This is a genomic window from Spirosoma endophyticum (assembly GCF_900112365.1).
Taxonomy (GTDB): domain Bacteria; phylum Bacteroidota; class Bacteroidia; order Cytophagales; family Spirosomataceae; genus Spirosoma; species Spirosoma endophyticum.
Window position 1 is genome coordinate 57672 of the sequence record NZ_FOLQ01000014.1, and the last position, 108284, is coordinate 165955.

92 protein-coding genes, 2 tRNA genes and 1 pseudogene (1 of these 95 only partly in view) are annotated in these 108284 nt (G+C 47.8%); 33 read left to right on the forward strand and 62 right to left on the reverse strand.

The features are described 5' to 3' along the window. The 3 genes from BM202_RS25810 to BM202_RS25820 all read left to right on the forward strand — a co-directional run. Nucleotides 1-318: the 3' end of a hypothetical protein gene (locus BM202_RS25810; RefSeq protein ID WP_093831624.1), read on the forward strand. The gene continues 450 nt to the left of window position 1, outside the view; the window shows 318 of its 768 coding nt (coding positions 451-768); the start codon falls outside the window, past its left edge; it ends in the stop codon at nucleotides 316-318. A 345-nt stretch (nucleotides 319-663) separates the two neighbouring features. After that, nucleotides 664-2106: a S8 family peptidase gene (locus tag BM202_RS25815; RefSeq protein WP_093831626.1), complete on the forward strand. Its 1443-nt coding sequence runs from the start codon at nucleotides 664-666 to the stop codon at nucleotides 2104-2106. Between the two features lie 511 nt (nucleotides 2107-2617). Further along, on the forward strand, nucleotides 2618-4876 hold the full coding sequence (locus tag BM202_RS25820) for a CHAT domain-containing protein (RefSeq protein WP_245776785.1): 2259 nt from the start codon (nucleotides 2618-2620) through the stop codon (nucleotides 4874-4876). Here the strand turns inward: BM202_RS25820 and BM202_RS25825 are convergent. The 5 genes from BM202_RS25825 to rpiB all read right to left on the reverse strand — a co-directional run bounded on the left by BM202_RS25825 (nucleotide 4842) and on the right by rpiB (nucleotide 12275). Next, nucleotides 4842-5459 (reverse strand): 3'-5' exonuclease, encoded by a 618-nt coding sequence (locus BM202_RS25825; RefSeq protein WP_093831630.1) that lies wholly within the window; start codon nucleotides 5457-5459, stop codon nucleotides 4842-4844. The genes BM202_RS25820 and BM202_RS25825 overlap by 35 nt on opposite strands. A gap of 215 nt (nucleotides 5460-5674) precedes the next feature. Continuing rightward, nucleotides 5675-7648, reverse strand: coding sequence for a S9 family peptidase (locus BM202_RS25830; RefSeq protein ID WP_093831632.1), 1974 nt, complete (start codon nucleotides 7646-7648; stop codon nucleotides 5675-5677). A gap of 166 nt (nucleotides 7649-7814) precedes the next feature. Then, nucleotides 7815-9944, reverse strand: a complete 2130-nt coding sequence (locus tag BM202_RS25835) for an FUSC family protein (RefSeq protein ID WP_093831634.1) — start codon at nucleotides 9942-9944, stop codon at nucleotides 7815-7817. 30 nt (nucleotides 9945-9974) lie between these two features. Next, nucleotides 9975-11741 (reverse strand): ABC transporter ATP-binding protein, encoded by a 1767-nt coding sequence (locus BM202_RS25840; protein WP_093831636.1) that lies wholly within the window; start codon nucleotides 11739-11741, stop codon nucleotides 9975-9977. 99 nt (nucleotides 11742-11840) lie between these two features. Further along, entirely contained in the window at nucleotides 11841-12275 is a 435-nt protein-coding gene (gene rpiB / locus BM202_RS25845) for a ribose 5-phosphate isomerase B (protein ID WP_093831638.1), read from the reverse strand. 131 nt (nucleotides 12276-12406) lie between these two features. Between rpiB and zwf the strand changes: the two genes are divergently transcribed. The 8 genes from zwf to BM202_RS25885 all read left to right on the forward strand — a co-directional run bounded on the left by zwf (nucleotide 12407) and on the right by BM202_RS25885 (nucleotide 21237). Beyond that, nucleotides 12407-13906: a glucose-6-phosphate dehydrogenase gene (gene zwf, locus BM202_RS25850; RefSeq protein ID WP_093831640.1), complete on the forward strand. Its 1500-nt coding sequence runs from the start codon at nucleotides 12407-12409 to the stop codon at nucleotides 13904-13906. A gap of 115 nt (nucleotides 13907-14021) precedes the next feature. Then, the gene (locus tag BM202_RS25855) at nucleotides 14022-14363 is read left to right on the forward strand and encodes a cupin domain-containing protein (RefSeq protein ID WP_093831644.1); all 342 of its coding nucleotides are present in this window, start codon (nucleotides 14022-14024) and stop codon (nucleotides 14361-14363) included. A 36-nt stretch (nucleotides 14364-14399) separates the two neighbouring features. Further along, the gene (pgl, locus tag BM202_RS25860) at nucleotides 14400-15125 is read left to right on the forward strand and encodes a 6-phosphogluconolactonase (protein WP_093831646.1); all 726 of its coding nucleotides are present in this window, start codon (nucleotides 14400-14402) and stop codon (nucleotides 15123-15125) included. 284 nt (nucleotides 15126-15409) lie between these two features. Then, a complete protein-coding gene (locus tag BM202_RS25865; protein WP_093831648.1) occupies nucleotides 15410-16294 on the forward strand; it encodes a glycosyltransferase family 2 protein in 885 nt (294 codons plus the stop codon). Nucleotides 16295-16324: 30 nt separating this feature from the next. Continuing rightward, entirely contained in the window at nucleotides 16325-17704 is a 1380-nt protein-coding gene (locus tag BM202_RS25870; protein WP_093831650.1) for an O-antigen ligase family protein, read from the forward strand. A 98-nt stretch (nucleotides 17705-17802) separates the two neighbouring features. Then, the gene (locus tag BM202_RS25875; RefSeq protein WP_093831652.1) at nucleotides 17803-18894 is read left to right on the forward strand and encodes an acyltransferase family protein; all 1092 of its coding nucleotides are present in this window, start codon (nucleotides 17803-17805) and stop codon (nucleotides 18892-18894) included. A 19-nt stretch (nucleotides 18895-18913) separates the two neighbouring features. Continuing rightward, nucleotides 18914-20083 carry a glycosyltransferase family 4 protein gene (locus BM202_RS25880; RefSeq protein WP_093831654.1) on the forward strand — a complete coding sequence of 390 codons (1170 nt, stop codon included), beginning with the start codon at nucleotides 18914-18916 and terminating at the stop codon, nucleotides 20081-20083. Beyond that, a complete protein-coding gene (locus BM202_RS25885) occupies nucleotides 20080-21237 on the forward strand; it encodes a glycosyltransferase (protein WP_093831656.1) in 1158 nt (385 codons plus the stop codon). Before BM202_RS25880 ends, BM202_RS25885 begins: the two co-directional genes overlap by 4 nt. Before the next feature lie 21 nt (nucleotides 21238-21258). Here the strand turns inward: BM202_RS25885 and BM202_RS25890 are convergent, their stop codons facing one another. The 3 genes from BM202_RS25890 to BM202_RS25900 all read right to left on the reverse strand — a co-directional run bounded on the left by BM202_RS25890 (nucleotide 21259) and on the right by BM202_RS25900 (nucleotide 24155). Beyond that, a complete protein-coding gene (locus tag BM202_RS25890; protein WP_093831658.1) occupies nucleotides 21259-22371 on the reverse strand; it encodes an acyltransferase family protein in 1113 nt (370 codons plus the stop codon). Between the two features lie 76 nt (nucleotides 22372-22447). Then, nucleotides 22448-23317 (reverse strand): polysaccharide deacetylase family protein, encoded by an 870-nt coding sequence (locus BM202_RS25895; protein WP_093831660.1) that lies wholly within the window; start codon nucleotides 23315-23317, stop codon nucleotides 22448-22450. Between the two features lie 73 nt (nucleotides 23318-23390). Then, nucleotides 23391-24155 (reverse strand): methionyl-tRNA formyltransferase, encoded by a 765-nt coding sequence (locus BM202_RS25900; protein WP_093831662.1) that lies wholly within the window; start codon nucleotides 24153-24155, stop codon nucleotides 23391-23393. A gap of 368 nt (nucleotides 24156-24523) precedes the next feature. Here BM202_RS25900 and BM202_RS25905 point away from each other — a divergent pair, with 368 nt between their 5' ends. The 5 genes from BM202_RS25905 (at nucleotide 24524) to BM202_RS25925 (ending at nucleotide 28652) form a co-directional block, all read left to right on the forward strand. Then, nucleotides 24524-25456 (forward strand): glycosyltransferase family 2 protein, encoded by a 933-nt coding sequence (locus BM202_RS25905; RefSeq protein ID WP_093831664.1) that lies wholly within the window; start codon nucleotides 24524-24526, stop codon nucleotides 25454-25456. A 4-nt stretch (nucleotides 25457-25460) separates the two neighbouring features. After that, nucleotides 25461-26045 (forward strand): WcaF family extracellular polysaccharide biosynthesis acetyltransferase, encoded by a 585-nt coding sequence (locus BM202_RS25910; protein ID WP_245776790.1) that lies wholly within the window; start codon nucleotides 25461-25463, stop codon nucleotides 26043-26045. After that, nucleotides 26042-26812 (forward strand): glycosyltransferase family 2 protein, encoded by a 771-nt coding sequence (locus BM202_RS25915; protein WP_093831666.1) that lies wholly within the window; start codon nucleotides 26042-26044, stop codon nucleotides 26810-26812. Before BM202_RS25910 ends, BM202_RS25915 begins: the two co-directional genes overlap by 4 nt. A 109-nt stretch (nucleotides 26813-26921) precedes the next feature. Then, nucleotides 26922-28133, forward strand: a complete 1212-nt coding sequence (locus BM202_RS25920) for a glycosyltransferase family 4 protein (RefSeq protein ID WP_093831668.1) — start codon at nucleotides 26922-26924, stop codon at nucleotides 28131-28133. 234 nt (nucleotides 28134-28367) lie between these two features. After that, nucleotides 28368-28652: an osmoprotectant transporter permease gene (locus tag BM202_RS25925; RefSeq protein ID WP_093831670.1), complete on the forward strand. Its 285-nt coding sequence runs from the start codon at nucleotides 28368-28370 to the stop codon at nucleotides 28650-28652. Nucleotides 28653-28736: 84 nt separating this feature from the next. Here BM202_RS25925 and BM202_RS25930 read toward each other — a convergent pair whose 3' ends face one another. Continuing rightward, nucleotides 28737-30269, reverse strand: coding sequence for a malate:quinone oxidoreductase (locus BM202_RS25930; RefSeq protein WP_093831672.1), 1533 nt, complete (start codon nucleotides 30267-30269; stop codon nucleotides 28737-28739). Between the two features lie 258 nt (nucleotides 30270-30527). Here BM202_RS25930 and BM202_RS25935 point away from each other — a divergent pair, with 258 nt between their 5' ends. The 3 genes from BM202_RS25935 to BM202_RS25940 all read left to right on the forward strand — a co-directional run bounded on the left by BM202_RS25935 (nucleotide 30528) and on the right by BM202_RS25940 (nucleotide 32461). After that, nucleotides 30528-31472, forward strand: a complete 945-nt coding sequence (locus tag BM202_RS25935; RefSeq protein ID WP_093831674.1) for a DUF2279 domain-containing protein — start codon at nucleotides 30528-30530, stop codon at nucleotides 31470-31472. A 343-nt stretch (nucleotides 31473-31815) separates the two neighbouring features. Then, complete coding sequence (locus BM202_RS37365) at nucleotides 31816-31992, forward strand: hypothetical protein (protein ID WP_177236680.1); 177 nt, start codon at nucleotides 31816-31818, stop codon at nucleotides 31990-31992. Between the two features lie 61 nt (nucleotides 31993-32053). Continuing rightward, complete coding sequence (locus BM202_RS25940) at nucleotides 32054-32461, forward strand: DUF4332 domain-containing protein (RefSeq protein ID WP_093831676.1); 408 nt, start codon at nucleotides 32054-32056, stop codon at nucleotides 32459-32461. 89 nt (nucleotides 32462-32550) lie between these two features. On the opposite strand, the gene cdaA is transcribed toward BM202_RS25940, so the two are convergent. The 7 genes from cdaA to BM202_RS25975 form a co-directional block, all read right to left on the reverse strand. Further along, on the reverse strand, nucleotides 32551-33354 hold the full coding sequence (gene cdaA / locus BM202_RS25945) for a diadenylate cyclase CdaA (protein ID WP_093831678.1): 804 nt from the start codon (nucleotides 33352-33354) through the stop codon (nucleotides 32551-32553). 113 nt (nucleotides 33355-33467) lie between these two features. After that, complete coding sequence (locus BM202_RS25950) at nucleotides 33468-34412, reverse strand: ribonuclease Z (protein WP_245776791.1); 945 nt, start codon at nucleotides 34410-34412, stop codon at nucleotides 33468-33470. A 49-nt stretch (nucleotides 34413-34461) separates the two neighbouring features. After that, entirely contained in the window at nucleotides 34462-34878 is a 417-nt protein-coding gene (locus BM202_RS25955) for an STAS domain-containing protein (RefSeq protein ID WP_093831682.1), read from the reverse strand. A 71-nt stretch (nucleotides 34879-34949) separates the two neighbouring features. After that, a complete protein-coding gene (locus BM202_RS25960; protein WP_093831684.1) occupies nucleotides 34950-35888 on the reverse strand; it encodes a phosphoribosylaminoimidazolesuccinocarboxamide synthase in 939 nt (312 codons plus the stop codon). A gap of 125 nt (nucleotides 35889-36013) precedes the next feature. Next, the gene (locus BM202_RS25965) at nucleotides 36014-37189 is read right to left on the reverse strand and encodes an acetyl-CoA C-acyltransferase (protein ID WP_093831686.1); all 1176 of its coding nucleotides are present in this window, start codon (nucleotides 37187-37189) and stop codon (nucleotides 36014-36016) included. 36 nt (nucleotides 37190-37225) lie between these two features. After that, nucleotides 37226-37921: a tetratricopeptide repeat protein gene (locus BM202_RS25970; RefSeq protein WP_093831788.1), complete on the reverse strand. Its 696-nt coding sequence runs from the start codon at nucleotides 37919-37921 to the stop codon at nucleotides 37226-37228. A gap of 51 nt (nucleotides 37922-37972) precedes the next feature. Then, nucleotides 37973-38935, reverse strand: coding sequence for a vWA domain-containing protein (locus BM202_RS25975; protein ID WP_093831688.1), 963 nt, complete (start codon nucleotides 38933-38935; stop codon nucleotides 37973-37975). Nucleotides 38936-39103: 168 nt separating this feature from the next. Between BM202_RS25975 and BM202_RS25980 the strand changes: the two genes are divergently transcribed. Together BM202_RS25980 and BM202_RS25985 are read left to right on the forward strand one after the other, a co-directional pair. Beyond that, nucleotides 39104-39190: transfer RNA gene (locus BM202_RS25980), tRNA-Ser, on the forward strand. Nucleotides 39191-39209: 19 nt separating this feature from the next. Further along, a tRNA-Pro gene (locus BM202_RS25985) sits at nucleotides 39210-39283 on the forward strand. A gap of 370 nt (nucleotides 39284-39653) precedes the next feature. On the opposite strand, the gene BM202_RS25990 is transcribed toward BM202_RS25985, so the two are convergent. The 3 genes from BM202_RS25990 to BM202_RS26000 all read right to left on the reverse strand — a co-directional run bounded on the left by BM202_RS25990 (nucleotide 39654) and on the right by BM202_RS26000 (nucleotide 43294). Beyond that, entirely contained in the window at nucleotides 39654-41588 is a 1935-nt protein-coding gene (locus tag BM202_RS25990; RefSeq protein ID WP_093831690.1) for a hypothetical protein, read from the reverse strand. Between the two features lie 37 nt (nucleotides 41589-41625). After that, nucleotides 41626-42576 carry a glycosyltransferase gene (locus BM202_RS25995; RefSeq protein ID WP_093831692.1) on the reverse strand — a complete coding sequence of 317 codons (951 nt, stop codon included), beginning with the start codon at nucleotides 42574-42576 and terminating at the stop codon, nucleotides 41626-41628. Nucleotides 42577-43093: 517 nt separating this feature from the next. Next, nucleotides 43094-43294, reverse strand: a complete 201-nt coding sequence (locus BM202_RS26000) for a hypothetical protein (protein WP_093831694.1) — start codon at nucleotides 43292-43294, stop codon at nucleotides 43094-43096. Nucleotides 43295-43698: 404 nt separating this feature from the next. On the opposite strand from BM202_RS26000, the gene BM202_RS26005 reads away from it, so the two are divergent. Further along, nucleotides 43699-45264 (forward strand): hypothetical protein, encoded by a 1566-nt coding sequence (locus BM202_RS26005; RefSeq protein ID WP_093831696.1) that lies wholly within the window; start codon nucleotides 43699-43701, stop codon nucleotides 45262-45264. Nucleotides 45265-45575: 311 nt separating this feature from the next. Then, nucleotides 45576-45743 carry a lmo0937 family membrane protein gene (locus tag BM202_RS36745; protein WP_142774611.1) on the forward strand — a complete coding sequence of 56 codons (168 nt, stop codon included), beginning with the start codon at nucleotides 45576-45578 and terminating at the stop codon, nucleotides 45741-45743. Between the two features lie 462 nt (nucleotides 45744-46205). On the opposite strand, the gene BM202_RS26010 is transcribed toward BM202_RS36745, so the two are convergent. The 4 genes from BM202_RS26010 to BM202_RS26020 form a co-directional block, all read right to left on the reverse strand. Beyond that, nucleotides 46206-50285: an Ig-like domain-containing protein gene (locus BM202_RS26010; protein ID WP_245776786.1), complete on the reverse strand. Its 4080-nt coding sequence runs from the start codon at nucleotides 50283-50285 to the stop codon at nucleotides 46206-46208. Between the two features lie 716 nt (nucleotides 50286-51001). Next, nucleotides 51002-51223, reverse strand: a complete 222-nt coding sequence (locus BM202_RS36750; RefSeq protein WP_177236681.1) for a hypothetical protein — start codon at nucleotides 51221-51223, stop codon at nucleotides 51002-51004. A 57-nt stretch (nucleotides 51224-51280) separates the two neighbouring features. Then, nucleotides 51281-52213: a beta-1,6-N-acetylglucosaminyltransferase gene (locus BM202_RS26015; RefSeq protein ID WP_093831700.1), complete on the reverse strand. Its 933-nt coding sequence runs from the start codon at nucleotides 52211-52213 to the stop codon at nucleotides 51281-51283. Nucleotides 52214-52264: 51 nt separating this feature from the next. Then, on the reverse strand, nucleotides 52265-53569 hold the full coding sequence (locus tag BM202_RS26020) for a WD40/YVTN/BNR-like repeat-containing protein (protein WP_093831702.1): 1305 nt from the start codon (nucleotides 53567-53569) through the stop codon (nucleotides 52265-52267). 346 nt (nucleotides 53570-53915) lie between these two features. On the opposite strand from BM202_RS26020, the gene BM202_RS26025 reads away from it, so the two are divergent. After that, nucleotides 53916-54254: a hypothetical protein gene (locus BM202_RS26025; RefSeq protein ID WP_143100753.1), complete on the forward strand. Its 339-nt coding sequence runs from the start codon at nucleotides 53916-53918 to the stop codon at nucleotides 54252-54254. A 117-nt stretch (nucleotides 54255-54371) separates the two neighbouring features. Here BM202_RS26025 and BM202_RS37370 read toward each other — a convergent pair whose 3' ends face one another. The 6 genes and pseudogenes from BM202_RS37370 to BM202_RS38345 form a co-directional block, all read right to left on the reverse strand. Beyond that, complete coding sequence (locus BM202_RS37370; protein WP_177236682.1) at nucleotides 54372-54545, reverse strand: hypothetical protein; 174 nt, start codon at nucleotides 54543-54545, stop codon at nucleotides 54372-54374. A 165-nt stretch (nucleotides 54546-54710) separates the two neighbouring features. Further along, nucleotides 54711-54914 carry a hypothetical protein gene (locus BM202_RS26030; RefSeq protein ID WP_093831706.1) on the reverse strand — a complete coding sequence of 68 codons (204 nt, stop codon included), beginning with the start codon at nucleotides 54912-54914 and terminating at the stop codon, nucleotides 54711-54713. A gap of 329 nt (nucleotides 54915-55243) precedes the next feature. Continuing rightward, nucleotides 55244-55618 (reverse strand): DUF3244 domain-containing protein, encoded by a 375-nt coding sequence (locus BM202_RS26035; RefSeq protein WP_245776787.1) that lies wholly within the window; start codon nucleotides 55616-55618, stop codon nucleotides 55244-55246. Between the two features lie 285 nt (nucleotides 55619-55903). Further along, nucleotides 55904-56011, reverse strand: a pseudogene (locus BM202_RS38335) (hypothetical protein); the annotation flags it as partial. Between the two features lie 63 nt (nucleotides 56012-56074). Then, a complete protein-coding gene (locus tag BM202_RS38340; protein WP_245776788.1) occupies nucleotides 56075-56431 on the reverse strand; it encodes a sensor histidine kinase in 357 nt (118 codons plus the stop codon). Continuing rightward, nucleotides 56380-56985, reverse strand: a complete 606-nt coding sequence (locus BM202_RS38345) for a sensor histidine kinase (RefSeq protein ID WP_245776792.1) — start codon at nucleotides 56983-56985, stop codon at nucleotides 56380-56382. Before BM202_RS38345 ends, BM202_RS38340 begins: the two co-directional genes overlap by 52 nt. A gap of 368 nt (nucleotides 56986-57353) precedes the next feature. Here BM202_RS38345 and BM202_RS26045 point away from each other — a divergent pair, with 368 nt between their 5' ends. After that, entirely contained in the window at nucleotides 57354-59075 is a 1722-nt protein-coding gene (locus BM202_RS26045; RefSeq protein ID WP_143100754.1) for an amidohydrolase family protein, read from the forward strand. Nucleotides 59076-59139: 64 nt separating this feature from the next. Here BM202_RS26045 and BM202_RS26050 read toward each other — a convergent pair whose 3' ends face one another. Together BM202_RS26050 and BM202_RS26055 are read right to left on the reverse strand one after the other, a co-directional pair. Further along, on the reverse strand, nucleotides 59140-59946 hold the full coding sequence (locus BM202_RS26050; RefSeq protein ID WP_245776789.1) for a DUF2490 domain-containing protein: 807 nt from the start codon (nucleotides 59944-59946) through the stop codon (nucleotides 59140-59142). A gap of 132 nt (nucleotides 59947-60078) precedes the next feature. After that, nucleotides 60079-60411: a hypothetical protein gene (locus BM202_RS26055; RefSeq protein WP_093831712.1), complete on the reverse strand. Its 333-nt coding sequence runs from the start codon at nucleotides 60409-60411 to the stop codon at nucleotides 60079-60081. 352 nt (nucleotides 60412-60763) lie between these two features. Between BM202_RS26055 and BM202_RS26060 the strand changes: the two genes are divergently transcribed. Further along, the gene (locus tag BM202_RS26060; RefSeq protein ID WP_093831714.1) at nucleotides 60764-61282 is read left to right on the forward strand and encodes a hypothetical protein; all 519 of its coding nucleotides are present in this window, start codon (nucleotides 60764-60766) and stop codon (nucleotides 61280-61282) included. Between the two features lie 8 nt (nucleotides 61283-61290). On the opposite strand, the gene BM202_RS26065 is transcribed toward BM202_RS26060, so the two are convergent. From BM202_RS26065 to BM202_RS26130, 14 genes are all read right to left on the reverse strand, one after another. Continuing rightward, entirely contained in the window at nucleotides 61291-62304 is a 1014-nt protein-coding gene (locus BM202_RS26065) for a hypothetical protein (RefSeq protein WP_093831716.1), read from the reverse strand. Nucleotides 62305-62320: 16 nt separating this feature from the next. Beyond that, complete coding sequence (locus tag BM202_RS26070; RefSeq protein WP_093831718.1) at nucleotides 62321-63343, reverse strand: glycosyltransferase family 2 protein; 1023 nt, start codon at nucleotides 63341-63343, stop codon at nucleotides 62321-62323. 8 nt (nucleotides 63344-63351) lie between these two features. Further along, a complete protein-coding gene (locus tag BM202_RS26075) occupies nucleotides 63352-64173 on the reverse strand; it encodes a DUF5672 family protein (RefSeq protein ID WP_093831720.1) in 822 nt (273 codons plus the stop codon). Then, nucleotides 64170-65240 (reverse strand): glycosyltransferase family 9 protein, encoded by a 1071-nt coding sequence (locus tag BM202_RS26080; RefSeq protein ID WP_093831722.1) that lies wholly within the window; start codon nucleotides 65238-65240, stop codon nucleotides 64170-64172. Before BM202_RS26080 ends, BM202_RS26075 begins: the two co-directional genes overlap by 4 nt. Before the next feature lie 2 nt (nucleotides 65241-65242). Then, on the reverse strand, nucleotides 65243-66337 hold the full coding sequence (locus BM202_RS26085; RefSeq protein ID WP_093831724.1) for a glycosyltransferase family protein: 1095 nt from the start codon (nucleotides 66335-66337) through the stop codon (nucleotides 65243-65245). 65 nt (nucleotides 66338-66402) lie between these two features. After that, nucleotides 66403-67599: a glycosyltransferase family 4 protein gene (locus BM202_RS26090; RefSeq protein WP_093831726.1), complete on the reverse strand. Its 1197-nt coding sequence runs from the start codon at nucleotides 67597-67599 to the stop codon at nucleotides 66403-66405. A 92-nt stretch (nucleotides 67600-67691) separates the two neighbouring features. Then, the gene (locus tag BM202_RS26095) at nucleotides 67692-68345 is read right to left on the reverse strand and encodes an acetyltransferase (RefSeq protein WP_093831728.1); all 654 of its coding nucleotides are present in this window, start codon (nucleotides 68343-68345) and stop codon (nucleotides 67692-67694) included. Nucleotides 68346-68396: 51 nt separating this feature from the next. Continuing rightward, nucleotides 68397-69095 (reverse strand): WbqC family protein, encoded by a 699-nt coding sequence (locus BM202_RS26100; RefSeq protein ID WP_093831730.1) that lies wholly within the window; start codon nucleotides 69093-69095, stop codon nucleotides 68397-68399. A 64-nt stretch (nucleotides 69096-69159) separates the two neighbouring features. Then, entirely contained in the window at nucleotides 69160-71217 is a 2058-nt protein-coding gene (locus BM202_RS26105; RefSeq protein ID WP_093831732.1) for an ArnT family glycosyltransferase, read from the reverse strand. A 99-nt stretch (nucleotides 71218-71316) separates the two neighbouring features. Beyond that, nucleotides 71317-72426, reverse strand: coding sequence for a DegT/DnrJ/EryC1/StrS family aminotransferase (locus tag BM202_RS26110; RefSeq protein WP_093831734.1), 1110 nt, complete (start codon nucleotides 72424-72426; stop codon nucleotides 71317-71319). Nucleotides 72427-72516: 90 nt separating this feature from the next. Next, nucleotides 72517-73776, reverse strand: a complete 1260-nt coding sequence (locus BM202_RS26115) for an ABC transporter ATP-binding protein (protein ID WP_093831736.1) — start codon at nucleotides 73774-73776, stop codon at nucleotides 72517-72519. A gap of 103 nt (nucleotides 73777-73879) precedes the next feature. Beyond that, complete coding sequence (locus BM202_RS26120; protein ID WP_093831791.1) at nucleotides 73880-74719, reverse strand: ABC transporter permease; 840 nt, start codon at nucleotides 74717-74719, stop codon at nucleotides 73880-73882. Nucleotides 74720-74848: 129 nt separating this feature from the next. Next, nucleotides 74849-75970, reverse strand: coding sequence for a hypothetical protein (locus BM202_RS26125; protein WP_093831738.1), 1122 nt, complete (start codon nucleotides 75968-75970; stop codon nucleotides 74849-74851). Nucleotides 75971-75987: 17 nt separating this feature from the next. After that, nucleotides 75988-78612: a polysaccharide biosynthesis/export family protein gene (locus BM202_RS26130; RefSeq protein ID WP_093831740.1), complete on the reverse strand. Its 2625-nt coding sequence runs from the start codon at nucleotides 78610-78612 to the stop codon at nucleotides 75988-75990. A gap of 248 nt (nucleotides 78613-78860) precedes the next feature. Here BM202_RS26130 and BM202_RS26135 point away from each other — a divergent pair, with 248 nt between their 5' ends. Both BM202_RS26135 and pheA read left to right on the forward strand, forming a co-directional pair. Continuing rightward, nucleotides 78861-80759: a DNA topoisomerase IV subunit B gene (locus BM202_RS26135; protein WP_177236683.1), complete on the forward strand. Its 1899-nt coding sequence runs from the start codon at nucleotides 78861-78863 to the stop codon at nucleotides 80757-80759. Nucleotides 80760-80868: 109 nt separating this feature from the next. Beyond that, a complete protein-coding gene (gene pheA, locus BM202_RS26140) occupies nucleotides 80869-81942 on the forward strand; it encodes a prephenate dehydratase (RefSeq protein WP_093831742.1) in 1074 nt (357 codons plus the stop codon). Between the two features lie 6 nt (nucleotides 81943-81948). On the opposite strand, the gene BM202_RS26145 is transcribed toward pheA, so the two are convergent. Continuing rightward, nucleotides 81949-82392 (reverse strand): DUF2059 domain-containing protein, encoded by a 444-nt coding sequence (locus tag BM202_RS26145; protein ID WP_177236684.1) that lies wholly within the window; start codon nucleotides 82390-82392, stop codon nucleotides 81949-81951. 68 nt (nucleotides 82393-82460) lie between these two features. Here BM202_RS26145 and BM202_RS26150 point away from each other — a divergent pair, with 68 nt between their 5' ends. Then, a complete protein-coding gene (locus BM202_RS26150; RefSeq protein ID WP_093831795.1) occupies nucleotides 82461-83153 on the forward strand; it encodes a sulfite oxidase-like oxidoreductase in 693 nt (230 codons plus the stop codon). 81 nt (nucleotides 83154-83234) lie between these two features. Here the strand turns inward: BM202_RS26150 and BM202_RS26155 are convergent, their stop codons facing one another. From BM202_RS26155 to BM202_RS26180, 6 genes are all read right to left on the reverse strand, one after another. Beyond that, nucleotides 83235-83792 carry a D-sedoheptulose-7-phosphate isomerase gene (locus BM202_RS26155; RefSeq protein ID WP_093831746.1) on the reverse strand — a complete coding sequence of 186 codons (558 nt, stop codon included), beginning with the start codon at nucleotides 83790-83792 and terminating at the stop codon, nucleotides 83235-83237. 61 nt (nucleotides 83793-83853) lie between these two features. Next, the gene (locus BM202_RS26160) at nucleotides 83854-84792 is read right to left on the reverse strand and encodes an ROK family protein (protein ID WP_093831748.1); all 939 of its coding nucleotides are present in this window, start codon (nucleotides 84790-84792) and stop codon (nucleotides 83854-83856) included. Then, nucleotides 84789-85820 carry a glycosyltransferase family 2 protein gene (locus BM202_RS26165; RefSeq protein ID WP_093831750.1) on the reverse strand — a complete coding sequence of 344 codons (1032 nt, stop codon included), beginning with the start codon at nucleotides 85818-85820 and terminating at the stop codon, nucleotides 84789-84791. Before BM202_RS26165 ends, BM202_RS26160 begins: the two co-directional genes overlap by 4 nt. Before the next feature lie 68 nt (nucleotides 85821-85888). Further along, a complete protein-coding gene (locus tag BM202_RS26170; protein ID WP_143100756.1) occupies nucleotides 85889-88066 on the reverse strand; it encodes a hypothetical protein in 2178 nt (725 codons plus the stop codon). A gap of 49 nt (nucleotides 88067-88115) precedes the next feature. Next, complete coding sequence (locus BM202_RS26175; protein WP_093831754.1) at nucleotides 88116-89708, reverse strand: hypothetical protein; 1593 nt, start codon at nucleotides 89706-89708, stop codon at nucleotides 88116-88118. Nucleotides 89709-89765: 57 nt separating this feature from the next. Next, nucleotides 89766-90638, reverse strand: a complete 873-nt coding sequence (locus BM202_RS26180; RefSeq protein ID WP_093831756.1) for a carbon-nitrogen hydrolase — start codon at nucleotides 90636-90638, stop codon at nucleotides 89766-89768. A 137-nt stretch (nucleotides 90639-90775) separates the two neighbouring features. Between BM202_RS26180 and BM202_RS26185 the strand changes: the two genes are divergently transcribed. Next, nucleotides 90776-91873 carry a Gfo/Idh/MocA family protein gene (locus BM202_RS26185; RefSeq protein WP_093831758.1) on the forward strand — a complete coding sequence of 366 codons (1098 nt, stop codon included), beginning with the start codon at nucleotides 90776-90778 and terminating at the stop codon, nucleotides 91871-91873. Nucleotides 91874-92037: 164 nt separating this feature from the next. Here the strand turns inward: BM202_RS26185 and BM202_RS26190 are convergent, their stop codons facing one another. Then, complete coding sequence (locus BM202_RS26190) at nucleotides 92038-92697, reverse strand: class I SAM-dependent methyltransferase (protein WP_093831760.1); 660 nt, start codon at nucleotides 92695-92697, stop codon at nucleotides 92038-92040. 346 nt (nucleotides 92698-93043) lie between these two features. Between BM202_RS26190 and BM202_RS26195 the strand changes: the two genes are divergently transcribed. The 3 genes from BM202_RS26195 to BM202_RS26205 all read left to right on the forward strand — a co-directional run bounded on the left by BM202_RS26195 (nucleotide 93044) and on the right by BM202_RS26205 (nucleotide 94241). Then, complete coding sequence (locus tag BM202_RS26195; RefSeq protein ID WP_093831762.1) at nucleotides 93044-93277, forward strand: hypothetical protein; 234 nt, start codon at nucleotides 93044-93046, stop codon at nucleotides 93275-93277. A gap of 309 nt (nucleotides 93278-93586) precedes the next feature. Then, nucleotides 93587-93898, forward strand: coding sequence for a type II toxin-antitoxin system HigB family toxin (locus BM202_RS26200; RefSeq protein ID WP_093831764.1), 312 nt, complete (start codon nucleotides 93587-93589; stop codon nucleotides 93896-93898). Beyond that, nucleotides 93882-94241, forward strand: coding sequence for a helix-turn-helix domain-containing protein (locus BM202_RS26205; RefSeq protein WP_093831766.1), 360 nt, complete (start codon nucleotides 93882-93884; stop codon nucleotides 94239-94241). Before BM202_RS26200 ends, BM202_RS26205 begins: the two co-directional genes overlap by 17 nt. 4 nt (nucleotides 94242-94245) lie before the next feature. Here BM202_RS26205 and BM202_RS26210 read toward each other — a convergent pair whose 3' ends face one another. The 9 genes from BM202_RS26210 to BM202_RS26250 all read right to left on the reverse strand — a co-directional run. Further along, nucleotides 94246-95247 (reverse strand): hypothetical protein, encoded by a 1002-nt coding sequence (locus tag BM202_RS26210; RefSeq protein ID WP_093831768.1) that lies wholly within the window; start codon nucleotides 95245-95247, stop codon nucleotides 94246-94248. A 50-nt stretch (nucleotides 95248-95297) separates the two neighbouring features. Beyond that, nucleotides 95298-98015: a hypothetical protein gene (locus BM202_RS26215; protein ID WP_093831770.1), complete on the reverse strand. Its 2718-nt coding sequence runs from the start codon at nucleotides 98013-98015 to the stop codon at nucleotides 95298-95300. Nucleotides 98016-98114: 99 nt separating this feature from the next. Beyond that, nucleotides 98115-99506, reverse strand: coding sequence for a protoporphyrinogen/coproporphyrinogen oxidase (locus BM202_RS26220; protein WP_093831772.1), 1392 nt, complete (start codon nucleotides 99504-99506; stop codon nucleotides 98115-98117). Nucleotides 99507-99607: 101 nt separating this feature from the next. Beyond that, a complete protein-coding gene (locus BM202_RS26225) occupies nucleotides 99608-100369 on the reverse strand; it encodes a glycosyltransferase family 2 protein (RefSeq protein ID WP_093831774.1) in 762 nt (253 codons plus the stop codon). 215 nt (nucleotides 100370-100584) lie between these two features. After that, on the reverse strand, nucleotides 100585-101748 hold the full coding sequence (locus BM202_RS26230; protein WP_093831776.1) for an acyltransferase family protein: 1164 nt from the start codon (nucleotides 101746-101748) through the stop codon (nucleotides 100585-100587). Between the two features lie 145 nt (nucleotides 101749-101893). Further along, the gene (locus BM202_RS26235) at nucleotides 101894-103591 is read right to left on the reverse strand and encodes a hypothetical protein (protein WP_143100757.1); all 1698 of its coding nucleotides are present in this window, start codon (nucleotides 103589-103591) and stop codon (nucleotides 101894-101896) included. Between the two features lie 8 nt (nucleotides 103592-103599). Next, entirely contained in the window at nucleotides 103600-105351 is a 1752-nt protein-coding gene (locus BM202_RS26240; RefSeq protein WP_093831780.1) for a hypothetical protein, read from the reverse strand. 12 nt (nucleotides 105352-105363) lie between these two features. Continuing rightward, nucleotides 105364-106272 (reverse strand): transketolase family protein, encoded by a 909-nt coding sequence (locus BM202_RS26245; protein ID WP_093831782.1) that lies wholly within the window; start codon nucleotides 106270-106272, stop codon nucleotides 105364-105366. 59 nt (nucleotides 106273-106331) lie between these two features. Further along, on the reverse strand, nucleotides 106332-108284 hold a 1953-nt coding region (locus BM202_RS26250), incomplete at its 5' end, for an NAD-dependent epimerase/dehydratase family protein (protein WP_093831796.1).

Consider the following 108284-nt stretch of genomic DNA (forward strand, 5'->3'; position numbering starts at 1 on the left):
AAAGGGATGCTGGTCGAAGCCGACGTCGTCTTTCAGGACGTACTAAAACGTCAACCCGATCTGGAAAGTGCGTTAACGTATGCAGGTATTACGTCCCTTCGCCGGGGAAATTATGACCAGGCCATTACGTTGTTTCATCGCCTGAGCCAGCGCACCGACCTGGTGTCTAATCCCGGTACGTTCTACGAAGCCCTTGCCTTACTAAAGCGCGGCCAGCCAGCGGATAAAGGACAAGCCGAAAGACTACTTAAGAAAGTGGTTGAGAAGCGCCTGGATGGGAAGAAAGAAGCAACTACTTTAATTGAAACGTTAAAATAGCTTTCCCAAAGCCAATCGTTAAAACTCCATCTTGATGTAAACTGCTACGCTGGTCTAACAAAAATGACCCACCTGTTTTAGGCGGGCTTTGTTTCCATCTACTCAGTCAAGCACGACTAACCATTACATTGTTTTTACAGTCAGGCAAACGTACCACTCCGTTAGCTGACCTCTGCATGGGCGGTCAATGCTGCCTATTTGACCCGTGGTTGACCGTTAGATAAAAGACAACAGTCAGGGGTCACTTAGTGGGTTGGTTATTAATAACTTGAACAAAAAAGGTGAAGCTGGAGAATCCTTAACGAATTGTAATTATTTACTAAATACGGTTCCTGCCATACCATTATGATTAAAAGCGGATACAATGAGCGCGAAGAACGGCCTTACGGGGGCGATGACGACAATAAACCATATAGGATAGTACCGGGTCAATTATCGAATAGAGAACTGTTAAAGAATGACCGACGGGTGAAAGACCCGACACAACGGCTGTTTCCAGTGGAAGCCATCATTTCCAGGGGACGTATCATTAACCCCCAGCAATTTATTGTTGCGTTAAAAAACGACCCCAAAGTAAGTGCCAGCGCCGAAGCAGCCACCTGGAAAGTGGGTAACCAGTTTTCGTTGGTCAGTAAAAAAGTAGGCTATCAGGTCGAAGTCATAAAATCCCGCCGATGCTCGCCGAACGGAAAGCGCTACGTATTGCTCCAGACGGTAAACAAAAAGGAATGGATTAACCAACTGGAAGGGAACACCATCGATATTGTCAATGCCCAGGGGAACAGTGTGGGTACTATTCATGGTGGTGGATCTAACTCTGGGGGCCAAGGGCATTCCGGGGGGCAGTCTAACTGCTTCGGTGCGGCTCAGTTAGTAAAGCCGTTGGCTAACGCCCAGTCCGAACTAACTAATTCCGGTAAACCTGACCGATCTGATTCACTCGCTACGTCAGAAAAGGTTATAGTAGCTATTCTGGATTCGGGTATTATTTCCGGGCCAGCTAGCGGTGATCAGTCCGTAACCTGTAGTGATCCAAACCAGTTTGGCTGGAATTTTGTCGATAATAATCCATTCACGAAGGATGATCACCCCGGCTGGCACGGTACCAAAATTAGCACGATCATCAAGCGATATGCCCGAAATGCTGAGATTCTTCCCGTTAAGGTAGCGAATATGAATGGTGTTCTTGATCTGTATGACGTCCTCTGTGGGTTAGAATATGCCCGGACGCATGGTGCTAAACTGGTTAATGCCAGTTGGTCGTTTACTGGAAGTGAGAATAACACGGTAGAAACCGACTTTCCCTTGTTATTAGGCGTCATACGGGATCTGGACGAATCAGGCGTTATGGTTGTTGCGGCTGCTGGCAACAGAAGCCAGTACGTGAAGGAAGCCGACGGAGAAATTGCCCGAGATGACGCACCCAAGATCTACCCCGCCTGTTACAGCGGCATTCAATGTAATGTGATTACGGTGACGACCGTGATTCACAAGAGTAATAAATTCGTAGCCTTCGAAAATTATTCTCCCCAATTCGTGGATACGGGTGTATTGCCAAATACACAACCGCCTTTAGATCCTGGTACGTTTATTATACCTGGTTTTATCGATAGTTACGAAGGGTCATCCTTTGCTACGCCAGTTGTAGTCGCCAGAGTTGCCAATGTGCTGAATAGTTTAACGGGCTATGCCGGCAAACGAAGGATATTGCATCAGCTATCAGGATTTCATGAAGAAGATGATCTGGCCAATGAAATTCGCGACGGAGGTTGTTACATTACGGAATAGACGGCTAACGCTTTTATTCGTTTTGGTCTCGTTTTGGTGTCAGGCTCAGTGCGATAACCGTACTGAGCTTTTGGCGTTAGCTAACTCTTCCTTTTTTCAACCACCTGCAATCCAGACAACTATTATTTCTTCAGTTTTGTCAAATTGGAATCGCTGCCACTATCTAGAAGATTCGTCGTACGTGAATCTGATGTTAGAACGTGCCAAAGCCCGCTCACTTACTAGAGATTTCAAAACAGCTATACAGGAAATTGAACAAACGTTACGTCTTTACGCTAAGCCTCATTCATACCTAAAAGCTGAAGATCAGGTAAAAGCGTGTTATCGCTTGGGATTTTATTGGAAAGAACTCAATGAATTTGAGAAAGCTATAGCAGCATCTGAGCAAGCAGTAAAACTGGGTGAACATTTACCCGCTAGTAAATGGATTTCTTTTGCCTATAGTACCTTGGCTTATGCTCATTATTCAGCTGGTGAGTACCAGAAAGCTGTAGAATATGCAGAAAGAGGTATGTACCAAGCTAGGCGGGCAAATAATGAGATTGCCTATCTTGAAAATTATGGAGAAAAAATTAAAGTGTTAATCGCGCTTGGTAGGAATAAAGAAGCAGATAAAGAATTATCTCACGCTATAACTATTGCTCAAAATAATCCAGATGCTAGTTATGAGTTAACTATTTTTTTAGTACGTAAAGCTAAAGTTGAAGAATATAATCTAGATATAAAAAATGCTTTAATTCATTATAGAGAAGCATTGAAAATTAATATTTCGAAAGATAATAATAAAGTTGTAGTTGATAATTACAATGATATAGGCTTTCTATTTTATAATAGAAAAAAATACGATGAAGCTTTGAAAAACTATCAAAGCGCTCTAATAATGGCATTTGACCCGTACACTAAACTACGCTTATTAGATAATATAGGCATGGTATACTGGCAGAAAAAACAGTATATCACTGCGCACAGCTATTATCAAATGGCGTTGGCTAGTATAGATCCTCGGTTTAGCAAACATCCTATTATTGATTTACCGGATGCTAAACTTGTTCGAATTTCATCACAGAAAGAATTTGTCTTTTCACTCATTCAGGACAAAGCCGATACCTGGCTTGATTATGCGAAAGCGACTAATAATCGGCAACGCTTTCAGTATGCGCTTGCTACATATAAAGTAGCCGATCAGATGATCGACTATATGCGCTGGGAGCATACGGGGAATTTGTCAAAGCTTTACTGGCGGGAAAAAACACGGGGTTTGTATGAACGCGCCATTGAAACCTGTTACCGGCTTAATGATACAGTGCAGGCATTCCGGTTCTTTGAGAAAAGCCGGGCCGTTATGCTGGCCGATAAACTCAACGAACTTAGCGCACGCCAGAAACTCACTCAAAAGCAGGTTAATAAAGAGAACGAATTGAGGAGGGCAGTGAATGACCAGCAGGCCAAACTTTCGGACATGTCGCCGGATCGTGACAGCTACAAGTCAGCCCGGATGGAGTTGTTTGCTAAGCAGGAGAAATTAGATGCGTTTTTGAAGCAACTGGAAATCTCGAATCCTGACTACTATCGGTATAAATACGACACCACCATCACCGCACTGGCCGATCTGCGTTCTCGCCTGAACACCCGGAAAGCTTCGTTCGTAACGTATTTTGTGGGCGATAGCGCCCTCTACGTGCTGGGGATAACGGCCGATGGAACGCGGCTGCTACGTCGGCCAGTGAGCGGCTACCAACAAGCAATGAACGAGTTTATGACGCTTCTGTGGAAACCCGAGGCCATGAACCGCAAGGCGAATTTTGGTAAATTCCTGAAGTCGGGTTATGGGTTATACCAGCGCCTGCTAGCCCCCCTAAACTTACCAGCCGGACGCGTCATTGTCTCGCCCGATGGGTCATTTGTGCCCTTCGAGACGCTTAGTCGAAAAGCCACTACCCCCGATTATTTAGTGGATAACTATGCGTTCAGCTACAACTACTCCGCTCGGTTGTGGTTGAAAAAAAACGGCAGCAATCCCCCAAGACATAGCTTCACTCAACTCGATTTCTTAGGTGTCGCCCCCGTGGATTTTGCCCCGTCGCTGAAGCAGGTGATGCTACCCGGCTCCGATACAGCTCTGGCAGCTATTGCCCGGCGTTTTAAATCGTCAAAACTGCTTACGCACGGATATGCTACGCGTCAGGCGTTTCTGACACAGGCTGTAGACGCCCGCGTTATCCACTTATTCACCCATGCTACCGCCGATAGCAGCGACCAGCATGAGCCCAAACTCTATTTCGCGGACTCCGTGCTGGCACTAACCGAACTTAGCGACCGCACCCTACCCAACACGCAGTTAGTCGTGCTGGCGGCCTGCAAAACGGGCATTGGCGCCAATCAGCGAGGGGAAGGTGTATTTAGTCTGGCGAGAGGCTTTGCCGCTCTGGGCGTACCCAGCGTACTGACTACTTTGTGGAGTGTGCAGAACGACGCTACGTATCAACTGACGAACCTCTTTTACAAACATTTAGACGAAGGTCTTCCCAAAGATATTGCCCTACAACTGGCCAAAAAAGAATGGATCGAAACAGCCGGCGGTGCTAACCGGCTACCTAATTACTGGGCGGGGCTAATCATAGTCGGTGACGCCGAACCGCTCCCTGATCTACACCTGGCTTGGTGGGGCAGTTTCCTGGCAGTGCTACTTATGGCGGCTGCTGTAATTGTTTGGTATGAGTTCAGAAAAAGCCGGATCACACAGGCAGTTTCATTACCTCAGCCAGCTTAAAGACCTCCTTCATGCACTTTGCTGTCAGAATTGAGTCTTCCAGCGCGTTGTGAAAACCATCTTCGCGGGCAAACCCGAAATAGCTCGCAATGGCAGTAAGACTCAGCCGATCAGGGGTTTTGCGTCCGTTGGCTTTTAGCACCCGGAATGTGAAGTAGGCTAGGGTATGCAAATCAAGCAACACACGGGAGTAAGGCCACTTCATTTTCTCGTAGCGATACGCTTCCTTCAGAAAATTAATGTCATTGATGACACTTTGTCCGCAAATAATCACGTCGCGTAAGTAGGGCGTACGATCCAGTTGTCCCTTCGGAACCCGCATGCCGAGCTGGTTGCAGATCCACTCTTCCAGCTCAGGCAATACGTCATAAACCATCGGCGCATCTTCCAGGTCGGCCAATGAGAGGTTATGGATTTTCTCGGACGATGACGAAAACGCTTCTTTATTTTCCGGGTAGACGTTGGTGAGGTACTGGCCTTTCTCGACCCAATGATCGTCGAAGAGAACGGCACCAATCTGAATGATTTCATTGTAATCCGGTTCGGGACCGGTCATTTCCAGGTCAAGTACTAAAAAGGGCATTTAGAGAGAGTTTGTTAAATTTTAGTATTGGTAACAAATTCGTTTTAAAATAAAAAATTGAAAAACTATTTACTAATTTTCCAGATATATACTACACGGTATAGGCTCGAACCGATTAGCAGGATTATTCCACTGAAACGACCCGGCAAAGACTCTTTGCCGGGTCGTTTCAGTGGAAGGCAAAGGTGTTAAATCTGTCTGATAAAGGGTAGGGATCAAAGGCTTTCACCCCAAATATATTTACTAAACCATCGGTAATTTTCTTCCATGACCTGCCGCATTGACTTGGGCTTGGTGATGCCGTGGCCAAAGCCTTTGTACACAACCATTTTTACCGGCACACCTTTGTCTTCCAGTGCCAGCCGAAGCTCGTAGGCGTTGGCAATGGGTACGCGTTTGTCCAACTCACCATGCTGAATAAGGGTAGGCGTTTTGGCGCGATTTATGTAACTGATCGGCGATGTTTTCTGATAAATTTCGGCGTTATCCCAGGGGGTGCCCTGAAGGTACTGCCGGGTAAAAGGAGTAATATCAGTGTTCTGGTAATACGTTGCCCAGTTCGAGATACCGGCACCAACAGAGGTTGCTTTGAAGCGGGTACTATACGTAGTGATGAACGCCGAAATATACCCGCCCTGACTCCAGCCCATAGCGCCCACTTTGTCTTTGTCAACCAGTCCCCTGCCAATCAGGTAATCGACGCCGGAAATCACATCATCGTAATCGCCCAGGCCTAAATTCTTGACGTTCAATGCCCGGAACTTGCTGCCGTAGCCTGCTGAACCCCGGTAATTGGGGCGCAGTACGAGGGCCCCCTTGCTTGTAAATTGTTCAACCGGGTAGTACCGGTCAGCAATGACCGATGGAAGGTCAATACCCGTTGGACCACCGTGAATAACGACCAGCAGCGGATATTTCCGGGCTGGATCGAAATTGGCCGGTTTGATCAAAATCCCTTCAATAACATTCCCATCACTCGATTTCCAACTGACAACCTCGCGGGTCGCTGTCTTGAATGGAGCGAGCTGCGTCCCCATGTCTGTCAATGTTTTCGGGACGAACGTTTGCACAGATGATGTCTGGATTTCGGCGTATTGATTGCGCATCGCGGCCACAAAGGCCATCTGCCGGCCATCTCTACTGAACGAAAACTGGTTGGCAATCAGGTTATCGGGTTTGGTGAGCCGGTCGGTTTTTAATGATCCTGGATTCAGACGGAATAAGTGTGCTGTGGTTTTCTGGTAGCCACTAAACAAAATCCCGTCGGCGGTCCATTCCAGCAGATTGGCATTCTCGTCGAAGATTGTCGTTAGTACTTTGGGCGTACCACCACTGGCTGGTACGCTGGCGATCTGGCGATTGGCGTAGAAGTAATAGTCGCTCTCATTTGTCGTCGTGAAGGCGATTTGCTGACCGTCGGGCGACCAGACCGGGTTTTGATCGGGTCCTTTGAGCGACACAATTTTTTTGGTGGTAGTATCCTTAAGCGTCAGTACGTATAAATCAGCCGTATTGCCATTCACCAGATCGGGATTTTTCGCTGCGTCGAATGCAATCGTCAAACCGTCCGGCGAAACGGCAAAACTACCGACCGAAAAGTCGCTTCCTTTGGTTAAGGGCTTGGGTTTGGCGGGTTTTTCATTCGTCAGACTGTCTAATAAATACAGGTGAACCATCTTGTAATCGTCGCGTACAACTTCATAATCGCTGTATTTCTCCTTACGGTCTTTGTCGATTTTTCCATCGGGCACCGTTGCCGAAAAAATAAGCTGTTTACCCGTTGGCGACCATTCGAAGGCCGTTACCCCTGTTTCAAACTTGGTTAATGGTCGGGCTTCACCTCCTGATGGACTAATCATATACAGTTGTGATTTTTCGTCGCGGGTCGACAAAAACGCCAGCCATTTGCCATCGGGCGACCAGGCTGGGCTGCTGTTTGATTTTTTTGAATTGGTAAGTTGAAATTTGTCGCCGGTGGTTACGTTAGCCAGCCAGATGTCGGTATCGAAGGTGTTCTCATCCCAGTTCGTTTTCGTAACGGTGTACGCGACCCATTTGCCATCGGGCGAAAGCTGTGGGTTCGATACGCTTTTCATCGCGATAGACTGATCGATCGTAGGCGCCTGAGCCAGCGCGCCATTGGCATTCATGAAGCAGGCTAGCCAAAAGAGGATGTAAATTGGTTTCATAAGGAAAGTGAATGAGTTAAACACACCGTAACAAGTGAGTACGTAAACTATAAAACTTTCTGTGGGATTGAAAGGAAATGGATTCAAATCCCTCATTATCAATTAAGATAAGTCGAAAGAAGTATAGGGAATCTTTATATAACGCAACACTGGCTTTTTTACTTACTCACTTACTCAATCGCTCCGCCAATTTGCCAATGTCGCTGCTGATCTGGTGAATGAAATTTAGCTGCTCGCTTAGTTGCGGATCGTCAGGTGTCGAACTCGATACGTTTGGCTCAGTCGAAGCGGTTTCCACAAACGGTTTATCGGCTGTTTTGCCTAACCGACGCTGACTTTCCGTGAGCGTGAACAGCGCGCGTTTGATCGGACGTAGCAGGCTTGCCGGGTAAACTACTGCCTCACTAGTCAGTCGGGCAGAGATAATTGTGGCAATGTTGGCCGATAAAATGTGATTCAGTACAACAAATTCATAAATGAGCTTTTCGTTACGTTGTTTGTGCTTCGGTTCCGACACCATCCGCTCGAAGGCGGCCGACAGGTTGGCTGACGTAACATAGACGTCCTTCCGCGCTAGTTTGTAATCAACGGAGCCAATGCGCTGGCCCGACAGGCTGTCGAGCAGTAACTGAACATAACGTACATTCGCGTTCAATACGTCCTGCATAGGTTTCATTAATTGCTCGGATTCCCACTGCGGAAAGAGTAGATAACCGGTCACAAAGGCGATAAAGCCACCCAGCAACGTATCCAGGACGCGTTCTTCTGCGACGCCGAGGTAGCTGACTCCCAGGAAATTAAATAGGATCAGGATGAACGGAGTTACGCAGATGACCATCGCAATGTAGTATGTGCGTTGCGTGCTGTACGTACCGATCATAAACAGCACCATAAGACCAAACTGAACTGTTTTATTGGGTACAAACGTCAGGATGAATACGCCAATCAATCCACCCACCAGCGTGCCAATCATGCGCTCGATGTTCCGTTTTTTGGACAGGCTGAAGGCTGGTTTCAGAATAACCGAGATCGTTAATAGAACCCAGTAGCTGTGGTGACCGTAATCGAGAAACTGGGTCAGGGCAAACCCCAGCAGCATAGCCAGCGCTACACGTATCGAAAACCGGAATGCAGACGAGTCGAGGGTTAAATTCTCCTGTAATGATTCAACGTCAATTTCCTGATGCGATACAAAGCGGCCATATTCCGGGTCTTCTTTTCGCACAAGGTCAGGATTTGGCAAGGCGAGGTTGTTCTGAATGGTGCGTAGTCGCTGGCTCACTGTCCGTAAATTAACGAGTACTTTTTTCAGGACCAGCGTGCTTCCTTCCTGATCGCCGAGTGCATCAATGTTACGTTTCAATTCATCCAGCAAGGGAGGCATAGTAACTGGATCACTGGTATACAGGGGTGACTGAACGGCCAAGCCAACATGGTCGAGTTCGGTGGACAGCTCCCGAATCAGTCGGGAAATTATCGTAAGCACATCCGTTTTTCCGAAACGTTCCCGTATATCGGAATAATCGTAGTACATGGCGATGATCTGTTCATAGAGGTCCACCGTATCCATAAACGTTAATAGCAACAGGCGGCCCGTTCGGGTCGATTCGGCTACAATACGTCTGCTTTTGAACAGCACCTCCCGAACGACGTCCTGCTTTTCGCTTACGGCTATCTGCTGGGCAATTAGCCGACGGTAGCTATCCTCCAGCGGAATCGACATCGTATAGAAATCGGCTTTGAGCGCCATGAGTTTGGCCATTTCGTGAATACACTGACCCAGCGCCTGTTGCGCCAGTCGGTAAGGCTGAAGCTGCGATGATAGCAGGCTGATAACCGTATACCACAGGCTCCCCGTCAGGACCAGTAAACTCTCCCGAATAACACCAGCGGCATCGAGCGGACGGTCGAGAATCAGAATCATAACGAGCAAAGCTCCCGATCCAACCAGACCCGCGCGGTTGCCATAGATGGAAAACATGGAGAACAGAAAACTAAACAGCAGCACCTCCAGCCCCAGCGTGTAAGGATTCATACGGGCAAAACCCGTGATCAACGTAACCAGGAAACCGAGCCCTACGGCGACCAGCATACTATTCCGGCGGTGCATGACCGGGCCGGGCGAATCGCATACACTAACATTTAAGGCACCAAGCGACATGGCCATGCCCGTTGGAAGCTGGCCAAACTGGGCCATCACCAATGAGGGCAACAAAACCGACAGCGTGATCCGGAGGCCGTCAGAAAAATACTGACTAAACAGAAAGTAACTGACTTGCCGGACACGTTTGTTCATGGGCAGAGGGCATGGAGCATAGGGATAAAATTAGGCTCCAACAGATAACAGATCGGTTCGGCGCTCGCCGATTTGCTGACGCCACATGGCGTAATATAGCCCTTTCTGCGCGACCAAAGTTTCATGACTGCCGGTTTCGACAATTATGCCTTTTTCAAGCACAAAAATCGTATTGGCGTGCAGGATGGTCGACAGTCGGTGGGCAATCAGAATGGTAATCTGCTCATTCAGGGCCGAAACACTACGTACCGTGTCGGTAATTTCTTCTTCGGTGAGTGAATCAAGCGCCGAAGTTGCTTCATCGAAAATCAGTAATCTTGGATGACGGACCAGCGCCCGAGCAATGGACAATCGTTGTTTTTCACCCCCCGACATTTTGAGCCCTCCTTCACCAATTTGCGTATCGAGTCCCTTTTCAGAACGGGCCAGCAGGTGATCGCAGGCGGCTTTGTCGAGGGCGTCCAGCATCTCAGCTTCGGTCGCGTCGGGCTTGACAAATAAGAGATTTTCGCGGATGGTTCCGGCAAAGAGGTGCGTGTCCTGCGTGACAAAACCAATCTGCCGACGCATCGGGTTAAACCGAATGTCCTTGGTGGAGATGTCATTGTAATAAATTTCGCCATCAACGGGTCGATAAAGGCCCACCAGGAGCTTTACCATGGTCGATTTCCCTGAACCTGAAGGGCCAACAAACGCAATGGTATCACCAAGTTTGGCTTCAAACGAAACCCCGTCAATTGCATTCTGATTAGCACCTTTGTGCCGAAACACTACGTCGGCGAAGCGCAGGTTTTCAATTGGGCCCACTTCTACCGGTGATTCCGGATTGCGTTCGATGGGTTTCTGCATCAACTGGTCGAAGCTGTTCAACCCGGCTTCGGCTTCGCGATAGGCCAGAATAATATTGCCTAGTTCCTGCAATGGGTTGAAGATGGCGACCGAGATAAATTGCATCGAAATTAACTCGCCAGTGCTCAACACATTACGGAAAATGAGCCATAAGAGTGTAAACAAGACCGACTGCTTCAATACATTGAGCGTGGTACTTTGCCAGAACGACAGCAGTCGCACCCGCCGAACTTTGAACATTTCCAGCTCAAAAATCCGACCGGTTTGTGTTTTCAATCGTCGAATTTCAGGAAAGGTAAGGCCCAGACTTTTTATCAACTCAATGTTGCGGAGCGATTCGGTGATGACGCCCGACAACAACGCCGTTTCTCGATTGATGGATCGCTGGGTTGTTTTGATCTGCTTGCTGAGCAAGCCCGTTAGACTGCCCAGTACTAATACGCCGATCAGAAATACCGGAACCAGCGCCCAGTGTTTCGTGACTGCGTAAAAGATCAGAAAACCCATACCCACAATGGACGAAAACAGGACGTTGACAAATGAGTTGATGAACTTCTCGGTGTCGGTGCGGACTTTTTGAAGGATGGATAACGTAGCGCCACTGCTTTGATCGCCGAATTCCTGATACGATAGCCGCAGCGTCTGTTTGAGGCCATCGTTGAAAATATCGGTACCGAATTTCTGAACAACCAGGCGTGTAACGTACTCCTGAAATGCTTTTACTACGTTCGACAAAACCGCTACGCCGACCGCCAATCCCAGCAATCGTAAGACACCATTGATTTTCTCTGAATCTGTTTTCTGACCGGGGTTTGTCGCGTATTCGTCGATCAGTTTCCCGAAAATAATGGGATCGACCAATGCCAGAACCTGGGCAACACCCGCCAGGGCCAGCGCCAGTACGGCCAGCCAGCGATAAGGTTTCAGGTATTTCCAGAGAATTTGCATAAAAGCATGGAGGTTGGGGCGTGGAGCATGGGGTTATCAAGTAAAAGGCAATTTTGGGGTGTGAATGCAACCCCGTGCTCCACGCCCCAACCCCATGCATTAATACGTATCCAATTCCTGAATCCGCGCCAGGTGACGGCCACCTTCAAAAGGCGTATCGAGCCAGATTTGGACCAGTTTAAGGGCGGTTTCTTCACTCATCATTCGTTCGCCCAGCGATATTACGTTGGCGTCGTTGTGTTGCCGACACAAACGGGCCGACTCTTCATTCCAGCACAGGCCGCACCGAACACCCCGCACGCGGTTGGCCGCAATGGCTTCGCCATTGCCTGATCCACCCAGCACAACGCCCCGCTCCACTTCGCCAGCCGCAACGGCTTCAGCAACAGGCCGGATAAAAAGCGGGTAATCTACCGATGGGGTTTCGGCATAGGTGCCTTTGTCAATTACCTCATGGCCGAGGTTAATAAGGAATTGTTTGATGGCTTCTTTGTAGTGGAAACCAGCGTGATCGGAGCCAATGGCGATTTTCATGGTACAATAAATAGGATATAAACAAGGGTCAAAAGTAGCAGAATAGCTGGCTAACATGAAACCTTAATCGCGTAAACTTGTTCGGAAAACAGACTCGGGGTAATTTGCAGCCCTGTCATGCTAAGAGACTTATGATTCCAGCAACGAACCAGCGACCACCCGCGACTATAGTATTTATATTTGGAGGCAGCGGAGATCTCAATCTTCGTAAACTTACACCAGCCCTCTATAACCTGTTCATTGACAAGTACCTGCCCGAACGCTTCGCCGTTGTTGGGTTAGGTCGTAGTCCGTACACCGACGAATCATTTCGGGAGCGTCTGCTGGAAGGCGTTCAGTCGTTCTCCCGCCGTAAAAATGGACCGGAAGATGCCTGGAAGTCATTTTCACCTTCCGTATCGTACCTGCAAATGGATGCCGGTGATGCCGCAGCCTATACAACGCTGTCTGATTTTGTTGGCACTAAAAAAAGCGAATGGGGCGAGGAGATTAACGTAGTGTTTTACCTGGCAGTAGCGCCACAACTCGTGCCCGGCATTGCGACAAACCTCGGCAAGCTAGAGCTTTGCGACGATACGTCGCATGTCAGGATTGTGGTTGAAAAACCCTTCGGCCATGATCTGAAAACAGCGCGTGAACTCAATGCACTGCTGGGCGGACTTTTTGCCGAAGAGCAGATTTACCGGATTGATCACTATTTGGGAAAGGAAACGGTACAGAATATTCTGGCGCTCCGGTTTGCCAACTCCCTGTTTGAGCCAATCTGGAATCGGCGATACGTTGAATATGTGCAGATTACGGCCTCTGAAACGGTAGGGCTCGAAGGACGTGGAGGCTACTATGAAGGCTCCGGTGCGTTGCGCGACATGATCCAGAATCACCTGCTTCAGGTGCTATGTATGGTGGCTACGGAAGCACCTATCTCGTTCGAAGCGAATGAAATACGGAACAAGAAAGTAGACGTACTGAACGCCATTCGCCGGATAAAACCGGAGCAGGTGAAAGACATCGCTGTTCGGGGACAGTATGGTCCGGGCGAAAAAGATGGAAAGACAATTCCAGGCTATCGGGAAGAAGAAGGGGTCAAGCCCGATTCGAAAACCGAAACGTTTGCGGCTGTAAAATTATTCGTCGATAACTGGCGCTGGGAAGACGTACCTTTCTATCTACGTACGGGTAAGGGACTTCCCGAAAAGGCAACGATCATTACCATCCAGTTTAAACCCGCGCCCTTTTACGCGTTTCCTGAAGAAGCGACAAACGGTTGGGATGCCAACCGGCTCACCATTGGCATTCAGCCGGCGATGGACATCCGGTTACGATTCCAGGCCAAACGGCCTGGGCAAACCCTGGCTATTGATCCGGTCGATATGGTTTTCAGTTACAAAGATGCCTATGAAGGGCAGGAGCCAGAAGCTTACGAAACGTTGTTGCTGGATGTAATGACGGGCGATGCTACGTTGTTTATGCGGGCCGATCAGGTCGAAGCCGCCTGGAAAGTAGTAACGCCAATCCTGGACGCGTGGGAAAGTGAAACGCCCGATTTTCCGAACTATCCACTTGGTTCATGGGGACCCGAGGCCGCCATGCAATTGGTTGAAAAAGACGGATTCCAGTGGATGACGAAATAAAATTAATGTAGTCGATAGTCGTCAGTCGCTGGTCAAAAGTGACTGACGACTATTCATAGATTTTGCGTCAGCCACTATTGACCAACGACTAGAGACTTTTGACTTACTACACCCTATGCCAACCCAACTTGCTGCTCTTTTCGTGGATGACCAGAACCTGCCGTGGGAATCGGTGGGGGAGGGTGTGAAGCGTAAAATCATGTCCTACGACGCCAACGTAATGATGGTGAAGGTCGCCTTTGAAACGGGTGGTGTTGGTGCGCCCCACAGCCACATGCATACGCAGATGAGCTACGTGGCCAGTGGGGTGTTTTCCATTATGATTGGTGACGAAACCCAAACTATAAGAAAGGGCGATGCTTTCTATATTCCACCGAATGTGTGGCATGGGGCGGTTTGCCTCGAAGCTGGCGAACTGGTAGATGTGTTCACGCCCATGCGTGAGGATTTTGTATGATTTCTTTTCGGGCTGGCGTTCCAGCACAACAAACATATGCAGCTCATCATTACAAAGAACCCGGCTGAATTGGCTAAGGCTGCGGCTGATTTCATTGCCAAACGCATTAAGGACGTACTGAAAAAACAAGATCGGTTCACGATTGCGCTGTCGGGTGGCAGCACACCCAAAGCCCTGCACGAACTACTGGCCAAGTCGCCCTATGTCGATCAGATTCCGTGGCTTCAACTGCATGTGTTCTGGGGTGATGAACGCTACGTCCCTATTGACGATGAGCAGAGCAATGCGGGCATGGCTTACGATACGTTACTTGGGCATGTTTACACACCCGAAGACCAGATTCACGTCTGGCGTACCGATCTTGAACCCGAAGCCGCGGCTGCCGATTACGACCGGATTCTGCACGCGTATTTTGGCGAGTCCGGCCCAACCTTCGACCTGGTGTTGCTTGGCATGGGCGACGATGGCCATACGCTCTCGCTTTTTCCGGGTACTGAGGTTGTTCATGAACAAACTGCCTGGACAAAGGCGTATTTTCTGACGCAGCAAAATATGTATCGCCTGACGCTGACGGCCCCCATAGCGAATCGGGCATCCTGCGTGCTGTTTTTGGTTGCTGGACCGAAGAAAGCCCAACCGCTGAAAGAAGTGCTGGAAGGTGAATACAATCCCGACAAATATCCTTCCCAGGAGATCAAACCCATAGACGGAGAATTGGTATGGCTCGTCGATGAAAAAGCGGCTGCTGACTTAAAGAAATAGCCTGCATCAGTTTCTAGCATGTTATCAGTGAACTGCTACGTATTGATGCGGCCGGGTAGCTCGTCCGAAAAATAAGATCTCTCACGGTTTTATCCGCAAATAGCCCTATTTTTGCCGGTAGGTTTTCTCAGAAAAATACAACTACAAGGGTTGTATACCTTTCTGAGAGAACATGCTTGTCTATGATCTGTGCTAAAAAAGCTTATTGCAACGTCATTATGTTTGATGCAGGTAGACAAATACTGGACAGTTATTAATTGCTGAATAACCACAGCAAAAATTTTATGCGTGAATCGCTTCACTCATTCGTATCGAAACACTATGTTCCTAAAGTAGTCGATGGTGCAAATGAGAAAATCTATCCGAAACTGACCATTGTAACGCCTTCTTATAATCAGGTTCAGTATTTAGAACGCACGATTTTGAGCGTGCTAAACCAGAATTACCCAAACCTGGAATATTTCATCATGGATGGAGGATCTACGGATGGTAGCGTTGAACTGATAAAAAAATATGAGCCGTATCTGGCCGGATGGGTGAGCGAAAAAGACCGTGGACAGACCGACGCAATCAACAAGGGGTTTCGTCGGGCAACGGGTGACTACGTAGCATTTCAGAATTCCGACGATGTATTTGCGCCTGACGCCTTTGCCAAGGTGGCCGATGCCTGGCGAAAGGCACCCGATACCGACGTTTTCTTCGGAGATATGTATATAACCGACGAGGCCGACGTTATTCTGGAAGAAATGCGGGCACCAGATTTCTGTGTTGAGTGCCAGATTTATGAAGGAATGCAGGTTTTTAACCAGTCATTGTTTATCCGCCGTGAACGGCTGGAGCAGATTGGCTTACTTGACGAAAGCTTACAGTTTGTTATTGACTATGAAATTGTTGCGCGTCTGGGGGTTCAACCCGGTATTAAATTTCAACACGTTTCGGGTTTTTGGGGCGGATTTCGGGTACAGCCCAACGCAAAATCGTCTACCATAACGTCGGTAGGTTTGTCTGAACATCAGCTGACTAAAGAAAAGTACCGCCCGATGCTGGTATCATCCTTTGGGCCATCCTTCTGGCAACGATACTGTCGGGTACGTAAATTGCTGGCATTCGTACTTAAAGGAGAGTTTGGGTACATCCTTCATCGGTTTCAACTGAATCGGTCCAGATAATGAGCCGCAAACAGTAATTATACATCGCTTATGGCAAAGTTCCTTCGTTTACTACAGACACTCGACTACATGCGCATGGTAGTCGGCATCTGTATTCTTGTTGATGGGTATCCGCTTATCTTCTTTTTTAGGGATACGCTGAAACTGGCGCCTGGAAGTTCGGCATTCACGGCGGCCGGTTTTGCCGGGGGGCTCATTCTGATGGTCCCGTTTACCGTGCTACGTCGGTTGTATCGGCCCAATATCACCATGTTCTGGATTGGGATGGCGTTTATCCTGACCAGTATTTTATACATGTACGTTTATCCGTCTCCTGAGCCTTTAGACTACACCAGGGAGATGATTTACTATGCTTACATCCTGATTTTTCTGTTTCTGCTCATTAACATACCCAATGATATTATTCCAGTTGTCGTTCCGATAGTTGTCCTGTTTACGCTGGTTTCTAATCTGGGACTTATTTATTCATTAATAACGAATCCAACCTGGGCAATTGGTCAGCGGGCAACCATAGTATTGAATAATAGCGACGACGGATCGGGTAATCCGCACGTTTTTGCCCGTAATGCCTTCATGGGGATCATTGCCTGTGTCATGTGGCTGGTACGTCCGCAGACGAACGTCCTGTTTCGTTTGCTGGCTTTTTTTTCTGGGGTTGTCAGTGTTGTTATTCTATTGCTGACCCAAACCCGTTCGTCGATTCTCGCCTTAATTCTTGTTGTTGCGTTGTTTTTCTATTTCAATGTTCGGCCAGCTCAAATTCGCGCAACGGTTCGTAGCCTGTTTACGCCTGTCCCCATTATTGTTGCCGTTCTTGGTATAGTTGGGGTCATCGTTTTTTTTCAACGCTATGGCGACATCTATGCCGTTCTATATGGGTATGCAATGGGCTTTATGGAGCGAAATCTGGACAATATTTACGCTTTTCTGGGCCTACAATCGCAGGGAGTCGACTACAAAGCTACGCTCGATGATTCGGTGGCTAACCGGGCCGTTAATTTCGGTTTTTTAACTAAAGTCCTTGTTAGTCAGGCCTATATGCTCATTCCTGGGTACGGCTATAAATTTTCCTATTTAGACGTTCCGATGCTTGAAGCCCTCACCAGTCAGGGAGTTTTGGGACTAGCGCTATTTGGTACTATCAATGCCATGTCTTTGCGCCATTCGTTACGTACGATGCGCGAAAACTCAAACCCGATGAACATATTCCTGGCTTATTTTTACATGCTTGTATTTGTTCAGATCTTCTCTGGAGGCCGTCCCTATGAAATTACGTTCTGGTTTCCATTGGCACTCATGATTCGCTTCATGGGAGTTGAACACCTATTTCCGGCTTATCTGATGGATCACTCGGTGGCAAAAAATGATAAGTCTTCTACTTACGTAGTGGTCCAGAATGGGACTGTTTAAGTGGAGTACTTAGACAAACGTAGTCTCTACAGATTTTATAGAGATTTGTATTCACTTTTTGAGCCTAGCAGCAGGCTTCTACTCTACTCGATCTGATTATGTTGACTTCGTCTTCTTCTTCACCAGGATTGGTATTCAACACGATTCAAATTCTAAGGGGGCTAGCCGCTATACTTGTCGTAGTTTATCACTTATCACTTGGCTATGAAAAGCGTGGACAGGAGTTGATTATGGGCGGTCTTTTTCAACACGGATTTGCGGGCGTAGACCTGTTTTTTGTTATCAGTGGATTCGTGATCATGCATACGTCACACCGATATTTCAGCAAACCAACGTATTTCGGCACCTTCTTACGCAAACGGGCCATCCGTATATACCCAATCTATTGGGTTACACTCGCGTTTATTATGGGGGGTATACTCTTGCTTGAGTTTATTACAAAAACCCCAATTGCGTATCTTCCAACGTCCTGGTCGTTGATTCTGAGTTCATTATTACTGCTTCCTTATCACCCCAATATCAATGGCGTTACCTGGAGCCTAAGCTTCGAATTATACTATTATTTGGTGTTTGGCTTATTGATAGTGTCCCGAAAGCTTTGGCCAGTTGTGGCTATTGTACTGACACTGTCGGGATTGGTTATTATCAGTCCAACCTTGTTTGCTGGCAGTCACCGCCTGTTCTTCTTTTTTTTTAGTCCTTATAATCTTGAATTTGCCGCCGGTGTACTCGCCTGGTGGCTAATTCAACGGTACAAAGTCGCATCGTCCCGTTGTTTTTTGCTGTTAGGTACTGCCTTAGTTTGGCTACTGGTTAATGATGGTCCTTTAGTTAGCGATGCCGGCAAGCGAACGGTTCTTTATGGAGTTAGCTCTTTTCTGATACTAGTATCATTTACTGGATTGGAACTCGATGGCTGGTTCAAACCTTCGTTGATAACCCGCCAATTGATGAAAGTAGGGGATGCTTCCTTTTTAATTTACATGCTTCATTTTTCATTTATGCCTTTTTATGGGAAGTTAGTAACTCCATTTGAGCATAATATGATCGTTCAGAATATAGCGGCTCTTTTGTTTACTACGGTCATAACCGTTGTTTGCATTTACCTGCATACCCGTTTTGAAGCTCCTCTGGTGAAAAAATTAAATCTTATTTCTAAGTCAATTAGCCTGAAACTAACGAATGGCTAACCCAATTTTATTTTTATAGATGCGCATTCTGATTGTTCATAATATACTCTGGGCGCATTATAAATCCAGTGTTTTTCAGGCCATTCAGCAACTGGCCGATCAGCAGCCGAACGTGATGGTAAACGTCCTGCAGATTGCCCGAAACGAACGGTCGAGGGCTTCGTTAGAGACGATCAACGATCCTTCAGTTCCGACTTATTCATACAACTACGAATTACTTTTCGACCGTTTTCTGGAAGATGTCAGCTTGCGCGAACGTACTAATGCGTTGCTTCGGCGGGCGAGTGCCTTCAAGCCAGATGTGATTACACTGACTGGCTATTATGATCCTGCCCAGATTTTCCTGTTACTATGGGCTAGAACAAAAGGTATTCGGGTCATTCTTCAAAATGAAAGTACGGCAACCGATCACCAGCGTGGCGGTTGGAAAGAACGTATCAAGCAGTGGATTTTCAGCCAGTGCAGTGGGTTTTTCTGCTTCGGAAGCCAATCTGCAGATTATCTGATCCAATTAGGGGTTCAACCTGACAAGATTTTGCTTCGCAAAAGTGCGGTAGATAACAACGCACTCCGGGTTGCCTATGAACGGGCGTTATCTAGCAGGATAAAGGAGCAACAGGTACTGGCACTACGTCCCAATAACTTCGTTTTTGTTGGCCGATTAATTGGCTATAAAAACTTACCTCTCCTGCTGTCGGCCTTTGCTGAGGCCCAAAAGCAATCGCCCCTGGCAGATGAGTGGGGCATCATTCTATTAGGCGACGGGGTTGAGAAGAACTCACTCATCGAACAGATTAATACGCTGGCGCTAACGGATTCGGTGCATATTCTGCCAGGAAGGCCGTGGTTTGAGGTGCCCGATGTGCTGGCTATGAGCAACGTATTGGTTTTGCCAAGCAGCTCGGAACCCTGGGGCTTAGTCGTTAATGAAGCTATGGCCTGCGGGTTACCCGTCATCGTATCCGACCGTTGTGGATGCGCGCCCGACCTGGTACACGAGGGTAAAAATGGGTTTGTTTTTACTTACGATCAGCCAGATCAGCTTACTCAACTCATGCTACGATTTATTGATGGCGACGTCGACGTAGCCGAAATGAGCTTCTGGGCGCAAAAACTTATTGCACCTTATGCGCCTGATGTCGTTGCGCAGGAAATGCTGAATGGCTATAAATACATTCTCACAAAATGAAGATTTTACATATTTGCGCTTACACCTGGGCCATCGGCGGACCCGCCAAAATGATTTTTGATCATACGCGCGTCCATGCCGCCGAAGGCCACCAGGTTACGATTCTTACGCCCGTTTCGGCAGATGATGTGATTTATGAGACAGCCCCTGGCGTGGTTGTGGTGCCCGTACCACGCCATTGGTTTAGTCGATTTTTTCCCGAATTCTCCATTGGTTTGTGGGATTACCTGCGAGAACATGGTAACGATTTTGACCTGATCCACGTCCACGGATTATGGCATTTCGGAAGTGTTGCGCCCTACTTATTGAATTTGAAGCCGTCCAAATTATTAACGACTCACGGTTTGCTGGATCGCTGGACAATCCGGCACAGTTACTGGAAAAAGCAGCTCATATCGTGGGCGGGCCAACGAAAATGGACGGCCAATACGCCGGTTATTCACGTAAATAATCAGTCGGAAGTTGATGACGTTCGACGCTATTTAGGCCATCCGCATCCGCACGTAGCCATTATTCCAAATGGTCTTCGCCCTGCCGAATTTAGCCAGCTTCCTCCACGTGGACAGTTCCGGCAGGAGTTTGGCATTCGTCCGGATCAAAAAATTATCCTTTTCCTGAGTCGGTTGAATCTGAAAAAAGGACTTGATGTACTGCTTCCCGCTTTCCGACGCATAAGTACTGAGCGACCTGACGTTCAACTTGTGTTAGCTGGCCCGGATGACGGCTACTTATCAACTATTCAGCAGTTTATCCGGCAACATCATCTGGAAGATCGGGTACTATTACCGGGTATGTTGATTAAGGAACAAAAACTGGCCGTTTTTGCTGATGCCGATATTTTCACCTTACCAACTTATTCGGAGAGCTTCGCCATTGCAGCTTTGGAAGCCCTGGCGACAGGAACTCCATCGTTGCTTACAGAGCACGTTGGTTTTGGGGATTACCTTCGTTCTTACCAGGCCGCTCATCTGTGTGAACCTACTGAGCAGTCGGTCTACGACGGCCTGAATTATTTACTCGATAATCCAGACAAAGCTGCCCAGTTGGCTCATAATGCGCAGCGAATGATTGCGAATGAATGCGATATTGACGTACTGGCCCGACGGCTTTTGATAGAGTATGAACGGGCAATTAGCCTAAAAAGCGCTGCATAAGCCGTACGAGAGCGACGTGAGTTAATTAGTAAGCTGCTGCGAGGGCGATTCTGACTGTGCAGTAGTAATAGAGGCAGGGCTTAACCATTTGCGTAGTAAACGCCTGCCAGGTTTTTCTATTTTCTCAAAACATAGGGCGGCAATCAGAAAGAGCAAAGCAACGTAGCCGATTCCGTACAGACTTGGGCTAAGGTGCACGTAGCGTTGATTTAGATAGAAAGCCGCCATGCCAACCGGCACTTGCAACAGGTAAATTCCATAGCTGATTTCCCCCAGATAAACCAGTTTAGGATGGCTCAGCCATCGGGCCAGCGCTCCTTGCTGAACGCTTAAAAACAAAATAAATACGACGAACAGGGGGGCAAAAAGACCATTGTGATAATAGTACATAATAGTCGAATCGCTGCCTATCAAATACGCAAAGAGCAGCGTAATACCAACCAGCACAGCTGTTATGATTGATTTACTACGTAGCAGAACTTGCCAATGCCGCAATGTTAAAATCCCGGTACAGACCCCAACAACGAACGTACCCAAATGCAATACGGGGAAATATAGCCTGAAGGTTTCGAGTGAGGTATTGTCTGTTAAGAATTTATAAATGAGTTGATTCGCCAGCCAGATTAAAACGCCAATACCAACGATCTGTCTGGATTTGCAAGTCACCAGCCATTGATACAGAAACGGAAAAATCAGATAGAAAAAAGCTTCTACGGATAAAGACCAGCCCGGATAATTTAAGGTTGGAACCCAAGTTTGCACCCAGGCTTGTAAAAGCGTCATTTCAGTCGCTACCATGCCTAAATAGGACAGATCACGGTAGCTAACGTTCATTGTCAGTTGCACGAGTAGCCAGGTGGCTAGCAGGGCAACCAAATACAGCGGATAAATACGGGCAAATCGATTAATCCAGAACTGTCTCTTGGTTATACTCTTTGGAAGAATTGTTCCGGATGCATTGGCCATGACCAGAATAAAACCCGACAGCAGAAAAAAATAACTTACGGCAACCTGAGCTTTGTCCAGCAATGGTCCCAGCAGCGGCAGGCTACGTAGTGTTCTCGAGGGGATGTGGAACAGAACGATAAGCAGCGCGGCCAGAAACCGGGTAAATGTAAGTTGCGGTAGTTTCATAGACTGCTAGCTATATAGTACAGCTGAAATCCAGATAGGAATACTAGATAAAGTAGTAACGATACTTGTCTATAAATCAGCTATTTATAGCAATTGTATTTGTATCACGATGGCTAACTTTCGTCCAGTCAACCTGTTGTTCTGCTTCTGCCAGATCAACGAATGGGAAGTCAGTTAGCAATTGTTTTAGCTTAGGCCAGCAGTTCCGGAGACCGTAGTAGGATTTGAATTGTCTCGTTCGGCTCAGGCCCGGAATCATAGGTTGGTCGGCATCGAAATCGCGCGGATGAAAATACGTCATAACGTAGTTGGACCGGCGCATCAAAACGCGAATGGCGCTATAGGGCAACAGTCGGAAATAGCCGCCACCCGAGAAAATCAAATCCTGACCCAGCACCGGAGCCGTGTTGATCGGAAATTCTTTCAGCAACGTACCGTTAACGTTCAGATAACCCGGCTCGAACATGCCCAGTGAGGTATCGCCCCCATGCGCCCGTCTGGCCGAAAATACGGAACAGTCGACTTCAATTCCCTGTTCAACCAGAATTGGGAACACCCAATGGTTGAACTCCTTGATCGAAAAACCCGGTGCCCGGTACGATCGAACTTTTTTACCTGTCAACTCCTGCAAATGCTTAATGGATCGTTCCAAATCATCCTGAAATTGGACAGGGGTTTGTTCATAAGCGAGTTGATGCGCGTAGGAGTGCGTGCCAATTTCATAACCGGCAGCATCAATCCGTCGAATAATATCAGGGTGCTTATCCGCTACCCAACCGAGACAAAAAAAAGTAGCCCTCGTATTGGTTTCGTCCAGAATCTGGAAAATACGGTCCATATTCCTGTGAATGCGGGTTTCGTAGCGGCTCCAATCGGATTCGGTACGGGTCGATGCATTATCCAGAATGTGAAACCATTCCTCAATATCAAATGTCAGGATGTTCATAAAAAGTCGATAGCAGGAAGTCAACAGTCATTAGTTTATGGATATACTATTGACTAACGACTATCCGCTAATATTAATAAAACCGCTTGCCAGCGGCCAGAAATTCTTCCACGTCGGTGCGGGTGGGAAACGTGAAATAGGTCATTTGGGTTGCGTCGTTCTCAATGAGTTTGTAGTTACCGGTATGGATTTTGTCGATTGATTCCAGGATGGCATCCATGCCCATTTTCTTCGTCACATCAATTAGTTCAGCCTGGCTCATATTTCCAATGGCGAGCTTGTTCTGAACCAGAATTGGGCCACTATCGATACCTTCGTCTACGAAAAACACGGATACGCCGGTGTGCGTCTCGCCATTTTTCAACACCCAGAATGAAGGCATCAGGCCCCGGTATTTGGGGAGCAGCGCCGTGTGAAGGTTAATGCAACCATACGTAGCAGCGTCCAGAAGTTTCTGTTTGAAAATCTGATTACCGGCAATCGAGACAAATAAATCGGGTTTATAGGCTCGGAGCTTTTCCAGGTTTTCTTCTTTATTGATACCTCCTTCAATATGAATCAGTGGAATATTCCGGTCGGCCAGCACTTTCCTGACATTGTTTCGGCTGTCTAATTTCGAGGCTACGAATTTAAACCCGTAGCGTACAAAAAAAGGAAGGCCAAAGATGTCGTATGTTTTCTTCATCTTTTCTCCGAAACTCTCCCGTTTGCCGAAAGGTGATACGTCGAATACCACTGTAGCAACAACTTCGGCGTAAGATGGTAGCTTTTTCAGAAGATAATCAATATTGCGGGCGAGATAAAACGGGTCATCCTGCGTAAGAATCACAAGGCGCATAGAAAATGGATAGTGTTATGATCACAAAATTACTTATTCTGACGTAAAGGAGGAGACTATATTATAAACAGACTACTTTCCATACAGAAGCTATCGATTGATCATTACCAACGTAGCTGTATTTACATCAGGTGGATAAAATTGCAGATGATGAGTCAATTAATCAAGTATTACTTAAACAAGGGATCGAAAATAGTACAAAAACAATACGCATACCGTATGAACTCTTATCAAGGACTTTGTCCCGTATAAAAAAAGTTATAATATTGTATGATTTATCGAACAGCTGATCTTGAGTACTAGGCGCCCTTTTTGCTTGGAAAAGGAACACAATAAGCTGTTTAGTATGAAAATAGTTATATAGAAGTATGACCGACGTATCAGTCATTATTCTGACACACAACGAGGAAAAACACATTACTCGATGTTTACAGAGTTTACTGCCATTTACGGACAAAATATTTATTGTCGATTCGTTCTCTACAGATCGGACGGTTGAGATTGCCCGTTCAATGGGGGCTGTGGTTGTTCAAAATGCCTGGGTTAACTATGCTACACAATTTAATTTCGGCATTGAGCATGTTCCTTTTAAGACAGGCTGGCTGATGCGCATGGATGCCGATGAGTACGTAATGCCTGAGTTGGCCAATGAAATAAATCAGCGGCTGACGGGCTTACCTGCCGACGTAGGTGGCGTATACGTAAAGCGTCGGGTGTTTTTCCTGAATCGCTGGATGAAGCATGGCGGCTTTTATCCGATCTGGCTGCTTCGTTTATGGCGCCGGGGGGATGGCTTTTGCGAGCAGGTATGGCACGACGAACACATTAAACTGACGAAAGGGCAGCCAATTCAATTCGATCATGATATTGTCGATCATAACCTGAATAACCTGACCTGGTGGACGCAGAAACACAATCATTATACGATTCTGGAAATGATCAATCTGCTTAATTACCGGTACAAGTTCGATGAGGCAGAAAAAGTACAACCCCGGCTCTTCGGAACGCAGGATCAGCGGATGCGTTATTTAAAGGAAAAATACGCATCGTTACCCTTGTTCACGCGACCGATAATCTATTTTGTGTACCGGTATTTTATCCGAATGGGTTTTCTCGATGGGCGTGCGGGGTTTGTCTGGTGTTTCTTGCAAGCTCTTTGGTATCGCTTCCTGGTCGATGCCAAGCTGATGGAAGTCGACCTTCGGGTTGGTCAGGACAAGGAAGCAATAATGGACTATTTCCAAACCGAATATGGCAAAGACCTTCGGGCAATCCGACCTCAACAGGTTAGCCGAGCCTGAAGCGATGGTATCTCCGCAGGCGTCAGGTAGCCAGCCCAACGGTCGAACGGATCTGGCCCGCTTTAATAACAGTTGGTACAATCCCGGACCGCGCTGGAAGATCCTGTTGTGGTTTTTGGTTAATTCGATTTTTTTGAATAATTATTTTCCCATCCCAATGGCCATCAAAAGAGCTGTTTTAATGCTGTTCGGGGCCAAATTAGGGGAAGGAGTAGTTATAAAACCAGCCGTAAATATTAAATATCCCTGGTTACTTCAACTAGGAGATCACGTCTGGATTGGTGAAAAGGTCTGGATTGATAATCTCAGCCAGGTTGTCATCGGTAGCAATGTCTGTTTATCACAAGGCGCCATGCTGCTGACAGGCAACCATGATTACCGTCTGTCAACATTTGACTTGACAACTCAGCCAATTACGTTGGCCGATGGTGTCTGGATCGGTGCCAGGGCGGTGGTCTGCGCGGGCGTTCGTTGCGAATCGCATGCTGTTCTGGCGGTTAATTCGGTGGCAACGCGTTCGATGGACGCCTATGGTATTTATCAGGGTAATCCGGCCGTTTGGGTCCGAAAAAGAGAAATTAAGGCGTGAAAGTATCTATCATAACGGTTGTCTATAACGGGGCCGAATTTGTTCGTAACTGCATCGAGTCGATTATTAATCAGACCTATCCCGATATTGAATATATTATCGTGGATGGAAAATCGACCGATGGCACCGTAGACATTGTACAATCGTATGGCAAGAAAGTTTCCCGGTTTATATCTGAACCCGACAAAGGCTTGTACGATGCGATGAACAAAGGCATCCGATTGGCAACTGGCGACGTAATTGGATTGCTCAATGCGGATGATTTTTATCGGCATAATCGCGTCATTGAAAACATGGTCGCTACGTTCCAGCGAACGGGGGCCGACGCGGTTTACGGGGATATGCTGTACGTTGACCGGGACGACACAAAAAAATTAAAACGCTACTGGCGATCAGGCTGGTACAGCGAAAATGCGTTTCTTTGGGGCTGGATGCCAGGGCACCTGTCGTTCTTTGCGAAACGGTCACTTTATGAGCAGTATGGTTTGTTTCGCCTTGATATGAAAAGCGCAGCCGATTATGAACTGATGCTACGTTTCATCCACAAGAATAAGGTTAAACTGGCCTATATGGACGAAGTAACCATTGTGATGCGGGCGGGTGGAATTAGTAATAGCAGCGTTGGAAATCGACTGCGAGCCAATCGGGAAGACCGATTGGCCTGGCAACTGAATGGTCTGAAACCTTATTTTTTTACGTTTTGGCTGAAACCCTTGCGTAAACTCAAGCAATATGTTAGCAAGCCACCCGCAAGGCCAGATGTATAATTGGCAGGCCGTTAAATCAAATTAAGTTTGCCGAGTTAAATAAACAATTGATTTTTACGTATCCACACAGATCTTTAGTGCTCGATATTCGTATCTAAAAGCCCTTCTCATGAACATTGACTTATTTATAGCTTATATACAACATAAATGGAATGACGACTTATTTACGCTCGGGCTCTATCAGTGTATTCTTTCCTTATTGGTTGCCTGTTTCGTTTCAGTCGTAGCCATTCCTGTAGTTATCAAGATTTCCGAGCTGAAATCGCTGATGGAAAAACCCGGCGAACGTAGATCCCATTCTACACCAACGCCAACGTTTGGGGGAATTGCCATCTTCGCAGCGATTCTGATTGCTTATTTCCTGTGGCCAAGTATTGATCAGACGGATATCTACCGGACTAACCTTTCGGTTGCGGGTATGACCATCCTGTTCTTCATCGGGATCAAAGATGATCTTGTTGGTATTGACCCGACCAAAAAGATTCTGTTTCAGGTACTTGCCGCCATGATCCTGATTTTCTTTGGCGATTTACGTGTCGATTACCTGTATGGAATTATGGGTTTTCACCACATCGAAACGGCTGTTAGTATTTTATTGACCTGTTTTATTTTCATTGCCCTAACGAACGCTATTAATTTAATTGACGGCATTGATGGATTGGCGGGAGGCATTGCTACCATTGCCAGTGGTACGTTTGGTGGGTGGTTTCTGTTGACCAACCATTTTACGATGGCCTGCCTGGCGTTTACTTTAACCGGGGCGCTCATCGGTTTCCTTCGGTTCAATTTCTCTAAAACCAGCAAAATTTTCATGGGCAATACGGGTTCCCTGATTATTGGCTTTATGCTGGCTTTTTTCGCCATTCGGTTTGTTAGCCTCAATGCTTCCTATCGGTATGAACCAACGGCTTTTTTCAATGCCCCCATCATCGCCATTGTCATTCTGATCGTTCCTATTTTTGATACGTTACGGGTATTTCTGGTTCGGATTCTGGCCGGACGGTCACCGTTCTCGGCCGACCGGAATCACATGCACCATATTTTACTCGATAACGGATTGTCGCATGCGCGGGCAACCGCCGTGCTGTGTGGCGCTTCGCTGCTCAACACGATTATGTTCTTTTTATTACACCGAAACATATCCAATACGTTGTCGCTGGTGATTCTGGGTTGTTTGTTCGGTTTATATATGTTTTTGAGTTTTGCGCTTAAAATGCGAATCATCTACGTTTCGACTCACCCACGTCTCCGAAAGGCCGTAATGCGCCGGGAATTCCAGCAAAACATTGCCAGACGCCGACGTATTGTTGACTATTTATAAGCAACTATTTCATCTTTGAAAAGCCCTTTAGTGAATCTAAAGGGCTTTTTGTATTTATAGAATCTCCAGGTATTCCTTTAAAGCTACTCAGTATTGTCTCAGCACTACCCGTTGTTAACCGGGAGTAGGTCAGCTTTCACAGCCCATATACATTTGCATCAAGGCACATCGTCATGAACGAGAGGTGTACGCTTTATCCACAGCTGTTCAGGTTAAATTTACTAAGCCTTTCTCATGTATTTCTTTTGGATATTGTGGGGTATCGATGCCATTGTTGGGCTTGTTGTTCTTTATTTCTTTTTTGAAGGGTTGTCTGATGGCACCGTTTCTTCATTCAACGGTGGCTTGTGGTTTATGATGCTGGCGGGCTTATCGGCTGTGCTGTTGGGAAGTATCTATTTACAGTCACATCAGAATTTTATGTGGGCAAAAATTTTGGCGGGCTTATTAGCCATACCAGGTTTGTTATTTGGCCTGTTCTTCCTGATCTTAATTCTGTCTGGCACCCGTTGGAATTGATAAGTTAGGGTATAAAACCAACTACGCTAAAATGCAAAAAACGGAAGACTGTCTTCCGTTTTTTGCATTTTATCATCAGGGAAATTACCGTGTTACTTCGGGTATGGAATCAACCGTAGTTAATCCCAGCACTTCGCTTGTGTGCTTCCGAAGCTCCTGACCAAGCGCAGGGTTGTTCGCCAAAATTTGCCCGAAGGAAGGAATCATTTCTTTTAATTTCTGCTGCCAGGCGTCAGTGGCAAGTTGCTCAGGGAAACACCGTTTGAGCAGGTCGAGCATAATCGAAACCGCTGTCGATGCGCCCGGTGAAGCCCCCAGCAGAGCCGCGATACTCCCGTCTGCCGCACTGACCACTTCAGTGCCAAATTCGAGTACACCCCCTTCGTGTTCGTCTTTCTTAATGACCTGCACCCGCTGCCCGGCAATCTCGAGTTCCCAATCGTCCATTTGGGCGTTGGGATAATACTCCCGCAACGCGTTCAGCCGATCATCCGGCGATTGCATAACCTGCTGGATGAGGTATTTCGTCAGGCCAACATTATGAAGGCCTGCCATGAGCATAGGGGCCATATTACTCAATTGAATCGACTTGGGAAGGTCCATGTAGGAGCCGCTCTTCAGGAATTTAGTCGAAAAGCCAGCGTACGGCCCAAATAGAAGTTCCCGCTTTCCATCAATCATACGGGTATCCAAGTGGGGTACCGACATTGGTGGCGCACCAACTGAAGCTTTTCCGTACACTTTTGCCTGATGCCGCTCTACTACGTCACGGTTAACGCATTTGAGCCATTGCCCACTTACGGGGAAACCGCCAAATCCTCTGCTTTCTGGAATGTCTGATTTTTCGAGCAACCGTAACGAACCACCGCCCGCTCCAATGAACAGAAACTGAGTCTGTACGTCGCGAACGTGATTCGTTGTTACGTTCTCCACCCGTATTTTCCAGCCACCCAACGACTTGGAACGCCATAAATCACGTACATCATGAGCAAAGTACAAGTGAACCCCTGGCATATCGTACAGACGGCGGAACATAGCCCGCGTCAGTGCACCGAAATTCACGTCTGTTCCAATGTCCATGCGGGTTGCGGCTACAGCCTGGGCAGGGTCCCGATCGTCCATAACAAGCGGCATCCAGTCTGCCAGTTGCGATGGGTCTTCGGAATACTGCATGCCGTGGAAAAGGTAATTTTGCTGAAGGGCATCGTAACGCTTATGTAGGTATGCTACGTTGTCGTCGCCCCACACAAAGCTCATGTGTGGAATGGAGCGAATAAAATTAGGCGCGTCGCTGAGGAAGCCCTGTTGAACAAGGTAGGCCCAGAACTGCTTCGATTGCTCAAACGATTCGGCAATCTTGATGGCTTTCGACGGATCAATTGTACCGTCGGCCTGTTCGGGGGTATAGTTTAGTTCACAGAAGGCCGAGTGGCCAGTACCTGCGTTATTCCAGGCGTCAGAACTCTCAGCGGCTGCACTATCGAGCCGCTCATAGATATCAATCGTTATGTCGGGTTGCAACTCTTTGAGCAATACGCCAAGAGTCGCACTCATGATCCCTGCCCCGATCAATACTACGTCGGGACCTTTTTGGGTAGATTTCTTGCTTTTCGCCATGATGTAAGTAGGCCGTGTGTATTCGTATATATGTACAAAGTTGGGGCCAAGGATGTTCTGAAACCAAGCTTTTTCCTAAGTTTTGTTAGCCAACGTATGCGCTACCTCACTTGTAAACTAATGCGGCTGAATTACTTGCTAGATATTCACGAATGATTGCAAAAATCATAGAACGTAACCTCGATAGCTAGATAACATCTACTTACACAGATGCAGCATGAACGCGATCGAACCACCGAATTTTGATAATTTTAGCGCATGATAGACCGCATTCGGACGGTAGGCTTACTTATTTTATGCATTCTCCTGCTTAGCCAGTCCATTCAGGCGCAAACTACGCCGATAATGCCCGCTGCTCCCGATCCGGCGGGCATTAATCAGGGACGATTTATTGGTGTAGTGCTGGGTACGGCTGCTTTTTATACCATTACGTTGCTCATGCTACGTAAGCAATGGTATAAAAAAAAGGTCCCTTTTCACTCATTCAACGACAATGCCGAGTGGCTCCAGATGGATAAAGTCGGTCATGCCGCTACGGCCTATTGTATGAGCCGTGGCGGCTATGAACTAATGCGCTGGAGCGGGGTTGACGAACGAGCCAGTATACTAACGGGTGGCCTGTTAGCCTTGCTGTTCCAGACTACACTGGAAGTGTATGACGGACATTCCGAAGGCTGGGGGTTTTCTAAAGGCGATATGTTCGCTAACGTTGCTGGAACCGCCCTGTTTGTAGGACAGCAATTTGGCCCTGGACAGCAGGTAGTGAGCCTGAAATACGGTTTCCGAAAAACGATTTTTCCGCCTTATCGCCCCAACGTATTGGGGAAAACGACCGGCGTGCAGATGCTTAAAGATTATAATGCGCAGCAGTACTGGCTGTCGGTTAATCTGGCGTCGGTGCTGCCGGTGGGCCCCTCATTTCCGCGCTGGCTCAATCTGGATCTGGGGTATAGTGGCAGTGGTATGATTGGTGGACACGAAAATCCACCTGTATTTGATCAACATGGCAAAGAGGTAAAATTTGAGCGATATCGTCAATTCTTTATTTCCCCCGACGCTGATTTATCCCGCATCAATGCGTTTTCGCCTTCACTACAACGCTTTATTGGTACGGCCCAGTTTTTCAAGATCCCTGCTCCGTCGCTGGAGTTTAATCGGGTAAACGGCCTGCGGTTTCACCCACTTATTCTACCAAAAGAATGAGTGAAAGAACGAATGAGCGAAAGCGTGAAAACAACTAGCTATTTTTCACGCGTTTGCTCATTCGTTCTTTCATTTACAGCCATTGAAACTTCCGAATCCTACTAAACTGCCTGAACAGGCATTTTACTGTCAATGGTTGCGTTTGCCAGTTTGTTTGAATTTTTTGGATTCACTATAAGCATCTTTATAGACTAACTTTTTACTACATTTACAATAAGCTTTGGGTTAATATCCAACTACTTAGTGAGCGAATTAAGTACATTTACTAAGTTTCTTATCTGTCCTTGTGATCAGGCTATTTACATTTGTCGGATATAATGTCTAACAAGGTAGAAAAGAACGTATGACATTTGAAGAGTATTTAACTCAGAAAAAAATTAACGTCGACCAGTTTCAGCAAGCTCAACCCGTTCAATATGCTGAATGGCAGCGCGAATTCATGCAGATGCATCCAGAGAGTTTTACCGCTCAGAAGAAATTTCTTCTAAACGACACTCGAAGAAAGTACCTTGTTCGTTAAATGTGTATCAAATGGTCTGAAAATCAGGCGACTTTCCACCTATTAACCTCTATTTTTCTATATGAGCCTTACATTAGGAGAATTACGCGGTATTACAAATAGCGTTCTGAACGCCTTGAAAGCACAGGGTATCAGTGACAGTGATTCGCTACTTGACGCTACCAAAACCCCATCGGACCGCAAAAGCCTGGCTTCGGCAACCAGCGTCGATGGGGCTATTATTCTAGAACTGGCAAATCGTGCCGACCTGGCCCGCATAAAAGGCATTGGTCGGGTTTATAGCGATCTTATGGAAGAAGCTGGCGTGGATACGGTAAAAGAACTGGCTACACGTGTACCCGCCAATTTGCACGCTAAATTGATTGAAATAAATAAAGTTCGGCAATTCACCCAACGTCCACCGTCGGTTGAACAGGTCGCTGATTTTGTCGAGCAGGCGAAAGCGCTGCCCCGAATGCTGGAGTATTAGAAAAAGTGAGGAACCAGTTACAATCAGAAAGCCAGTGTGTTTCGCACTGGCTTTCTGATTGTAAGAAACGTAGTAATCAATAAAAAAAGCTACCGAACGGGCTCGTGCAAGTAACGTTCTAATCGACTCTCCAGCTCAGGCTGGCTTAGGCTGGTAAATAGCTCGCCGTTTATCGCCAGCGCTAACCGCCCGCTCTCTTCCGAAACGGCGATCACCGCTGCGTCCGTAGCTTCACTCATGCCCAGGGCAGCCCGGTGACGGAAACCCAGCGAAGGCGGCAATTCATCATCCTCCGATACGGGTAGAATGCAGCGGGCCGCCCGAATGCGCCCCTCACTAATGATAACCGCTCCGTCGTGAAGTGGGCTATACTGGCTGAAAATAGCCAGCAACAAAGGTTTCGATACGTCGGCGTCAATTACTTCACCCGACTGGGCGAATTTTTCCAGGTCATCATTCCGCTGAAGCACCAACAGGCCACCCGAGAACTCAGCCCCCAGTGTTTTACAAGTATCCAGAATTGGTTTCAAGGGTGTATAGGAATCCACGGTATCGGAGTCGCGCAGCAGCCAGCGCCGAATTCGCCGGCTATTGGTCAGATTGGTTGATTTGCCGATAAGCAACAAAAAACGCCGGATTTCGTGCTGGAAAATGATAATTAAGGCCAGTGCCCCAACGCTGATGAAGTATTCCAGAATGGTGGTCATCAGGTTCAGGCCAAGTGCCTTCACCAGAAGATATGCCAGATATACCAGCAAATACCCGACAAATACCCGGCTGGCGACGCTTCCCCGAACGAGGTTGTAAATCTGATAAATCAGTAACGCTACTAACCCAATGTCAAGCAGGTCGAGCCAACCAATGTCTAAAAATCCCAGGCGATAAGCCAGCATGAATAAATCAATAAAGTTTCGGGGCTAAAGATAAACAGAATCCTGCCGACACGCTTCATATTATGAGTTAATGCAATCCTGATACCTGGCCCTTTTTTTATCTTCAGAATGCGTCACACATGAGTAGTCTCGCCTTCGATAGCCAGATACGTTTCCGGGAAAACTGCCCGGGCTTCGTCTAAAAACAAGTCAAATTGCTTGTACCGGGAGGAAAAATGCCCGATCAAAAGCCGACCAACTTCGGCTTTGGCGGCAATCATAGCGGCTTGTTTAGCCGTTGAATGATATACCTCGGCGGCCCGTTGCGCATTGTCCTCCATAAACGTTGCTTCGTGATAGAGCAAATCGACGCCGTGTAGTTGCGGAATCAATTCTTCAACGTAGCGCGTGTCTGAACAGAACGCGTAGGAGCGGGGGGCTGGCGCCGATTCGGTATACTCGCTGGCTGCGTAAAGTAATTTGCCATCTGCGTCCAGAATGTTCTCTCCATTTTTGAGCTGTTTCAGGTAAGCTACCGGTACGTCGTCGGGTAACTTATCCCGTAACAGATGGGGCTTATGAGGCTTTTCCCGAAATAGGTAACCGGTGCAGTCAATACGGTGCTGAAGTGGGATCGACTGCACGGTCATTTGTGGATGATCAAGCAGGAGCGCGGGCTCACTTGGATCAACAACTTGAAAATGAAGTCTGTAGCCCAGCCGAGAGTCTGACACCCGAAAAATAGTTGTCAGCACTTCATCCAGGCCACGTGGACCAAATAAAAACAAGTCTTCGGTACGCCCAGCCAGATTCAGCGATGATAGGAGCGGGGCCAGCCCAAAATAATGATCGCCATGAAGATGGCTAATGAAAATATACCGTAGTCGTCCCGGCCTGATACGTTGCTCGATAAGCCTGAGTTGTGTGCCTTCGCCACAATCAATCAGCACATAGTCATTACCAATGCTCAATAACTGCGCTGTTTGGTGGAGTCGCAACGAAGGCGTAGCGGAGCCTGCCCCCAGAATTGTGAGCGCAAAAGGAAAAGGAACGGGTCGGAGCGTTTGTGTTTCAGTCATTTCGTCAGAAAAGTGGTCAGAATCATCCACCACCGGTGTTACGGCCGATTCAGGCTTCGTCACGACCAACACTGCCTCCGACGTCGTACTCGTCATCTTCTTCGCTGCGAAAATCGTTCTCTAATTCGTTCATGAACACGGCATCGATCGCTTCTTCCACCGTTGGCAGAATAGTGAGGTCGCTGAGGTTTGCTTTATCTAACGACTCGATCAGGTCGTCGTCTTTAGTAACGACTATCAACAGGCCGACTTCATTGGTACATTGCCGGTTCACTTTACGGAGTGTAGTCACTCCGGCCGAATCGACCGACAGTACCGGGGCCATATCGACAATAATGTTGCTGTATCCTTCCCGGAATAAACCACGGCTTAATGTCTCAAAATCAGTAGCTACTTCGCCCCCAAACTCTTTTTCCGCTAACCGGATCAGGGAGTATTGTTCGTTTTTCTCAATGGTATAATTCATAGCATCAGGCAATGGGTGACAGATAAGGCAAAATAAACCAGGGTTTTTGATAGACCAATCATTAATAGAGTTTACTCACGAATGGCGCGTAAGATATTGGTTTCAATACGCGAAAGAGGATCGGTAGCGTCATTAGCCTGAAAACGTTGACCCGTAACAGTCTCGAATAGTTCGATGTAACGAGTTGTGATCTGCTTCACCCATTCATCCGACATCACCGGTATGGTTTGGCCGCTCTTACCCTGAAAACCGTTTTCGATAAGCCATTCTCTAACGAATTCTTTCGACAATTGTTTTTGGGTTCGACCGGCTTGTTGGTTTTCGGCATACGTATCGGCATAAAAATAGCGCGACGAGTCTGGCGTGTGTACTTCGTCTATCAAATAAACCTTGCCATTCAGGTTGCCAAACTCATATTTAGTATCGACAAGGATTAGCCCTTGTTCGGCGGCCATAGCCGTACCCCGTTCAAACAGAGCCAGCGCGTAGCGTTCCAACTGTACATAACCACTCTCCTGAACAATACCCCGTTCAAGTATTTCAGCGCGGCTAATATCTTCGTCGTGCCCTTCATGGGCTTTGGTCGAAGGTGTAATAATGGGCGTCGGTAGTCGGTCGTTTTCACGCAGACCATCCGGTAAGGCAACCCCACAAAGTGTTCGATGTCCATCGCGGTATTGACGCCAGGCATGTCCTGCCAGATACCCCCGTACCACCATCTCAACAGCGTAGGGTTCGCACTTCAGGCCAATGCTCACATTTGGGTCGGGTACTTCGAGCAGCCAGTTTGGTACAATATCGACGGTAGCTTCCAGAAAGTAAGCCGCCGTTTGGTTCAATACCTGCCCTTTGAACGGAATAGGGCGGGGCAACACTACGTCGAAAGCCGAAATCCGATCGGAGGCAATCATAACAAGTTTGTCCGGGAATGCATACACATCCCGTACTTTGCCGCGGTAAAATCCCGTTTGGCCGGGAAATTGAAAATTGGTTTCCTGAATGGCGTTCATTTATTTAAATTTTCGGTTCAAGGTTTAGGGTTTTCAGTTTACGGTTTTCGGCGGTTCCTATCGAAAGTAAATAGGGCGTCAGCCCACCGTAATCACAAACTGAAAACCGAATACAACAACCCAGCTTACAGTTTTTCAATAACAAGAGCAGAGGCACCACCGCCCCCATTGCAAATGCCCACGGCTCCATACCGACCACCGTTTTGGGCCAATACGTTGGTAAGCGTCGTGACAATCCGGGCGCCCGACGCGCCCAATGGATGGCCAATAGAAACCGCGCCACCAAATACGTTCAGTTTTTCCTGTGGTACATCCAGCATTTTGCTAAAGACCAGCGGCACAACAGAAAAGGCCTCGTTCACTTCAAAAAAATCAATATCGCTGGCTTTCAACCCCGCACGTTCGAGCGCTAGCGGTACCGCCTTGGTAGGAGCCGTTGTGAACCACTGGGGTTCCTGCTCAGCGTCGGCATAGGCTAAAATACGGGCCATCGGTTTCAGTCCCAACTCATCCGCTTTCCGGCGGCTCATGAGAACCAAGGCCGAAGCACCATCACTGATGGGCGACGAACTGGCAGGCGTAACGGTGCCATCGGGCGTAAACGCGGCTTTCAGTGTCGGAATTTTGTCGTAAATAACGTTTTTATATTCTTCATCTTCGCTCACTGTAACACTTCCTTTGCGGCCTGCCACCTCAACAGGCACAATTTCAGCGCCAAACCGGCCACTTTGTGTACTGGCTTCGGCGCGTCGATAGGATTGCACGGTGTAGGCATCCTGAGCCTCGCGGCTAATGTCATATGTCCGGGCCGTTTGATCGGCAAAAACACCCATCGCACACTGGTCGTAGGCATCTACCAGGCCATCGCGGGCCAGGCCATCGACTAGTTCTGCATTGCCGTACTTATAGCCAAAACGAGCTTTAGGGACGTAGTAAGGTGTATTTGACATACTTTCCATACCTCCGGCTACTATCACATCGGCCAGCCCCAGCTGAATCGACTGAGCAGCTAACATAATTGCTTTGGTGCCTGAAGCGCACACTTTATTGATGGTCGTACAAGGAATATTAGCAGGCAGACCCGCTTTCAGGGCTGCCTGTTTAGCTGGCGCTTGTCCAACATTCGCCGACACTACGTTCCCCATGTATATTTCCTGCACCTGATCGGGCTGTACATTGGCGCGACTCAGCGCTCCCCGAATGGCCGCAGCGCCTAAATCCGTTGCGGATAGAGTTGATAGAACGCCACCAAAACCACCAATGGGTGTTCGGACAGCAGAAATAATTACGACTTCGTTCATGTGGTTTTGTTGTTTATAACTCTTTATCTGGTCGTATTACCAGCGTTTTGCATCGGCGGTCGGCTTCGTTGCTGACCGTCGGGCTGAGCGCGTTAAGGCATACGGCAGATCGTCGCCCTGCATGGCATCCAGTAGTTGCAGCGCCTGCTCTTCACTTAGATTCAGGCGTTGAAACCGACGTAGCAACTCATCCTGTCGGGCCGATTGCTCAACTTGTTGCCCACCCGACGGACGGGGCCTGTTAACCAATTGTGGTTTACGGCTGGCCGGATTTTGTTGCCGCTTGTTGGCGGGCTTTTTGCCTGAATAGTACGTTTTGACTAACTCAAAATTATACCGGGCTGGTTCATTATCGGCGTTTTCGAGCAGGGCCTGCTGAAATAATGTCAGCGCCGTGGCACTATCGCCTTCGAGACAGGTAATAACACCCAACTGCGTGGCAGCTGCTGTCCGTAGATCGGGGCGATCGGACCGGAGCAGTGTCTCATATTGCGGTCTCGCTTTACGGTATTGCTTCAGTTGGAAATACGTATGGCCTAAATTTAATCGTACGGCTGGATCGATGGTTGTTGTCGTGCGACTTAGATAGCTATACAACTGTAACGCACGGGTATACTGGCCTGCCTCATAAGCCGCCTGAGCTTCCTGACGCGCCTGGTTGTTACGTGAAACCTGGTTCATCGAAAACAGATTGTTCCACCAGAGCCAGGCAGTAATGATGAGGTAAATCATGGTGACAAAACGAACGGCGAGCCAAAAATAAGACGAAACCGTGAGATGCACTCACAGTCGGAACGTTCGGATGGTTATAATCAGATCAAGAACCAGCAATCCGAGGGCCGCCAGCAGAAAGTAATAGTATTTATTTGTCGAAACTGCCACGCGATGCTGGTCAATTACCCGACCCTTTAAGGACCGCAAAATGCCCGCTAACTCATTTACATAACGACCATTTGCATCGGCTTCTACGTATTGACCGCGTCCGTCGCGGGCCAGTTCCTGCAAAAAAGTCCGGTTCAGGCTACTCCGAACAATTTGCCGATCGGTGTCACGTACAAAATCGCGTCCTTCCCGAATTGACGACCCGGCTTCCGTGCCAACACCGACTGTAATAAGTGGCAAACCCGCCAGGCGCAGCCGAGCCAGTTCACTACGTTCGCAGGAACCGAAATTCTCACCATCGCTGAATAACACAATGGCTTTAACGCTTCGATAAGTTGAGGAGTCGGTTATGAATTTCTGTCGGGCCAGCTCAATCGCCCGACATAAGTCGGTGCCACCCGTTGGCGAAACACTCGTATGTACTTCGCGCATAAACTGTTTAAGTGCATTCTGATCATCGGTAAGCGGAGATAGGACGAACGACTCCGAAGCTGCCAGAATAAGGCCGAACCGCTCGGCGGGCAACGTATCGCACAATTGCTGAATGTCATACTTTACCCGTTCCAGGCGAGTGGGTACTACGTCGCCCGCGTCCATCGAGCGCGATATATCGACAATCAGGAACGTATCGTGGCCTGTGGTGATCAACTCGCCCTCCGCTTCGCCGAATGATGGTCCGAGCAGCGCAATGATCAATAATGTAAGGTAACTGCCCCGTAGAAAAAACTTGGGCACTACGCCCCATGCTGACGTATTCAACTGGCGAGCCAACCGAAATGTGCGCCAGATATAGAGCGTATAGAGAATAATAAACAGCCCGATAAAAATAATTTCGGTTCTGGAAAAAGAATATAACCAGTTCATTAAAGACGATTATCCACCTGATGCTGACCCGGTTCAGCCAGCGAATGGGTTACAGTAGAAGGGCCGAAATTAGCGATTGTAAAAAGATTTTTTGGTGTGCGATTTGCGAAAACACGGTTTTTCCCTACCTTTGTATCCCAATCGTTCAGGAAGGGAATGGTTGGCTTCGGAGAGATGCCTGAGTGGCCGAAAGGAACAGTTTGCTAAACTGTCGTACTGGTAACGGTACCGAGGGTTCGAATCCCTCTCTCTCCGCTGAGTAAGAGTAAACCTTCGGGGTGTAGCGTAGCCCGGTATCGCGCCTGCTTTGGGAGCAGGAGGTCGTAGGTTCGAATCCTGCCACCCCGACATTTAAAGTCCCAAATAATCAGCCAGTTAGTCGAAAGATTAACTGGCTTTTTTATGTTTTACTATTTCCGGTTTGCACGACGGTTTGCGATTTTGTGCAATCGCTTTATTCATTAGCCAAATTGCAACCAAGCGTGGATGCCCATATAATGGATGTAAAAAAACATTTGTCTAGGCTCCCACTTTTACCATTTTCGCCACTATTTTAAGCATGTCATACAGTACACGGTATTATTCCTGGCTCTTTCTGGCCTTTTATTGATTCGTTCAAGTAATTAGTGAAACCGCCGAATCACCTTTTTCATAACGGCGTTCCAGCTTTTGTTCAATCTCATTTGACGGCGTACCCACCACTAAAATGAGTATGACATCAAAGTTTGTATGAGCAGTTGCACGAAAACTGAATTGATTGGCCCAAGGAAGGGCTTAGGCTTTTACGAATGCCTGCGGACTTGGGAATGAATACAATACGCCCCGCCCCTGGTACTTCAGTAGCAGCTACAGGTCGCCCAAAGTGTTTATAAAAATCCTCAACGCACGATTTTGGCAGCAAGTCAATGCATAGATTGATACCGGCAAAGTCATTGTATTGATAGAATTGCTCAAAGAAGCGCCACTGCTGGTCTGTCAGGCAGGTGGTTAGTTGATTGGCTATTAGAAATTCTTCCCTGTCAGCATGATTCAGTAAGGACGGCCAGCCTGCCTTTAGAAATGGCTCAACCTGCGTTTTGTGTAATCGGCCGAAATACTGACCTACAGTCTTCTTACCATGAAAACGCTGCAAGGCGTAAAGAGTATTCGTACGATTATATAAGGGACACAAGCCATCCATAGCACCGATCCCATTCCCGCCTGTAACGCAAAATGGCCAATCCAGTACAGCTTCACCCGGTTGTTGTTTGACCTGGTTCATGTAGGGCTCAAACGACTCCAGAAAGTAGTAGGGCTTCAACTGGTATCGAAAACTATAGACGGAAAAGGCTTCTATCAGGCCGATCATCACTAAGCCCGCCATAAAGATCGGTCGTAAACGCCCGTTCCAATGAAGCGCAAATAGTATTAGAATAACAGGATAGGCAATGGTTACGCGGGAGGGGATTCGATTGAAGCGGTCCCAGGGAAAAATTTGCAGTATTGGCGCCTGGATGGGATGATATAAGGCATGCATTACGCCAAAGATCAGAAAGGGTACATAGGCCCAGCGAATCGGTTTGCGGGTATCCCAGAAGCCTAGAATCCCCAGAATAAGCAGGAACCAACCGGCACTGCCCGCTCCATTGCCTTCGGACATATCGTGCAGATAGGCCCCAAGTTGATTATTAGCCGGATTGAACCCTGGTAAGTAAGGCATCAGCAGCCGGAGTGGATGAACCCAGCCATGCCCGCCCGCAAAGCGATCGGTAAAGACAAACGAATTTGCCTGCGTAGCGACCTCAATCAGTAGGGGCACATACAATAAGGCTAAGACAACCATTGCGGCTATCAAAGCAATACACAAGCGAGCATGGCTTTTAAATTCTTGTTGCCATCTAATAATCATCTGGCTAATTTGTTGCGCTGGCTTACCGGGTGAGCGAAATAAGCGCCAACCTATTACCGCAGCAACAAATAGTGCATTCAGGGTGAATGAACTTAGTGCATAGCCCAATATGTACCCTACATCATGTCCTAGACAAAGAGTTAGCAATAAACCTTTTACTAACAAAAAACGGAGGCTAATCCGTTCACGTAACACGACTTGCCTGGTCAGCAGAAAGTCGGTTAGCATGCTTAGTACAGTCCAGTGAATTATAGCATAGGCGTAGTGACCCGGATATTTGTTAAGCGCATAAAAATTGAAAAAACAGATCAGGAAGCCAGCCAGCATTGCCCGTAATGGCCCATAGTTTTTTTGTAGCAATAAATAAGTCCCCGAACTAAGCCAAAATAAGCTAAGCAGGTAATACATGTTTAACCAGGGACCGTTTCCCAAAAAACGGTAGCAGATGGCATACCAGAAGTTTTGCTCAAATGCCCATCCCTGAAAAACATGGTTAGTCCCATAGGGATAAAACGTTTGATCATTAACCCAATTAATATGAGGTAGCGGAGTAAACGATAAATTTTTGGCTACATAGTACCCCATGTAGTCCCATTGATCGGTATCACCGGCGTTTATCTCGGCTAGTGGTCCACTGAAATTACGGACAAAAAAAAGGCCGTATAACAATGTAAGTAGGCCGAAGAAAATAATCACAACCCGATCAGAAAGCCAAGGTGCGTACCGGCTATCGGCGGGGCAAGGATCGAAGTAAGCGAGTTTCATTCGTGAATAAGTCTGAGGCTTCTTTACGCTATGTTAATTACTTGATCTTCTCTACCCGCTCAATAAAATCCTGAAATTGTTTGGCCGGGATGAATTGAGCCTGTGTGCGCGTTGAGAGCACAATAAAGACGAGTAATAATGAAATAAGCAGCGCTTGTAAAATGATGATAAACAGTAACGTAGCTAAATAGATTGCCCAGCCGGGCACGGCTGTACTGGTAAAGAGTCGAAAGAAAGCGATAACGGCAATCCCCACCGCAGAGGCAGATATCATTACGACACAAAATAAGACTAATCGTACGGCAGCGGTGTCCATCAACACGGACACCGCACTCAACCCGTGAAGAATAAGTGAGACAAATTTCATTTTCGACTCGCCTGCCAGTCGACGGCCTCTTTCTATTGGTACATCGGCATAGGGTAACTTTGACCGAATCACTCCGCCTGGATAGTTATTCCAGGTTTCTGAAACATGCGTCAGCTTTTTTAACTGTGAGGCCGGAATAAAACTAAAATTTCCAAAAGTGATGACTTTGCCAGTCAATAGTCTAAAGGCCGTTTTGTAAAATATGTAGAATAGGCGGAAGGTTAAGCTTTCATGGCGTTTGGAGCGGTGGGCAAAAATAATGGAGCCAGGATTGTCGGTTCCCACGTGTATAAGCTTGACGATATCTTCCGGAAGATCCTCACCGTCGGAATCCATGACGATTGTTGGAAAAGTCTCCGTTTTACTGGCTAGATAAGCCAGGCCTAATACAATGGCTTTTTGATGTCCGACATTTCGGTACAGCCGTAGTATTGATAATGATTCTCCTACATTCGTTGGCAAACTAGCGTAATTGATAGTAGAACAATCATCTACGAGTAAAAAATGTAATCGTCTTTGTAGAGACGCGTCTAAAACCAGTTTGATACGTTCAATGAGAAGACTGACTGCCTCCCAATCGTTGAATAGAGGGATAACAACATTAATGCGTTCTGAAAACATGAATAAATTGAAAAAGGTGTGGATAGAAACTAGGGTAAGCAAGTATCAGATTATAGACCTGCTTGCAAAGGGATAGGGTCCACTATCGTTAACTTTTGGGATAACTTCCTGCCGAATCGAATGCTTGGCTGCTCTATGAACTTATACGACAAGTAGGCACAAGCAGAAATGCCTATGAAAGTATATAGGGTAAGGCTTTTCATAACCGATAAAGTGACAGTAAGACAACTAGTTACTGATTTGCAATAGATGTAAGCTGGCTGATTTATTAAGCGGGCGTGAAAAAGCACTGAATCGACAAGAATTCAGGGTAAGTGGTAAGCTGAACTTACGACGAAGCACCCAATCGACTCTTCGCTGCTCCATAGGTCAATCGAAGCATCGTTAACGCCTGCGTATTATCTTAATCGTAAGTTGGTTCGGACTTGACTATCATCAATCATTCAACAGATTTGTTGTGCGGCTTGGTCAATGCATGCAACCCGCAATAGTCTAACCCGTACATCAAAAGAAGATATTATGCTGGCTTATCGGCCAGCTTCTTCACATCATCACTATTGACTAGTTCCGACATCTGACGTTTATCTCCATCGGGTTGGACTTTGAGTTTGCCCGATGACATCCAGGCAATCACGGTTGCCTTGTATGATTTGCGCGTAATGCCATTTTTGACGGGTGTGACGATCACCCGATCCCCCGGCGCAATGACTCGGTTCATAATCTAGCTGCCTCAGTTATTATTTAGCTGTCAATATATCTTCCCAGCGGGTGGTGTATCACTTACAGAGATACTTCTGCTTCATTTATACCCTCACTTTTTAGTGACTATCTTAACAGTAGTGACGCTCTCTGAAAGTTATAAAAAAGCAGAAAGCCTACTAATGATCATATAGATAAGGGAAAGCAGGTTATAACAATGGCTCATTTATCAGCAGCTAGGCCTGGCGGGCTTACAAACTGAAACAGCAAGCCGTCTAAAACAGGCCAAGTTCAGGCAGTTAACCACGTATCATCCTGTTAACTTCTTTTTTAATTAATTATTAATAAGAAAGATTGCTTATTGTATGGATAATCTTTTAAACAAGTAACAAATATTAATTAACTCTATATTCAATCAACCGGATGAAGCACAACTCCCTAAAAGCAACGTGGTTATTGAGTGCCATTCTACTGATCCTCTTGGCCAGTAGCTTAATTGCCTCGTTATTTTTTAAAGAGAAATGGTTGTGGATGGATGAAGTATTGAGTTATGTGTTGATTTCTGATGCTTCGGATAGTCACCTTAAGGCAGCCTTAGTGAGCGGCATGGATGCCAATCCGCCCGTCTTTCCTAACCTGTATTGGTTGATCAGCCATCTCATTAGCCTGAACCCCCAGTTTTTACGAGCCGTATCAGTTGTCCTATTTGCAGGGACGATCGCCTATTTTTTCGTTTTTGTTACCCGACTCCTGGGTACGCCCAGGACAAATTTTGTGCTCATTAGCCTGTTTACTGGGTTAACTTACCTAAACTTGACGCTGTCGACCCAGATTCGTACCTATGCGCTGTTTTTGCTGATCGGTCTGGTTTACTTCATCATCATCCACCGGCTCATCACTTCACCCAGCCGCCTGAAGCTGTTAGGACTCCATATCCTGGTAGGAACCCTGCTGGTGTTTACGCACAATTTTGGGCTGTTTTATTTGGCCGCTTCAGGTGCCTTTTTTGGTTTGTTATGGCTCTGGTCAAGGGAACGCTCCTACCTGTGGGTGCTGAGTACGTATAGCCTCATCGGGCTGCTGTGGTTTGCGATCTGGTACCCCAGTTTCAGCGTTCAGACATTGGCCGGAAAGCCCCATTCCTGGATTCCATTGCCAACATTTCTATCGTTTTTTCGGACTGTGGGTGAGTTAGCGCCCAATTTATCATCAACCCTGGAACGCAGTCCGGGATTTGAGTTCCTGGCTGTTTTACGCTTTCTGTTCATTTTGGCTCTGTTTCTTTATCTGTCCCTTCCCCGGTTAAAAGATGGATTTAAGGCAATGATTCAGGATAAAGCCTTTGGCTTCTTTTTACTGGCAGGCTTTATTTATTTTACGACGATAGCCATTTCCCTAACGGTAAGTTTTGTGCATACCTCCGTTTTCATTAGCCGCTATCTGTGGCCCAGTCATCTACTGGTAATCTATCAACTGGTGTATGCCTTTTATCAATTGACAGGGGAGCGTAGGGTCACCTGGCTAGCCCGATTGTTGCCGGTCTACGTCGTGTTACTGGCGCTGTTTGTGTTTTACCAAAATCGAAAGGTTGTTATTTTTCCCAGTAGGGTGTTGAGTCACTTACACCAACTCGATCAGCGCTATCCGGTCCTCATCGAGTCGGCTGATTATTTTCTGCCGATCTGGTTCCACCACCAGGTGACTCATCCCCGCTATCTGCTCGATTGGGAAACGGCCTCGGTCAGGGATAATATCTTAAGTGCTACCGTTGAATTTAATATCCTGACGGCTTTGCGCGAAAAGTACAAGGTCTACAATGTGATCACCCGACAGGGTTTCAATAAGGTGAGCATGCCCCATTTTTACGTCATTGATGAAACCAGTCATTATCAGATTGAACACTTTTTAGCCAACGGCCAGGTACATATCATTCGTGAACTTCCCATTTCAATTGCCGGCCACCGCTTACTGGAATGCCGTTTCGACTAGGTTTTCCATTCTGTATTTAAACAGAAACCTAATCGCCTATGCTATCACACCAGTGAGCCTACGGGCCACCTCAATAGACCAGTTCCGTTAATCGTCGGAGTTACAGTTGTTCTTCAAGGTGACAAAGGAGCCTCACTGCCTGACATGAATAAGCCATTCGACTGAAAAGGCCTACTAGCTCCCCCACCTATTTACCCTGATTCGGTTAGATACAGCAATGGATTGGCCGATAATCGAATGTAATAACATTTTGACAACCCCCTAGTTAGTATCTCGATTACACCTAATTTCACTTATAAACTTTTACCATCATGGGCAATCTTCTCTATACCATCGCTGTGGTATTGATTATCATCTGGCTACTAGGCTTCCTGGGTGTTTTGGGCGCTGGCATAGCCGCTAGCGGACTCATCCATATTCTCTTAGTGATTGCTGTCATCGCCATTATTTTTCGGTTGATTCAAGGCCGAAGCGTCTAGGGATTTTAGTAGACCTTCCTGTCAAGGCAGGATACCCTGGCTGCTTGGCGGTCGGGGTGTTTTGTTTAGTGGACGCAAAGGATGCTACGCTTCATCATCCCCTTTATATTTTCCAGGCCTTTTGATTAGTGGGGACCGAGGAAGAAAATTACTTACCTTGGAATTGAAAAACTTATAGAGCAATGGAAGAGCAACAGTTAGTAATATGGGGGCCAGGTGGGCCAGCAATGGTGTACAGTTCCATTATGGAACGCTTCGGGTTGAAGCAAGGGTAGCGGATTGAAAATGCAGCCTTGTTCGAGCAGGTTATAGATGAGAACATTAACCAGAGTCGGGCCGCTTGTAGTATCGAAGCCCAACGTAATAGAGTGGAGTGTGAGGCTTGCGGCTCATGATCAACTCTGATTTAAAATGAAAACGGTTCTGTCATCATGACAGAACCGTTTTCATTTTAAGCTGACATTAAAGCTTTACAATTCGTTTGGATGCGGTTCGATCCCCAACCCGGATCTGTAAGACGTAGGTACCCGATGGATGTTGATGTAGCAAAAGCGTTGAGGTTGCCAGCCGTGTTTCTTGCCGTACCACTCGTTGACCAGTTAGATCGGTCAATTCTAAAATGGCCGTCTGACTAGATAACAGGCCTTGAATATGAACTGTCACCGTGTTTGAGCTTGGGACTGGATATATCTCTACTGCATCTGCTAAAGACGGATCGTCAACCGCCAGAAGAGGGAATACGGTTATTGTAGCTTTCCGATTTGACATTGTCCCAGCACCACAGCCATTACTCACACTGGTCAACAAATAAGCGGTGGTTTTGGTCGGTCTGAGGTCAAGCTTAGTAGGGTTCATACTGGTCGATACAGTTTCTGGGTTACCCAAACCTGTCGCGGTGCTGTCCCGATAAACAAAACTCCAAGGGCCATCTCCCGTAAAGCTTACCGAGAGTTGGGCGGGTTGACCTTCATAGATCGTCTGACTACTCGGCATGCTCGCGGTGGCCTTGGCCTGAATCGTCAGTAAGGAAGGACTCCGACTACCATTGATGGGAATTTTAGGATTGGTTGCTATCACACGCACCCAATACGAACCAGCCACAGTACTGCTCGAAATCGTCCCCGTTATCTGCCCATTACTTTCCTGGCTGTTTACGGCATCCACGAACGTAGCCTGAGTGGGATCGCCTTCCGCTTTTGCCAGTTGCAATTTAAAAGCACTACCTGGATTAAAGTTGCCGGTTGTCGAAAACGGCGTAGTTAAATTGCTGCCTGCGCAAAGTGTGGTGCTGGTGAATGCTTGCGTTTGAATGGCGGGTATCGTCACCGTAATCGTTGCTACAGCGCCATTGCCGGGTAATCCCACTCCGCACTTGTTGGCGATTTCTTCCACCTGATACGTTGTTGTGCGCTCCGGCATGACCAGAATCGTCGTGTCTTTGATGCTGGTTAAATTGGATAGGTTGGTGATTTTATAGCGATACGGACCAACGCCGGTGAACGACAATTTGAGCGGCACTTCCATACCTAGATTCACAGTAGTCGTTCCCAAAATAGACATTGTCGGTGGTGTTTGAACGAAGACTTTGATGGGCACTTTGGAACTTTCACAGGTATTGGTTCCCGTTTGGCTCACGTAATAAATATCGCCTTCGGGCTTGATGGTAGCGTTCAGGGTTGGCGGTGTAGGGGCGGTGGTTGTTACATTGCCATAAGGATCAGTCCACTTCAGAACAGATCCCGTCGAAGCACTCGCTTCAAGGGATACTGGGGGCGATCCCAGACACAATTCAACCGTCGTTTTGTTCACCGTTGGGACGGGCGTGGTGAGGACATCTACCGATAGCGTGGCTTTAGGGCTTGCACAGCCATCAACAGTCTGGGTCACCTGAAAGGAGAAGGATGCACCCTTATCCGTATTAATGATGGGAGTCGAATCAAACTTACTGCCATCTAAATTGTACCAGGTTAACGGACCGGTACTGGTAGCAACAACTGGTTCCGAGGGGGCAAATTGGCAGAGATTCCGTTGCGTGACGCCTGGTGCTTGTGGTAGCCCCTTGACTGTTGCGACTAAACTGGCACGTGGCCCTTCGCAACTTTCCTGGCTCTGACTCACGTAGTAGATTGTCTGGCCCGGCTGCGAGGTATTCAGGGTCGGAGTCATGCTTGATCCACCTACACCAGTTTCAGTCGAATACCAAAGTAGATTTGTGCCATTAGCCTCCAGCTTAGGCGCTGGATCATTCTGGCAAACGGAAATAGCAGACGTACCTGGCGCACCAGGGATTGGATTAGTCGTGACTTTGATTTCAGCTCTGGCACTTTCGCAGCCCCCTGCTGTTTGGGTGACAAAATAACTCGTCGTACCCGGCGAGTCGGTTGAGGGGATGGGGGCCGAACCAATGTTTTTGCCAGACTCATCATACCATCTAAGCCCATTTCCAGATGCTGTTAATGCAGAAGCCGATATCTTTTGGCAATAGCTGAAGGCACTCGTGACACTCGGGGCCGCCGGGCCTGGTGTAACGGTGACGGTGATTTCTGCCCGCTCGCTTTCACAGTCGTTTACTTTCTGGGCAACGTAATACTTGAATGTGCCGGGTGTATCTGTTGATGGCTTTGTAGCGGAAAATTCGGGTGAACCACCTGTCGCGTTAGTGCCGTACCATACTAAGGAAGCTCCTCCTATGGTAGTCGAAGCACTAAGTGGTATACCGGTCTGGAACTGGCAAAACGTAGCTGTGCTGGTCGGAACGATGGGTTTAGTGGGTCGGGCACTGACCTCAACATTCAGATAAGTAACGCCAGCATTGTTAGTCGCACATCCCTTGGTAGGATCATTGGGCACAGAACGCATTGTATAAGAAAGCGTACCTGGTACATTGGTATCTGGTATGGGTGGAGTTTTTGTAGTTGTACTGCCAAAGGAGTAATCTACATAAAAATTCTCGGGTGGGGCGCTATGTCCCTTTTCGTTAAGCGGTAGCGCCTTGTCGCCTTGACAATAGCCTATTTTACCCAAGAAGGGGCTACTGGGATTGACTGGTGTTGGTCCGTAGAGTGGTCTATATAATGTCCTTACTAAGGTTGGCGATTTATCACTTTCACATCCATTTACAATCTGAGATGCATAATAAGTTTGCTCACTGATTGGATATTTATACCCTGCATCCGAGGGTTCATATGACTTAGGAAGGTCAAAATGTACGTTTGTTGGATCACTCGTGATAACGAGTATCCCCGGACTAGGCGTCAAGTCACTATTGTATAGCTTTGGCATAGCACCTGCTTGTATTTTCACATAAACTGGCGTAGAAAAATCATTGGCTATTCTACGCTGGCAAGTCAGGATTAATGATTCAAGGCTAGGTGAAACAGGCTTGGCAGTTACAGTTACGTTGATGGCTGTCCGGGGGCCTTCGCAGTTACCAACGGATTGACTGACGTAGTAACTTTTCGTCCCAACAGCATTTGTGACTGGTGTTATTGAAGCACTGGCTGTACCTCCCGATGGGACATCATACCATTTCAAGTTTGACCCCGAAGCCGTGAGTGGTTGGGCTTGTGTGCTTTGACAAAGCGTCACATTGGCATTCTGTACAATTGGGGCCGAAGGAATGCCGTTTACTGTCACGGGCAGAGCAATTCGCTGGCTTTCACAACTACCGCTAATGGTTTGACTAACGTAGTAATTGATAGTCCCAATGGTTGTTGTTGAAGGTGTTGGGCCATTGGGTGAGCTGGTACCCCCTGTGGCTGCGGTATACCAGTTTAAAGAACCACCACTGGCAGCAATCGCCGTAAGTGGATTAGCGGGTAAACCCTGACAGTAGTTAACTGCCGACACCGTAGGAGCAGGTGCTGCTGCTTTTACTTCCACGGTAATTTCAGCCCGTTCGCTATCACAATTACCCAGTTGCTGCCCTACATAATACTTAAATGTCCCTGCCGTATTCGTTGAAGGTTGCGGTGCAACGGTTGATCTAATACCCCCGGTTGCATCAGTGCCATACCATACTAACGACGCACCATCGATTGTAGTGGAAGCAGTTAGTGAACTGGCTTGTTGAAACTGGCAATAGGTGATGGTGCTGGCTGGAACAGTAGGTTTACTAGGCCGGTAATTAACTTTTACGGAAAGAAAGGTCAACGTCGCGTTTACGTTTGGGCACCCCTTCGTAGCATCATTGGGCACTGAACGCATCGTGTAAACCGTGTTATTAGGCACGCTCGTATTGGGTACTGGTGGCGTTCGGGTGGTTGTGCTGTTAAAGCCGTATTCGACACTGTAATTAGTTGGTGGTGGACCATGAAACTGGCTTATTGGAGAAGCATTATCTCCCTGACAAAGGTTTACTATGCCTAAACCATTCGGCGTTGGGCCATATACGGGTGTATACAAGGTTCTTACCAATGTGGGCGCTCGATCACTTTCGCATCCATCGACAACCTGCGTGGCATAAAGGGTCTGCTCACTAACAGGATATTTATATCCGCTATCACTACTTTCAGGAAATGGCTTAAGCAGTTCGAAATACATACGGGTAGGATCGCCCGTTTTTACTAATTGGCTTGAATTAGGAGTGAGGTCAGCATTATATAACTTTGCTGAAGCACCCGCTTGAATAGTTACATAAATAGACGTGGAAAGATCATTGGCTATTCGTCGTTGACACGTTAGGATAAGTGCGTCAAGGGTTAGGGGGGCAGGCTTTGCCTTTACTGTTAAAATAGATGAGCTGGGCGTGCCGACAAACACTGGATTTTTGGTTACTAGCCTGACTCGGTAGGTGTTTCCTGCGGGTGTGCTAGCTGGAATGGTGGCCCTGAGCGTAATTATGCGATTTTGGGTGGAGTTGCTAACTACTACCGATGGTATCTCAGAGTAGCTACTACCATTGGAAGAAAATTCTACGGCGAAAGTGCCTGTTACGTTTTGATACGTCCCGCTTACCTCGAAATCTGAACCTGGGCAAATGGAGGTGACAGGTAACGTATTAGTAGTTAAAGTAGTTGTCTGAGCCAGAGTTGGCGATAGGCAGGCAAAACAAAAAATAACTAATAAACTGCTGAAAAGATTAAGCCGCAGAGCATAGGAATATGAAGGCAAAAAGGCCTGACGTAAAGGATGAATCATACAAGTTAAAGTTGAATGTGGATATATGAATAAGTAACCAAAAATACTTTATATTGACCAGATTGACGCGAAATAAAGTACAAATTGTATATTCGGTAAATTTGCTGCTCTTATTAAGATTACATAGGTAATGAAAAATGGAAGAGTCGCAACTCACGCTGTCTGGAGGCTATATGAAAATCCTCATCTGCTACGCTGTATAGAACAACCACAGCAAGCAGGCTGGCAATGGCTAAATAAACAACACAAACGGTGAGAAAGTAATGATGATAGAACGTATTGCCAGTATGTTCAGCAGGCATGTTAAACAGATGAGCATACGCAATAGCAAGTGTCATCAAGAGAAAGGAGATTTTACTTGCGTACCGGCCAGATTGTGATGATTACTTATAGAGTCATTAAAATGGAGTGACACCTGTTAGATATTGATCCAGGCGGTCGAGCACTTCACTATCTACCGTTTCGTCGAATTTCCGGGCGAAAAACTTGCCCGAGTTTAACATATCGGGTAGCTCACCAACCGAAATCGGTTTTGTGTAGCTGCCGTCCGGCCGGTCCCATTGCATGAAGGTCATGCGATGATTGTAAAGGGTGTTCCGGATTGCGTCAGGCGCATTCAGGAGAATAGTCTGAAAGAAAAATTCTTCGGGTACAAACGTAGTGTGCGCGAACTTTATATAGGATGGGTTTGACCGGGCAAATTCTACCAGGTAGCGGGCTATGACGGGTTTTACCTGAAACCAGTTCGTGCCGAAATACATTTGGTGACCCATCGGAAACTGTCGGGGCAAACTAAATAGACCACTTAGACGTAGTGTTACATTGAATAGCCTTTTCTTGAAATCCTGAGGATTAGGGTATGGATAAACAATCGTGCGGTGCGGTTTAATGGATAAATAATATCGATCTACGCGCTCGATCAAGTGAAGGCTGTCCTCCGTGACGACATCATAATCCAGGATCGTCTGGTCTATATGATTGGCCAGCCAATTGTGTAGGGCCTGGTTTGTTACAATTGGATAATCCTGCCCACTAAGCGTAATGATAAAGTCGGGTTCTGGGCGTTTTTGTAAGATTGTCTGAAATCCGTTTAGGTAAGCGGCTGATAACGAAAAATCACCCCATGAAACAGGGGTTCGTTTGGTCAGCCATATTACACTCGCTGATGGCACCTGGGAAGCGGCTAACGCGAAAGGTTTTACGTTTGACTTTGCATCGACGTGTATATAAAATAGGCAACCTGGGTAGTATAACTTTCCCAGCAACCGTCCCAATTGATCTGGATTTTTGTGGGCGAAAATCAAGTAGGCAATCCGTACCGGTTGTTCCATGACAATAGCGTTGATTTAATGGTGCCAGATGGATAGAATTCTCTTATAGGGCTACTTCAGCGAATACAACTGATGCGTGTGCAGTTGACTTCCCGCTTTGCCATAATACGTGATGGATATAAACAAAAGACTGGAAGGGTTTACGGATGACGTTACCAGTCTTACCTCATTTTGCGTGCCATCGAAATCTATCACCTTGACCCAGGTTTTTCCACTGTCTTTTGTGTACATGAGCAGGCATCTGTTGTGGCTGCTTAAACAACTGTAGGTTATGGCCCAAATCTCATTACCGGTAGGTGTTTCTCTGGTAACCATGTTTACAACAGGGCTACGTCGATAAGGATCGGACATTACTTTCTTTTCGAAACGTCTGCCATCCTGCGTTTGGATTAAAAAGTTGGTTCCTCCCAGATAATCACTTCCTAACAAGATACTGGTACCGGTTTCAGCCATTGAGAGGTAGCCGCCCATTTGGTGGTGAAACCGGTTCACTAATCGCCAGCCCGGTTGTTTTTTTGAGACTTGTTCACTAAAATGAGTGAGCGTTGAATTAAGCCACAACTGTTTCCTGTTATCGCCATCCGTTAATACAATCGCTTTTAGATGAGGGGAATAACGAACCACATGAATGTGCTTGTTGACGCCACTTCTCTGTAAGAAATCCGTTCTGTTCCATGTTTGCCCCCCGTCAGTTGAATAATATAGAAAGGCTAAATTCTGCCAGCTATTCTTATTCCATATAGACCCATATTCGCCAAGTAAAAGCACTTGATTTGGCAGTTCGGTCATGCCATTATTATATAGGAAATAGCTAACTGAACTGGATAAATGTAGAACAGCCTCGAAGGAGATTCCACGATTCATGCTCCTGTAAATAAGGCCATCGCAACAAACGAACAGCGTACTGTTCCGGCTAATGAACATCGACGATATAGCCCCTGTGAAACTATGGACTAAGACAGGGGTTGAAAGCTGATTTTCAGAATGATATAGCGCAGTAGGATTAGAAAACCGGCATCCCCACAATGTGTAGTCAGCAGCTTCAATACAGTATTTCCAGTCAGTCATCAGGCGTTCAAATCCAACCGCTTCAAGCGCAATCTGGTCATTTACCAGACTGGCCTGATCGCTCAACTCCCCCTGGTGATTTAATAATAAGCAGGCTTGTTTTTGAAATAGAATATAGCGTGATGGACGGTACAACTTAAATCGGTGGTTCACTTCCCAGTAGCAAAATGAACTTAGTTCCCGTAGCTTGCCGACTCGATAAATAGACAGTAAAAATCCCCAAAGGTACTTGAGGAGATTACGATCTCTGATCTTTAAAATGTTGTAATACCTGGAGGAGACATCCATTGAATTAAGGAGGTGTGGTAAGGAATCAGATAAATTTCTGAATTAGCTGATTCACATACCATTACGCCTGGGTGAATGGTAGTCCTTTCTAGGTGAGCGACCCGTTTTGAAGGGTAATTGGTAAACGTAGTAGAAGCCGGGGCTGGCTGTTCAAAAATAAAAATCAACTGAAACTATACATTGCCCCATGCACTACAGGCAGGATTAGCAGACCTGGACGGTCGTAACGCTTGCAACAAGTAAAAGGAGATTTTGTGTCTGTTCAATAGGTGAAACGTCTCGCTGCTTTCAAATCTCTTGTGCGTCCGTTTCTATAGGTTACAGCCGATTCTCAAAGCTGATCTATGTGAAGACCACATCGCACATTTTTCTTTCATTATCCCTATTGACGGCTTGTCAAAACAAGGATGCCACACCCGATTGCGGCTGCGACGGACCAACTTACGAGGTGCTAACGGATAAAGCCGCTATCTACAAAAAGGGGACTATCAGTACGTTGCGAGCCACTACGCTAAATGTAGATGGCTCTTATTTGTTGGCTTGCAACCCTGGTTTTATTGAGGGCAAAGCGGCTGAAAACGACACGGTTTTTATCAGTGGGAAAGCGCGGGCAAACTGTTTCAAGGGCGAAACCCTAAGCGCGTTGCCAGGTATGCTGGAGCTGACAGAGATTCATAAGAGATGAACCGTATACGTCAAGACCTGATCTAAGAAACAGGAAGTATCCGGTAGGTCAGGTCTTGACGTATGCCATTGAACGAGTAAAGCTTAACCGGAACATTAGTAATATCATTGCCGTCGATCAAAGTAGATCTTCGGGTTTCACATCCGGGTGATTCTCGTCAATCAACTCTTTCAGTTCGTCAATATTCTTCACAACGCCTTCGTCTGGTGTGCGATCACTTTCCTGAATTTCTGAACTAAACTCAGGGGCTTGCTCGTCAAATGATTGGGATTTAGCGGGTTGATCTTCCATGGATAGTTTGTCTGGATGTAGTAGTACAACACAACGAGTAGGCCCGATTGTTTAGTTGAGTAAAGTCTGCTTGCAGCATAGGGCTGTATAAATTCTTTGGCTTACCCCGTGCTCGGCAGCGATGAGATACGATGATTTATTGCATGCCACTGTCGTATCGGTGTTTTAAATCTCATATACCTCGTAGGCTCCAAACTCATCGACAAACTCAATCTCCTTAACATCCGCATACCCACTCGTGAGCATGGCATCGAAGTCAGCCTGAAATAGGGCTTCACTTTGTATATAGCGGGCAATAGCCTCATCTCTTGTTGTATTGAGGTAGCAACGCCGTTTGCCGGTAAAGCCGATGGTGATGATTTTGTTCATATACTGATTGGCGGACGTATCATAATTTAATCGTCTCCTAATAAATCATGATCCTTTATTTCCTGTTAAGAAATGGGGCAGATTTTTCTGTCTTATGTCAAGTAATGCACTCAGCCAGTAGTCTCTTGATTGCTGGCTGTTTTAACAAAAGCAGGGCTCCTTATTTACTTACCCGTTGCCTTTTTTTCAGGCTGAAGAGCTTTAATCACAACCGGTTGGTTAGCAATTCGTGAGAAACGGGAAAAGGCTCCTGTAGTAGGGACATAGAGACCCAAAAAAACAGCCCGGATGTTGGTCTGGGCTGTTTTTCTAATTTTACCTACCTGTTCTTACTGCATGGCGATGGTCCGGGTGGTGGGCTGAAGGGGCTGATTGGCCAGGGTTAATTGCTTGCGGATGCTGCCTTCCTCGGATTTGATTTCCAGTTCATATTGCCCATCGGCCAGTTCACTCACATCCAGTTTCACCGCATACTTGGCCTCCTTCTTGCTGATGTTCTGCCGATAAAGCACTTCGTTGTTTTTGTTACGTAGCAGTACCACGACGGGTACTTCGGCGTTTTTCTGGACGGCCAGCCGGATTTGGTTGTTGAGGGTAACATAGGCGCTGGCATCAAAGGAAAGGGCCTTGGGATTGGTGGGATTGATCAGGGTAGATGCACTCAAAAAAAGGGAGGCCGCGACTTTGCTCATTAGTGGTAACATGATCGTATAGTGTTTAATGGTTCGTTGTTTACTGAGTTGCTATACCTAATCCAAAGCCCGTGCTAATTGCAATTATTGTTGATTATCAATACGTTGTGCTCTATGACATTCACGTATATTGTCCGCAACTGGACAAAGCCTGTTCACTTGCGGACAAAAGAAGAAGTTTATAAACGAAGGAGAATTAACGGCTGTCGACGTTTAATGCGTAGGTGACAGACTGCCTGGCGATAACCAGAATTGATAGGTTCGCTGGTAACTTATCGAAGGCAAAACTACTGGCTCTCACCCACCTAGCGGTAGGCGAACGGCCATGATAGTCCCTTCTCCTTCCTGGCTACTAACCGACAAATGGCCGCCATGCCCTTTGGTGACAATGTCATAGCTTAAAGAAAGTCCTAACCCTGTGCCCTGTCCAGCGGGCTTGGTGGTAAAGAAGGGCTGGAAGACCTTTTGCTATATCGACTCCGGCATGCCCATGCCATTGTCACAAATCTGAATGGTAATGAAGTCTGCTTCCTGATTGGTAATGACTTGAACTTTAGGTTGATAGCCGGGATGGGCCTGACTTAGCCACTTTTGACGAGCGGCATAGAAAGCATTATTAAACAGATTTAAAAAGACACGTCCTAGTTCGGGAGCTACCACCGGCACCTTACCTATATGCGGGGCAAAGTTGGTTAGTAGCTCGCATTGAAAACTTTTATCGTTGATCTGCAGACCGTGGTAGGCCAGGTGTAGTGACTCTTCGCAGCGTGCGTTCAGGTCAGTGGGATGGCGTTCACCAGTGCTAATTCGGGAGTGCTCCAGCATGCCACTGACAATGGCCGAAGCCCGACCTCCGTGCTGGCTGATTCGTGCAGATTCTGCGCTAGATCGCCCAATAGCTCATCCACCAGGTCCCTATCGCGACTGGCTTTTGTAGCTTCCTGGCGTAGCTCCTCCAGCAACTCAACCGATACCTGAGAGAAGTTATTGACAAAATTTAATGGGTTCTGGATCTCAGGCGCAATGCCCGCCGTCAGTTCGCCCAAGCTGGCTAATTTTTCCCGTTGGATCAGCTGGTCCTGCGTCCGATGCAACTCATCCAGCGACTCTTCGAGGGCCGCCGTGCGTTGTTGCACCTGTTGTTCCAGCGTTTGGTTCTGCTGGGCCAATAGCTGCGTCGGTGTGCTGTTAATCCATTGTTTATCATTATACGCTGGGCTGGCCCAGGCTGGGTTGTGACCCACCTGAAACCGCCAGAATTCATCGGGTAATGCCTCATCTAAAGGCAGGGTAAGGACAGTTGAGGTTGATTGAGCCCGAGCCTCCGGTAAGGTCAGGAGGCCTATGAACAATACATAAAGCCTAAAAACTAAGCGCATGGCCAGTTCGTACTAAATTGCTGAAATCTAACGTAGTGAATGAGTTACCTGCGTCAAGTCACACTCACTGACAGTCAAAAGTGCGGACGGGCTGGCCATTCTTCAAGGTATAGCCGGATGAATTGAGTGGATAAGGGTTTCAACTGTCAGGCTGACGGGCTCAACTGTAAGGCTGGCTGATCCCGCTATTTTGTTACCAGGCCGCCAGGAAGAAGGATGCCTATTGCCGTAAATTGCAGATATGACAGGTTGAATTTGATAACTTCGAAAGATGAAGCCAATAAGAGCAGCGCGTGGTTTTCATCACCAACTTACCGGAATAATTTGGAGCTGGGGTCAGTTTACTAGCTGCTGAACTGAAGATTTTTGTGATAGCACGCCCTTACCTCATCTGTTTACCTCTTTCGCTACGTCTATCTGTTATGCCCGAAAAATCAAAGCCCCGGCCGTTCATTAACGCGCATACGCACATCTTCACCCATAAAAATGTGCCGCCGTACATCGCAAAAACGCTGGTTATCTTTCCGTTTTATTTCCTCCTCAATATTCCGCTGCTGATTCGGCTCGTCCATTATTTTACCCATAAGCAGGGCGACAAGCTTCCCTTTCAGATACGTGACGGGTTCACAGAGTTGCGATTTCTTATTAACCGCTACACCCAGCACAAGCTGATAACCCGCTTGCTGGTGTCGGTGCTGGATATTGGAATCAGGCTGCTGAATATACTTTTCGTCATCTCGTTTCCGATCTATTATGGAGGCTGGCAAAAGAAGTGGGGCTTTTTTGATTCAGTCATCGACCAAATACTGGGCGTCTCTATTTTAGGACGGATTCTGTTCGTTGTTTTCTCTGCCTTGCTGTTTGCCCCCGTCCGGCGAATGTTTTGGTGGGTTCTTCGAAATATCTTCGGTTTTCTGAAAAGCCTGACGGGGCCTCAAACAATAGCGTTAGTCAAGCGCTACGTTGCCATGGCTTACTACGCGGATAAATTCAATCAAGGCGATGTATTCAGGAATCTGACGAATCTCTATCCGGATAACACCCGCTTTGTGGTGCTTCCGATGGATATGGATTATATGGCAGCCGGTAAACCCAGAGAAGATTACGCGCATCAGCTGGCTGATCTGAGGGGAATGCTCAAATCGCAAAACTCGTTTTTTAAGAAATACGCCCTGCCCTTTGTGGCGGTCGACCCGCGACGGATTGCCGATCCTGCCAATCAGTTCACTCACCAGTTTATTACGCAGCTTATCGATCAGGATGGTTTCTGTGGTATAAAGCTTTACCCGCCAATGGGCTATTTCCCCTTCGACAAGCATCTGCTCGAAACACTGCTTTGGGCTTGTAAAAATGGCGTTCCGGTAACGACCCACTGCATTCGGGGAATCATCTATTACCGGGGCCTCAAACAACGCGACTGGGATTTCCACCCGATATTTAAAGATAACAAAGGGAAGCCTATCGCGCTACGTAGCTACAAGAACCGTGAATTCAGTTATAATTTCACCCACCCGCTCAATTACGAATGTCTATTGGACCCGGCTTTGTTAGCAGACGTATTACGGTATCATAACGACCCCGCCCTCAATCAGCTCTACGACTTCGACGCCAGCAATCCGAACGCGGTACCGGCCAATACCCTGACTGAGCTCAACCTCTGTCTGGCTCACTTTGGCGGTGAAGATGAATGGGAGCGATTTTTAGATCGGGATAAGGGCGACTTTGAAATAGCTCTGCATGATCCACTAAAAACCTATACGCTGGACAAAGGAAAAATGGAGCCCTATTGGGAATCGGTTTCCTGGTTTTCCATTGTCTACAATATGCTGCTGAAATACCCGAATGTCTACGCCGACCTGAGTTTTATTCTCTACGATGAACGGATCATGAATCTGTTGAAACAGATCATGCAAACACCGGAAATTTCCGACAAAATTCTGTTTGGTACCGACTTCTTCGTGGTGCGCCAGAAAAAAACCGAAAAAGTACTCTGGACTGATCTTCGGGCCGAGCTGGGCGAGACTGCTTTTTATCAGATCGCCCAGACCAATACAGCACGTTTTTTGAACCTGACGCCCGCTACTCCATAACGCTCAATTCCGGATGGAAAAGTCAGCATAACGTAGTAGTAATTGAGATAATACGTCTAAACGGCTATCGGCCTTTACTAAAATCGAGGTTATAATTCAGGTTCAGGCGGAAACCATTATTAATTTCAAAAATTGGGTTACCCGTAACTGGATCAGCCTCCGCATGTTGCACCACCTGATTTAGGAAATTTAGTTCGAGCTTGACATTATCGCTGATCTGATAGCCGATTCCGCCCGACAGCCGATTTTGGTTAAAGATGTTCTGCTCTACCTTGCGGCCGAAACCAATAAACAGTTCATCGAAAAAATTTACGTAAAACTCACCATCATCGACCGCGTTTCCCTGCAATGGAAATTCGCCGGAAATCTGGTAGCGAATTCGATGCTGGAAATCCCACTGGGCTACCTCCCGCGGATTTTGATCGGCGAGCGTGCCCAGCCACCGCTGCTCCAGCCGGAACCGGTGCGTCAATTTCAGCCGACCTAAAGTGTCGTTGAGTTTCAGATCTTCATACAGTCGATGTTCAGGGTAAGGTACGCCCGCGTCGGCCTGCGGGTAACGGCCGTAAGGATACGTAGTGAAATACGTATAACCCGCGCTAACGCTAACGCGGTCACTTACTTTACGGATCAGCCCAAGGCGTGCTAATGACTGCTGCCAGCTACGGATCAGGTCGATACGTCGCCACTGGTATTCGGTGTGCAACGCCCAGCGTTTGCTTAGTTTATGATCGCCGTTATAAACATACCAGCCAATGGCATTGTGATCCAGTACCCGGTTCTGACTATAGCCAGCTATACTAAGTAAACCGAGTAAGCCGCTCACTACCAATCGCCTGCTAAGAAATATTTTCGCTAAAGGGTGCATCATGCGCTTTTCATAATCTGTAGAAATAGGACTGATATGCCCATCATCTCGTAGCAGTCGAGGCCGTATCGACCGGCATAAAAAAGCCCGGCCAAAAACGGGACGGGCAATTCTATACAACGTAGTGTCTGATTGCTAGTGCGTAGCAACAAGGGACGGGAATTCTTCAGCCGTATTGACAGCGCCAATTTTTGAGACCGATACAACCAGCGTTGCCAGGGCTTCTTTATCGCGCTCATTAATCATGATTACCCAATCGGTCTTGATAACTCGGTGCGTTTTGTGGCCGATAGGATCATGAACGGTTGCGTTCGTTGCCTCTTTGCGCGAGAGCGTAATATTGATCTCGTCGCCTTCAGCAAACGTTGGTACGAAGCTAAAATAGCCGTCAGCCACAATGGAGGCTGCTTTATTCTCGGCTTCGGGCTCATAAAAAATAACTTTCAGGTTTTCGGAATTACTGCTCATTGGATCTTGGGCGTGATTGGTTAAGATGCACACTTGATTAACCGGCAGCAATTACTAAATGTTATGGATGTAGCTTTGCCCAATCATTGATGAGGCTTCGGACCGCACGGCAGTTTAGTTTTCCCAACGATCTGTTTCGAGCGTATAGTGGGGAAAGAACAGGATAATATCTGGAGTTTAATCACCTGTTCAGGTAGTTTTTCGTATAAATTTGCCCGTTCGATCAGAAGCGCTGCGTAGTCGGTTATATGAGCGAAAGCTTAATTTGACGATACAGGTTCATCTCGTTTCCGAATGGGTTTATCTGCTCTCAAAGGCAGAACCCCAGATTACCACTCAGTCTGATTTATTAATGCGTACCGTTAGGCTTCCTTGCGTGTTGTTTTTCCTCTTGCCGATTTCATTGTATGCCCAGCGCTATAAGCCCTACAGTTCGTCCTGGAAATGGGCGGCAACGGCCGAGGTAGGCAGCGTCAGTCCTGGCTATTCACTCAATGCTGAATATTCTCCCGTTCAATTTAAAAAGAGCTTTGTCGTGCTTCGGGCGGGTATTGGATACCTGTCGGAACGGTATAGCAAGGCGGCTATTCCGCACGCCATAACGTGGGCTGTTTTATTGAATGGGAAAGAAAGAGGCTGCCCATTGAGCGTACCAGAGAAAGCGCTTTTTCTGGAAATTGGCGCAGGGGGAGCTTATTTAATTGAAAATACGTCGAAGATCAATTATGTGGGCGGGCCGGTTATTGGGCTGCGTCGTTATTTTATGTACAATGAGCGGGCCACGGGATTCCTGAAAATCCAGGCTATGCCGCTCATCGCCGACCGCATAATGCCCTGGGGTGGTGTCGGTATTGGCCTCGTAATCGACTAAAAGGCTTATTACAGTTTTACCTGATCAAAAAAGCGCGTAATAGACCGTAGTGATTTGACCGTCGTATGTCGCCAGCCACGCAGCACGACCGGTTCGGGTTTCTGTCCATAAGCCGGTTCGATTAGCTCAACCAGCAACGATTTATACCTGGAAAGAGCCTGACGATACGTAGTTAACAGCGTTGCGGCATCAGGGCGCTCCGATATACGAACTCGATTCTGGTATGGGAAAAAGCCTTCGTCGGGATTTAGCAATCCCTTAAAATTGACAAACGGCACCGGCTGGTTTTGTCCGGCGGGGCCATCGGCGACCCAATTCGTTCCTTGCTGGCGAAGCGTGCGCTCAGGTAAATTCCAGAGGGCTACGTGCCAACCCGGATTACGAACGACGACTACGTCCAGGAAAAATACCGGTACATGCATGAGCCACAATTGATCGAGGCAAAGGCCCGCACAAAAATCGATATACGCCCGTTCCCGCACCCGATCATCCCACCAGGTTAGCAGCCGATCGGTTTCAGCTGATCGCCGGAACGCCAGAAAATCGGCGCTGTACAGGCCCACATTTTGAAAAAATTTTTCGTCGGGCCATTGCGTGTCTATGGCTCCAGCCTGGCCGGGATGGCGGGTGATAAAAGGTGTCAGCAATGTATTGGCCGTGGCCAACCGCTCCCAAACAGGTGTTAACGGCCCGACAAACTGGATGTTTGGATCGGCATAAAGTAACCTGTCTGACTGCGGATACCGCCGAAATATCTCCTTGATAAACAATGGCTTGCAGGCAGTCGCAAATTCTGTAGGTGTATAAACGGACGATAACGTAGTAAGCTGCTCAGTCGATAACAACTCACCAATGGGCACCAGCGGATAGGGGGAAACAAAGCCCGCAGGCAAGTGCACTGGGTCGTCGGCTAAGCCGATTACAACAGACGCTGACGTGCCATTGGCAGCAGATTGACAAAAACTGTCACCCAGCGCGAGGGCCTGGGGCAGTTGACGAATTGTACAGATAGTTACTAACACAGGGCGCAAAACTACGTCATTCGAGTATATCGCCCAAAACCGCTAGATAAGGAGCGTACCAATTGGCCGATGCATCGGCGTAGCGATTGTAGTTGCCTTTGCTCAAACTGGTCAGCACAGGAAGCACGCGGGATAGTCTTTCCTGCGGCAAATTACCCCGCATCGTGAAGTGCGCTAACCGCCGACGGAGCTGTGGGAAACCGGGTGCATCGGCGGGAATGCGTTCGCTTAGTAACTGGCTGATGGTAGTTAACTTCGCCTGTTTGGCACGTAGTGGCGCCAGTTTTCCCGCTCGTCGGCGCGCAAAGCGATCTTTCAGCTCGACGAGTTCGCCCGCTTCCTGCTCGCGAACGCCAATCTGCTGCTGAACGTGGGTTCGGTAAAGCTGCAAGGGTTGATCAATAAACTGAATCGCGTTACGTGTTGCTGCAACCAGCGCCATCCAGCCATCATAAATATAGTCCGGTATGTCAGTTGGAACGGGCAGTGCCAGCGAAAGAAACGGTCGTCGGATTGCCATGGCACAGCCCATCACCCGGTTTCCGTCGAGTAAGACTTCCATTGCTTCGCCTGATCGCCAGCGGTCCTGCGCGCGTTTGTCAAACCGGACAACCTCCCAAAACCGTCCCTGACGGCCTTCCAGGTGCTCGTCTGTCACCCAGGCGTCGCAGAAAGAAATCTGGGTTTCCGGATGCTGAACCATGTAGTCCGTCATGGTACGGATTTTCTCGGGTAACCAGAAGTCGTCCTGATCGCAAATGAAAATCAGGTCGCCCGTACAGGCCGCTAAAGCGCGCTCAAAATTTTTGTTAGAACCCAATCGCACCGAATTCTCCAGAATACGGACCGGAAACGGCGCTTCAGCAGCTAACTGACGTATCAACTCAAGCGTCCCGTCAGTAGACAGATCGTCGGAAATAACTAATTCATCGGGCTGCTGTTCCTGATCGAGCAAACTTTGCCATTGCGCAGGCAAGAAGGCCACGCCGTTGTAGGTGCAAAGCGCAATTGAGATCTTGGGTCGTGCTGAGGCAGTCATACAGGCGGTCAGATTTGGTAGCCGTATCGGGCGAAAATTGGGCGCCAGTAGTCGGTTCCGTGGATGTTCCAGGCATGGCAGCCGAACGGTAATTTCCCTTTGTTATAATCCTCGATGGCCCGCTGCGGATAGAATTCAATCGAAAAATGCATGGCTTTGCGGAAGTCGGGAATCCGTAACCGGGGCCAGTAACGATTGACTTCGATGCTCCAGAAAACGTCTTCGTGATACTGGTACATAGGAATTCGTTCGTATTCCGCAATCTCTCGTTTAAACACCTTCAACCAACGTAGCATGGACGGAATACGCCGGAGGGTAAGGCCGCCGTTGCCAACGGCATTCAGGGTAATAATCTCGCGGGGCATTATGCCATCCGGCTTTTTCAAGTTAAGCCAGGTGGCAAGGCGTCGTTTGATACCGAAAATAAACTCGTCGCTCCAGCTCGTAAAATCGCGGTCGCGCAGCCAGGGTGCCCCGATGTAGTCGTACTGCTGCTGACACCAGTACGGCAGATCATCCTGAAAAACAAAGGCATCCAGTTGATAAATCAAGACATATTCCTGATCATCAAAAGCCTCATAAAAGTCTTCCGACATCATCAGGCGATTGTAGCCCTGAACATCGGTGAAATAACTGTCATCGAACGTCCGAACCTGAATTGTTGGCGCGATTTCGCGGTAGGCAGTACTATCGAGCGAATGCGGAGCGGCCAGCAGGAGCGGATAGTTGCCCAGCACCCGAACGCATTGCGTCAGTGAAATGCGCTCATACTCGGTCAGTTGTGGCTTATAAACCGGAAGTACTACGTTTACGCTTACAGACTGATTCATACAAGTTTGGACGCGCCTAATTGCTTTTGTACCGCTTCCTGCACCCATTCGTAGGGCAACTCGGCGCATGGGTGACCGAAATCGTTCAGGATGGTGATGCCTTCCCCCCGTTTGTAACGACCGGAATAGGGCAGATAGTCCACGAAGTCATACAACTTGCCCAACAAAAGAATGGCATCAGTATTCATCGCGTTGGCCATATGGGCGGGACCGCTGTCAATACCGATGAACAGCCGGGCCTGCCGAATGACGTCGGCCGTTTCCAGCAAGCTCAACTGGCCGCATAAACTGCGAAATTGCGGATGCTGTTCGGCGACGGTTGGCGTCAGTCCCACTTCAATAATCGGATACGGATACGTAGCAATCAGCCACTTTACAAGTCGATTCCAGTTATCGGCGGGCCAGTCGCGAAGCACGTGGCTGGACTGGCAGTGAATAACGATCGGGCCACTGGGTATAGCCAGCGATTGAACGCGCTCCCGAACGCTGTCCGGAATATACATTTTCGGATCGGCGGTCAGCGCGGGAAGGCCAGCTGCCTGCGAGAATATGTACAGCAAATCGCCCCGATGGTAGTAATTATCGAAGGTCAGACCAATTTGGTCAGCCGTTGGATTGATCGGATCATCAGGGCAATACTTACACTTTCGGTGTGAGATGTGCAGGTTGTATACCTTATCATAAATCCCTGATTGAAGCAACTGAACCCGTTCGCCGGGGCATTTTTCGATCAGATACCCATCCAGATTGGGGTTATATTTTACCAGGTCGACAAAAGCCTCGCGTACAACCCAGATGATGTAGCCATCGGGATGCCGCTGACGAACTTCGCGGGCGACTGGTTCACAGGCAATAATGTCTCCCATCTGCTCCGACAAAATAATCGCCACCAGGGGCCGGTTGCCGATGCTTTTTTTGATCCGTTTTAGTTGCCGGTATTTGGCTGCAAATGAACGATACCGCTCAAGAATGTGGTTGATTTTATCGTAACGATAGCTCCATACTTCCCGAAACGTAGGCCCCTTATCAGGTTCTTTGGGAGAGCCATTTATGTTGATACCAGTCATAGTTAACGGGATTCTAACAGCGAAATAACTCGATTAAATGGAGTTTTCAGCAATTTACGTACTCGTTGATACCGCCGAACTACGGGGGGCTTGATATACACGCAGGGATATGGACGGTATTGCTCGTTGTAATTGGCCAGCAACCGCTCCCGATACAAATCAAACAATGGCCGGACGTCGGGCCGTTGCTGTTCAGGCCGATCAACGTATCGCCCTGATTTACCCGCTTTTGCTACGTCCTGATTCGCGAACCCGTAGCGCGTCTGGTACTTGGAAATCTCATCCGGGCGATCAGGATTATACCCACTGAAATGGAAAAATAATAATGGCTGCGCCGATTCTGTTGACGTTGGACGACTGCCTGAATCCGTATCCAGAGTTTTTTGATTTTTTATGATCCACTCGCCCGCGTCGTTCTGCGAAAAATAACGTTCGTGCAGGTTCCAGTAGGCCGCATTGTACCCTACGTGATGATCAATCAATACGTTGTCGTGATAGACTGGTGCGAAATTAACCCACTGCTGATCGACAAAAAGGCCGGCACACAAATCAATCCGGCATTCGTAGACGAGCCGATCTTTCCACCAGTTAACGAACTGCCGAGCGGTTATGTCGTTACGTAAACCAATGAAGCCGAGGTTAAAAATACCCGTATTCAGGTGGTGCTGCTCGTTTGGCCGTTCCCAATCGGGGGTGGGGGAGCAGGTATGTGGCGTCAGCACCAGGCTATAGTTCGTCAGAGCCTCGTTCAGTGCTGTCAGCGGCTGAAAAACAATAATATCGGGGTCAAAATAAATAACCTCGGTCGCATCGGGCGATGTTTTATAAAAATAGTCGATGAAAAACGGCTTAACCGCCGTGTTCAGCTCCGTAATGTCGTAGCGGTCGCACATAGCCGCAAAATCAGGTATCCCAATCTGATCGACTTCAATCATGGGATAATCCGGCACAAGTTCAGCAGGTAGATTGGCCGTACTTAACTTATCAACCAGCCCGATGACGTACTGATACGCCGGATTCGTTTGCCGAAGCGAATCACCCAGCGTTCGGGCCTGCGCTAGATAATTGATGGAACAGATGGTAAAGGCAAGCGTCATAGAGTCAGTGTAGCGGCCATCTACAAGGTGGTTAAGTAGATCCCGTCGCCGGTAAAGCCCAGTTTTCAGGCCATCAGTTTATTGAACAAAGTTACAAGAGTTGCGACGCTTTGGTGGGCCGGATGACGTTCGAGAATTTTTTGCCCGAGCCGTTCCCCCAGTTGCCTGCGTAACCCCGGCTGGCGAAGTAGTTCGAGGACGCGATCACTCATAGTATCGAGATCAAGATAGGGCACTATGAAACCACCATCGGTTTCAACAAGTTCGGGAGAACCACCAGCGTCGGCAAAACAGACTACGGGCACACCGGACAAACCCGCTTCAAACACCACCAGCGGATAGGGGTCTTCGCGGGAACAAAGCACAAATACGTCGAAGCGGCTCATGTACCGTAGCACATCGGGCGTTGGTGGAATCAGGTGAACCCGATCGGCCAGCCCCGCTTTTCGAATGTCCAGTAGCAAATCGTCCCGTAGTGATCCGGGTGGTACGCCTACCCACACAAAATGAACGGGTGGGTCCTGAGCCGTGGCCCGACCAATTACCTGCCGAGCTAATGTTACAAAGAGATCATTACCCTTGCGCCATTCCGCGTTCCCACATCCGCCTACAATCCGGGCATTGGCCGGCAACCCCAGGGATTCATACATACTGGGCTGCTGACGCGCCTGCTGCACGTTTCGCTCCAGCGACGGCGTATCAATGAGTGTATACAGGGTTATGCGCGCCGGATCGAAGCCGTGTTGTTGCTCGTAATAGCGGGCAGTGGCTTTGGAGACAGATAGTAATTGGGTAGTCCTGTTGAGGAGGTATTTCAACTGGTCGGGTTGGGTATACATCCGAACGGACATGTCGAGTTCATGGACGAACGTAATGACCGGTATTCTGTCGGGAATGTCCAACTGACCAAACCAGCGGCTGCTCGTTACTGTATTGACTAAGACAAGATCGACGGAATCCAGCCTCAACTGCGCCCGCACTTTTTGTTGATGCGCTTTTGTCTGTCGGTCATGAAGCTGTTGCCATACGCCTAGTTTCCAGAGCACTTTGTCCGTCAACGCATCCACTACGTAGCGGTTGGGCGCGGGCCAGACCACAACGGGGCAGATGGCTCGATACTCATCCAGCAGTTGGCCGCCATCGCCTAAAAGCAGGCGCATCTGAATGCCGCCTTCAGCCTTCAGCAAACGCATCAGGTTGAGCAGAACGAGTTGCGCGCCGGCGCGGTTGGCGTCGTGGCCTATTAATAGTATCGTTTTCAGCTTTCAGTGAACGGTTTACGGATTTTGGTCCTAGCATACAGCTTTGGCTACGTAGTAAATAACCGAAAACTGAGTACTGAAAACCGAAAACCCTAATACGCTTCGTAACTTGGTTTGGGAAGCTTTTTGGCAGGATTGCCGAGGTATAACCCCCATTCTTCCGTGTCTTTGTAAATGGCGGAAGCCATAGCGACGAAGGTACCCGTAGCGATATGCATGTAATCGCGGATGGTGCTGTTGACGCCGAAAAAGCAGTAGGGTTCAATGACACAATGCCCCGACATGACTACGTGTGACGTAAAGAAAACGTGGTCTTTGATCTGGCCGTGGTGACCAATATGGTTACCGCTCCAAAGCACTACGTTGTTGCCGATCGTGGTAAAAGGCTGAATGGTGTTGTCTTCCAGAATGAAGCAATTTTCGCCAATCTGATTACCGAACAGGGTCGCTTTGGAACTGATGTACGAAATGAATTCATACCCTTTTGCTTTGGCTTCGAGGTAGATCCGCTCGCGGTTGCGGTTCATGTTTTTGCCCGTCATAGGAGCGAAAAACTTGTATTCCTGCGGAGGAAACAGCGTTTCGACATCCTCAAACGCTACCAATGGCAACCCCTGAAATTCGTTTCCGCTGATGTACTCACGATTAACGGTGAAAGCTGCTACGTCGTGCTCAGAATCGTGTGTGAGGTAGAAGTGCGCCAGTTCGGCCGTATCCATCACCCCGAAAATAATAACCTTTGCCATACTTCTTTGAATGATGAATAATGACGGGGCGACCCCGTCATTATTCAGCGTTTACACCAATTCATACTCTCCTAGTAATACTTTCACGGCAGCTACGTCATTGAACATCAGCGCGTCGATGATGGATAGCCAGGGTATAAAGTCGTTCTTAAATTGCGGGTACTCGACCCGGGTTGCTTTAATAAAATTCAATTCGATGCCCGCTTTTTCAAACGTTGGCTTGTCGTACAGTTCTGTGCCGCCGATGGGATTTATATAGCGCGTTGCGTTCTCCTGCCGACAAATATCCAGAATTCGTTCCTGAGCTTTTAACTCTACGTTTGCATAAACCGATGAGGACTGTACTAATCGCGTGGTCAGACCGAGATACTGATTCAATTCAACGAGGCTGAAATACACCAGATCGGCAATGGAATCGGTCGTAAAATTGACGATTTTTTCGGTCAGGGGCATAACCGTTGCATAATATGGGGCCTTCCGATAGCCCTGTTCAATCGTTTTCAATAACTTACTTCGCCACTTCGGATCATCGGCCAGATGCACTTCATTAATTCGCTTATTCTGACTGGCATCTTTGAGCGGCACTGTGAAGAGATACTCCTGTCCGTTGATCAACACTCGGTTACGATTAATCCAGCCCCGGTTAATAAACGCCACATCGTCGTATAACACGAACGTATCAACCGCACTCATCAGCTGCATGTAGCCAATGTAAGGCAGGAAATAGGGCTGCATGATAGCAAGCGTCATAGGCGTGGTTAGTCGTCAGTAATCAGTCGCTAGTCATCAGTTATTACTCATGACTAGCGACTATTTATTTCAGTTTTCGTAAATAATAATCTTCTCCCGGCACAATCACAGTTTTGCGCATGGTTGTGTCGGTACCTAAGCGTATATCGCCGGGTTGGGGTGACATTACACTTTTATCGAAAAATAAGAAATTCGCGCTCTTCGGAATAGGCTTCAGCCCTTGTTCAAAAGGATTGATGACGATGAGCCGACGTGACAAGTGTGGTCCATAAAGTGGATATTCGTAATCGTCGTTGATCGTGGCCAGAGCAACCGTTGCATTGGCTGGTACCAGTTCGTCGAAGCGTTTGTAGGGAACATACACATCTGGTCGGCCGAGGGTCATTTGCTTAATTCGATCAGATTCAAACGCCGATGGGTATGATTTGCCATCCAGCGCCGTCCAGGAAAAGGGCAGCACCCGCGTATTCAGGAACACGCTTAGTAAGGCTGATAGGCACCCCAATACGGTCACCAGCCCTATATATCCTTTCCAGATCGTTCGTTTTGGTACGTCTACGGTTGTGCGTGGATGCAGGAATAAAAGGGCAAGAAATGTAACCCCAAAGAGCCCTGTTTCGATGAAGTAACGACCTTTGAACGGATCGTAAGGTGCGGAGTAGGAGAGGGCTAAAAAGTGAAGACCCAGCGCTAATCCTAGAAATAGATGGGGTGTTGAGCGAACGTAGCCGATCAAGACCAGAAACAGCAGGGGAAAAATCAGGCCGAAGCCGAAAATACCCCAATAAGGATTGGCATTGTAGAAGACAAACTTTCGGTCGAAGGCGAACGGCTGTATGGAGAAGTCAGTTTCTTCGTCTAACCGCATGTGCAGTTTATCTTCCAGCACCACCAGTGGTTGCCGTATGGCATGATTCAGCTCAGCACCAATTTCGAGGTTGCGAAGGCCATCTAAATTAACGTGGTCATAGCCATAGCGCACAACATTACGGCTTCCCTGTTCGAGCAGATTATGGAGCGAACCGGCCCGCTCAACAGACTGGTGTTTAAGCGCCGTTGGGGGCCCAATCGGGTGGCCAAATACTTCGATATTTTTTAAATAGCCCGTTGGCAATGTCCAAAGGCATACGCCTATAGCAATTGCTCCTGCCAGTCGCCAGGTGCGCCCAAACGTAATAGTCCAGGACGGCGACAGGAAAACGGTATACATCATGATGACAAATACCGATGGCAGCAACAGCGCAAACGTAATTTTATGCCCGAACGCGATTCCAAAAGCCATGCCTGCCAAATACAGATAACGGCTATCGCGAGGGTTAGTCGTTTGATAGGTAAATAACATGTAGAGCAGCACGCTTAGGTAGGCCGTCAGCACAATGTCGGTTTCGGTCGTAATCGCCTGCATCAGGAAATCGGGGAGCAGGGCATAGGCCAGCGCACAGAAAAAACTGGCGGATAATTTATTCTGACCGATACGCTGGACAATCCCAAATACAGCGACAATCGCTGTCCAGTAACTCAGGTGATGAATAAATTTGAAGCCATTTTCGAAGTGACCCGTCATCAGGAATGCATAGATCTGGAGCGTGCAGACACTCTTCGGATACGTATCAATATTCCAGTTCGTACCACCAAAATGGCGCATGGTCCCCCGCTGCACGTATTGCATTACCCGATTCAGGTGCCCGGTCATACTATCCCACTCATTGGGGACGGTAAATAGCACCAGCAATACGTTCGTGACGGCAATAACAGCCAGTGTTCCGAAGAGGATTGAGAAAAGAAAACGCGAATAACCAGACAGTTGCCTAAACCAAGCCCGAAACGTTTGTATTCGTTGCTGAATGAGCGGCCACAGCCCAAACGGCTCGCGGTTGGGAATCAGGCGTTTGAGAATTAGGCTAAGTACTGTCGCTGTAACGAACACCGAACCAGCCCATACGGGCGTGTTGGCTGTCTGGTAGAGCGCCGACAAAATGAAACCCGTTAGAATAACGCTCCCGGCACCTAACAGAAACGCAGTTAGCCACCACTCAGTCAGCGACGGGCGGCAGATGTGCGTCGAAAGCCGTCCGACGTAAATGAGGAACAGAAAAAGAGCAAGAAGATCTAAAATGGTCATACTAAACAATTCACCGCGCGGGAGTAGCCCGAATGAAAAATAACCGTCCGGGGAACTACGAATGACTTAATCTTCATTCGTAGTTCCCCGGACGGCAGGTTATACATTTTCGTTTACGACGGCAACAGTTTCATTGACAATCGTGGCAATCCGGTCGACATCCTCTTCCGCTAAACTTGGGTAGAGCGGTAGACACAACACCCGAAGGGATACGTCTTCTGAGATAGGACAGGATTGCAATTCGCCAGCCCCAGCGGTAATGGTGAAGGGCAACGTATTAAGAGAAGGGTAGAAATACCGTCGGGGCGTAATCTCCTGTGCCTTGAGCGAATCGACGACACGTAGCAACGTTTCCTCCGAATCGAACACAACCGGGTAATAGGCGTAATTGTATTCGACGCCGGGCGTGAGGCTTGGTCGCGTAATTCGACTAAAGTCGAGCCGGTCATTATAGTAACCGAATACTTTTTTACGGTCAGCAATCAGTTCCGGCACTTTTGGTAATACACATAACCCCATTGCCGCGTGCAACTCTGAGTTCTTGGCATTGATGCCAATGCTGAAATAGTCATCGTTGCGGTGACCAAAGGAACGATAGAAGTGAAGTTTCTGCGCTAGTTCGTCGTTATCGGTTACAATGCAACCTCCCTCAACGGTGTGGAAAACCTTGGTAGCGTGGAAACTACAGGTGCTCAAATCACCATAGCTCAGAATGGATTGACCTTTGTAGGTAGCGCCAAACGTGTGGGCTGCGTCGTAAATAACTTTCAGCTTATATTTTTCAGCAATGGCCTGAATTTGCTCAATCTGGCAGGCATTTCCGTATACGTGCGTAGCCATAATGGCCTGCGTGTTTTCGGTGATGAGCGCTTCGATTTTGTTGGGGTCGATGTTATAATCGTCGGGCCGGATGTCAGCAAAGATGGGCGTACAACCTTCCCATAGCAAGGCGTTCGTAGTGGCTACGTAAGAAAAAGGTGTTGTTATGACTTCTTTCGTAATGTCCAGTGCCTTGAGCGCCATTTGAAGCACAATGGTGCCATTGGTGCAGAATTTCAGGTGTTTTACCCCCAGAACTTCCTTTAACTGGCTTTCCAGCTCACGTAGCAATGGACCATCGTTGGTCAAATAAACGCGATCCCAAATGCCTTTCAGATAGGCTGTATATTCTTCGAGGTCGGGTAAATATGATTTAGTAACGTTAATCATAATTAGGTTTGTCGTCTATGGCTTGTCGTTTAATAGACGTTGAGTAAAACTATAAACTACAAACCGCTTGGGCGGTCCGGCATAGACTATTTACTTGACAGGTACGTCCTCCTCCAGCACTTCCGTCGTGAAGGGAAACTGTGGTCGTACAAAGCCCGGCCATTTGCCATACCAGGCAATACCTTCGCGGTAGTCTTCTACATCAAAGGTAATGCCTTCCTCCATAACATAGAGGGGGGTAACGGTATCCTTCACAATCATGATGGAGATTGTATAGGAACCATCATTCAGGAAATAACCCGGAATGGTGCATTCACCGGCAATGAGTCCCTTCCCGTACGACTGCGACTTGGTGCCAATGTTGAAAATACACTCGCCAGTCAGTGAGTTAAGGTGAAGACTCAGGTTCAGGTTCGCCCGTTCCATCATATTCCAGAACTCGAACCGAAGCTTCATGGGAGTTCGTACATCAATGTGGGTCAGGTCATCCTGATATTCCGGGGTTAACTCAAACCGGCGAACACGTACCAGATCATTACCGGGCGCTTCTTCGGGCGTATCCCATTCACGGCTCAGGCGGGTTTTCGAGACTTTGCTCAGATACGACGCAATGACCTGATTGGTTTCTCCCTGTTCAATAAGCTGGCCTTTTTCGAAATATAAGGTCTTGTTGCAGAGCGCCTGCACAGCTGTCAGGTTATGACTGACGAAGATAACTGTCCGACCACTGGCCGAATTATCCCGCATTTTGCCCAGACTCTTTTTCTGAAATTCAGCATCTCCTACAGCCAGTACCTCATCCACAATCATGATTTCCGGATCAAGGTGAGCTGAAATAGCAAATCCCAACCGGACGTACATGCCTGATGAATACCGCTTGACGGGTGTATCCAGAAACTTTTCAACACCGGCAAAAGCCACAATTTCGTCGAACTGTTTACGGATTTCGCTACGGGTCATGCCCAGCAGCGACCCATTCAGGAAGATGTTTTCGCGGCCGGTTAGTTCGGGGTGGAACCCAGTACCCACTTCCAGCAAGCTGGCGACTCGTCCACGGATACGTACTGTTCCGGTGGTGGGTTCAATAATTTTGCTCAAAATTTTGAGCATCGTCGATTTTCCCGCACCGTTGTGGCCAACGATACCTACCCGATCGCCTTGCTCGATGGAAAAGCTCACATCGCGCAGGGCCCAGAACTCTTCATGGGTAACCCTATCTTGTTCTTTTTTGCCGCCAAAAATTGACCGGACATTTTCCGCGATGACATCACGTAATGTAGTCCCTCCTTTGCCTTTTTGGTGGTCAATAATGTATTGCTTACTTATATTTTCGACCGTAATAACAGACATAACAAACGTAGTAAATGGGCAAATTGTAATAAGCCCGCCCATGTGGTGGTGTTACCTATTGGTGAGATAGATATCGCTTTTTTACGTACAACTTACCACTCTTTTATATATCATCTACAAACGTATTCTCGCGTTTGCGGAAAAAGTAAAGTGACAAGGCTAAACTGACGCCCACAATACTCACGGATAGCAACAAACTCTGTGGATTGAAAAACGCTTTTTCGCCGAGTAACGACCAGCGGAAGCCGTCAATAATACCGACCATGGGATTCAGCCAGTAAAAGGGAGCCCACCAAACATCACCTTTCTCGGCAACGAGCCGACTACTATACGCAATCGGGCAAACGTAAAAACCAACCTGTACAATGAATGGAATAAGCTGACCAATATCGCGAAATCGCACGTTGACAGCGGCAAAGAAAAGCCCGAAAGCGAATGAGGCCAGCAGAGCCAGGATAATGAAAACGGGTAATAATAACAGGTGCCAGTCCGGCACAAACCGGTACCAGATTGCCAGCACAATGAATAGCCCCAATGACACCAGAAAGTCAATAAAACTAACCGCTATCGAACTGATGGGCATAATCAGCCGGGGGAAATACACCTTGGTGACAAGATTGGAATTCATTGTCACACTGTTACTAATCTGGGTGAAAGCCGTTGAAAAAAACGTCCAGACCGTTATGCCACCCAGAACCATCAATGGGTAAGGAATCCCCGGATCGGCGGGGAGTTTGGCAATCTTACTGAACACAAATACCATAATCATCATGGTTGTCAGCGGTCGAATAAGCCCCCAGGCGGTGCCGAGCGCCGTTTGCTTGTAGCGAACCGACACATCCCGCATCGACAGGATGTACATCAGTTCACGATTACGCCATAGGTCTCGCCAGTAGTGTCGTTCTGAGCGACCAGGCTGGATAATTACTTCGTGTGTCTTCAAAATCAATACGATCAGTTAAGTACGGGATCGTCCGTTCAAGGAGTTAATCCGTTGGGGAGTTAACGAACGTTTGTCGAACGCCTTAACTTCTCAACGGATTGATAGTTACGAATGGATTGCCTGTTTTTTCTAGTTTTCCTTCATAATAGACCGGAAGGTTTCACGAAGAAAAATAAGGATGACCGACAGAATAAGACCGATCGCAATACCGGCCTGCATACCTACTGTCGCTTTTACTTCTCTATACAGCGGATAATAGATCGGTTTAATGATCGTAAACAGGGGTGTTTCCCGGATAAGCGACAGGCGCATATTGTCGGCGCTCTGCATCGCCTGATAATATAAGCCGGTCAAAAAGCTCGAATTACGCGACAGTTTGCTTTCCTTAATACGAGCCTGAGCTACCACAAGTTGCTGGTTCTGGTCCATATATTGCGCCAACTGATTCTCATTACCCGACACGATGCGGGCGAGCGAATCGGCTCTATCGGTAACCATATCATACATCTCGCGGGTCTTCTTAGTCTGTTTCTTCTGGTAATCCTGCTCAATGGTTTGCAAGTGCTTGGTAATGAACGTAGCAGCAAGCTTCTCATCCTCCATGAAACTACTCATTTCAATAAATGAGGATTTGCGTTCCGGCTGTTTAATCGCTATTTCCGTATAAATACGCGTATAGATTGCCGCCATGGCATTTTGTTCCAGTTCGTTGTATTCCGATGGAACTTTGGCCCGTTGAAAATAGAAGGAACGCATGACGTCGTTATCCTTCCATTCTTTATCCCGTATGCCACTGTGCCGTATATAATAATTTACCAACAGGGTGTCTTTACCGTTGATGCTATCTGTTTGCATGAGGGTTTTTTCAACCACTGGCCGCGACGTAGCATAAATGATAAAGTTATCGCCGGTAAAAATATTGGCATCCGGAGCTCCACCACCTAAGCCAAAGGCTCCCGCCAGAGCCCCCAAATCGCCTAATCCACCACCTGCAGAACTGCCTCCGCCGAGGTTAAACAGAATAGACGCGTTGTAGATAGGTGGCTTTTTATGCGTCAAATCATAAGTGAAGCCAATAGCTCCCCCAATGAGTGTCAGTACGACCAGCAGTTTCCAGTTGCGTTTGGCTACGTACTTTAACTCAAAAATACGTAGCACTACAGATTTAGGAGAAATCTGGTCGGGCGGCAATGGCTGAGCCGTTACCAAAGGCGTGGGGTTATTTATATCAGTCAAGTTTTGAGAAGCCATACTAGGATAAATGACTATTATTGAACGCGGCTAATTAATAGAATGGTTGTAACCAGAGTTAATAACGAACCCGCAATACCAACGGTCGATCCCAGTATTTGCTGGGCCGTTAATGGATTAGCGGTTCGTCTCGGAATGATAATCTCCGCTCCTGGCTCTACACGAGGATAAATGTTAAAGAACATAAACTTCCGGGTGCGATCAACGGAGCCGTTGGCATAGACGATAAAGGAACGCCTGCGTTGTGACTTGGACGTGAATCCACCCGTTTCGCTAATATAGTCCTGGAAGTTATTGTTCGAACGGAACTTGACTGTTTTGGGCAATTGAACTTCACCCTGGATGCGCACCGTTTCAAGTAGCTTGGGAATCCGAAGGATATCGTTTTCCAACACTAAAATATCTTCCGATGAACCAGGATTGGCCAGAATCTTCTTCAAGTTAATGTCAATTGGCTCTAGTTTATTTGGCGCAATGGCGGCTGTATCGACTAACGATTTACTCGAATTGTTTCCTACTTCGGCAATTATTCTTTGCTTACGCTCCAATTCATCATCGCTTAATTTTACCGCCCGAAGCAACGTAGCGCCTTCTACATACGCCTGTGGTGAAAGCCCGCCAGCCGCAGCCAATAAGTCAGATATTTTCTGGTCTTTACTTCGAATCGGGTAGAGGCCGGGAGTAATAACTTCACCCTCTACACCCGCAAACGTTTGAATAAGATAATTTGGTGATCGCCGTACGACGACCTGATCGTAAGGGGCTAGCAAGAACTTATTGTCGTCCGCATTGAGGGATAAGTCACGGTTAACGCTAAAATGGAAAACTTCCGCTGTTACGGCGTTTTTCGACGTTGGGTCAGCATCTTTTTTCCGGCGTACGACTTCTACCTGTGAAACAGCCGCTGCTTCTCTCAACCCGCCTGTTTTCAATAAGGCATCGTTCAGCGTCATGTTGGCCATAAATGGCATTTCCTCAATGGGATGATTGACTTCCCCTCGTACGGAAACCGTAGAAACTTCAGCTAGCTCGAAACGTGATGTAATAATAATCTGGTCTTCACGCTGAAGTGGTAAATCAGGTTCGGTACCGGCCAAAATAGCCGCCAGATTAATGGGTATATTTTCAATGGCCAGATCTTCCCGGGTCCGAACAATGTTGATACGCCCGGTAAAGGCATCCCCTTTCAAACCCTCGGCGTTGGTAATAAGCTGTTTGAGTGTCTTGTTGTTATCAAGCGAGTATTCGCCGGGACGGTAAATAGCGCCTTCAATCGTAATCTTGTTTTCGAAACGATCAAGGACGCGTTCGGCCGTAACAAGGTCACCATCCTGCATCACAAACGTCTTGAATTCGGGCAGCGTTACGTCGATAACTTTCATTTCAAGGTTGGTCAGGCGTCTGACTTTCAACCGGCTTTTATACGCATTAGCCGAAAAGTTACCCGCGTAAAACAGGAGTCGGTCGAGCGTTTCGCCGGGCAGCATTTCGAAAATGTTGTTCCGCTTCACCGTGCCACCAATTTCAACCCGTTCGATAAAGGTCGTGAAGCGAATGTTGTCATTATCCTGCAAACGCAGATCGTTACTCTGAATGCCATTCAGCAGATAATCATACAGGTCGAGGGTGGCCACGACACGGTTATTGCGGATGAGAAGCACTTTACGAAATGAGCCAATGTCATTGGGGCCACCAGCCTGATAGATAGCGTTCATAGCCGTTGACAACGACGACATCGTATACGTACCGGGGCGCATGGCATCGCCCGTTACGGTTACGCGAATACTGCGAATTTCACCCAGCGAAAGTTCCAGATACGTATTCTTTGGTCCGTATGATGAATTACGAAGACCTGCAAATTTGGCCGCCATACGGCTTTCCAAACGCGCTTTGGCCTGTTCGATAGAGAGTCCCGATACCTGAATGGGGCCAATGCCCGTAGCGCCTGCTATATAAACGAATCCTTCTGGTGATACTTTTTGGGTATAATCGCCTTCAGAAAATCCGTAAAGCCGGATGTTCAGTTCGTCACCAGGTCCAACAATGTAGTTACGGGGCGTGGCAATGTTAAGGTTTGGCTGAAACGTAGTGGCCATCGCTGGATCGTTGAAAAGCGAATACCCAAATAGTTTTTGCCGGTTTTCTTCCTGTTCGCGCTGTTGCGAACTTTTAATACTATTATCAACAACGTCCTGATTGTTGTTATCCGCTTGGTCAGTAGCTGCCTGATCCCGAATGACCTGGTTTGGATTATTTGGATTGTTTGTCGTCGAGGTTCCATTGGCTGACGCACCCCGGCCAGCTCCAGATGTTCCCGTTGTTCCAGCTCTGTTCGTGTTTCCCGTTTGTCCGGCTCTATTGTTAATCTGCTGCTGAACATTGGCGGGTAAGTTATTCGTGTTTACACCGGCGGGTAAGGCGTTACCACGGCCAGGTGTCGCGCCAGGTGCTGTTGCGGGCGAACTGCTGGGTGCTGCCGGGGAACTACTGCCTGCAGATGGAACAATTTGGGCCTGGGCGGTTAGTCCCCCTGCTGATAGCAGGATAAGCGCAATACGTATACTAAGCCGGCGTTGAAAAAAAGATATGATAAAAAGAAAAGTTTTTAATGGCAGGATGTGAATATTTCGCAGATTTTGCATATTTTTAAGATGTCGAACGAATCGAGAATGCATAAAGATTAAGTTCTGTATCTAACGATCTACCGGGCTGTATAGTACACAGTACAGTTCAGTCGGCAAAGTAAGTGAACTTTTGCTGGATATTAAATATTTTCTGTACCAACGGTATTTTTCTCCTTCGATAGTGCAGGGTATAACTTTTCTAATGTTTGTTCGATGTGGTTGTGCTAGGTTACAGCCAAATTCAGTTTACTTGTTTACAAATATATATGGTAGAATTGCCAAATCAGCCTGTTCAATATAACGAAGATAGTATCCGCTCGCTTGATTGGCGCGAGCACATTCGCCTGAGACCGGGGATGTATATCGGCAAACTTGGCGACGGATCGGCTGCCGATGATGGTATCTATGTCCTGATCAAAGAAACCATTGATAACTGTATCGACGAGTACGTAATGGGCTTTGGAAAGTCCATTGATGTACGCGTGAGTGAGCATCGGGTCGAGGTTCGTGACTTTGGGCGGGGCATTCCACTTGGTAAGGTCGTTGAAGTCGTTTCCAAGATTAACACGGGTGGCAAGTATGACTCCGGGGCTTTCCAGAAATCGGTTGGGTTGAACGGTGTCGGGACTAAAGCGGTAAATGCTCTTTCCACGTATTTTAAGGTTCAGTCGTTTCGGGAGGGTCGAACCGTTTGGGCCGAATTTGAACGTGGTGTTCTCAAACAGCAGGGCGAAAATGTCACCAACGAACGGAATGGTACGTTAATTAGCTTCGAGCCCGACGATACCATATTTAAGAATTACCATTTCATTCCGCAGTTTCTGGAAAACATGATCTGGAATTACTGCTACCTGAATGCAGGCCTTACCATTTCATTTAACAAGCAGAAATACCTTTCGCAAAACGGGCTACTCGATTTGCTACGGGATAAAACCAAAAAAGACGAAGATTCACTACGTTACCCAATCATTCATTTGAAAGGAAACGATATTGAAATTGCGCTCACGCATGGTAATCAATATGGCGAAGAATATTATTCGTTCGTGAACGGGCAATATACGACGCAGGGTGGAACACACCTGGCGGCCTTTCGCGAAGCCGTCGTCAAAACCGTACGTGAACACTTTGGGAAAGACTATGATCCGTCCGACATTCGGGGCTCGATCATTGCAGCCATTAGTATTCGGGTGCAGGAACCCGTGTTCGAATCGCAGACGAAAACGAAATTAGGGTCGATCAACATGGCTCCCGATTCCGAGAGTCAGTCGGTGCGCTCGTTTGTGCTCGATTTTGTGAAAGAGCGACTTGATGACTTTTTACACATTAATCCTTCCGTACGCGATGCCCTTAAGAAACGGATCGAGCAGTCGGAGCGCGAGCGGAAAGAACTGGCGGGTATCAAGAAACTAGCCAACGACCGGGCCAAAAAAGCGAGTCTGCACAATAAGAAATTGCGCGATTGCCGCAATCATCTGTCCGATTTGAAGACTGAAGATCGCTATCAGTCCACCCTGTTCATTACCGAGGGAGATTCAGCCAGCGGCTCTATCACCAAATCGCGTAACGTGCAGTTACAGGCTGTGTTTAGCCTGCGCGGTAAGCCCCTCAATTGTTTCGGGCTGACCAAAAAAGTGGTTTATGAAAACGAAGAGTTCAACCTGCTTCAGCACGCCTTAGATATTGAAGACGGGCTGGACGGGCTGCGTTACAACCGGATCGTTATTGCGACCGATGCGGATGTTGATGGGATGCACATTCGATTGCTGATGCTAACGTTCTTTCTGCAATTTTTCCCGGATCTGGTACGTAACGGCCATTTGTATATTCTCGAAACGCCTTTGTTCCGGGTGCGTAATCCAAAAAACCATAAGGAAACGACCTATTGCTATTCCGATGAGGAAAAGCAGGCAGCCATTAATGGCTTGATGAAAGGCGGGAAAAAGGTCGAAATCACTCGGTTCAAGGGATTGGGTGAGATTTCGCCGGACGAATTTGGTCTATTCATTGGTGAAAATATGCGCCTGGAACCCGTGATTATGGAAAAAGAAACCTCGGTTTCTAAATTGCTCAGCTACTACATGGGCAAGAATACGCCCGATCGCCAGCGATTCATTATCGATAACCTGCGCATCGAAAAAGATGTGGAAGAAGCGGCTCTGGTGTAACTTTTAGAGACAAGTCGTAGTAGTCATAAGTCGTAAGTCGTAAGTTTGCCAGTCGTGGGTAGTGAACAACTACTTATGACTGCTACAACTTGCGACTTACGACTTTTTTATGACCCTTGAATCCCTTCGTAACGACATTGATTCGCTCGATGACCAACTCCTGATTCTGTTAAATAAGCGGATGGAGCTAGTCCGCCAGGTGGGCGAGCTGAAACGATCGACCAATACGGTTATTTACCGACCCGAACGTGAAATGCAGATTCTGGATCGGCTCACCGCGCAAAACGCGGGTTTATTGAATCGGTCGGCCATTGAGGCCATTTTCCTGGAAATTTTTGCAGTATCACGCAATCTCGAACTGCCCGAACGAGTCGCGTATCTTGGTCCAGAAGGCAGTTTTACCCATCAGGCAGCTGAGAGCCGGTTTGGTGCCATGAGCAATTACATGGCCTTACCGACGATTCGGTCTGTATTTGAGAGTGTTGAAACAGGACGAGTGCGTTTCGGTGTGGTGCCTATTGAGAATAATCAGGAGGGCGTTGTTGAAGAAGCTATTGATTTATTGCTCGAAAAAGACCTGCGTATTGCGGCTGAAGTTCAGATTCCGGTGCATTTTACATTTGCGACAAAAGCTGAAAGTTTAGCAGAGATCACTCATATTTATTCGAAGGACATTGCATTTCGCCAATGTAGTCGATTCTTGAATGATTATTTCGATGAGCTAAAGGCTGAACTGGTACCCGTGGAGTCGACTTCCAAAGCGGCTAAACTGGCGGCCCAACAGCCGTACGCTGCGGCTGTCTGCTCGCATATTGCAGCCAAACTGTTCGATGTGCCAGTGTTGTTCGATAATATTGAAGACAGCGATCTGAACCGCACGCGTTTCCTGATCCTGGCGAAAGATTTTGTGAATCAGCCCAGCGGACACGACAAAACCACACTGATTGCGCGACTACCCAACACCCAATCACCTGGGGTACTGGCGGAATTCCTGCAGGAGTTTAATACCCGGAACATCAATCTGACCAAGATCGAAAGCCGACCTCTGAGGGAAGGTGCTACGTTCCGCTACTGGTTTCTGCTCGAATGCGAAGGCCACGCTAATGATCCTGATTTACACGAAATACTGAATCACCACTCTGCTGAAGTAAAATTATTGGGAAGCTACGTTCGGGTAAGTTAATGTGCCTTAATTCTTTGGGGCCGATTGTGTTTGTTTCATCTTTTCTGCTGCTCGTCGGCCAAGTTGTTCACCCCAAACCCGGCCTACCGCTGATGACTCCTGCATAATAGTGGGTAGCTCTTTAATTGTCTTTTGACCCAGAGGAGATTTATAAAAGGCGAGCAACTCTTTGATTTCGTCGTGAGTATAGTGCTTGTCGTAAACGGGAATTAACTGATTAAACAAATCTTCATAGTCAGCTTCTTTGTCGAGTATTTTCCAAAACTCTTCAGGTAGGTTTGTATTTACCTTTTTTTGCTGTTCTATAGAAAGGCTCATTGTTTGTTTCATTAGGGAAGTTGTTCCCATCAAGTCCATAAGTTGACGAATATCTTCCTGTTTTTTCGTCTGGGCATGAGTTGTCAGGCTGACAGTTAGAGAAATGAGAATCCCCAGTAAGAATTTATACATATAGATTATCTTGTAGCGTCCAAAACTACAAAACATTATTTAGAGTTGATGGAATGGAGAATGCAGATATGGAATCGAACGAAAAGACGGATCGAATTATCGATGCCCGCATGAAACTCAAGCGTCGGTTTGAGGAAAAAATGACGCAGACCCCTTCCATGCTTGACGATAATCCGCGGGGTTCCGGGCCCGTAAATCGTCATGGCATGCCAACGGTTCCTATCGGGCAAACTGTTACGGCGAAGTGGCCGGTTCTGGATTTAGGCTACCAGCCCAACATTCCACTCGACAAGTGGCAACTGAATATTGACGGGGCTGTGAATCACCCGATCCGGCTCAAATGGGATGATCTGATGGCATTGCCTCAGGTGGAAGATACCAGTGATTTTCACTGTGTAACGACCTGGTCACGCTTGAATATTCCCTGGGTTGGTGTTCGCTTTATGGACCTTGCGGCTTTGGTTGATCCCAAAGAGACCGCCACCCACATCATGTGCTATGGCTACGATGGCTATTCGACCAATGTTTCGCTCGAAGAAGCCCTCAAACCCGATGTCCTGCTTGTGCATACTGCCGATGGACAGCCACTTTCTCTGGAACATGGTGGACCACTACGTATGATTACGCCCCAGTTGTATGCCTGGAAAGGGTCAAAATGGATCAAACGCATTGAGTTTTTGACGGAGAATCAACTCGGTTTCTGGGAAGAACGCGGTTATTCCAATACTGCCTATCCCTGGCGAAACGATCGGTATTCATAAGTCGCTAGTCGTTAGTCAATAGTAGCCAGTGATACTATATTCGTACCTCACGTCTATTGACTAACGACTATTGACTATTAACTAACTTTCAATAAACCCATAACACAGCAGATGACAAATGGTCATTTGAGCGTCTTCAACGCGGCCATAATGTTCGTCCTGAATAACAATGGATTCGTGGGCGAGATCGGCTAACTGACCACGTTTTCCGCCTACGAGGGCAATGGTTGTGAGCCCATTGTCTTTTGCCCACTGCACGGCTTTTACTACGTTGGGGGAGTTACCGCTAACACTTAATGTCAAAACCAGATCACCAGGGCGGGCGTAGTTCTGAAGCTGCCGAAGGTATACGTCTTCGTAGGCGTAATCATTGCCAATGGCAGTGATCCACGATAAATTCTCGTTCAGCGACAGGCACCGGAAACGCTTTCCCATTTTATCGGAGGCACTTTTACCTAGATCGGTGATGAAGTGCGATACGTTCGATGCACTGCCCCCGTTTCCGAAAGCAAACAGTTGACGATCCTCTTCCCAACATTTTTTGATGAGATTGATAACGTGCTCAACCTGGGCGATGGGAATGGCGTCGTAAGCGGCTTTCTGCCGGTCGAGGTAAGTTTTGAAGTAAGCCTGATTCATAGGGGTTTAGTAAGCTATTAATGGCTAATAAAGAATATTGCCTGGTTTGAAACAGATCGCGTTACCCGTTCTTGACTAATTCTAATGCGCCAATGGGTACGGCGTCTTCGCCAAGTTTGGCCAGTAAGACGATGGGTGTTGGATGAAAGGCCGTGATCACAAAACGGGGTAACGCCTGCCGGACAGCCGCCCGCAACGGTTCGCCGATGAGCGACAGGCCTCCGCCCAGTACGATAGCTTCCGGGTGAAATAAATGGACAACGTGCGAAAGTCCCAGGGCCAGCACTGACCCAATTTGTTCGATCAGCATTTTGGCGACTTGGTCACCTGCTTCGTAGGCCGGATGCAGAAATTGGGCTTCCTTCCCGACCAATCCAGCTGCATGTGCTGTTTGCACCGCAATTTTCAAGGCCGATTCGTCGGGTAGTTGCGGAATCAGATCCCGAATTTGCTGATCGACTGCCCAGCCTGATATGGTTTGCTCAAGCGTTTGCCCCTTGCTGGAATCACCGGGCGGCACCAGCCATACATGACCAATTTCGGCCTCGCCCGGCGATACGCCATGATAAAGCTTCCGGTCTATAACGATTCCACCACCAACGCCACTACCCAGCGTCATATAAAACACCTGCTGGAAGCCCGTAGCCACACCTTGCGTAGCTTCGCCAAGGGCGGCTACATTAGCGTCATTTTCTACCCGCACCAACGCCCCCGGAATTTGCTCCCGGAGCCAGTCGGCAAGTTCAAAACCAGCCCATCCACCAATCTGATGAGACGTAGCAATACGGCCGGTTTTCCAGTCTAATGGACCACCAAATCCTACACCGATAGCCTGCGGAGGTTCTGGAAGTTGCTGAATGGTGGCCGCTATCTGGGCTAAAATCCCATCGGCACCTTTTGACGGGTCAATGGCGTATCGGAATCGTTGGGTAATACGGCCGGTCATATCGTCCGTTACCAATTGCAATTTCGTTCCGCCAATTTCAATACCAAGGTTCATGAATTGGAGAGTAGCGATGACGGAATAGCCTTGGGAGAGACAAGAGCGGTTGGTGACTCTAGCTTATCCAACTTCGTAGATGAGTCGGGTGTGAGATTGACAACATCATCAATAATGAACTCAGGTCGCCCTTTAATCTCGTTAAAAATACTGCTCAGGTATTCGCCCAGGATACCAATCGTCAGCATTTGTACCCCTCCGAAAAAGATGACGATAATCAGTATAGACGACCAGCCATGCACAAGCTCGTTGGGTTTGAAAATCTTGACATAGAAAACCCACAGTGTCAGAATCAGACCAATCAAAACCGCTACGACACCCAGGGAAGAAGCGATACGTAGTGGTTTGTTACTAAAATAAAGCAGACTCGTCCGGGCAAAACGTAGCATTTTTCCGAGCGAATACTTGGTTTCACCGGCAAACCGTTCGCTACGTTCGTAGGAAATAGGTACCTGCTTGAAGCCCACCCAGGTAATCAGTCCCCGAATGTATTTATTGCGTTCGGGCAGTCGGTTGAATGCGTCGATCACTTTGCGATCAATCAGACGAAAATCGCCCGTATCGAGGGGTAGGGGTACTTCTGATAGGTAATTTATCGTCCGATAAAATAGCTTGGCCGTTATTTTTTTAAACACCGTTTCGCCCTGTCGGCTCTGGCGAACGGCGTATACAACATTACAGGCTTCTTTTATCTGGAGGGCCACCATGGCCGGAATCAGTTCAGGTGGATCTTGTAAATCGGCATCAATAATAATGGCTAATTCGCCCGAGCATTGCGCGAGGCCAGCGGAAACGGCTGGCTGGTGACCGAAGTTACGGGAAAACGACAGTATTTTCAGATTGGCATCCTTCTTCGCTAACCCGCTGAGAATAGGTAATGTATTATCCTTACTGCCATCATTGATAAAGATCAGCTCATAACGTTGGAAATTAGCCTGCATCACCTTCGTTAATCGCAGATAAGATTCCTCAATAACCTGTTGCTCGTTATAGCAGGGAATGATGACCGATGTATAAATGGGGTACATAGGCTTTGGTATAATTGCCAAATATATCGAAATCAAACGCTAGTTGACACGCCAAAGTTAATTAACGGTCAGAACTGGTACGTCTGACAGGAAGGTTGTTTGAGGTGAATCAGGATTAATTTACCCGACGAATGCATGTCCGCGATGGCATCTGGTTTAATTAGCTCATGAACCAGTGTGATGTCATTGGTCAGTATATAGTTATAACAGAACGGTCGTTTGGCATTGGGTAAATCAGCGTATTCACTAAAGTAGCGATTGTAGGCCATGCGAATCGGGTGATCGACTTGCAGGCTAAGTGCACTCCAGTAGTGATAGAAGCCAGAATCGTTATTGAACATCATGGCTATATTCTGGACATCGGGGCCGACGTAGGGCAGGAGTGGTGCGTAGTCGTCGTACTCGCTGATGTGATTGGCAAAGTAAGCCTGCGCACGGCTTTCAAATAAAATACTTTCTTCTTTATCGTGTTTGTAGTAATCGATAGAGTCGAGCTTATGAAAGATCGTTTTGCGCTCATTATAGGTATAAGCCCGGCGTACTGAATAACATTGGGCGTAAGAAGTAGCCGTATGAACATAGTAAGGACCAAGCACTTGCTGAAATAGTTGCCGCTGATTCGCATTTTCCGAACAAATGGAGCTGGGTATGTAGGCTACGAGCCGCTTTCCCAGATACCGCATGGGTACGACCATTTTTCCTGGATTTCCCAACACCACCGTCAGAGACAAAACGTAAAGTATCAGCACCAGATAAAAGCCGGTTCGCTTCAGAACGGCTTGAAACGTATATGCTGAAATGACACAGCCAATGGCAAAGAAAGGCATGTGTGTCCGCGAACTGAATTGCTGAAATTTAAACGTGCTGCTGAAGAACACGAACCCCAGTAGCCCCAGCCCGAACATTAATTTAGCGGACCAGTGCCCCCGATGGAAGAACAAGATCAGAGCCGTTATCAGTAGCAAAAAAAAATGGAACGTATTGGGCGCCATATCTTCCTGCATCGAGAACTTGACTGTGAAAACGTCTTTGCTAATGGCTGGCTCTGATAAAGGTACCCCCAACAAGCGATGGATGCCCGCTACGACCGATTCGGCCCGGCGATTATAGGGCTGATAGGGCAATCCAATGTGCAGCCCGGCATTTTTGATGACGTTTGAAATAGAATACGGAACCGAAAACTTGTCAACCGGAATTTTTTCCGACACCAGTCGAGCATCTTCCTTCGGGCTCATGATGGAGCCGAAAGCCTCGTAATTTCTGCTGAAAAAGGGGGCAAAGATCAATCCGAAAAGCAGTACAGCTCCTGTCAGGGTTCCCAGTCCAAACAGAAATCCCTGTTTTTTGATGATCATCCAGGCGAAATAAAGAACGAAAGGAAGAGCAAAAAAGAGGATCGTATATTTCGTAAAACCGCCAAATACTAAGGAAAGTAGACACCAGGCCAGCGTCAGGCGAGTGGGACGGTCGAGAAACCAGTAACCAAAGAACACGAAGCTGATGAAAAAGAAACAGGCTACGTAATCGTTCTGGGTGGTGGTACTTTCAAACAGGCCGATTGGCAGACACGCCATCAGAATACCGGCCAGTAACTGCCCCCGATACGTTAACCCCAGGCATTTCCCCAACAGACTAACGGCCACTACGGAGCCCAACATAGCGCCAAACTGAAATAAATTCGCCAGTTGATCGGAGCCGACGAGCAGAAACGAATGAAGAATCAGGTATTCGGCAAATACGTTGTGGTACAACTGCTGGACGTGCATGGTGGGAAAATGGTCCAGGTTTTGGTCGGCCAGCCAATAAAGTACCCGGCTGAGGTGGTAGTGGTGCGAATCGTAATTATTCGGCGGAGCATACAGGGCGAGTGCCAGCAACGGTAAAATCACCAATACCAGTCCGGTATAAACTAAAAAGCGTGAACGTCCATCAATGTGAGTGAGTCGTAGTATTCCTTCAACCTGCCTGTACAGGTGGCGTACGCTAATGTTGCCTCGCAGGGTGTAGAAGAGCCAGCCGCCCGTTGCCAGAGCCATGACAAGCCAATATATACGGGCCGTCAGCGGGGTAATCAGGTTGAAATAAGAAAAGATCTCATTGTAGAGAAAAATAACTACGGCATGGAGTATCAAACTTATTAGAAATGAGAGCCGGATGGCTGTATAAGGTCCATTTCGTGCTTCATATAGTGAAAACAGACAAAGCGTTGTGGCTGTAAATGAAACAATTAATAAGAGGAAGTACATGCTGGATTAAGAAAGTGGATCGCATACTGCGTTACTGACGGGTACTTCTCTATTGCTTCATAGTCGCTCGGCCAAGGTAAATTTCATCGCCCTTAAGTTGAATCGTCGTATAAAATTTGTAGCCGTTTTGCACGTAGCGCACCATTACCTGGGCCATTTGACCCGGTTGGGCATAGGCTTTCGTTGCAGCTACCAAAATCTGATTGCCATTGACTATGGCCCTTACGAAAGGTAAGTCTTTCGTTTTGAGCTGATTCGCATTGTAACCGTACCAGGTTTTTCCGCCATCATACGAACACTCGGTTGCTTCGTTCAGGTACTTTTCTTTGCCGTTGAACAGGTCGCTGTGGTGTCCGAAAAGGCGCCAGAGTCCATGAATGTAATGTTCATAGCAGGCATAATTCCGGTCGTTGCCCGTGCCCTGCTGGTTATAGTCTGTAGGCGTGGGTTGATCCGGCATCAGGTCCTGGTGATCGTCCCAGAACAACACGCCGTAAGCGCCTGTAAACCAGTAAAAGATAGCCATACCTTCTGCAATGGCGGGTGGAGCAGGGTGTTCGGCTTTGGCGCTTTTGGGGAATTCGCCGTTCTGCGTATTGAAGAGCCATTGCCAGGCGATACGTTTCTTGGGCGATAGTTTCATATTGACTTCCTGCTCACCCAGCAGAGCCGCGAGCCAGTGGCGGTCGCCATTACTGTTATGGCTCGATGAATAGTCAAGTTCGGGGTATAGGTAATACGTTCCCGGCATTTGAAAATCAGCGTAGTCGGCGTAGGTCTTCCCCACAATATCGTCGGGCATGCCACGCTGTTTGCTTGTCGCTGTGTGTTTGGCGGGCAACGTCCAGTATAAATCGGGTTTGGCTGTATAATCCTGAGCTTTGGCGTAACCGTAGCTATTGTGTGGCGTCGGGTCGATAGAGCCAAGGTCTGTCTGGGGGCTACTGTTTTCCTTGATGGTTTTCGCCATGAAGGTGTACAGATTCGCCTGCTCCTGCTCGTTTCGGATGTTGTAATTGTTTTCTATATCGAGCACAATGGTTCCGTACGTACTTTTCCAGCCCGTCTGCGGACAATCGCCAAAACCAACGCAACCACCTTTTAGGTCTGACGCTGCCTGATACAAACTTTTTTGCGTGTCCTGAGCATTTGGCGGGTATTGATAGATAACCTCGGCGGCTTTACTGTTGTCGGCGGCCCAGCCTATGCCAAACGAATCCCTGAAGTAATTCTGGTAAAGAATGGTTGACCGCTGGCTGATTTTCAGTTGGCTTTTCCAGCCTGCCGGAGGATAATCGCCCGACCAGAATTCAACATCGGGCACCATCCGCCCCCGATCAACGGCGGTAAAACCCCGTCGGAAAATTTTTGCCCGATCTTCTTTGACATGTAGGTTCCGCCCAGCCCCATTGAAGATAATCTTTTTGGTTTCGGGCACCGAGAAGTCTCCTACTACGTCGATGTTGTAGTACCCTTTTCGGGTGTTGGGCGTAAACTTCGTGCGCGGAGTGGCCGACAGTTGCGTTTGGGCAGGAAGTGGGCCTTCAAGTTCTACACCTACGGGATCGGGAAGGGTAGCGTATAAAAACCAATAGCCTGCACCTGCCAGGCTACCTACCAGAAGCACGGCAATTAGTTTCATAAATAGCTTCACAGATAAAAAGAGGAAATGGGTGGTAACTGCTGCGGTAACGGCCTGTTATTCGTCGATATACCGCTTTGTGATTGGCTGATAGGAATCAATTCGCCGGTCGCGGAGATAGGGCCATGTAGTCCGGTACTTTTCTGATGCAGCAAGGTCAACCTGTTGGACGTGAACCAGTTCCTGATCATGCGGGGCCAGGTAAAGCAGCGATCCGAACGGATTGCTGATGAACGAGCCACCCCAGAATTGCTGATCGGCTTCGCGTCCAACCCGGTTCACGGCCACTACGTGCACCCCATTGGCAATGGCATGACTCCGCTGGATCGTTTGCCAGGCATTGTATTGTTCCTCATTCTGCTTTGGATCGGGTTCGTTGGTATCCCAGCCGATGGCCGTTGGGTAAAATAGAATTTCGGCACCCATGAGCGACGTAATGCGGGCTGCTTCAGGATACCACTGATCCCAGCAGATGAGCACCCCGATGCGGGCAAATTTTGTATCGAAAACCTTGTAGCCCAGGTCGCCGGGTGTAAAGTAAAACTTCTCGTAATAGCCCGGATCGTCGGGAATGTGCATCTTCCGATACTTTCCCAGATACGTTCCGTCGGCGTCCAGGACCGCCGTTGTGTTATGATACAGGCCCTGAGCCCGTTTCTCGAACAGCGACGCTACAATAACGACGCCCAGCTCACCCGCCAGTTCGCCTAAGCGGTTGGTTGTTGGGCCAGGTATCGCTTCCGCCAAGCTGAAATTATGATGATCTTCTATGTCGCAGAAGTACAGCGATGTGAATAATTCCTGCAAACAGACAATCTGAGCCCCTTTTTGGGCCGCTTCACGAATGCCGCTGATGGCTTTCTGAATATTGACTTCGACATCCGCCGAGCAACTCATCTGGATTAAACCGATGTTGACGTTCTTAGACATGGGGCAAAAATAGGGCGTTCCATGGTTAGAACGCCTATTGCTAACAAAAAAGCTTAATAAGCCGGTTCGATAGAGAAGTTTTTGAGTTACCGTTTGAAGTTCGTAGTTTGAGTACCTGAAACCTTAAATCCTAAATCATGACATCCCGCAGAACCTTCCTGCATACGACTGCGCTCGCTGGGTTAGCTACAACGATCTCGCCCGGCACCCTCTGGTCTGCCACCCGGCCTGCCAAGGACAAACTCGGGGTTGCCCTTGTTGGTCTGGGTTATTACAGCACCGACCTGCTGGCTCCCGCGCTGCAAAAAACGAAGAATTGCTACCTCGCCGGTATTGTAACGGGAACGCCCGAAAAGGCGGAGAAGTGGAAAAAGCAGTACAATATTCCCGACAAGAATATTTATTCCTATCAGACGTTTGATCAGATTGCCAATAACCCCGATATCGACGTCATATACGTAGTACTGCCCCCTTCCATGCATGAAGAATACGTAGTGCGGGCGGCTAAAATGGGTAAGCACGTTTGGGTTGAAAAACCAATGGCCGTTACGGCGAAGGAATGCCAGAATATGATTGATGCCTGCGCTAAAAACAAGGTGTCGCTGGCGGTTGGCTACCGACTTCATCATGAGCCCAATACGCAGGAATATGTGAAGGGATTACGTGATGGAAAAATTGGTAAAATCCTGATGGTGAGTTGCGCGGCTGGTTATTATGACGCGCGTACCAATCACTGGAAACAAAAGAAAGAAATGGGCGGGGGCGTCATGTACGATATGGGTGTCTACGTATTGCAGGGAGCGCGGCTGGCAACGGGTGAGGAACCGATTGCCGTTACCGCCCAGCAATATACAAGCCGTCCCGATGTCTATAAAAACGGCCTCGATGAAACGTCCATGGCGCAGCTCATCTTTCCGAGTGGTGCACGGGCATCTGTTCAGACCAGCTACGGTATGAATATGAATTTCCTGGACGTAACAGGCTCGAAAGGGAGCTTGCGTTTGGAGCCGTACTCAGCTTACAACGGTCAAAAAGGAATCTGGAGTGGCGGAGGGAAAATAGAGCATCCGTATGAAGTACCTATGCAGCAGACCATGCAAATGGACGACGATGCGTTGGCCATCATGAACAAAAAGCCAATGATGGCACCGGGTGAAGAAGGCCTGCGCGACATCAAAATTGTAGAGGCTATTTATGCCGCAGCCAAATCGGGTAAGGAAGTGAAGATTAGTTAAAAAGTTTGTGATGAAAGGCTGATCGAGCAATTTAGCTATAGAGCCAGGCTTGATGGTTGCAAGTGAAAATGGTGTACGATTTGTGGATTAAACTTCTGGTGTTAGGGATTTAGTCCACAAACCGTGCCCATGAACTAAGAGAATTACCATGAATAACTAGGCCTCTACGGCTTCGATGGCGACTTCTGGGCAATGAATAGAAATTGCTTGCCTAAAATTTTCCAGACAAACGGCATGTGCATGTATAACTTCACCAGCGTTGGGTGAATGGGTAAACCTCCCCGGAATGATAAGGGCAAAAAACGAGAATAAGACTTTTCAATGGTAAAGCCAGCGCCATACAGATGTTCGGCGACACCCAGTTCAGATAAAACAACGGTATGGTCCGCAAAATCAAAATATTCGCGGTAACAATATTTAAAATTGGGGCCAATAATGCCGATTTTCCCGCCTGGCTTTAAGCAACCATACATTCGCTCAAGAAAGAAGGCAACTTCTTCCTGGCTACGGAGATGTTCAAGAAAATTAGAAATGAACACAGCATCGAAGTAGTTTTTAGGTAAATCCACTGTCAATACATCGCCAATAATAAGGTTAACTTCGGGTGCGGCAAATTTTCTGATGGCATCAACTATATCAACTGTCCAACGTTCTTCACTGGGCACTGCATTAATAAACTCACACATACCTCCGGCTGAGTCAAGAATCCGCTTAGGCTTACCAAGTAGGCCATAGAAATAATGGGCAATAATGGACCATATAACTTTCTTTTTCTCATGGGAAACTTGCTGAAAGCGATACTGGTAAATACGGTCGTAGTTCATGTATGTTCTTAAGAGGCAGTGAAATGCAATTATAACGGATACTGCTAATAAACGTATTGTACTTCTATTGCATGGTATATTTTAGTGAAATCTATGCTTCAATAACTGAGTTATGTGAATTTGCCTGGTCTGCGTGTTGGATAGCCTACATAATGAAGTTAATCAGGAAAATACTGCGATCAATTAAATAAAATTAGCTTGTAGAAATGAGTTGTACTATAATGATTTAGCTCTGTACTGTTTTAGTTGTATTCTATTAGTGTTTTAGTGTAGTATATAAAGTCGGGCGACTCATTTGGTGAGTCGCCCGACTTTCGCTTATTTCGCCTGTCAACCCCAAATGTCTATGCAGCCCGCCGATTTTACTCAGCTCCCCGCCGACCAGCAACTCGACACCCTTTACTTCGCGGGCGATATCCTCGCTAATCGATACGAAGACGAAAACATTTTTCTGCTGTATAACCTTCGCGATTTCTACGTCGAACTCAAATACAACGCCTACAACAGCCAACTTAACCAGGTGTCAGCTTTCCGGGACACGGGCAAATTAGAACCTTACCTGCCTTATCTGTCAGTTTAGAACTAAGTTCCTGATTTTAGTTGCAAAGGTATTTCACACTAAATACCCAATTTCTCTCATACAAGAGTGAGCCACATCGCTCGCCCGTCGCAACTCCAGTGCGTATCGCTTTTTAGATACACTAACGTAGCGTTTTACGTAATTGTCGTTAAATTTTACAGATTGTAATTCGAGAAGTATCTCCCTTACTGAACTTTAGGTTTGTATATTTGTTCCCGTATTGGGAGCGACGGCGTTTGGCATTTCTCTTTTTCTCTCATCAAAAATGGACATGAATAACTTTAAAAAAGTTAAAGATGCTACGTTCCAATGAGATTAATCGCGAAAAAGACGATTGTCAATTATTATAAAGTTCATTCTGCCGCAAAAGGAAGCTTAGAAGCATTTTCAAAAGAAGCCGAAGTTGCTGATTGGGAAAAGCCTAGCGATGTTATCGCTGCTTATCCGAGTGCAGATGTAATAACGGGCAAACGGTTTGTTTTTAATATAAAGGGGAATTCATTCAGACTGGTTGCTGATGTAGAATTCAAGAAAAAGCTTGTTTTTATTGTCTGGATTGGGACCCATGCTGAATATAATAAGATAAATGTAAAGACTGTCATGTATGTTAAAAGTAATTAAAACCGAAGAGGAGTACGAAGCCGCTTTAGAGCGGGTTTTTAATCTCATGCAGATAGACTTGGTTGATAACTCTCCCGAGTCGGACGAACTGGAGGCTCTTGCTTTATTTATAGAAGATTATGAGAATAAACATTATCTGATAGCACCACCAAGTCCGATAGATGCTATTACTTTTAGGTTGGAGCAGTTGGGAAAAGACAAGAGTGAATTAGCCAAGATTCTGGGAACGCGTAGTCGCCAATCCGAAATATTAAGCGGTAAAAGAAAGCTTAGTTTGGAGATGATTCGCAAGCTTCATTCAATTTTGAATATCCCTGCCGAAAGTTTGATTACGGCTTATTGATTCGCTAAATCCCTAATTTCTCTCGTACCAGAGTGAGCCACATGGCTCGCCCGTTGCAACTCCAGTGCGTATCGCTTTTTAGATACACTAACGTAGCGTTTTTCTGGAATGAATCATACGTATTGACGGCTGGAACCTTCAGCCGGGGGCTGTTCTGGATTCGCTCGATCAGGTGGTTGTAGTCGCCCCGATTCCGTTCCAGAATGCTGGCTTTATTTGGAATAAGAGATAAATACACCTCATCGAACCCCAGCTTTTGGTATCGCTCAGCGGTTGTATTGACACTGTCGACCAGCGCATTCACCTCGCGGTCAGTTAATATTGAGAACGACGAGTTTAGGACTTTACTCGTATCAGTATCAGAATGCAGAAACACATTTTTTTTGTCCTTCGAAAGGCTAACGCTCGTGTAGGCCCGGTCGAACCAGTTTAGCGTCAACGCAGCTTTGAACTCTTTGATCCAGAAAGCCCAGTCGTGACTGAACAGCGCTGATTCAAGCCGCTCCTCAACATCTTTACGATGAAATTCTCTGTTCCATTGCTGACTCAGCGATGATTGTTGATTGGGCGTCTGGCTGGTATCATTCTCAACGATTAATTCATTGACTGGAATCGCGAAATGTTCCCGAAAATGCCGCTCCACGGACTCAATCAGCAATACGTTTCGTTTGTTAGGATCAAGCTGTATCCGTTGCGGATGTTCCCAGGCCACGCGCTGAAAATGACTCACCCGAAAGTCAGATTCGCTCAGGCGTTGCGGTTCCGAGAAACTGTCGCCAATAAGATAGAGGTGGGTTGATGCGGTGTCACTCGACCGATTGGAGGGCGGACAAATGGGTTGCTTCTGCTTAAACTGAGGTAATGCCGAAAGCCGATATAAATCACCAAACCGGTAGTCATCGACGATCAAACCAGTTTTATAGAGCCAGTGGGATACGGTGCTGGACAAACCAGCGCCCCAGAGCACTAGGGCAAACAATAAAAGTAGGTAACGAAATATACGCATGTGGCATGTGGCATGGGGATAAGAGATTGCTCCATGCCCCACGCTCCGGGCTATCTTAATCGGATGCTAAATAATTGTACAGCTTGTTTGGCTCCACTGAGAATATAAACCTCGTTTGAACGCTCGTCGAATTGCAGGGCTACCGGAAACTCGCCTGGAATGGGCCGGTCACCAATAATCCGTCCGTTCATATCATATAACGTAGTGTAGCCGCCCGATTTCACACTGATTAGCTCAACACCCGCACCGAGCCGATGATAGCGAATGTTATTACGTCCCGATTGCAGCGCCCGTACGTCAAAACGGCGTTGTCCCTGCTGGTCTAGTACAGTTAATTCTGTGTCGCTAGCGCGAAGAATCAGCCAATTTGTCTGGTCTTCATCGGGAAACAACCGAAACGAAGCCCTGCGAACGGGTCGATATAATTGCGTCCGTTTGGCGATTAATCCGTTACTGTTCAAGGCTATCAACTGGCCTTCCTCGGTGATGGTTTGAATCATTGTCTGACCGGGTGGCAGTAAGGCTGTACCGGTGAAATGAACCTCGGGTTCTTCTTCATTGGTACGTTCGATTCGGGCGGGGAAATGCGGGTATTGCCTGCCGTTTTCGTGCCAGTGATTCAATGTGCCATCCGCCTGTATGGCCAGGACGTCCATGCCCGTTGGCGTCGTTATAACCTGAAAGGGCAATTGCAAAGGCCCTTTTCGGGGAGCCATTATTAACTGAACAAACGTTCGTCGTTGACGATCCAGCGCATAAATGTGTCCGTCCTCGTGAGCGAACAAGGCTATCAGATTCCGTTGCTGGCTGCCGTGTGGGCGAGCCAGATACGTTACATCAATCCCTTTCGGTAACGGGATCGATTGGAGGCTAACGGTCTTTCTGCTACGTGCCGGATCTGCAATGTACAGCGTCCGGTCGGTCATAAACAGGTATTGCAACCGACCATTATTGAGAAAATCAACCCCCAACGCATTGCTGCGAATCGGCCCATCCGTTCTGCTTTGGACGATTTTATCGCCTTCAGGTGTCACCAATACAAACTCACCCGCATTACTCTGCGCATAAAACTGGGATAAGCTATCGCTAAGGCTTCCGGTTACGATAGGTGCTGAGATCAGTGGAGCATTGAAAACCGTTCTCTTTTGCAACAGTAATTTGTTGAGTACTGCCCGGCTGGCCCGACGGGTAGTACGTCCCAGGACGACCGTTGACTGGATATTCTCATTGCCGTAGCTGGCCTGATATGCCATATTTTCTAAGTTCGCCAGGGCTGCGCTGCCGGTAGTTGGATCGGCCTTATCCAGTAGGTTTTGCCAGGCAAGCGGCCAGGTGGTAGGAACGGCGGTATGGGCCCGATTCAGGCGAACGAAGGCCGTGAAATTAGCGGGCCGTAAGGTTATGTTTAGTAATTCGGCTTGCCGTTGATCGGCGGTCCAAATGGCTCCTCGTTGTATTTGTTGCAGGTAATCCTGCATGGTTTCTTCACTGTTTGCTACGAGTAACGACGTGCCATGCTGCGTGATCCAACTTTGCGAAAAGCCCGAAAAGAGACTACTAAATAGCGACGCGGGTAATTCTGATACGTTCAGTAGCAGCAATTTATGACCCAGAAATGACTTTGGAGCAGCCGAAGCTTTGGCGCCTGCTTTATAGGCCACCTGCTGGTAGAGATTGGCGAGCTGCTTGCCGTTTTGGGCCGTAATAATCATTACTTGCCGCAGATCACCAGTGGGCGATTCCATGCGGCAAAGCATAAGGTCGGTGCCTAATGACTGATAGAGAGCCCTTGCTACAGGCTTAATCTGGTCAAAACGGTCACGCAGGAAATCACTGGAGGCTGATCCCAGTAATTGACTGAGCGAGCGGCCAAAACGTCGGGCATCGCTGACGCCGATGTGGTAGAGAGTCGCCGTCGTTTGCGGAATCAGGTAGGCATGTTGAATCCGCCGGGGGGCTTGTCCGGCAAATAAGGCTGCTACGTCGCGTCGACCACCAATCTGGTCGACTGCATAGCCAATGATATGAGAAGGAGAAGCTGATTGCCGGAATTGCAGGTTTAGCTCCTCGGGCAAGAAAAGCCGAACCAGTGACCCTACGTTGCTGAATAATGATTGAAAAACGTCGGGTCGAACCGAAACAGCCGCCAGATTATCCGAATTGACCCGAAAAGTGGGTTCTGTCTGAGCCAGTTTCAGTGACTGGTGCATCCGTTTGGCAACATTCTCAATGAGAATACCCGATACGCTGCCAATCAGAAAGCCGTCAGTCAGGATAAATGAGCCGACGGGATCATTCGCGCGCGTGACCAGATCCAGAATTTTTTCGCCCGAAAACATGTGGTTTAATACTCGATACTGGCGAGGATCGGGCTTGGTTACTAAATTCAGAAACGGTTGATCTGAGTCGTTGATCGGGATGTAAAAGATGAAATCAAGCGTTGTTTTGGAAATGGAGTGGAGCGAGTACCGGATATTACGTCCTTCAACGAATTTTAGAACCGTAGCCGAATCGGCTGTTGCGTAGAGGAATCGATCGACGCGCTGGCGGGCTTCGTCGAAGACCGGAATCTGTCGCAACGACATTTCATTACGTAGTGCGCGTGCCGAAACTGTGTCCTGAAGCCGGTCGCTTGCCAAGACTAATAAGGCACCTGGTGGTATGAGTGACCCGACAGTACGAACGGCGGGAAACACTTGTCGATAGCCGAACCATCCACCAATCAGCAGCATTACAGCACCGACACCAATCCAGAGACGCTTGTTCATAGTTTAAAAATAGTTAATAGTCGATAGTCATCAGTCGATAGTCATTAGTATTTCACTGACGACTATCGACTGATGACTATCGACTATTAACTGGCATACTTATTTTCCCCACATCGCATTAGCGGTTTCTGGGAAAGGCATCGTTACTTCGGGAATATTGGCCGCTACGCGGTTAGCCCATTCAACCCCTTGCATCAGCGAGTGGTCCTGATTACTGACCTCGTATTTCCAGGCGCCAAACCGACCCCGCGAATAGATACCAAAGGGTTCCAGTTTGGGCAGTACAGCTTTCAGAATGCCATCGCGTTCAACCGATGGGGTGGGATACCCATAATCGAACGCCATATGAAAGGTTGAGATCACATCGTCGGCCGATTCAATTAGTTTATCTTCGATCAGAGCACGAATAGTATCATCAATCAGCGTTTCGCGATTAACTGGCTTGGCCAGCGACTCGCTCGTCTCGGTCATAAGCGACCAGTTCTGACTGATATCCGGTACGTTGTTTGGGCTGTAGTTCGAGAACACCGTCACGCGATAATAGGGACTGTTGTATTCGGGAAAATACATCCAGCACATCGTTTCCAGGCTTTCTTTGGGTTTGCCTTTCAACCCAACCCCCACTACGTTGGTGGATGAGTGTTTTAGACCCTGCGCCAATTGGACGGTTTCTGAATCCAGCCCTTCCACGCGTTGCGTAAACAAATCGAGTGGCATGGTATTCATCAGGTATTCATAGTGAATTTCTTCACCGTCAGCCAGAATGATCTTCTTCTCCGGACCAATTACTTTTTCAACGGTTGCGTTAAGTTTCACCTTTTCACGACCGACCAGATCACCAACCGATTCCCAGATACCGCCCGTACCTCCTTTCTTAGGAAACTGGAACGTACTGTTAGGCCCCCAGGAAAAATCGTCCTGATCGAAAATTATGTTTTTTGTAACCCGCTGTAAATCAGTGACCGCTACGCGTTCGCCAACCCAAACGGCGTTCATGTCTTCTGGTGGGTAGGCCCACACTTTGAAGTTGTAGGGGAACATGAACGTTTCGGCCAGACCCGGACCAAAGGTCGCCAGAATCCACTCGCGGAAGTTAGCGGGCTTTTGGTTGATGGGGAATTTGTAATTGTGGATGATACCTTCGAGGCATTTCCACATCGTTTCTGGCGTCAGGTATTTAATGTTGTTCTGAAACGGATAGGGCACAAAGCGGTTTTCGATCCAAACCCACGATTCGCGCTGATGTGTGAGCCAGCCATCAGCGCCCAACGCTTTGAGCATCAGCTCATCGAAGTATTTGTAGTGAGAAAACTGCACGTGACCACCTACGTCCCAGGTAAATCCTTTCTCATCGACAAAGCTTTTGGATAAGCCCCCAATCCGATTTTCTTTCTCTAAAACAATGAAGTCAGTAATCCCTAACTCCTTCAGGCGATAAGCTGCGCCAAGCCCCGTTGGCCCGGAGCCAATAATGACATATTTATAATTCATGAGTTGAGTTGAATTAGCTATATGGTGTAGACTAGTTAATCTCTGATGTAGCTGGTGAGAAACGATATATCATACGTAGTATATTCTGCACCATTACCAATCTAGGCGATCACGGGATCTGGCTTTTTGAGCGCTTTGACTTTGTCGCTAAGCTCGAAACGGAACTGCGCCAGCTCTTTAAAGCTCTGGATGCATACTTTCAGCAGTTTCCATTTCAGGATTGAGACCGTACCCGTAACCCGTTCTTTGTGCGTAATAGGAATATCGAACGTATTGAATCCCGCTTTTTTCGACATGACCGCCAGGAAAATATTGGGCGCAAACGGTGTCGGTGTCGGCAATTGCGCCAGTAGTTTTCGAAGGAAGGTACCACGAATGAGCCGGAACGGGATATTGCTATCCATGATATACGTTCCGTAAATGAATGCAATGCTCAGTCGCAAAATCCGAGTAATAACCAACCGGGCCGGGGCATCGTACCGTTCTTCGCGGTAACCCAGGATAAACGGCGATTCGTTTCGTTTGGCCCAGAGTTTCCCAAAATCATCAGAAATGAACTGGTCGTCGCTATCGGTCTGGAATACATATTCAGAGTCCAGCGCGACCGCTTGCCGGTAGCCATTCACAACGGCGTTACCATGCCCACCGTTGGGCTGATGCACCACCATTAATTTGGGATAGCGGTCTTTAATTTGATCTAGTATATCACCAGTTTTGTCGCGAGAACCATCGTTTACGACAATCAGGCGGGTATTTCCGGCGGGAAACTGACGGGTCAACAAATCGGTCCATTGCTTAACAACAGTCTCAATTACTTCTTCTTCGTTGTAAGCCGGCATTACAATTGACAGCAGGAGGCTCATTCAGTGTACTTTAGGATGTTAACGGTACGTCAGTTATTCGTCAGTCAACAGGTTAAATTAAGTTGGACTATATAATAGAGCCAATCCGAATGTTGGTTCTTATTAATACCACAAATATAGGAAATTGTTAGTGGCTAACCGTCCCCGCTGAATAGGACATTATTAAGCGGAATGCCAGATTTCATTTGTAGCAGAGACTATAAGCTGTGGCTCGATCAGTATGAATAGCGGTCTTTCAGCGAATTAATTGGCTTTTCAATTAAAAACCAGGAAACTGTGGCTACCAGGATGGTCAGGGAAAGATAGAACGAAAATTGAAAAAAGTAAGAGCTATTGAGAAAAGGTACAACGTCCGAAATCCGACGCCAGGCCCGCACGGTGAAATGCGTTTGCTGGGTGTGATATACATTAAACACGAAGTTATGGTATAAATATAGACCGTAGCTAATACGGCCCAGATACTGGCTAACGGGATTTTCGAGTATCCATTTCATGACACCGCCAAAACCCAGCACCGCCCGGCCGATCAGAAAAAAGCCAAACACAGAAGCTGCCAGCCGTTCCCATACATCCGAGACGATATTATGATAGCCCCGGGGCGAGTCGAGCGCAATCCAGTTGTTTAGGATACCCAGGAGGATAAACGCCAGTAAAAAGAACCAAACCCAGATTGACGATTTAAAAACCCGCACAAAGAGGTCGCGCTGGTATAACCAGCCATACGCCATTAGCGTGCCCAGCCCGAATGCATCCAGGCAGGTAGGTGTTGAGACATACCCGGTAAACCAGGGCATGTGGGCATGATATAATACGTACCGGAGGCCGACGCTGCCAATAATCATACAGAGACCGGTTAGAGGCACATACCGGCGGGGTACGAAAAAGAACAAAAGCGGCAGAATAAGATAGACCTGTTCTTCAACGGCCAGGGACCATAGATGGTCCACCGTGCCCATCCAGGTGTGGTAAATGGCAATGTAGATGTTCGTGCCATACAGCGCCAGCCAGGCGAACTTTTGCCGAACGGGCGGTTCGTTGACAAGCGCCAGGATGAACAGGGTCAGATAGTAAACCGGAAAAATCCGGATGGTTCGACGAATGTAGAACGTCTTTAAATACTTCGACAGGCCACCGTTGGGTTGATTACTGAGTTTGTCCTTGCTGGAAAGAAGAATACGTGTGATCAGAAAACCGCTTAGCACGAAGAAGATGGTAACACCTAACGCACCCAATGCGCCCACCGGCAATTCGATGTGGGTAACTGTCCAGTGATCAAATAAAACTAAAGCGACGGCAAGGAATCGGACCCCATCCAACTGGATGATGTGATTTTTATCTTTCTGGATTTCTCGTATGGTTTCTTTCGGAACTGGTTGCATGCGACGCTTATGGGATTCCTACGACTAACAGGTAGTCAGAACAAATTATCGGATTTTTTTGGAAAGTACCTAAGCTCCTAACAACAAGCGAAAGGATGCCACGGCCTCTGACGAAAATCCTGATAAGGCAAAGAATATAATCTACTTATAAAGATGTAAAAGTAACGTATCGATTAGTCATGGCAAGGTCAATCCGGTTATTCTGATGAGTAAGTATGCCAATTCGATAGCGCCCGGGTTCTAATTTTTCCTTTAAAGCCTGCGCCTGGAATCCATTAGCCATAAAATAATCAGAGAATCCGGTCAGTATTGGTGATGTGGGCCGTAATGGTTGGGCTGCAAACAAGTAGCTGTGCGTTACGCTTTTAAAGAAAATGTAAGATCCATCATCTGGCTGCTGAAGGGTGGGATTAACTGCGTCAGATTTAACGATAGTATACATGAACGGCTGATCATCGATTTTGTCGATACTGGTCGTTGTAGGGGCTGTCCACCAGGACTTGTCGGTTAGCTGACTGATCTGGTTGCTGAGAAAATTTGGCTTGGTTGGAACAAAAACCTCCCTGGCGGCCTGTTGGCGATCTGCCGGTGTGTTTGCCAGATAGCTAACGTACTCAGCAACAACCCGCCGACGCTGGTTGATCATGCCTTCGAGACAAAGGTAATCGGAGAGTAAACTCAGACTGATACACAGTATAATAATGCTTACTACGTATCGAGGTAGAGATTTCCTATTTTGCCAGGTATACACACTGATCAAATAAACAACGCATAAAGCCAGTGCTGAGTAGACTTTGTAGCGGCCATGTAATAAATAACCTGGTCCACCAAAACCGACACGAGAATAGACGGTAATGGCAACGGTTGCCCCGATGAACAGGATACAGCCTAGGAAGAAACTACTGGGTATATCAACTTGCTCTTTCTTAAAAAGTCGAAATAATGAAAAGACAAAACGCCCACTCACTATGGTCACTAATACGCCCATTGCCGTTGTGAGCCACAAGGTACTTTCATAACTCAGTAAGCCTGCACCCGCATTAGGCCATGGATTCGCCAAAGAGCCCAGAAAAACAAAGAAAGCTTTGATCCAGTCAGTAACTGGGTATTTGAATGGTGAGGGGAAAAATGATATACGCTGATACGAGTAAAAATATCCCGTGACACAAACTGCCGCTGCGAGAGTCCAGTAACCAACAAAACGCCACTGACGCTGATAGGCCAGCACCAGCAAACCTGCAACCATAACTATTGGGCCATTCCCGCCCGAAAACGTGACTAGTGCGCCCATGCCTAATGCCAGCATTCGCGTGCGGGTAGTGTTCTGAGCCAGCCAGTAAAATACAAGCAACGCAAAGGCCAGAAACCAGAAATTCTGAACAGAGGCCATTGCCCAGATCATGCTCTCGTACGACTGCAGCGTAAACAGTAAAAACGGAACCGGAACAAAATAGAGTAGCGGAAGCGACAGTTGCCGGAATATAGCAAAGAGAATACCAAGCGCTACCAACAAGCCAATAATACCAATGACTGACAGCCAGTAGTAGTTCAATGTGCCATTGACCAGGGCATAAAAAGCAAAAACCAGGCGCATCCATACGATACGGTGTTCCCAATGCTGGTCGAACAAATGGATCAACTTTTGGCTACCTGGACTGTTTTTTAAGAGCAGTAAATGATCCTGTACTTGAAAATCATCCCAGAAAGGCAAATTCAGGGCATACATCAACACGGCCCAACCAACCAAAACAATTGGTAATGCAATAAGTAATAGCGGAAGAAAACGATCCCACGTAGCTATTCGTTTCGGGTGGTAAAGGGCAGATGGTGCAGACAAAGCCATAGCGAAAGTTACCAGTTTTTCTCAATATCCTGACTTGCTTGTGGAGTTGCTGTGAGTGTTTGGCCTGTCGGGTAACGTTCAATTCCTCCGCCAGGTTTTACGAATAATCGCTCAATCTGATACGTTCCCGGCTCTAGCTCCACTTCGGAAATGGGGCATGAAAACCCTTTGATAAACAAGTCAGCAAGACCCAGACTGGCCTTCAGAGAAGGATTGACATACGGCGAGGTCTGGTATAAATACAGACGCCTGGCTGAACGTAACAGGATATAATTACCAGCGTCGGGACCAACGGGATTAAAGGCTGTTGTGTCGATCAACGTGAACCTATGGTTAGTGTTTTCTATCGACGAAAGTGGCTTAAGTGGTCCAGTTGGCAACCGGTATAGATCAGGTAATACCCGGTCATAAAAAGCCGGAGAGTTCGTGATGTAATGAGTGGTAATGGAATCAAGAGTCAGAATCGGCTTATTTGTTCCATAGGACCAACTGAATTGTTTTGTCAGTAAATATTGCCGCCACCAGATCGTTTCGTCCTGATAAGCTCGATAGGAACTGGCCATCAGAACAACGCTGAACAACAGGCCAAGACGTAGTACCCACTTTCGGAACGAGGCTTGTGTATAAACAATAGCTGCACTGTAGAAAATAGCCAGCAGGACGAGCGAATACGCTTTATAACGGCTGGTAATAAGCGTATTGAGGCCGAATCCCACCCGCGACCAGGCTACAATGGCTGCCGTACCCAGCAGAAACGCCGTTACACCGACAAAAAAATAATCGAATGGCGAAAGCTTGTTATGGCTCAACCATTTCTTCAAAACAAAGCCCCAGATGCCCAGGATAAGCAGTGTGCCTATGCCGCCAACCAGCACACACCTAACAAAGACAGGCCCAATTGGAAATGCCTCGGCCGCTGCTCCATTGAAGGCAAACCACCCTTTCAGCAGATCAAAGACAGTCCCTCGAACAGGCGGGTTCCCGGCCGGTTTTTCGTACCCAACAAAATACAATGTAATTATGCCAACAGCAGCTATGCCCCAGATTATTAACGAAATCCAGCCAGCGCGGATGTTCAGTATACGTTGATGAAACAGAATGGCAAAACCAATGGGCCAGATGAGGATGCCATTCCCACTGGTCAACGTAGCAGCCATGGCCAGCAGCAGCGCAAGAGGGAGGTTTTGCGTAAAGCAGAGCGCATAAATGGCCCCAATGATCCACAGCACAACCGTGAAATTCTGTAGCGCGGCCATCCCCCAAAACATATTTTCCCACTGCGACAGATTCAGCAGCAGGAACGCCACGGGTGGCAAATAAATCAGGCAATCGGTGAGACTGAACGAAGATTTGTTCGATAAACTTTTGGTCTGGGCCGACAAGGTACGGCCGAATACCAACCCGAAAATAGCGAGTAAACCCACTAAACTCAGATTGCCCACAATCATCAGATGGCGGTAGTTAAGTTTGCCAAACAAGCTGAAATCCAGCCACGTTATCAAGCGGTCGTAAACGATACGGTGTTCGTTGTGCTGCTTGAAAAACTGGTATAATTTACCAGAAATTGAGGTTTCGGAATCGAGATAAAACAAAAACGCTTTGAGCGCCTGATCGTCCCACTTTGGTACGTCCACCGCGTAGGTTGACCAGACCGACCAGAACACGATGATTGGAATCAGTAACAGGATGCCTGCTATTGAAAGACCGACTAGCCCGTGGCGAGTCTGGCGAGTTGGTTTTGTGTCGTATAAAACTGGCAATGGACAAAAAAACTAGTTTGTAAACGAGGCTAGTTGCCGGGCAATATTGGCTGGATCGAGGCCCGACAATTGCTGGTGGTATTTCTGATCACCGTACAGACCGTTCGGATAACCCTGGGCCGTCAGACTTACGAAATGGCTCGGCGCGGCCCCATCCGTAAGAAGTTTAACCGATAACTGTTGTGCCAATCCACCGACCGATACGTGCTCTTCGACCACCAGCAACGGTTTCCCCGCCCAACGGTGAGCCAGATCGGATGGTAAATCGAGCGGCAAATTCGTTGCGGTGAAAACGTCGAACTGATTCATCAGCAGTTCATCCTGGAGGGCCGTTAGTACGTTGGCGGCAACAGGACCAAGGGCGACAACCGTACCGATTGGGGCTGGGCTGCGCACAATATGCTTGAACGAACCTTGCGTTTCGGCACCGTCGGGCGTGTTGGGACCCGCGCCCAGTCGCAGGTACGTTGGCCGCCCTTCCGCTACAATTTGTTCCAGCATAGGAGCTACCTCGTCGGCGAAAGCCGGAATGTAGGTATTTACGTTCTGAAGGCTGCTCAGGCAGGCCAGGTCTTCGATGGCATGATGCGTACTTCCCATGATGCCGTAGCCATAGCCTCCCCCGTTACCAACCAGAAAAACCGGCATTTTATGCAGGCAGACATCATTACGGAATTGCTCTAAACACCGATACACCACAAAAGGCGCAATGCTATAACAAAACACCTTGTAGCCTTTGTAGGCCAGACCAGCCGCCAAACCAACCATGTTCTGTTCGGCAACACCCGCGTTAATGAAACGTGGCCCCATCACTTCCATTACGTTTTCGAGGGCAGCATAACCCAGGTCACCCGTAATGAAAACTATTTTATCGTCTTCCCGCGCGATTTTCTCGATAGCGGCTGAAAATTCTTTGCGCATAGCGTATACAGACTACCGTCCGTCTTTTGCTGATGAAATGGACCTTAGTCCACATTAGTTTACTTACTCCGTCGCTGCTCGATCAATGTATTGATTTCGGCGGCTGTTTTATAAACCCGCTGACCTTTGCGGACCATCGTACGAATGAACTTTGGACGTTTTTTGGTTTCCTCAAATATCTTGCTGATGTACTCGCCCAGAAAGGAGATGCCCAGCAGGTTGATGCCCCCAAAAAACATCACCAGAATGATCACCGTCGACAACCCATACGGCGTATTCGGGTCGAAATTCAACAGCCGCGAGACAATCTGCCAGACGATGCCCAGCATCGACAACCCCGTCAACACAAAACCCGCATACGTCATCAGCTCCAGGGGCGCAAAACTGAACGAGAAAATCGCCTTCTTGGCCCACCAGATGTTCTTGGTCCAGTTGTTGGTCGACACCCCGAACATCCGCTCGGGCCGCACGTAGTCCACCCCCGTCTGGTTGAAACCCACCCAGGCCCGCAGCCCCCGCAGAAACTGCTCCGTCTCGGGCAGGTTCACCAACTCCCGCACCACCTTGCGGTCGATCAGCGAAAAATCCCCCGCATCGACCGGAATGTTGATGTAGGCTGTCCGTTTAAAGAGCCGATAGAACTGCTTGTAGAAGAAGTGCACGTGGGGGGCCATCTCCCGCTGCACCCGCACCCCATACACCACGTCGAAACCCTGCTGCCACTGGGCGTAGAAGTTCGGAATCACTTCGGGGGGGTCCTGCAGATCCCCATCCATGAGCACCACCGCATCGCCCGTGGCAATTTCCATCCCACTCAGAAAAGCCGCCTGGGAGCCGAAGTTGCGCGAATGCTTGATAGCTATCACGTTGGGGTCTTTGGCACAGATCTCATTCAGCACGGCTTCGGTGTTGTCGGGCGAGTTGTCATTGACAAAGATGATCTCGTAGCGCACCTTCATCTCGTTGAAGGTTTTCACCAGTCGCTCATACATGTAGGGGATGGCCTGAGCGTCCTTGTAGCAGGCGATGATGGGGGAGATGACCGGATTGAGGGTGGGCGTCTGGAAGGCGGGGATGACCCGTTCCTCATAGCCATGCGCCTGTTGCCAGTCAGCGGTTTGGCGCAGCCCATCCCCCAGGGAGGTAGTGGCTTTCCAGCCCAGATCGGCCTGGGCGGCAGTGGCATCCCCGTACCAGTCGGAGAGGTCCCAGTTGCGGTTGGACATGCTGCCCCAGACGGGCTCTTGGGTCAGGCCGAAGGTTTGGCGGGCCACCTCCACCAGTTCGCGCATGGTGGTTTTCTGGCCCGTGGCAATATTGTAGGAGCGTCCCCGAATGGTGGCGTTGACCCGTAATGCCGCCTGCACAAACGCGTCGACACAATCATCGACATAGACAAAGTCGCGGCTGATGTCGGGCGAAACGAGTGGCGGCAGTTGACCTTTTCGAGTCTCTTCCACCAGGCGGGGAATGAGCCGGTCGGGTTCTTCCCAGCCCCCATAGATGGAGTAGAGCCGCAGGTTGAGGGTGTTGAGCTGGTGAACCCTGGCGTAGTATTCCAGCGTATAGGCCCCCGACACTTTGGAGACGGCGTAGTGGCTGTTGGGTTCTACGGGGTCGGTCTCTTTGGGGGCGGTGCAGTTGAATCCGTACTCGGAGCTGCTACCGGCATGGATGTAGACCATGTGGGGGGTGCAGTTTTCCAGGATGTTGACCGTGCCCAGGACGTTGGTCTCGTAGGTGAGGCTGACGTTTTTTTGTTTGCTGTAGGCTCCATAAGCGGCCAGGTTGAAGATGGTCTTTGGCTTGATTTTGGCGAACACATCCTGGACGGAGGTGGGGGAGAGTATGTCGCAATGGACAATATTCTCGGGGGGTACGTCGAGGAGTTTGAGTCGCCAGGCTTTGGTGGCGTCGTGAGTAAGGGCGAAGACATCCTGTCGAAGGCGGAAGAGTTGCTCAAACAGGTTGGCGCCAATGAAGCCGCTGGCCCCGAAAACCACAATGGGACC

Excerpts from the sequence above, each read along its gene's own strand:
- BM202_RS25815 (WP_093831626.1), top strand. The coding sequence starts at position 664 with ATGATTAAAAGCGGATACAATGAGCGCGAAGAACGGCCTTACGGGGGC.
- BM202_RS25820 (WP_245776785.1), top strand. The coding sequence starts at position 2,618 with ATGTACCAAGCTAGGCGGGCAAATAATGAGATTGCCTATCTTGAAAAT.
- BM202_RS25825 (WP_093831630.1), bottom strand. The coding sequence starts at position 5,459 with ATGCCCTTTTTAGTACTTGACCTGGAAATGACCGGTCCCGAACCGGAT.
- BM202_RS25830 (WP_093831632.1), bottom strand. The coding sequence starts at position 7,648 with ATGAAACCAATTTACATCCTCTTTTGGCTAGCCTGCTTCATGAATGCC.
- BM202_RS25835 (WP_093831634.1), bottom strand. The coding sequence starts at position 9,944 with ATGAACAAACGTGTCCGGCAAGTCAGTTACTTTCTGTTTAGTCAGTAT.
- BM202_RS25840 (WP_093831636.1), bottom strand. The coding sequence starts at position 11,741 with ATGCAAATTCTCTGGAAATACCTGAAACCTTATCGCTGGCTGGCCGTA.
- rpiB (WP_093831638.1), bottom strand. The coding sequence starts at position 12,275 with ATGAAAATCGCCATTGGCTCCGATCACGCTGGTTTCCACTACAAAGAA.
- zwf (WP_093831640.1), top strand. The coding sequence starts at position 12,407 with ATGATTCCAGCAACGAACCAGCGACCACCCGCGACTATAGTATTTATA.
- BM202_RS25855 (WP_093831644.1), top strand. The coding sequence starts at position 14,022 with ATGCCAACCCAACTTGCTGCTCTTTTCGTGGATGACCAGAACCTGCCG.
- pgl (WP_093831646.1), top strand. The coding sequence starts at position 14,400 with ATGCAGCTCATCATTACAAAGAACCCGGCTGAATTGGCTAAGGCTGCG.
- BM202_RS25865 (WP_093831648.1), top strand. The coding sequence starts at position 15,410 with ATGCGTGAATCGCTTCACTCATTCGTATCGAAACACTATGTTCCTAAA.
- BM202_RS25870 (WP_093831650.1), top strand. The coding sequence starts at position 16,325 with ATGGCAAAGTTCCTTCGTTTACTACAGACACTCGACTACATGCGCATG.
- BM202_RS25875 (WP_093831652.1), top strand. The coding sequence starts at position 17,803 with ATGTTGACTTCGTCTTCTTCTTCACCAGGATTGGTATTCAACACGATT.
- BM202_RS25880 (WP_093831654.1), top strand. The coding sequence starts at position 18,914 with ATGCGCATTCTGATTGTTCATAATATACTCTGGGCGCATTATAAATCC.
- BM202_RS25885 (WP_093831656.1), top strand. The coding sequence starts at position 20,080 with ATGAAGATTTTACATATTTGCGCTTACACCTGGGCCATCGGCGGACCC.
- BM202_RS25890 (WP_093831658.1), bottom strand. The coding sequence starts at position 22,371 with ATGAAACTACCGCAACTTACATTTACCCGGTTTCTGGCCGCGCTGCTT.
- BM202_RS25895 (WP_093831660.1), bottom strand. The coding sequence starts at position 23,317 with ATGAACATCCTGACATTTGATATTGAGGAATGGTTTCACATTCTGGAT.
- BM202_RS25900 (WP_093831662.1), bottom strand. The coding sequence starts at position 24,155 with ATGCGCCTTGTGATTCTTACGCAGGATGACCCGTTTTATCTCGCCCGC.
- BM202_RS25905 (WP_093831664.1), top strand. The coding sequence starts at position 24,524 with ATGACCGACGTATCAGTCATTATTCTGACACACAACGAGGAAAAACAC.
- BM202_RS25910 (WP_245776790.1), top strand. The coding sequence starts at position 25,461 with ATGGTATCTCCGCAGGCGTCAGGTAGCCAGCCCAACGGTCGAACGGAT.
- BM202_RS25920 (WP_093831668.1), top strand. The coding sequence starts at position 26,922 with ATGAACATTGACTTATTTATAGCTTATATACAACATAAATGGAATGAC.
- BM202_RS25925 (WP_093831670.1), top strand. The coding sequence starts at position 28,368 with ATGTATTTCTTTTGGATATTGTGGGGTATCGATGCCATTGTTGGGCTT.
- BM202_RS25930 (WP_093831672.1), bottom strand. The coding sequence starts at position 30,269 with ATGGCGAAAAGCAAGAAATCTACCCAAAAAGGTCCCGACGTAGTATTG.
- BM202_RS25935 (WP_093831674.1), top strand. The coding sequence starts at position 30,528 with ATGATAGACCGCATTCGGACGGTAGGCTTACTTATTTTATGCATTCTC.
- BM202_RS37365 (WP_177236680.1), top strand. The coding sequence starts at position 31,816 with ATGACATTTGAAGAGTATTTAACTCAGAAAAAAATTAACGTCGACCAG.
- BM202_RS25940 (WP_093831676.1), top strand. The coding sequence starts at position 32,054 with ATGAGCCTTACATTAGGAGAATTACGCGGTATTACAAATAGCGTTCTG.
- cdaA (WP_093831678.1), bottom strand. The coding sequence starts at position 33,354 with ATGCTGGCTTATCGCCTGGGATTTTTAGACATTGGTTGGCTCGACCTG.
- BM202_RS25950 (WP_245776791.1), bottom strand. The coding sequence starts at position 34,412 with ATGACTGAAACACAAACGCTCCGACCCGTTCCTTTTCCTTTTGCGCTC.
- BM202_RS25955 (WP_093831682.1), bottom strand. The coding sequence starts at position 34,878 with ATGAATTATACCATTGAGAAAAACGAACAATACTCCCTGATCCGGTTA.
- BM202_RS25960 (WP_093831684.1), bottom strand. The coding sequence starts at position 35,888 with ATGAACGCCATTCAGGAAACCAATTTTCAATTTCCCGGCCAAACGGGA.
- BM202_RS25965 (WP_093831686.1), bottom strand. The coding sequence starts at position 37,189 with ATGAACGAAGTCGTAATTATTTCTGCTGTCCGAACACCCATTGGTGGT.
- BM202_RS25970 (WP_093831788.1), bottom strand. The coding sequence starts at position 37,921 with ATGATTTACCTCATCATTACTGCCTGGCTCTGGTGGAACAATCTGTTT.
- BM202_RS25975 (WP_093831688.1), bottom strand. The coding sequence starts at position 38,935 with ATGAACTGGTTATATTCTTTTTCCAGAACCGAAATTATTTTTATCGGG.
- BM202_RS25990 (WP_093831690.1), bottom strand. The coding sequence starts at position 41,588 with ATGAAACTCGCTTACTTCGATCCTTGCCCCGCCGATAGCCGGTACGCA.
- BM202_RS25995 (WP_093831692.1), bottom strand. The coding sequence starts at position 42,576 with ATGTTTTCAGAACGCATTAATGTTGTTATCCCTCTATTCAACGATTGG.
- BM202_RS26000 (WP_093831694.1), bottom strand. The coding sequence starts at position 43,294 with ATGAACCGAGTCATTGCGCCGGGGGATCGGGTGATCGTCACACCCGTC.
- BM202_RS26005 (WP_093831696.1), top strand. The coding sequence starts at position 43,699 with ATGAAGCACAACTCCCTAAAAGCAACGTGGTTATTGAGTGCCATTCTA.
- BM202_RS36745 (WP_142774611.1), top strand. The coding sequence starts at position 45,576 with ATGGGCAATCTTCTCTATACCATCGCTGTGGTATTGATTATCATCTGG.
- BM202_RS26010 (WP_245776786.1), bottom strand. The coding sequence starts at position 50,285 with ATGTATTTCGAACTGCTTAAGCCATTTCCTGAAAGTAGTGATAGCGGA.
- BM202_RS26015 (WP_093831700.1), bottom strand. The coding sequence starts at position 52,213 with ATGGAACAACCGGTACGGATTGCCTACTTGATTTTCGCCCACAAAAAT.
- BM202_RS26020 (WP_093831702.1), bottom strand. The coding sequence starts at position 53,569 with ATGGATGTCTCCTCCAGGTATTACAACATTTTAAAGATCAGAGATCGT.
- BM202_RS37370 (WP_177236682.1), bottom strand. The coding sequence starts at position 54,545 with ATGGAAGATCAACCCGCTAAATCCCAATCATTTGACGAGCAAGCCCCT.
- BM202_RS26030 (WP_093831706.1), bottom strand. The coding sequence starts at position 54,914 with ATGAACAAAATCATCACCATCGGCTTTACCGGCAAACGGCGTTGCTAC.
- BM202_RS26035 (WP_245776787.1), bottom strand. The coding sequence starts at position 55,618 with ATGTTACCACTAATGAGCAAAGTCGCGGCCTCCCTTTTTTTGAGTGCA.
- BM202_RS38340 (WP_245776788.1), bottom strand. The coding sequence starts at position 56,431 with ATGCTGGAGCACTCCCGAATTAGCACTGGTGAACGCCATCCCACTGAC.
- BM202_RS38345 (WP_245776792.1), bottom strand. The coding sequence starts at position 56,985 with ATGCGCTTAGTTTTTAGGCTTTATGTATTGTTCATAGGCCTCCTGACC.
- BM202_RS26050 (WP_245776789.1), bottom strand. The coding sequence starts at position 59,946 with ATGATGCACCCTTTAGCGAAAATATTTCTTAGCAGGCGATTGGTAGTG.
- BM202_RS26055 (WP_093831712.1), bottom strand. The coding sequence starts at position 60,411 with ATGAGCAGTAATTCCGAAAACCTGAAAGTTATTTTTTATGAGCCCGAA.
- BM202_RS26060 (WP_093831714.1), top strand. The coding sequence starts at position 60,764 with ATGCGTACCGTTAGGCTTCCTTGCGTGTTGTTTTTCCTCTTGCCGATT.
- BM202_RS26070 (WP_093831718.1), bottom strand. The coding sequence starts at position 63,343 with ATGACTGCCTCAGCACGACCCAAGATCTCAATTGCGCTTTGCACCTAC.
- BM202_RS26075 (WP_093831720.1), bottom strand. The coding sequence starts at position 64,173 with ATGAATCAGTCTGTAAGCGTAAACGTAGTACTTCCGGTTTATAAGCCA.
- BM202_RS26080 (WP_093831722.1), bottom strand. The coding sequence starts at position 65,240 with ATGACTGGTATCAACATAAATGGCTCTCCCAAAGAACCTGATAAGGGG.
- BM202_RS26085 (WP_093831724.1), bottom strand. The coding sequence starts at position 66,337 with ATGACGCTTGCCTTTACCATCTGTTCCATCAATTATCTAGCGCAGGCC.
- BM202_RS26095 (WP_093831728.1), bottom strand. The coding sequence starts at position 68,345 with ATGGCAAAGGTTATTATTTTCGGGGTGATGGATACGGCCGAACTGGCG.
- BM202_RS26100 (WP_093831730.1), bottom strand. The coding sequence starts at position 69,095 with ATGACGCTTGCTATCATGCAGCCCTATTTCCTGCCTTACATTGGCTAC.
- BM202_RS26105 (WP_093831732.1), bottom strand. The coding sequence starts at position 71,217 with ATGACCATTTTAGATCTTCTTGCTCTTTTTCTGTTCCTCATTTACGTC.
- BM202_RS26110 (WP_093831734.1), bottom strand. The coding sequence starts at position 72,426 with ATGATTAACGTTACTAAATCATATTTACCCGACCTCGAAGAATATACA.
- BM202_RS26115 (WP_093831736.1), bottom strand. The coding sequence starts at position 73,776 with ATGTCTGTTATTACGGTCGAAAATATAAGTAAGCAATACATTATTGAC.
- BM202_RS26125 (WP_093831738.1), bottom strand. The coding sequence starts at position 75,970 with ATGGCTTCTCAAAACTTGACTGATATAAATAACCCCACGCCTTTGGTA.
- BM202_RS26130 (WP_093831740.1), bottom strand. The coding sequence starts at position 78,612 with ATGCAAAATCTGCGAAATATTCACATCCTGCCATTAAAAACTTTTCTT.
- BM202_RS26135 (WP_177236683.1), top strand. The coding sequence starts at position 78,861 with ATGGTAGAATTGCCAAATCAGCCTGTTCAATATAACGAAGATAGTATC.
- pheA (WP_093831742.1), top strand. The coding sequence starts at position 80,869 with ATGACCCTTGAATCCCTTCGTAACGACATTGATTCGCTCGATGACCAA.
- BM202_RS26145 (WP_177236684.1), bottom strand. The coding sequence starts at position 82,392 with ATGTATAAATTCTTACTGGGGATTCTCATTTCTCTAACTGTCAGCCTG.
- BM202_RS26150 (WP_093831795.1), top strand. The coding sequence starts at position 82,461 with ATGGAATCGAACGAAAAGACGGATCGAATTATCGATGCCCGCATGAAA.
- BM202_RS26155 (WP_093831746.1), bottom strand. The coding sequence starts at position 83,792 with ATGAATCAGGCTTACTTCAAAACTTACCTCGACCGGCAGAAAGCCGCT.
- BM202_RS26160 (WP_093831748.1), bottom strand. The coding sequence starts at position 84,792 with ATGAACCTTGGTATTGAAATTGGCGGAACGAAATTGCAATTGGTAACG.
- BM202_RS26165 (WP_093831750.1), bottom strand. The coding sequence starts at position 85,820 with ATGTACCCCATTTATACATCGGTCATCATTCCCTGCTATAACGAGCAA.
- BM202_RS26170 (WP_143100756.1), bottom strand. The coding sequence starts at position 88,066 with ATGTACTTCCTCTTATTAATTGTTTCATTTACAGCCACAACGCTTTGT.
- BM202_RS26175 (WP_093831754.1), bottom strand. The coding sequence starts at position 89,708 with ATGAAACTAATTGCCGTGCTTCTGGTAGGTAGCCTGGCAGGTGCAGGC.
- BM202_RS26180 (WP_093831756.1), bottom strand. The coding sequence starts at position 90,638 with ATGTCTAAGAACGTCAACATCGGTTTAATCCAGATGAGTTGCTCGGCG.
- BM202_RS26185 (WP_093831758.1), top strand. The coding sequence starts at position 90,776 with ATGACATCCCGCAGAACCTTCCTGCATACGACTGCGCTCGCTGGGTTA.
- BM202_RS26190 (WP_093831760.1), bottom strand. The coding sequence starts at position 92,697 with ATGAACTACGACCGTATTTACCAGTATCGCTTTCAGCAAGTTTCCCAT.
- BM202_RS26195 (WP_093831762.1), top strand. The coding sequence starts at position 93,044 with ATGCAGCCCGCCGATTTTACTCAGCTCCCCGCCGACCAGCAACTCGAC.
- BM202_RS26200 (WP_093831764.1), top strand. The coding sequence starts at position 93,587 with ATGAGATTAATCGCGAAAAAGACGATTGTCAATTATTATAAAGTTCAT.
- BM202_RS26205 (WP_093831766.1), top strand. The coding sequence starts at position 93,882 with ATGTTAAAAGTAATTAAAACCGAAGAGGAGTACGAAGCCGCTTTAGAG.
- BM202_RS26210 (WP_093831768.1), bottom strand. The coding sequence starts at position 95,247 with ATGCGTATATTTCGTTACCTACTTTTATTGTTTGCCCTAGTGCTCTGG.
- BM202_RS26215 (WP_093831770.1), bottom strand. The coding sequence starts at position 98,015 with ATGAACAAGCGTCTCTGGATTGGTGTCGGTGCTGTAATGCTGCTGATT.
- BM202_RS26220 (WP_093831772.1), bottom strand. The coding sequence starts at position 99,506 with ATGAATTATAAATATGTCATTATTGGCTCCGGGCCAACGGGGCTTGGC.
- BM202_RS26225 (WP_093831774.1), bottom strand. The coding sequence starts at position 100,369 with ATGAGCCTCCTGCTGTCAATTGTAATGCCGGCTTACAACGAAGAAGAA.
- BM202_RS26230 (WP_093831776.1), bottom strand. The coding sequence starts at position 101,748 with ATGCAACCAGTTCCGAAAGAAACCATACGAGAAATCCAGAAAGATAAA.
- BM202_RS26235 (WP_143100757.1), bottom strand. The coding sequence starts at position 103,591 with ATGGCTTTGTCTGCACCATCTGCCCTTTACCACCCGAAACGAATAGCT.
- BM202_RS26245 (WP_093831782.1), bottom strand. The coding sequence starts at position 106,272 with ATGCGCAAAGAATTTTCAGCCGCTATCGAGAAAATCGCGCGGGAAGAC.